This is a genomic window from Microbacterium azadirachtae (assembly GCF_000956505.1).
Taxonomy (GTDB): domain Bacteria; phylum Actinomycetota; class Actinomycetes; order Actinomycetales; family Microbacteriaceae; genus Microbacterium; species Microbacterium azadirachtae_A.
Genome location: NZ_JYIX01000040.1, coordinates 282,174 through 375,893, shown reverse-complemented (window position 1 = coordinate 375,893; position 93,720 = coordinate 282,174). Strand labels below are relative to the sequence as shown.

84 protein-coding genes and 1 tRNA gene (1 of these 85 cut by a window edge) are annotated in these 93,720 nt (G+C 70.3%); 40 read left to right on the top strand and 45 right to left on the bottom strand.

Going from position 1 to position 93,720, the window contains the following annotated elements; all coding sequences use genetic code 11:
* The 4 genes from RS86_RS19725 to RS86_RS19710 all read right to left on the bottom strand — a co-directional run.
* The coding region (locus RS86_RS19725; protein WP_045273946.1) for a hypothetical protein at positions 1-1,234 on the bottom strand (1,234 nt) is incomplete at its 3' end.
* 104 nt (positions 1,235-1,338) lie between these two features.
* A complete protein-coding gene (locus tag RS86_RS19720) occupies positions 1,339-4,209 on the bottom strand; it encodes an FtsX-like permease family protein (protein WP_152642243.1) in 2,871 nt (956 codons plus the stop codon).
* Positions 4,206-4,922, bottom strand: a complete 717-nt coding sequence (locus RS86_RS19715) for an ABC transporter ATP-binding protein (protein ID WP_045273944.1) — start codon at positions 4,920-4,922, stop codon at positions 4,206-4,208. The genes RS86_RS19720 and RS86_RS19715 overlap by 4 nt, the downstream gene beginning before the upstream one ends.
* Positions 4,919-5,545 (bottom strand): PadR family transcriptional regulator, encoded by a 627-nt coding sequence (locus tag RS86_RS19710; protein WP_045273943.1) that lies wholly within the window; start codon positions 5,543-5,545, stop codon positions 4,919-4,921. Before RS86_RS19710 ends, RS86_RS19715 begins: the two co-directional genes overlap by 4 nt.
* A gap of 221 nt (positions 5,546-5,766) precedes the next feature.
* On the opposite strand from RS86_RS19710, the gene secA reads away from it, so the two are divergent.
* The gene (gene secA / locus RS86_RS19705) at positions 5,767-8,568 is read left to right on the top strand and encodes a preprotein translocase subunit SecA (protein WP_045274016.1); all 2,802 of its coding nucleotides are present in this window, start codon (positions 5,767-5,769) and stop codon (positions 8,566-8,568) included.
* A gap of 68 nt (positions 8,569-8,636) precedes the next feature.
* On the opposite strand, the gene RS86_RS19700 is transcribed toward secA, so the two are convergent.
* From RS86_RS19700 to RS86_RS19670, 7 genes are all read right to left on the bottom strand, one after another.
* Positions 8,637-9,125 (bottom strand): nucleoside deaminase, encoded by a 489-nt coding sequence (locus tag RS86_RS19700; RefSeq protein ID WP_082076916.1) that lies wholly within the window; start codon positions 9,123-9,125, stop codon positions 8,637-8,639.
* Between the two features lie 19 nt (positions 9,126-9,144).
* A complete protein-coding gene (locus tag RS86_RS19695) occupies positions 9,145-10,635 on the bottom strand; it encodes a cytosine permease (RefSeq protein ID WP_045273942.1) in 1,491 nt (496 codons plus the stop codon).
* A 131-nt stretch (positions 10,636-10,766) separates the two neighbouring features.
* Positions 10,767-12,188 carry a DUF1116 domain-containing protein gene (locus tag RS86_RS19690; RefSeq protein WP_045273941.1) on the bottom strand — a complete coding sequence of 474 codons (1,422 nt, stop codon included), beginning with the start codon at positions 12,186-12,188 and terminating at the stop codon, positions 10,767-10,769.
* Positions 12,185-13,735 (bottom strand): acyl-CoA synthetase FdrA, encoded by a 1,551-nt coding sequence (fdrA, locus tag RS86_RS19685; protein WP_045273940.1) that lies wholly within the window; start codon positions 13,733-13,735, stop codon positions 12,185-12,187. Before fdrA ends, RS86_RS19690 begins: the two co-directional genes overlap by 4 nt.
* A 19-nt stretch (positions 13,736-13,754) precedes the next feature.
* The gene (locus RS86_RS19680; protein ID WP_045273939.1) at positions 13,755-14,363 is read right to left on the bottom strand and encodes an ankyrin repeat domain-containing protein; all 609 of its coding nucleotides are present in this window, start codon (positions 14,361-14,363) and stop codon (positions 13,755-13,757) included.
* Positions 14,360-15,667: a cytosine permease gene (locus RS86_RS19675; RefSeq protein WP_045273938.1), complete on the bottom strand. Its 1,308-nt coding sequence runs from the start codon at positions 15,665-15,667 to the stop codon at positions 14,360-14,362. Before RS86_RS19675 ends, RS86_RS19680 begins: the two co-directional genes overlap by 4 nt.
* Positions 15,667-16,665 carry a DUF2877 domain-containing protein gene (locus RS86_RS19670; RefSeq protein WP_045273937.1) on the bottom strand — a complete coding sequence of 333 codons (999 nt, stop codon included), beginning with the start codon at positions 16,663-16,665 and terminating at the stop codon, positions 15,667-15,669. The genes RS86_RS19675 and RS86_RS19670 overlap by 1 nt, the downstream gene beginning before the upstream one ends.
* A 146-nt stretch (positions 16,666-16,811) precedes the next feature.
* Here RS86_RS19670 and RS86_RS19665 point away from each other — a divergent pair, with 146 nt between their 5' ends.
* From RS86_RS19665 to RS86_RS19655, 3 genes are read left to right on the top strand one after another with little or no spacing between them, the layout of a single operon-like run.
* Positions 16,812-17,756, top strand: a complete 945-nt coding sequence (locus RS86_RS19665) for a carbamate kinase (protein WP_045273936.1) — start codon at positions 16,812-16,814, stop codon at positions 17,754-17,756.
* A 51-nt stretch (positions 17,757-17,807) separates the two neighbouring features.
* A complete protein-coding gene (locus RS86_RS19660; RefSeq protein WP_045273935.1) occupies positions 17,808-18,476 on the top strand; it encodes a GntR family transcriptional regulator in 669 nt (222 codons plus the stop codon).
* A gap of 49 nt (positions 18,477-18,525) precedes the next feature.
* Positions 18,526-19,749 (top strand): pyridoxal phosphate-dependent aminotransferase, encoded by a 1,224-nt coding sequence (locus RS86_RS19655; RefSeq protein ID WP_045273934.1) that lies wholly within the window; start codon positions 18,526-18,528, stop codon positions 19,747-19,749.
* A 143-nt stretch (positions 19,750-19,892) separates the two neighbouring features.
* On the opposite strand, the gene RS86_RS19650 is transcribed toward RS86_RS19655, so the two are convergent.
* The 3 genes from RS86_RS19650 to RS86_RS19640 all read right to left on the bottom strand — a co-directional run bounded on the left by RS86_RS19650 (position 19,893) and on the right by RS86_RS19640 (position 23,184).
* Positions 19,893-20,264, bottom strand: a complete 372-nt coding sequence (locus tag RS86_RS19650) for a hypothetical protein (RefSeq protein ID WP_152642242.1) — start codon at positions 20,262-20,264, stop codon at positions 19,893-19,895.
* A gap of 1,046 nt (positions 20,265-21,310) precedes the next feature.
* Positions 21,311-22,570 carry a P-loop NTPase gene (locus RS86_RS19645; RefSeq protein WP_045273932.1) on the bottom strand — a complete coding sequence of 420 codons (1,260 nt, stop codon included), beginning with the start codon at positions 22,568-22,570 and terminating at the stop codon, positions 21,311-21,313.
* Complete coding sequence (locus RS86_RS19640) at positions 22,567-23,184, bottom strand: SAF domain-containing protein (protein WP_045273931.1); 618 nt, start codon at positions 23,182-23,184, stop codon at positions 22,567-22,569. Before RS86_RS19640 ends, RS86_RS19645 begins: the two co-directional genes overlap by 4 nt.
* 96 nt (positions 23,185-23,280) lie before the next feature.
* Between RS86_RS19640 and RS86_RS19635 the strand changes: the two genes are divergently transcribed.
* Positions 23,281-23,559, top strand: coding sequence for a helix-turn-helix domain-containing protein (locus RS86_RS19635; protein WP_045273930.1), 279 nt, complete (start codon positions 23,281-23,283; stop codon positions 23,557-23,559).
* Between the two features lie 358 nt (positions 23,560-23,917).
* Here RS86_RS19635 and RS86_RS19630 read toward each other — a convergent pair whose 3' ends face one another.
* Complete coding sequence (locus tag RS86_RS19630) at positions 23,918-24,514, bottom strand: hypothetical protein (RefSeq protein WP_045274014.1); 597 nt, start codon at positions 24,512-24,514, stop codon at positions 23,918-23,920.
* A 137-nt stretch (positions 24,515-24,651) separates the two neighbouring features.
* Here RS86_RS19630 and RS86_RS19625 point away from each other — a divergent pair, with 137 nt between their 5' ends.
* The gene (locus RS86_RS19625) at positions 24,652-25,035 is read left to right on the top strand and encodes an Rv3235 family protein (RefSeq protein ID WP_419177716.1); all 384 of its coding nucleotides are present in this window, start codon (positions 24,652-24,654) and stop codon (positions 25,033-25,035) included.
* 85 nt (positions 25,036-25,120) lie between these two features.
* Positions 25,121-26,605, top strand: coding sequence for a sensor histidine kinase (locus RS86_RS19620; protein WP_045273929.1), 1,485 nt, complete (start codon positions 25,121-25,123; stop codon positions 26,603-26,605).
* 129 nt (positions 26,606-26,734) lie between these two features.
* On the opposite strand, the gene RS86_RS19615 is transcribed toward RS86_RS19620, so the two are convergent.
* A complete protein-coding gene (locus tag RS86_RS19615) occupies positions 26,735-26,983 on the bottom strand; it encodes a WhiB family transcriptional regulator (RefSeq protein ID WP_045249333.1) in 249 nt (82 codons plus the stop codon).
* 251 nt (positions 26,984-27,234) lie between these two features.
* Here RS86_RS19615 and RS86_RS19610 point away from each other — a divergent pair, with 251 nt between their 5' ends.
* Positions 27,235-27,645, top strand: coding sequence for a hypothetical protein (locus tag RS86_RS19610; protein WP_045273928.1), 411 nt, complete (start codon positions 27,235-27,237; stop codon positions 27,643-27,645).
* Positions 27,646-27,651: 6 nt separating this feature from the next.
* Here the strand turns inward: RS86_RS19610 and bcp are convergent, their stop codons facing one another.
* Genes bcp through aroA form a run of 3 tightly spaced genes read right to left on the bottom strand, consistent with a single transcriptional unit; the run spans position 27,652 to position 30,561 of the window.
* Complete coding sequence (gene bcp / locus RS86_RS19605) at positions 27,652-28,128, bottom strand: thioredoxin-dependent thiol peroxidase (protein WP_045273927.1); 477 nt, start codon at positions 28,126-28,128, stop codon at positions 27,652-27,654.
* A 37-nt stretch (positions 28,129-28,165) separates the two neighbouring features.
* The gene (rsgA, locus tag RS86_RS19600) at positions 28,166-29,227 is read right to left on the bottom strand and encodes a ribosome small subunit-dependent GTPase A (RefSeq protein ID WP_045273926.1); all 1,062 of its coding nucleotides are present in this window, start codon (positions 29,225-29,227) and stop codon (positions 28,166-28,168) included.
* Positions 29,224-30,561: a 3-phosphoshikimate 1-carboxyvinyltransferase gene (gene aroA, locus RS86_RS19595; protein WP_045273925.1), complete on the bottom strand. Its 1,338-nt coding sequence runs from the start codon at positions 30,559-30,561 to the stop codon at positions 29,224-29,226. The genes rsgA and aroA overlap by 4 nt, the downstream gene beginning before the upstream one ends.
* A gap of 117 nt (positions 30,562-30,678) precedes the next feature.
* On the opposite strand from aroA, the gene RS86_RS19590 reads away from it, so the two are divergent.
* From RS86_RS19590 to RS86_RS19575, 4 genes are read left to right on the top strand one after another with little or no spacing between them, the layout of a single operon-like run.
* The gene (locus tag RS86_RS19590) at positions 30,679-31,296 is read left to right on the top strand and encodes a sigma-70 family RNA polymerase sigma factor (RefSeq protein WP_233310625.1); all 618 of its coding nucleotides are present in this window, start codon (positions 30,679-30,681) and stop codon (positions 31,294-31,296) included.
* Positions 31,293-31,538: a mycothiol system anti-sigma-R factor gene (gene rsrA / locus RS86_RS19585; protein ID WP_045273924.1), complete on the top strand. Its 246-nt coding sequence runs from the start codon at positions 31,293-31,295 to the stop codon at positions 31,536-31,538. Before RS86_RS19590 ends, rsrA begins: the two co-directional genes overlap by 4 nt.
* A gap of 59 nt (positions 31,539-31,597) precedes the next feature.
* On the top strand, positions 31,598-32,905 hold the full coding sequence (locus RS86_RS19580; RefSeq protein WP_045273923.1) for a GNAT family N-acetyltransferase: 1,308 nt from the start codon (positions 31,598-31,600) through the stop codon (positions 32,903-32,905).
* Between the two features lie 30 nt (positions 32,906-32,935).
* Positions 32,936-34,276: an APC family permease gene (locus RS86_RS19575; protein WP_052680398.1), complete on the top strand. Its 1,341-nt coding sequence runs from the start codon at positions 32,936-32,938 to the stop codon at positions 34,274-34,276.
* A gap of 9 nt (positions 34,277-34,285) precedes the next feature.
* On the opposite strand, the gene RS86_RS19570 is transcribed toward RS86_RS19575, so the two are convergent.
* Positions 34,286-37,978, bottom strand: coding sequence for a multifunctional oxoglutarate decarboxylase/oxoglutarate dehydrogenase thiamine pyrophosphate-binding subunit/dihydrolipoyllysine-residue succinyltransferase subunit (locus RS86_RS19570; RefSeq protein ID WP_200892850.1), 3,693 nt, complete (start codon positions 37,976-37,978; stop codon positions 34,286-34,288).
* 227 nt (positions 37,979-38,205) lie between these two features.
* Here RS86_RS19570 and RS86_RS19565 point away from each other — a divergent pair, with 227 nt between their 5' ends.
* The 3 genes from RS86_RS19565 to RS86_RS19555 all read left to right on the top strand — a co-directional run bounded on the left by RS86_RS19565 (position 38,206) and on the right by RS86_RS19555 (position 42,178).
* A complete protein-coding gene (locus RS86_RS19565; RefSeq protein ID WP_045273922.1) occupies positions 38,206-39,669 on the top strand; it encodes a GuaB1 family IMP dehydrogenase-related protein in 1,464 nt (487 codons plus the stop codon).
* A gap of 137 nt (positions 39,670-39,806) precedes the next feature.
* The gene (locus tag RS86_RS19560; protein ID WP_045273921.1) at positions 39,807-41,120 is read left to right on the top strand and encodes a hemolysin family protein; all 1,314 of its coding nucleotides are present in this window, start codon (positions 39,807-39,809) and stop codon (positions 41,118-41,120) included.
* A complete protein-coding gene (locus RS86_RS19555) occupies positions 41,117-42,178 on the top strand; it encodes a hemolysin family protein (RefSeq protein ID WP_045273920.1) in 1,062 nt (353 codons plus the stop codon). Before RS86_RS19560 ends, RS86_RS19555 begins: the two co-directional genes overlap by 4 nt.
* Positions 42,179-42,311: 133 nt before the next feature.
* Here RS86_RS19555 and RS86_RS19550 read toward each other — a convergent pair whose 3' ends face one another.
* Positions 42,312-43,379, bottom strand: a complete 1,068-nt coding sequence (locus RS86_RS19550) for an NADH:flavin oxidoreductase/NADH oxidase (RefSeq protein ID WP_045273919.1) — start codon at positions 43,377-43,379, stop codon at positions 42,312-42,314.
* A gap of 108 nt (positions 43,380-43,487) precedes the next feature.
* Between RS86_RS19550 and RS86_RS19545 the strand changes: the two genes are divergently transcribed.
* Genes RS86_RS19545 through RS86_RS19525 form a run of 5 tightly spaced genes read left to right on the top strand, consistent with a single transcriptional unit; the run spans position 43,488 to position 48,129 of the window.
* Positions 43,488-44,477 carry an ADP-dependent NAD(P)H-hydrate dehydratase gene (locus RS86_RS19545; protein WP_082076914.1) on the top strand — a complete coding sequence of 330 codons (990 nt, stop codon included), beginning with the start codon at positions 43,488-43,490 and terminating at the stop codon, positions 44,475-44,477.
* Complete coding sequence (locus tag RS86_RS19540; RefSeq protein WP_235281845.1) at positions 44,474-45,832, top strand: hypothetical protein; 1,359 nt, start codon at positions 44,474-44,476, stop codon at positions 45,830-45,832. The genes RS86_RS19545 and RS86_RS19540 overlap by 4 nt, the downstream gene beginning before the upstream one ends.
* A complete protein-coding gene (locus RS86_RS19535) occupies positions 45,832-46,164 on the top strand; it encodes a thiamine-binding protein (protein ID WP_045273918.1) in 333 nt (110 codons plus the stop codon). The genes RS86_RS19540 and RS86_RS19535 overlap by 1 nt, the downstream gene beginning before the upstream one ends.
* A gap of 9 nt (positions 46,165-46,173) precedes the next feature.
* Entirely contained in the window at positions 46,174-47,415 is a 1,242-nt protein-coding gene (locus RS86_RS19530) for an MFS transporter (RefSeq protein WP_045273917.1), read from the top strand.
* A 60-nt stretch (positions 47,416-47,475) separates the two neighbouring features.
* Positions 47,476-48,129, top strand: coding sequence for an NUDIX domain-containing protein (locus RS86_RS19525; RefSeq protein ID WP_045273916.1), 654 nt, complete (start codon positions 47,476-47,478; stop codon positions 48,127-48,129).
* Positions 48,130-48,194: 65 nt separating this feature from the next.
* Here the strand turns inward: RS86_RS19525 and metX are convergent, their stop codons facing one another.
* From metX to RS86_RS19510, 3 genes are all read right to left on the bottom strand, one after another.
* Positions 48,195-49,403 (bottom strand): homoserine O-acetyltransferase MetX, encoded by a 1,209-nt coding sequence (metX, locus tag RS86_RS19520; protein ID WP_045273915.1) that lies wholly within the window; start codon positions 49,401-49,403, stop codon positions 48,195-48,197.
* 160 nt (positions 49,404-49,563) lie between these two features.
* A complete protein-coding gene (locus tag RS86_RS19515) occupies positions 49,564-50,547 on the bottom strand; it encodes a hypothetical protein (protein WP_045273914.1) in 984 nt (327 codons plus the stop codon).
* Between the two features lie 279 nt (positions 50,548-50,826).
* Positions 50,827-52,149, bottom strand: a complete 1,323-nt coding sequence (locus RS86_RS19510) for a bifunctional o-acetylhomoserine/o-acetylserine sulfhydrylase (RefSeq protein ID WP_045273913.1) — start codon at positions 52,147-52,149, stop codon at positions 50,827-50,829.
* Positions 52,150-52,388: 239 nt separating this feature from the next.
* On the opposite strand from RS86_RS19510, the gene RS86_RS19505 reads away from it, so the two are divergent.
* The 5 genes from RS86_RS19505 to RS86_RS19485 all read left to right on the top strand — a co-directional run bounded on the left by RS86_RS19505 (position 52,389) and on the right by RS86_RS19485 (position 56,092).
* Positions 52,389-53,201, top strand: a complete 813-nt coding sequence (locus RS86_RS19505; protein ID WP_045273912.1) for an SDR family oxidoreductase — start codon at positions 52,389-52,391, stop codon at positions 53,199-53,201.
* A gap of 2 nt (positions 53,202-53,203) precedes the next feature.
* Positions 53,204-53,923: a Type 1 glutamine amidotransferase-like domain-containing protein gene (locus RS86_RS19500; protein WP_045273911.1), complete on the top strand. Its 720-nt coding sequence runs from the start codon at positions 53,204-53,206 to the stop codon at positions 53,921-53,923.
* Positions 53,923-54,612: a uracil-DNA glycosylase gene (locus tag RS86_RS19495; protein WP_045273910.1), complete on the top strand. Its 690-nt coding sequence runs from the start codon at positions 53,923-53,925 to the stop codon at positions 54,610-54,612. Before RS86_RS19500 ends, RS86_RS19495 begins: the two co-directional genes overlap by 1 nt.
* On the top strand, positions 54,609-55,169 hold the full coding sequence (locus RS86_RS19490; protein ID WP_045273909.1) for a GNAT family N-acetyltransferase: 561 nt from the start codon (positions 54,609-54,611) through the stop codon (positions 55,167-55,169). Before RS86_RS19495 ends, RS86_RS19490 begins: the two co-directional genes overlap by 4 nt.
* A gap of 92 nt (positions 55,170-55,261) precedes the next feature.
* On the top strand, positions 55,262-56,092 hold the full coding sequence (locus RS86_RS19485; protein WP_152642240.1) for a hypothetical protein: 831 nt from the start codon (positions 55,262-55,264) through the stop codon (positions 56,090-56,092).
* A 32-nt stretch (positions 56,093-56,124) separates the two neighbouring features.
* Here RS86_RS19485 and RS86_RS19480 read toward each other — a convergent pair whose 3' ends face one another.
* From RS86_RS19480 to RS86_RS19445, 8 genes are all read right to left on the bottom strand, one after another.
* The gene (locus tag RS86_RS19480) at positions 56,125-56,919 is read right to left on the bottom strand and encodes an ABC transporter ATP-binding protein (RefSeq protein WP_045273907.1); all 795 of its coding nucleotides are present in this window, start codon (positions 56,917-56,919) and stop codon (positions 56,125-56,127) included.
* Complete coding sequence (locus tag RS86_RS19475; RefSeq protein WP_045273906.1) at positions 56,916-57,704, bottom strand: ATP-binding cassette domain-containing protein; 789 nt, start codon at positions 57,702-57,704, stop codon at positions 56,916-56,918. The genes RS86_RS19480 and RS86_RS19475 overlap by 4 nt, the downstream gene beginning before the upstream one ends.
* Positions 57,701-58,627, bottom strand: a complete 927-nt coding sequence (locus RS86_RS19470) for an ABC transporter permease (protein WP_045273905.1) — start codon at positions 58,625-58,627, stop codon at positions 57,701-57,703. The genes RS86_RS19475 and RS86_RS19470 overlap by 4 nt, the downstream gene beginning before the upstream one ends.
* On the bottom strand, positions 58,624-59,577 hold the full coding sequence (locus RS86_RS19465; RefSeq protein WP_045273904.1) for an ABC transporter permease: 954 nt from the start codon (positions 59,575-59,577) through the stop codon (positions 58,624-58,626). Before RS86_RS19465 ends, RS86_RS19470 begins: the two co-directional genes overlap by 4 nt.
* Before the next feature lie 10 nt (positions 59,578-59,587).
* Positions 59,588-61,135: an ABC transporter substrate-binding protein gene (locus tag RS86_RS19460; RefSeq protein ID WP_045273903.1), complete on the bottom strand. Its 1,548-nt coding sequence runs from the start codon at positions 61,133-61,135 to the stop codon at positions 59,588-59,590.
* Positions 61,136-61,296: 161 nt separating this feature from the next.
* Positions 61,297-62,259 (bottom strand): alpha/beta fold hydrolase, encoded by a 963-nt coding sequence (locus RS86_RS19455; protein ID WP_045274007.1) that lies wholly within the window; start codon positions 62,257-62,259, stop codon positions 61,297-61,299.
* A 163-nt stretch (positions 62,260-62,422) separates the two neighbouring features.
* Entirely contained in the window at positions 62,423-63,613 is a 1,191-nt protein-coding gene (locus RS86_RS19450; RefSeq protein WP_045273902.1) for an acyl-CoA dehydrogenase family protein, read from the bottom strand.
* Between the two features lies 1 nt (position 63,614).
* Complete coding sequence (locus RS86_RS19445) at positions 63,615-64,760, bottom strand: CaiB/BaiF CoA transferase family protein (protein WP_045273901.1); 1,146 nt, start codon at positions 64,758-64,760, stop codon at positions 63,615-63,617.
* A gap of 253 nt (positions 64,761-65,013) precedes the next feature.
* Between RS86_RS19445 and RS86_RS19440 the strand changes: the two genes are divergently transcribed.
* Entirely contained in the window at positions 65,014-65,718 is a 705-nt protein-coding gene (locus RS86_RS19440; protein ID WP_045273900.1) for a tyrosine-protein phosphatase, read from the top strand.
* An 86-nt stretch (positions 65,719-65,804) separates the two neighbouring features.
* A complete protein-coding gene (locus RS86_RS19435) occupies positions 65,805-66,269 on the top strand; it encodes an SIP domain-containing protein (RefSeq protein WP_045273899.1) in 465 nt (154 codons plus the stop codon).
* Positions 66,270-66,332: 63 nt separating this feature from the next.
* Here RS86_RS19435 and RS86_RS19430 read toward each other — a convergent pair whose 3' ends face one another.
* From RS86_RS19430 to RS86_RS21130, 4 genes are all read right to left on the bottom strand, one after another.
* On the bottom strand, positions 66,333-66,701 hold the full coding sequence (locus tag RS86_RS19430; protein ID WP_419177715.1) for a Fe-S oxidoreductase: 369 nt from the start codon (positions 66,699-66,701) through the stop codon (positions 66,333-66,335).
* Positions 66,702-66,784: 83 nt separating this feature from the next.
* Entirely contained in the window at positions 66,785-67,597 is an 813-nt protein-coding gene (locus RS86_RS19425; protein ID WP_045273898.1) for an arginase family protein, read from the bottom strand.
* 1 nt (position 67,598) lies between these two features.
* The gene (locus tag RS86_RS19420; protein WP_045273897.1) at positions 67,599-68,339 is read right to left on the bottom strand and encodes a PspA/IM30 family protein; all 741 of its coding nucleotides are present in this window, start codon (positions 68,337-68,339) and stop codon (positions 67,599-67,601) included.
* Between the two features lie 67 nt (positions 68,340-68,406).
* The gene (locus RS86_RS21130) at positions 68,407-70,455 is read right to left on the bottom strand and encodes a TPM domain-containing protein (RefSeq protein ID WP_045273896.1); all 2,049 of its coding nucleotides are present in this window, start codon (positions 70,453-70,455) and stop codon (positions 68,407-68,409) included.
* 124 nt (positions 70,456-70,579) lie between these two features.
* Between RS86_RS21130 and RS86_RS19410 the strand changes: the two genes are divergently transcribed.
* Together RS86_RS19410 and trmB are read left to right on the top strand one after the other, a co-directional pair.
* Positions 70,580-71,437: a DUF3097 domain-containing protein gene (locus RS86_RS19410; RefSeq protein ID WP_045273895.1), complete on the top strand. Its 858-nt coding sequence runs from the start codon at positions 70,580-70,582 to the stop codon at positions 71,435-71,437.
* 65 nt (positions 71,438-71,502) lie between these two features.
* On the top strand, positions 71,503-72,228 hold the full coding sequence (trmB, locus tag RS86_RS19405) for a tRNA (guanosine(46)-N7)-methyltransferase TrmB (RefSeq protein ID WP_045273894.1): 726 nt from the start codon (positions 71,503-71,505) through the stop codon (positions 72,226-72,228).
* 43 nt (positions 72,229-72,271) lie between these two features.
* On the opposite strand, the gene RS86_RS19400 is transcribed toward trmB, so the two are convergent.
* Positions 72,272-73,012 (bottom strand): alpha/beta fold hydrolase, encoded by a 741-nt coding sequence (locus RS86_RS19400; protein WP_045273893.1) that lies wholly within the window; start codon positions 73,010-73,012, stop codon positions 72,272-72,274.
* Positions 73,013-73,085: 73 nt separating this feature from the next.
* Here RS86_RS19400 and RS86_RS19395 point away from each other — a divergent pair, with 73 nt between their 5' ends.
* Together RS86_RS19395 and RS86_RS19390 are read left to right on the top strand one after the other, a co-directional pair.
* Positions 73,086-73,784 carry a helix-turn-helix transcriptional regulator gene (locus tag RS86_RS19395; RefSeq protein ID WP_045273892.1) on the top strand — a complete coding sequence of 233 codons (699 nt, stop codon included), beginning with the start codon at positions 73,086-73,088 and terminating at the stop codon, positions 73,782-73,784.
* Positions 73,785-73,829: 45 nt separating this feature from the next.
* Positions 73,830-74,219: a DUF1304 domain-containing protein gene (locus RS86_RS19390; protein ID WP_045273891.1), complete on the top strand. Its 390-nt coding sequence runs from the start codon at positions 73,830-73,832 to the stop codon at positions 74,217-74,219.
* 15 nt (positions 74,220-74,234) lie between these two features.
* Here the strand turns inward: RS86_RS19390 and RS86_RS20025 are convergent, their stop codons facing one another.
* Entirely contained in the window at positions 74,235-74,828 is a 594-nt protein-coding gene (locus tag RS86_RS20025) for a hypothetical protein (RefSeq protein ID WP_052680397.1), read from the bottom strand.
* A gap of 94 nt (positions 74,829-74,922) precedes the next feature.
* Between RS86_RS20025 and RS86_RS19380 the strand changes: the two genes are divergently transcribed.
* Positions 74,923-74,995, top strand: a tRNA-Arg gene (locus RS86_RS19380).
* Positions 74,996-75,056: 61 nt separating this feature from the next.
* On the opposite strand, the gene RS86_RS19375 is transcribed toward RS86_RS19380, so the two are convergent.
* Together RS86_RS19375 and RS86_RS19370 are read right to left on the bottom strand one after the other, a co-directional pair.
* Positions 75,057-76,160: a LacI family DNA-binding transcriptional regulator gene (locus tag RS86_RS19375; protein WP_045273890.1), complete on the bottom strand. Its 1,104-nt coding sequence runs from the start codon at positions 76,158-76,160 to the stop codon at positions 75,057-75,059.
* Between the two features lie 56 nt (positions 76,161-76,216).
* Positions 76,217-77,239: a hydroxyacid dehydrogenase gene (locus tag RS86_RS19370; protein ID WP_235281843.1), complete on the bottom strand. Its 1,023-nt coding sequence runs from the start codon at positions 77,237-77,239 to the stop codon at positions 76,217-76,219.
* A gap of 226 nt (positions 77,240-77,465) precedes the next feature.
* Here RS86_RS19370 and RS86_RS19365 point away from each other — a divergent pair, with 226 nt between their 5' ends.
* The 7 genes from RS86_RS19365 (at position 77,466) to RS86_RS19335 (ending at position 88,172) form a co-directional block, all read left to right on the top strand.
* Positions 77,466-78,515 (top strand): ABC transporter permease, encoded by a 1,050-nt coding sequence (locus RS86_RS19365; protein ID WP_200892848.1) that lies wholly within the window; start codon positions 77,466-77,468, stop codon positions 78,513-78,515.
* A complete protein-coding gene (locus RS86_RS19360; protein ID WP_235281842.1) occupies positions 78,505-79,455 on the top strand; it encodes a carbohydrate ABC transporter permease in 951 nt (316 codons plus the stop codon). The genes RS86_RS19365 and RS86_RS19360 overlap by 11 nt, the downstream gene beginning before the upstream one ends.
* A gap of 50 nt (positions 79,456-79,505) precedes the next feature.
* Complete coding sequence (locus RS86_RS19355; protein ID WP_052680396.1) at positions 79,506-81,167, top strand: extracellular solute-binding protein; 1,662 nt, start codon at positions 79,506-79,508, stop codon at positions 81,165-81,167.
* Positions 81,168-81,217: 50 nt separating this feature from the next.
* The gene (locus tag RS86_RS19350) at positions 81,218-83,239 is read left to right on the top strand and encodes a DUF2264 domain-containing protein (protein WP_235281841.1); all 2,022 of its coding nucleotides are present in this window, start codon (positions 81,218-81,220) and stop codon (positions 83,237-83,239) included.
* Complete coding sequence (locus RS86_RS19345) at positions 83,236-84,627, top strand: alpha-L-fucosidase (RefSeq protein ID WP_082076911.1); 1,392 nt, start codon at positions 83,236-83,238, stop codon at positions 84,625-84,627. The genes RS86_RS19350 and RS86_RS19345 overlap by 4 nt, the downstream gene beginning before the upstream one ends.
* 102 nt (positions 84,628-84,729) lie before the next feature.
* Positions 84,730-86,895, top strand: coding sequence for an RICIN domain-containing protein (locus RS86_RS19340; protein WP_045273888.1), 2,166 nt, complete (start codon positions 84,730-84,732; stop codon positions 86,893-86,895).
* A gap of 71 nt (positions 86,896-86,966) precedes the next feature.
* Positions 86,967-88,172 carry a Gfo/Idh/MocA family protein gene (locus tag RS86_RS19335; RefSeq protein WP_045273887.1) on the top strand — a complete coding sequence of 402 codons (1,206 nt, stop codon included), beginning with the start codon at positions 86,967-86,969 and terminating at the stop codon, positions 88,170-88,172.
* Positions 88,173-88,242: 70 nt separating this feature from the next.
* On the opposite strand, the gene RS86_RS19330 is transcribed toward RS86_RS19335, so the two are convergent.
* From RS86_RS19330 to RS86_RS19310, 5 genes are read right to left on the bottom strand one after another with little or no spacing between them, the layout of a single operon-like run.
* The gene (locus RS86_RS19330) at positions 88,243-89,127 is read right to left on the bottom strand and encodes a carbohydrate ABC transporter permease (protein ID WP_045273999.1); all 885 of its coding nucleotides are present in this window, start codon (positions 89,125-89,127) and stop codon (positions 88,243-88,245) included.
* Between the two features lie 20 nt (positions 89,128-89,147).
* On the bottom strand, positions 89,148-90,170 hold the full coding sequence (locus tag RS86_RS19325) for a carbohydrate ABC transporter permease (RefSeq protein WP_052680395.1): 1,023 nt from the start codon (positions 90,168-90,170) through the stop codon (positions 89,148-89,150).
* Entirely contained in the window at positions 90,170-91,588 is a 1,419-nt protein-coding gene (ngcE, locus tag RS86_RS19320) for an N-acetylglucosamine/diacetylchitobiose ABC transporter substrate-binding protein (protein ID WP_045273886.1), read from the bottom strand. Before ngcE ends, RS86_RS19325 begins: the two co-directional genes overlap by 1 nt.
* A 55-nt stretch (positions 91,589-91,643) precedes the next feature.
* Positions 91,644-92,396, bottom strand: a complete 753-nt coding sequence (locus RS86_RS19315; RefSeq protein ID WP_045273885.1) for a sugar isomerase domain-containing protein — start codon at positions 92,394-92,396, stop codon at positions 91,644-91,646.
* Entirely contained in the window at positions 92,393-93,325 is a 933-nt protein-coding gene (locus RS86_RS19310; RefSeq protein WP_045273997.1) for a MurR/RpiR family transcriptional regulator, read from the bottom strand. Before RS86_RS19310 ends, RS86_RS19315 begins: the two co-directional genes overlap by 4 nt.
* A 120-nt stretch (positions 93,326-93,445) precedes the next feature.
* Between RS86_RS19310 and RS86_RS19305 the strand changes: the two genes are divergently transcribed.
* A protein-coding gene (locus RS86_RS19305; protein ID WP_152642238.1) for an N-acetylglucosamine kinase crosses the window boundary here: on the top strand, positions 93,446-93,720 show its beginning. It continues 781 nt past the right edge of the window; 275 of the gene's 1,056 nt are visible here — the first part of the coding sequence; it begins with the start codon at positions 93,446-93,448; its stop codon lies beyond the right edge, outside the window.

Below are 93,720 nucleotides of genomic sequence, written 5' to 3'. Positions count from 1 at the left end.
GCCCAGCACGACATCGACCGCTCCCGCCCCAGCCCTGGTCGGGGCGGGAGCGGTCGATGTCGTGCTGGGCGAGCTGGAGCGCCTCCGCGGCGAGCGTCGCGACGCGACGCGCGGTGCTCAGGGCCTGCTCGCGGGTCTCCTCGGCGGGCAGCAGCGAGGGCACGTCCACCCGCAGACGCTCGGCCTCGGCGAGACGCGTGCGGGCATCCGCGCCGATCCAGCCGCGGTGGCCCTCGATCAGGCCGCGCGCGACGCCGAGCTGCCGGTCCGCGTCGTCGAGCGCGTGCTGCACGGCGCTGACCGTGGGGAGCGGGTGCTCCGCGCGATACCGTGCCGCCGCGATCGCCGCGTCCAGCGCGGTGTTCGCCGCGCGCAGGCGCGTGAGCTCCCCGAACGGGTCGGTGCGGCTGCCGGCAGGTGCGAGGGCGCTCAGCGCCCGCTGCAGTTCGGCCGCGGCGGCCGCCACGGCTGGGGCATCGGGCGCCATCGGCAGGGCTGCCAGGTCGCCGCGCGAGTCGGCGACGACCTCGGCGAGCGTGGACTCCGCCCGCAGCGCCTCGATCTCGAAGTCGTCCACGGCGTCGAGCAGCGACGACGCCCGGCGCGTGGCCTCGGTCGCCGTCTCGAGCGCGAGCACGGCCTCCTGGTTGCGGCCGGCGTCGCGGCGGCGCTCGAACACGTCGGCGCCGTGGTTCGCGAACACCACGAGCTGGGCGGCCTCTTCGGCGCTCTTGGCGACACGCTGCATGGCGGTGTCGGAGTAGCGCGTGGCCAGCCGCTCCACGGAGGCCTGCGCCTGCGGCACCCTGCCCTCCAGTGCGGCGGCGTCCGCGCGCACCTTGGCGACGACCTGCGGCGCATTGCGCACCCGGGCGACGGCGTCGGCGATCGCGGCGGACTTCTCGTCGATCAGGTCCTCGGCCCACTGGCACAACTGCACGATGCGGGCGTTGCGGGTGCGAAGCTCCTCGGCGGTGTCCGGGATCTCGTCGTGGTTCAGCTGGTGCAGCTGGAACGCCTCGCCCATGTGCGAGCGCACCGCCTCCACCGCCGACTGGAAGTCGGCGGTCATCTCGTCGCCGAGCTCGGCCGTCGCGAAGGCGAGCTCATCGGAGGAGGTGCGGATCCGCTCGTCGGCGGCGACGATCGCCTGCTCGGCGCGCCGCGCGAGATCCGCGTCCTGCGCCTGCAGCTCTTCCTGTTCACGTTTGCGTCTGCCCCAGAATCCGGCCATGCGCCGATCCTATGGTCCCCGACCGTGCACGGGCTGTGGATCCCTTACGCCCTCGGCGATCAGAGCGCCGGCAGCCCACCCGCGCGGGGGCTGCCGGCAGCCGGTCAGGCGATCGCCGCGCGGTGCGTCAGCTCCGGTGCGCGCGGGGGCACGAGCCACGCGAGCGCCGCGACGAGCAAGGGCAGCCCCACCGCGAGCGCCAGCAGCCAGAGCAGGGGCAGGTCCGCGGGTGTCTTGTTCCGCGAATCGGCGATCACCATGCTCCATGCCGGCACCAGTCCGCTCACGACCCCCAGGAGTGCGCCGAGCCCCGTGATGATGATGGCCTGCCAGGCGTTGACGTTGCGGCGCACGATGCGGTTCCCGCCGACGGCGGCCAGGGTCGCATCATCCGGTCGCCGCTCGAAACGACTCAGCCCGAGGCTGATCGCCGCGGCGCCGAGCACGATCCCGCCGGCGACGCCCGCGACCAGTGCCAGCCATGGCGTGGCGGGCGTCGGGCCCTTCTCCTGCATCACGGACATGCTGGAGCCGCGCCCGCTCATGCCGTCGGCATCGGCGGTGAGCCGATCCATGGTCGCCGTGTCCGGCGGGGTGTCGTAGACGCCGATCAGAGTGTCGGCCACGGTGGGGACGCCCAGGCGGGCAGCGGTGGCCGGGGTGATCACGGCGTCGAATCGGGAGTGCGCCATCGGCACTCCGACGAGCGGGAGCTCCTCCGAAGCCGTGGGCTTCTCCTTTCCGGTGAAGCCGCCGCCGAGCGTGCCGGCCGGATAGGCGTCGATCTGTGCCGTGCGCGGGACGACGGCGACGGCGTCCGGAATCGTGGTGAGCAGGGCGCCGGCGCGGAAGGCGCGCAGTTGATCGTCGCTGAGCCGGCCGCCGTACATCGCATTCGCCGCCTCAGGATCCGCGATGACGAGCATCCCCATTCCGCCGGGTGCGCAGGTCGCGCAGTCCGGCACGGAGGCCCGGTACTCCTGCAGATCCGTGGGCTCCGGCCGTCCTGTCGCCGGATCGTATGGCGGGGACGACGGCGACGAGATCGTGAACACCGCTTGAGGATCCGTGCCGGCGAGCAGCGTCCGCGCGTTCTGCTCGATCTGCGCGCGGTCGGCGTCCTCGCCGCCGAACGACACGGTGACGGATCCGAGTGGACCCGTCCACATGTACTGCCGCGCACCGGCCGCGGACGTCGTGGCGAGCGTGGCGAGGACGAAGGTCGCGATGAACACGCTCGCCGTGATCGCGGTGAACGCCGGCACGGTGCGCGTGGGGTTCGCAGCGGCATCGCGGGCGGCGAGGCGAGGTGCGAGTCCGATCGACGAGAGGACCCGTGCGACGCCGCGCAGGAGCGTGTGCCCGGTGAAGATGATCCCGATCTGCATGAGGAGCGGGCCGCCGATCATCATCCAGAGCGACACCGTGCGGAGCACCGTCTGCAGAGTCTCCGTGTTCGCCGCGTCCTCCGCAGCGACGTAGGTGGCGAAGGTTCTCGGCGCGGCGAACACGGCGGCGATCACACCGCCCGCAAGGCTGATCGCGACGCCGGACGCCAGGAGCACGACGCCGAACACCGGGAATCTCCGGCGCAGCACGGCGGGCCTTCGCGACCCGCGAAGCGCCGCGAGGGTGTCGCCGCGGGTCGCGCCGCGGGCTGGGGCGAGCGCGGAGAGCATGCCCACGAGCGCCGCGAACACGATGATCGCGACGGCGGCGTCCCACGGGATCCGGAATCCGTAGCTCGACCAGAAGAGTCCCTGCACGCCCGGATCCAGCACGCGCAGGGCGATCGCCACGGCGGCGCCGCCGAGCACGGCGCCGACGATCCCTCCGACGAGGCCGAGCGAGAGCCCCTGCAGAACGACGACGCGGAACAGGTCCCCGCGCGCGGCGCCGACGCTCGCCGCGACGGCGAGGGACCGCTGCTGGCGCCGGGTGGCGACGGCGAACGCGGCACCCGCGAGCAACGTCACCAGGAAGCCGCTGGCGACGGCGAAGACCGCCCCGGTCGCGTACGAGGCCCAGCGCACCTGCGGCGAGCGGGCGTTGTTCGCGGTGAGCGCGCCGGCCGGAGGATTCCGCACCACGTCCCGTGCGTACACGCCGTAGCCGTCGCGGTTGAACGCGGTGAAGTCCTCGAAGCGCGGTTGCCAGTCCGCGATGTACCACGAGCGCCGACCAGGGCCGGCGGCGTCCGCGGGGATCGCGCCGAGAGGCGCGTACAGCGTGGTCGCGTCGTACCGCTGCGCATCGAGCGCCTGCAGGGTGCCCGTGATGGTGAGCGAAGTCCCGGTGTCGGGCAGGGTGACCCGGTCGCCGACGACGATCCCCAGCCGTTCCAGCAGCCCCGGAGCCGCCATCGCCTCGTGCGTGCCCGATGGTGCGGTGCCCGACGCGATCCGGAAGGCGCCGGAGAGCGCCGGATCCCAGGCGCTCCCGCTCATCACGGCGAAATTCGCCATTCCCGTGGGAGTGATGAGCCGGGCCGTGCTCTGCTCGACCGGGATCACGTGCGCACTCGAGGGCACTCGATCGCTGATCTCGGTGGGCGCCGGAACCATGGGCCGCGGCCCGGCCTCGGGCGTCGCACCCTCCTCGGCCTGGGACATCGACGGCTCGTCGGTCGCCTGCCGATATCCCTCCGGGAGCGGCGAGATCGACTCGATCAGCGACTGCGCGTGCCCGAGCCGTAGCGTCACCGCCTCGTCCGCGGTCGCGGTGCGGCTCTCCAGGAACACGGCCGCGCCGAACAGCCCGGCCACGGGAAGGGCTACGAGCAGTACGACCAGGACGGACGAGCCCTTCGCCCGCAGCACCTGACGCCGGGCCAGGCGCAGGTCTGCCAGCAGGCGCGGCCAGACACGCCGCGGCCCGGGAGCCGTGGCGTCGCGTCGGCGGGGCGCAGGGCGCCCTGAGCGCGCCCTGGCGCGCTGCGTCGATGCGGTGCGCCGGCTCGCGCGTGTGCCGCTCACGGCACCACCAGCAGATCGGCGGCGTCGTCGCGCCGGGTCTGATCGATGATCCGTCCGTCGCGGAGGAAGACGATCCGGTCCGCCCAGGCCGCGTGCCGCGCCTCGTGCGTGACCAGGATCCCGGCTGCGCCGCCGTCGACGCGCTCGCGCAGCACGCGCAGCACGGCCTCCCCTGTCACGGAGTCCAAGGCGCCCGTGGGCTCATCGGCGAGGATCAGCCGTCGCCCGCCGACGATCGCGCGGGCGATCGCGACGCGCTGCTGCTGACCGCCGGAGAGGTCGTCGGGGTAGGAGGACGCCTTGACGTCGAGACCCACCGCGGCGAGGGCGTCGTGGGCGGCTCGCCGTGCCGCCCTGCCCGAGATCCCGTCCAGCTCGAGGGGCAGGGTGACGTTCTCCATCGCGGTGAGCGTGGGGATGAGGTTGTAGTCCTGGAAGACGAATCCCAGCGAGCGGCGCCGGAGGGCCGCGACCTCCTGCGAGGTCGCCGAGCTGAGGTAGGTGTCCTCGACGATCACCTCGCCCGCCGTCGGCGTCTGCAGCCCGCCGGCGATCGCGAGCAGCGTCGACTTGCCGGATCCGGAGGCCCCCATGACGGCGACCAGCTCGCCGGAGGACACCGTGAGATCCACGCCGGAGAGGGCGCTGACAGAGGTGGCACCCTGTCCGTACTGCTGCGACACGCCGATGAGCTGCAGCACCGGGGCGGTCATGCGTCCGCGCTCCCCGAGGTCGCTTGCGCGCTGAGGGACCGGGCGGAGGGCCTTCCGCGCTTGGGATGCTCCGTGGAGAGCTCGAGCTCCAGCGCGTGCCGGGGGTGCTGTGCGAGGCGCTGCTCGGTGTGATCGAGCCAGCGCACCTCCGCCTCCGCCTGGAAGATCATGTTGTCGATCACGAGCGTCCAGGCCAGCTCCTGCGGGCTGTCCGGCTGGGGGCCGGCGTACTTCGTGCGCTGCAGTTCCTGCAGCTGCGCGAGTGAGGCCTTGCGCTGCGACTGGATGACGGCCGTCACATCGACGCCGGGCAGGGTCGCGGCGACCGCGAGCTTGATGGCGAGCTCGTCGCGCGTGCCGGTGCCGCGCTCGACAGTGGAGGAGAGCCAGCCGGAGACTTCGACGGATCCGGCCGGCGTGATCGCCCAGTACACGTGCCCCTGGTCGTCGGCGTCGCCGCGCTCGACGAGCCCATCGCGCTCCAGGCGCTCGAGCGTGTTGTAGATCTGGCCGACGTTGAGCGGCCAGGTCGAGCCGGTGCGGCGATCGAACTCGGCGCGCAGCTGGTACCCGTAGCAGGGACCCTGATCGAGGATGGCGAGGAGGCTCTGGCGAACGGACATCGGTATTTCCTTTCCCGGAATCTGTTTCCGAGTATATGCATACTCGGAAACATCCGTCTGCCTCCGCCGCGCGGTGTGTCGCAGCCCCGGGGGCGGCGACCGGGCCTCGGATCGGATCCACCGACCCGGTGCAGGGGATCGACAGGTCACGGCCCGGTAACATGGGTCCGTATGCCGTGCGCGCGTCGCGCGCGGGTCAGACCCCTAGGGAGATGGAATCCGTGGCGAATCCTCTTGAGAAGCTGCTGCGCGCGGGTGAGGGACGGATCCTGCGCCGCCTGAACGGCGTCGTCAAGGCCGTGAACGCGCTCGAGGACGACTTCGCGAAGCTCAGCGACGAGGACCTCCGCAACGAGACCGTCGAGCTGCGCGCGCGGTTCGAGAAGGGCGAGACCCTCGAGCAGCTCATGCCGGAGGCGTTCGCCGCCGTCCGCGAGGCCGCGAAGCGCACTCTGGGCATGCGCGCCTACGACGTGCAGATCATGGGCGGTGCTGCCCTGCACGAGGGCAACATCGCCGAGATGAAGACCGGTGAGGGCAAGACCCTCGTGGCGACCTTCCCGTCGTACCTCAACGCGATCGCCGGGCAGGGCGTGCACGTCATCACCGTGAACGACTTCCTCGCGACCTACCAGTCCGAGCTCATGGGCCGCGTCTACCGCGCGCTCGGCATGACCACCGGCGTGATCGTCTCCGGGCAGACGCCCGAGGTGCGCCGCGAGCAGTACAACGCCGACATCACCTATGGCACGAACAACGAGTTCGGATTCGACTACCTGCGCGACAACATGGCGTGGCGCAAGGAGGATCTCGTCCAGCGCGGGCACTTCTTCGCGATCGTCGACGAGGTCGACTCGATCCTGATCGACGAGGCGCGGACGCCGCTGATCATCTCCGGCCCGTCGTCGGGCGAGGCGAACCGCTGGTTCGCCGAGTTCGCGAAGATCGCTCGCACGCTGAACGTGGGCGAGGATTACGAGGTCGACGAGAAGAAGCGCACCGTCGGCGTGCTGGAGCCCGGCATCGAGAAGGTCGAGGACTACCTCGGCATCGACAACCTGTACGAGTCGGCGAACACCCCGCTCATCTCGTTCCTGAACAACTCGATCAAGGCGCTCGCGCTGTTCAAGCGCGACACCGACTACGTCGTGATGAACGACGAGGTCATGATCGTCGACGAGCACACCGGACGAATCCTCGTCGGGCGCCGCTACAACGAGGGCATCCACCAGGCGATCGAGGCCAAGGAGGCCGTGCCGGTCAAGGCCGAGAACCAGACGCTCGCCACCGTCACGCTGCAGAACTACTTCCGCCTCTACGACAAGCTCGCGGGCATGACCGGTACCGCCGACACCGAGGCCGCCGAGTTCATGTCCACGTACAAGCTCGGCGTCGTGCCGATCCCGACCAACAGGCCGATGATCCGCCAGGACAAGGCCGACCTCGTCTACAAGAACGAGACGGCGAAGTTCGCGCAGGTGGTCGAGGACATCGCGGTGCGCCACGAGAACGGGCAGCCGGTGCTGGTCGGCACCGTGAGCGTCGAGAAGAGCGAGTACCTCTCCCGGCTGCTGAGCAAGAAGGGCATCAAGCACGAGGTCCTGAACGCTAAGAACCACGCCCGCGAGGCCGAGATCGTCGCCCGCGCGGGACGCCTGGGCGCCGTCACCGTGGCGACCAACATGGCCGGCCGCGGCACCGACATCATGCTCGGCGGCAACGCCGAGTTCCTCGCGGTGCAGGATCTCAAGGCCAAGGGACTGGATCCGGTGGAGACGCCGGACGAGTACGAGGCCGCGTGGGACGAGACCTACGAGGCGATGAAGGAGAAGGTCGCCACCGAGGGCTCCAAGGTCGTCGAGGCCGGCGGCCTGTACGTGCTCGGCACCGAGCGCCACGAGTCGCGCCGCATCGACAACCAGCTGCGCGGACGCTCCGGCCGTCAGGGCGACCCGGGCGAGAGCCGGTTCTACCTGAGCCTCACGGACGACCTCATGCGGCTCTTCCAGCAGGGCGCCGCCGAGGCGATCCTCGCGCGCACGAACTTCCCCGAGGACATGCCGATCGAGTCGGGCCTCGTGACCCGCGCCATCCGCAGCGCGCAGAGCCAGGTCGAGGCGCGCAACGCCGAGATGCGCAAGAACGTCCTCAAGTACGACGACGTCCTCAACCGTCAGCGCGAGGCCATCTACACCGACCGCCGTCACATCCTGGAGGGCGATGACATCGCCGACCGGGTGAAGCACTTCGTGGAGGACGCGATCGGCGCGGTCGTCGACGACCACACCGCCGAGGGGCACACCGAGAGCTGGGACTTCGACAGCCTGTGGACCGAGCTGAAGACGCTCTACCCCGTCGACGTCACGATCGACGAGGTGGTCGCCGAGGCCGGCGGACGCAAGGGCGGGATCACGGCGGAGGGACTCAAGCGCGAGCTCGTCTCGGACGCGATGGTCGCCTACGAGACGCGCGAGGCGTCGCTCGGAGACGCCGCGACCCGCGAGCTGGAGCGCCGCGTGGTCCTGCAGGTGCTGGACCGTCGCTGGCGCGACCACCTGTACGAGATGGACTACCTCAAGGACGGCATCGGCCTGCGCGCAATGGCGCAGCGCGACCCGCTGGTCGAGTACCAGCGCGAGGGCTACTCCATGTTCCAGGCCATGATGGGCCAGATCAAGGAGGAGTCGGTCGGCTACCTCTACAACCTCGAGGTCGAGGTGCGTCAGGCCGGCGACGAGGGGATCACCGAGGTCGAGGCCAAGGGACTCGCCGAGTCGGCGGGCGACCAGCGCCTCGAGTACTCCGCGCCCAACGACGCGGGCGACGTCGAGGTCCGCAACGACCGTGGTCAGGTGCAGCAGGCGGCGACCGATCGCCTCCGCCAGGCGGCCGCGCGTGCGCAGTCCGAGAGCGAGGAGCCGGCGGAGCCGGCCGCGCGCGGTGCCTTCGGGCAGCGCGTCGAGGGCGACCAGGCTGCTCCGGCGAACCGCGCGGAGCGTCGCGCCCAGGGCAAGAAGAAGTAGCTCCCCGCATCCAGGGACACGAAGGAGGCCGGCACCCGTCCAGGGTGCCGGCCTCCTTCGTCCGCCGGTCAGGCGTTCCGGCGCTGGAATTCCGTCCAGATCCCGGCGCAGTCCTCGCGGCCGCGCTCGAGGTGGATCATGTCGAGCGCCGAGGTGTCGCTGCCGTCGAGGAAACGGCGCAGGCGCAGATCGCTGAATCCGTTGTCGGCCGCGTCGACGCGGGTCGACGCGTAGAAGCAGGTGGTGATCCCCGCCCACATCATCACGGCGACGCACATCGGGCAGGGCTCGCACGTCGCGTACATCACGTGGCCCGACAGATCCAGGGTTTCCAGCTTCGTGCACGCCTCGCGCACCGCGACCATCTCGGCGTGGCCGGAGATATCCGTCTCGCGGAGGACGGTGTTGCCGACGGCGACGACGATCCGCCCGGCGGGATCGACGAGCGTGGCGCCGAACGGTCCGCCGTCTCCGGCGCGCAGGCCTTCGAGGGTCGCCTCGACGGCCTGCGCGAAGTAGCGGTCCAGCACGTCGGCCGGGGGAGTGGCGGGGGTCATGGGGTCTCCTTCGTCCGGATCAGGCGCGCCGGCGGGCGGCCAGGGTGAGCAGGGCGTACCCGACGAACCCGATGAACAGACCGGCGAAGAACGCGAGGTTCTTGATCTGCACCAGGACGTCGACGTCCTTCAGTACGGTGCCCGCCATCGTGATGACGAAGCTCACGATCAGCAGGCCCACCGCGCGCCAGTTGTACGCGGGCAGGGATCCCTTCTGTCCGCCCTTGTAGTCGGCGTAGATGCCGTCCAGATCGAGCGTCTTCCTGCCCTCGATGAAGTACGAGGCGAGCATGATGCCCGCGATCGGCCCGAACATCGATCCGATGAACGAGTAGAAGAGGAAGAGCACGTCGGTGTTCTCCAGGAAGACCCACGGCAGCATCAGCGTGCCGAGGACCGCGGAGAGCACCGCCGCGCGCGTGACCGTGAAGACCTTCGGCAGCTGCGCGGTCAGCTGTAGACCCGCGGGCAGCATGTTGCCGAACACGCAGAACGCGATCGCCCCGACGTTCATGGCGAGGATGAGCAGCACGACGACGAACGGGTTGCCGATCGAGTTGATCGCCTGCACGAAGACGCCGGGGCTGTTGATGTCGAACTCTCCGCGGGTCGCGACCTGCAGGGAAGCCATGAACGACACGGTCACCAGGGTGAACAGGATGTAGGAGCCGATCACTCCGATCGGGAAGCCGATCGCCGGCGCCCTCATCGACGTGGCGTTGCGGGTGTAGTCGCCCGTGTTCACGATCGGGCCCGCCCAGTTCGACACCAGAGCGGAGACGCAGCTGATGAAGATCAGCGGCGTCACCGCGGTGTGCACGGCCTGGAAGGCGAACACGTCACCGAAGCCGCCCGCGTTGACGACGGCGAGGACGACGGCGATGACGACGAGGACGAACACCGCGGGGTTGGCCCAGGTGCTGAACCGTCCGAGGAACTTCTGGCCGCCGAGGAACAGTGTGACCGTGATCACCCAGGTCACCAGATAGGAGATGGCGGTGGGGATCGGCAGCCCGAAGATGTCCCCTCCGCCTCCGATGTCCATGAATCCGGGGAAGATCGTGGTGAAGACCACGTCGAACGCCTTCGCCGCCGACACCGTGGTGAGGCCGAAGAACACGACGCCCGCGATGATGCCGCGGATCCAGGTGGGCAGGAGCGCGCCCTTGTGGCCGAACGCCTCGCGCAGCTGCATCGCGAACGGCACGCCGTACTTCGCTGCCGCCTGCCCGTTCAGGACGTACCCGAGGGAGACGATCACCGCCGACGTCATGATCGCCGCGACGACCTGCCAGGCGGACAGGCCCAGCGCGAAGAAGCCGACCACCGTGAAGTAGGACAGGATGTTGTGGATCGGTCCCATCCACACGGTGAGGAACTGCGTGGTCCTCCAGGTGCGCTCCTGAGGGCGGATCGGCAGCACGTCATCGGCGTAGCCGCGCCGCGAATACTCCGCGACGCGCTCGGCGCCGGGATCCACCAGGGCAGGATCGATGGGGGTGGCGGACATCGTCATCCATATCTGTCGGCACGATGCGCTCGCACGTGCGGTGTGGGGGCTGCGGGCACCGGCGAGGACGACGCAGGGCCTGGATGGTGGCCGGCGCGGGCGATCGGGCGCCCGCGCCGGCTGTCAGGGGGTCAGGCGACGCGGCCCGCGAGCGCGACGAGCGCCTGCTGGAAAGCCTCGACGGGCGGGTGGGTGATGCCGGCGCCGATCATGCCGATGCCCGGATCCTTGTGGGCGATCGCGGTGTTGATGATCGGGAGGATCCCGGTCTCCATGACCTTGCGCACATCGATGCCGGTGGGCACGCCCATGAAGTCGAGCGCCGGGATGGTCACGTTCGGGTTGTTCCCGGTCGTGATGGCGTTCATGGTGCGCGAGTAGCCCATGGCCTCGTCGACGGTGCCGCCGACGAGGGCCACGATCGCGGGCGCCGCGGCCATGGCGAAGCCGCCGATGCCGAAGGTCTCCGTGATCGCGGAGTCGCCCATGTCGAGGCCGGAGTCGGCCGGGGTGTAGCCGGCGAACATCGGGCCGACGACCTGCTGCGCGGGTCCGGTGAACCACTGGCCGCCGGTGCCGGAGACGCGGATGCCGAAGTCGACGCCGTTGCGGGCCATCGTGGTCACGACCGTGGAGTTCTCGATGCCGTTCGCGGCATCCAGCGACGCCTTCGCCGTGACCATCCAGGTGGGGCCGGAGAAGTAGTCCGACGAGGCGACGAAGTCGAAGACCTCGCGCTTCTCCTTCGTCGTGAAGTCGGTCTCCAGGATGTAGGGCGCGAGCGCCTGGATCAGCAGGGTCGTGCCGGCCACGTTGCGGTTGTGCGCCTCGTCGCCCATGTGCAGCGCCTGCGAGAGCATGAGTCGCAGATCGATGCCGTCGGCGTTGAGCTTCATGGCGCCGGAGAGCACGGGGCCGAACACGTCGCGCATCCAGTTCAGACGGTCGATGACCGACTGGTCGTTGGCGCCGAAGCGCAGGATCTTGGAGAGCTGCTCGGACAGGTTCGTGAACGCGAGGTTGCCGTGCGTGCGGTTGCGCACCTGGTGCACCCACATGCTGGCACTCGTGACCCCCGCCATGGAGCCGACCGACTGGTGCTCGTGGCAGGGCGAGAAGGTGATCTCGCCGGAGGCGGCCAGCTCGAAGGCCTCGTCGAGGTCCTTCGCGAGCCCCTCGAAGACGAGGGCGCCCGTGACGGCGCCCTTCATCGGGCCGGACATACGGGCGAAGGCGATCGGCGGGCCGGCGTGCAGGATCGTCTTCGCGGTCATCCCTGGGACGACGTCGATCGCCTGGCCGAAGTCCTCCAGGAACGGCTGTGCGGCGAGGATGCGGCTCAGCGCCTCCTGGTTGGCGGCGTCGATCTTGGCGGCGATCGCCGGGTCCTCGAGCGTGCTGAGTGCGGCGATGACCTCGGGGTCGCCGCCGCCGGGCGGGGTCCAGTCCATGAGAACAGGGCTCACGCCCTGCGCCGCGAGATCCTCGGCGAACATGTCGAGGCCGAGGTTGACCGGCTTCAGCGCGGAGCCGAACAGTTCGTTGACGCTCATCGGTTGTCACCCTTCGCGACGAATTCGCGGGCCAGCAGCCCGAGGTTGGTGGAGGAGGAGGCGATGGTCACGCCCGCGGCCTCGAGCTTCGCGATCTGGTCGGCGATCGCCGGGCTGTCGAGGTCGGTGCCGAGCACGTAGCCGAGGACCTCCAGGTGCTGCCCGCGCGCCGCGGCCTTCGCCTTGGCCTCCTGGATCGCCGGGATCGTGACCCCCACCGGATCCTCGTGCGAGCCGAAGCCGAGGATGAAGTCCATCGCGATCACGCCCACGGTGGGATCGTCGGCCTCCTGGACCAGCCGCTGCAGGCGCAGGGTCGGATCGATCATCGGGTGCGGACGGCCGTTGGTGAAGTCGTCGTCGCCCATGTCGAGGAAGGTGTGCGCGCGGGAGACGTCCCTCGCGCCGATGACGCGCGCCGGGTCCTTCTGGATGTTGGAGTACACGTCGTCGGAGGTCGCGAGCGCCGCGAACATCGCCTCGTCGCACAGCGTGCCGCCGCAGAACAGCCCGCGCACATAGGCCTGCTCGGGGGCGAGCTTCGCGCGCACCTCCGCGATCAGCGGGAGGTTCAGCGGATGCGTGTCGAGCGCGGACTCGTCGATGCCGCTCGCGACCACCGCCGCGATCGCGGTCGGCTTGGTGCCGGAGACGAGCGTCACGTTCTCGTAGCCGCTCTCGGTGCGAGTGGATCCGAGGAAGGTGACGACGACCGGCTTCGACGCGGCGCCGGCGGCGGCGAGCACCTTGTCGGCGACCTCCTCTGCCGGGGGCTTGGAGACGACGACGATCACCGCTGTCTCCGGATCCGCGTCGAGCGCGGCGATGCCGTCGATCATCGAGATGCCGCCGATCTCGGTGCTGAGGTCGCGACCGCCCGTGCCGATCAGCTGCGAGACGCCGCCGCCGAAGTCGTGGATCCGCACGCTCAGCTCCTGGCTGCCGGTGCCGGAGGCGCCGACGATGCCGATGGAGCCGCGACGGACGGCGTTCGCGAAGGCGAGGCCGGTGCCGTTGATGATGGCGGTGCCGCAGTCCGGGCCCATCACGAGCAGGCCCTTGTCGTGCGCGAGCGTCTTGAGGGCCAGCTCGTCCTCCACGGACACGTTGTCGGAGAAGATCATGACGTGCTTGCCGGCGTTCAGCGCCTTGCGCGCCTCGCGGGCCGCGAAAGCGCCGTTCACCGAGATGAGCACGAGGTCGCTGTCAGGGACCTCCGCGAACGCGCCGTCCAGAGTGCGGTAGCGCACCTCGGCGGCGCCGGCGGTGCCCTTGTCCTTGCGGGCGAGGATGTCGTCGACCGCCTCGATCGCCGCGGCGATGGTGTCGTCCGAGGCGTCGATCACGATCATCAGATCGCTCGGCCTGGCCTCGTCGATCGCGGCGTCCTGCACGCCGACGTTGAGGAGGACCTCCTTGTTCATCGGCGTCGCCATGCCGAGCAGGGCCTGGCTGACGCCGTCGACCGCATTCGCCCTGGTGCTCATCGACATGAGCGAGACGGAGTCGAGGTACGTGTTCTTCCTGATCTCGATGTGCCGGGTCATCGTGTTCCTTTCGGGGGTCTCAGGCCTGGTGGCGCTCGAGGATGGCGACGATCTCGTCGTATCCGCGCTCGCGGGCCAGGTCGGCGGGGGACGTTCCCCACGGGTCGGGCATGCCTGGTTTGGCGCCGTGCGCGAGCAGGAGCTCGACGATCTGCTGGCGCACCGGCCCGCCGTCGCCGAGGATGATCGTCTCGATCAGCGCGGTCCAGCCCAGGTTGTTGGTGAGGTTGACGTTGATGCGCGTGTTCTCCAGGAGGTACCGGACGACCTCGAGGTGCCCCTTCTCCGCTGAGGGGGTGAGTCCGTTTCCGCCCATGCGCGTGAGGCGCTTGAGGTCGGCTCCGGCCTCGAACATGGTCCGCACGAGCGCGAGGTCGTCGGTGATGCAGCCGAACAGGAACGGGTTCGAGCAGGTCTGATCCTGGGCGTCGATGTCGACGCCCTCGGCGATGAGGGCGCGCACCACGTCGAGGTGGCCGCCGCGCGCGGCGTGCAGGATGGCGGTGGCCTCTTCGCGGTCCACGGCGTTGCGGTCGGCGCCGCCGGCGAGGGCGGTGCGGACGCCGTCCAGGTCGCCGGCCGCAGCGGCGGCGAGGTAGCGCTCGTCGGCGCTGATCGAAGCGGTCATCGGATGGTCTCCTTCATGAGGGCGGTCTGCGGGCGGGCGAGCCGCTCCAGGGCGAGATAGGCGATGCAGCCCACGACGAGGCCGACCACGGCATCGCTCAGGACGGGGGCGAAGAAGTGCGAGAGCAGCGCTGCCCCGGCGCCGATGGCCCAGGCCACCAGCGCGGTGAGCCGGAACCGCTGCGGCGGCCGGCCGGCGTTGCGCTTCGCGAGGATGATCTGGTCGGCGATGAGCACGGCGCCGAGCGGTGGCACCAGGACACCGAGCAGCGCGAGCCAGTTCACGAAGTAGTGCCAGGCGCCGAGCACGGCCACCAGCGTTCCGATCACGCCCAGGATGAGGGTCAGCACGCGCATCTTCGAACGGGTCAGGTGCGACCAGCCCAGGGCGCCGTTGTAGAGGCAGTGCGTGCACACGGATCCGAGGTTGATCACGACGAACAGCAGCAGGAACACGTCCAGCAGCGGATTGCGGGTGCCGGTCAGGATCGGCGCGAAGTTGCCGCCGTTCACGGCCGGGGACGCGATCGCGCCCGCGGCGACGAAGAGCGCCCCGCTGAGCTGGGCGACCAGGCTCGCGAACGGGAACGCGGTGACTGTGGCGATCACGGCCTGCTTGCCGTTGCGCGCCCAGCGGGTGAAGTCCGCGGTCATGGTGCCGGAGTCGGCGAAGGTCGCCATGATCGCGGTCACCGCGACGCCGAACGACATCGCGCCGCCGCCGACGCCGGTGTAGCCGAAGACCGCGGAGAAGTCGTGGTTCTGCGCCGCGATGCCGATCGCGATGAGGACCGCCGCGATGAACAGCGGTGCCGCGATCGCGCCCAGTACGGACAGGGCGCGGATGCCGAGGTACGTGACGGCGATGAACACGAGGCCTGCGAGTGCGGCGACGAGCGTCTCGTTCCAGCCGAAGGCCGTGCTGAGACTGTCGCCGGTCGCGCCCGTGTTGAACGCGAACCATCCGACGACCACGGTCGAGAGGAATCCCGACGCGATCGCGTAGCCCGCCGTGCCGAAGGTCTCGGTCGCCTGCAGCGAGAAGCTCTTGCCGGTGCGGCCCGCGCGCCAGCTGAGCAGGCTCACATAGACGAACATGATCGCGTTCGCGGTGAGGATCGCGCCGACACCGGGCCAGAAGCCCAGCATCGCGACCACGAGTCCACCGGGCACGGCGTTGGTGAGGATCATCGGGAAGCCGAACCACACCGCCGAGACGGTGAAGAGCGACTTCCGGTGGCTGAGCGGCACGGGTTCGTGCTCGAACTCACCCGTGCTGGTCTCCGCGGGGACGGTCTTGGTCATCACGCTTGCTCCTTCGGAATGATCCCGGACGACGAGGTCGCGGGGACGGGTGCGGAGGCGGAGCGCAGCGCCGCCTCTGTGCGCAGGGCGAGCCGGACGCCCGAGAGGATGTCCGTGCCGGAGGTGTGACCGATCCCCGCGACGTGCAGCGCCGCGTCGCGGATGCGCTCGTCGTCGCCGTCGCGGACGGCCTGGATCAGCTCGTGCAGGCCGTGCTGCGCGCGGGCCTTGAGCGCGTGGCGGACGGTCGCGACGCTCAGCAGCGTCGTTCGCTCCTCCTCGTCGTCGAGTGCGGCGGCGAGCGATGCGAGCGCTCCATGGAGCCTGGTCCCGCGCTGCGCGCTCACGAAGGCGAGCCCGGTCAGCACGTCGTCGCCGGACGGCGTCAGCCCCTCTCCGAGTCCGAGCAGTCCTGCCGCGGCCGCGGTGATCGCGGAGGGATCCCGCCTCCGCAACGCCTCTTCGAGAGCCGCCACGCGTTCGGTGAGCAGCGCGGCGGCGGCGCTGCCGAACGCGGACTGCTGCACCGGCGCGGGGGTCGCCGCGATCGTCGCCTCCGCGCGCAGCAGCTGCCCGTCCGAGAGCGCGCACAGGCAGATCTCGGCCGGCGCCCACGCGGTGGCCGACGAGGTGAGCACGGCGATCGGCCCCTGGACCGTCTCGATGCGGAAGCCGTCCGGTCCGATCGATGCGGGATCGCCCTGGCGCACCTGCAGCGCCGTCCAGTCCTCGACCGGGACGCGGACCGTGGCCGGCGCGTCATCGAGCGCGGCCGAGACCAGTGCGACGAGCTCATCGCCGACACGGAGGTTCACGGCGCGGCGATGCACCGAGTGCACCCGCACGCCGGCATCGACGGGCATCGACGGGGTGACGCCGGGGCGGGTGCGGGCCAGCACGGAGGAGGGCTGCGCATCGGCGGCGTGTGCGAGCGTCTCCTCGAGCGAGGGGTCCCAGGTGATCGCGCGCACGGCGATCGGGGTGGCGATGGGGGGCATCGTGTTCTCTCCTGGGCCTTCCCCGACGTGGTGGGCGATGGGGAAGGGTGATCAAGTGGTCTCTTGAATGTATACCATTGTCTTAAATGGAGTACCATTTCTGATCGAACGGGCCGCCTTCGCGGCCTCAGCGAAGGAGAGACCAGATGCGTGTCGTAGTGGCACTCGGGGGCAACGCCCTCGCCCGCCGAGGCGAGCCGATGACGGCCGAATACCTGCGGGCCAACGTCAAGGCCGCGTGCGAGGCGCTCGCCTCGTTCGCCCGCGACAACGAAGTCGTCATCACGCACGGCAACGGCCCCCAGGTCGGCCTGCTCGCGCTCCAGAACCTCGCCTACCAGGACGTCGCGGCGTATCCGCTCGACATCCTCGGAGCCGAGACGCAGGGGATGATCGGCTACGTCGTGCAGCAGGAGCTCTCCAACGCGCTGGGCGGCGAGCGCGAGGTCGCGGGCATCATCACCACGACCGTGGTCGACGAGGCGGATCCGGCCTTCGTGCGCCCCACAAAGCTCATCGGACCGCAGTACTCCGCGCACGACGCCGCAGAGGCCGCCGCCGAGTACCGCTGGACCATCGCGAAGGACGGCAACGCGTTCCGTCGCGTCGTGCCCTCGCCGATGCCGCTCTCGATCGTGCAGGCGCCGCTCATCCGCCGCCTCCTCGAGGCCGGCAGCCTCGCCGTATGCGTGGGCGGCGGGGGAGTCCCCGTGCGCGTGGACTCGAAGGGCCGCCACATCGGCGTGCAGGCCGTGGTGGACAAGGATCTCGCCAGCGCCGCGCTCGCCGCCGACATCCAGGCCGACACGCTCATCATGCTCACCGACGGCGACTACGTGAGCGAGAACTGGGGCACCCCGGAGCAGCGCGACATCCACACGGCCTCGGTCGATGCCGTCTCCGCGATGTCGTTCGCGGAGGGATCCATGCAGCCGAAGATCGACGCCGCGATCCGCGTCGCGCGCGCCGGAGGCCGCACCCTCATCGGTCCGCTCGACCGGCTGGACGACCTGCTCGCGCGCAAGATCGGCACCGAGATCGTGCCGACGCTCAAGGAGGGCATCCGCTGGGTCGAGACCGCGAAGGCCTGACCCGCGTGCCGTCGTCGCAGGAGGTGGACCGCGCGATGGAAGAATGGGGCCGTGACCAGCACGGATGAACGTCAGCCCGAGTCCACGCGGATCGCGTCGTGGTTGCGCGACGCGATCCTCGACGGCGTGCGCGCCCCCGGCGGCCGCCTGATCGAGCGCGACCTCGCGGCCGAGTTCGGCGTGAGCCGGGTGCCGGTGCGGGACGCGCTCAAGGTGCTCGTCGCGGAGGGCCTCGTCGAACTGCGGCCGCACACCTGGGCCGTGGTGCGCGAGTTCACCGACGCCGACCTCGCCGATCTCGATGAGGTGCGTGCGGTGCTCGAGCCCCTGGCGTTCCGCCTCGCGGCGGAGCGCCACCGGCGCGACGGCCTCGCCCGGCTGCAGCGGTCGCTCGAGCTGGAGGAGACCGGCGCACGGTCGGGGGACGGGATCGGATCCCGCCGCGCCGCGGCCGACTTCCACGAGATCGTCACGGACCTCGCCGAGAACCGGCTGCTGAGCGACATGATGAAGGGCATCCGCAGCAGACTGCGCTGGGCGCTCTCGCAGCACGACGACTTGCAGCACATCAGCGGGGAGCACGTCGAGCTGTTCGAGGCGATCAAGGCACGCGACGCGGAGCGCGCGGCGGAGCTCGCCGCCTCGCATGTGGAGAGCAGCCGCCGGGAGCGCATCGCGCACGTCGAGGCGGTCCGTGCGGGCGCGGCCCGCGCCGAGTAGCGCGACCCGCGTGCACGGGGACCCCTCGCGTGGGCGGTAACCTTGGCCGATGACACCGAGAACCTTCGACCAGTCGTCCAAGCTGAAGAACGTCCTGTACGAGATCCGCGGCAACGCGCTCGTCGAGGCGGCTCGGCTGGAGGCGGCAGGCCACTCGGTGCTCAAGCTGAACACGGGCAACCCCGCGGTCTTCGGGTTCGAGGCGCCGCAGCAGATCGTGCGCGACATGCTCGCGACGCTGCCCACCGCGCACGGCTACAGCGAGAGCAAGGGCATCATCTCCGCGCGCCGCGCCGTGGTCAGCCGCTATGAGCAGGTCGACGGCTTCCCGCTCGTCGACCCGGAGGACGTCTACCTCGGCAACGGCGTCTCCGAGCTCATCACGATGACCATGCAGGCGCTGCTGGACGAGGGCGACGAGGTGCTCATCCCCGCGCCGGACTATCCGCTGTGGACCGCGATGACCAGCCTCGCCGGCGGCACCCCTGTGCACTACCTGTGCGACGAGGAGAACGGCTGGAACCCGGATCTGGAGGATCTGCGGTCCAAGGTGACGCCTCGTACCAAGGCCATCGTCATCATCAACCCGAACAACCCGACCGGCGCGGTGTACTCGCGCGAGGTGCTGCAGGGCATCGTGCAGGTCGCGAGGGAGAATGACCTGCTGCTGCTGTCGGACGAGATCTACGACCGGATCCTCTTCGACGACGCGCACCACATCCCCACCGCGACCCTCGCGCCCGACCTGCTCTGCCTGACCTTCAACGGACTCTCCAAGACCTACCGCGTGGCCGGATACCGGTCGGGCTGGCTCGTCATCACGGGTCCGCAGCAGCACGCGAAGGGCTTCATCGAGGGGATCACCCTGCTCGCGTCCACGCGACTGTGCCCGAACGTGCCGGCGCAGCACGCGGTGCAGGCGGCGCTCGGCGGGGTGCAGTCGATCGAGTCGCTGATCGCCCCGAGCGGGCGCCTGCACCTGCAGCGCGACGCCGCCTGGGAGGGGCTCTCCGCGATCCCCGGCGTCAGCTGCGTGAAGCCCACGGGAGCCCTCTACGCGTTCCCGAAGCTGGATCCGAACGTGCACGAGATCCACGACGACGCGAAGCTCATCTACGACCTGCTGGTCGCTGAGCGCATCCTGCTCGTGCAGGGCACCGGCTTCAACTGGGCGACGCCGGACCACCTGCGGGTGGTGACGCTGCCCGAGCCGCGCGTGATCACCGAGGCCATCGAGCGCCTCGGCAACTTCCTGGCGAGCTACAAGCAGTAACCCGTCGCCGGCGCGGGTCAGACCGCGGCCGCAGCCCCGAGACGCCGTTCGCGTCGCGTCCCGGGGCTGTGCGCGTCGCGCAGCAGCGTCGTGGCTTGTCGCGGATTGCAAAGCAGATTCCCGCGGCCTGCTCTTTTGAATTGTCAGACAAGCGCCTTGTGGATGATGCGTGCACCCTCGTCCACACGCACAACGACCAATCCGGGTGCGTTGACTTCGTATCCGATGAAGCCGAATGGCGGCTCCGTCGAATAGCCAAAATATTCGTAGGCGCGACCGGCACGGATTGCCTCGATCAGGGTGACGATCCGATCGAGGTCGTCGCGGTCCTCCAGGGACAGAGCATCGACGATCCTGCCTGCATGGATCCGTACCGCGTCATCGCCTGCTTCAAGAACGATCGTGCGACTCGCCAATTCGGAAGAGATCAGCCAACAGTGCTCAACGCCTTCGGCGGAGTGGACATCGTCCCCGAAACTGGATCTCAGTCGCGCTGTAATTGTTGAATCATCCATAGATTTCACCTTGAGAAAGGGTTGCCTAGAAGAACCGCATTGTCAATCAGGTGTGTTGCAATGAAAGGAAGCATTGAACCTCTCGCTGTGCCACATGGCCCTGCTGGTAGTGTATTCAGATGCGTGAGCCCGAACCCTAGGGTAGACCAGATCTAGCCAATTCCGAACGCCGACCTGACCAAAGATGGTGCCACAGGATCTCCTCGTGTGACGAGTCCAGAAGCCTGCCACCGCCCCCACTAGTACTGCCTGTCTCCAGACTCGTGTCGATCGACCTCGGTGGGCGATGCCGACCTCTCCGCGCAGAACGCCCTGGCCACCGATCCCACCCATGGCGCAATCGGCCACTGATGGGGAGCGAACATCCTGGCCGCCAGAGTGCGACGACGAGTGCGAAAGGCGAGATGTTCGCCGCCGCTGGTAGTCGTCTCGAACGTGAACTACGAATTCGGACAAGTCACAGACACAGGATCTCCGTAGTACCGGTCCAGCGAATCGCGGAGCCCTTGCGCGTTCGTCGCGGTTCCCCTGCCGGCCGTCCTGAAGGTTCCAACTGTGCAGAGCAAATTGCCCCCAGTCATCACTTTCAGTGGAGTATTTGCGAGAAGGTTATCGATGGAGATCGTGCGCGATGAGTTAGGAACCTCAATCCAGGAGCCTCCAGCTCTGCGTTGCATCTTGATTGTGACCGATACGGCATGTACCACTCGATCGCATGTGAAAGTGAGTTTTGAATCCATGTATCGGGGAGTTCCCCTCGACTGATGAGGGTTCTGAACGTTCAGATTGCAACGCGTATTGCCGAGCGCCATCGCGCAGCCGCTGAAAGCTCCGATTCCCAGCATCATTACTACGGCAACCGCCGCCCGTCGCAGATGAGACCGCATGTTTTCCCCCTCGAATAGATTTGCGTTAGTGGTCGAACGAAGTCGGGCCGATCGCAGCAAGATCGATACCCTTTTCGGGGACAGAGCAGCACGGCCGAATAGCTCCACGGCATCAACATGAAGCCCTCGTGCTGTACACGCGCCGACCGTCGGCACCGGTCAGACCGCGACCGCAGCCCCGAGACGCCGTTCGCGCCGCGTCCCGGGGCTGTGCGCGTCGCGCATCAGGGTCATGGCGAGGGTGCGCGCGGCAGTCGCGAACGCCGAGCGGCCCGCCACGTCGGGTACGGGTCTGGTGTGCAGGGCTGCGGCATCCAGCGCGCGCCGATCGTACGGCAGGAAGTGCACCTCGCGGATGCCGGAGAACCGGTCCAGGGCGCGCCGGACCTGACCGCGCGCGTCGACGCCGAGGGGGCCTGGACGCACCTTGTTCACGGCGACCGTGACGGGGACGTCGCCGACCTCGGCGCGCAGCTCCGCATAGCCGCGCACGAATCGGGCGATCCCGAGCGGGTCCGCCGCGGCCACCGCCACGATGCGGTCGGCGCTGTGCAGGGCGCTGAGCGTCGCGGCGTTCCGCCGGGGGCCGTCCAGATCGCTGCTGATCTCCTCGTCGGCCTCGAGCGAGGCCGCGACATCGACCAGGGTGATCGCGCTCCAGCGCCGGCAGGCGTCGAGCGCTGCGCGCAGACGCGCGGCCGACAGCTCCGGCCAGCGCGAGGGGCGGTTGATGCCCACCAGCACGTCGATGGTGCCGCCGGAGGACTCCGCGGGGCGGGAGAGCCGGCTGAGTTCGGCGCCGTCGAGCAGTCCCAGCTCCGCGCGGCGGCATGCGGCGGCGATGCCTGGCCCGTCGTCGGTCAGGCCCAGCAGGAGGGCGAGGGCAGGGGCATGGGTGTCGGCGTCGACGAGGGCGACCCCTCGATCCGGGGCGGCGAGGAGCGCCGCGAGCTGCACCGCGACCGTGCTGCGTCCCGGTGCGCCGTGCGGGCCCCACACCGCGATCAGCCGGTTCGGCGAGGCGGCGGCGGCGCCGGCGCCGGCGGTGCTCGTCGCGCCACTGTCCGCGTCCGTGCCCCTGTCGTGGAACGCGTCTGCGACATCCCATCCGCTCGCGGAGGCGGGCAACGGCGCGCCCAGTCCGTGCCGGTGCGCGAGCCGGGCGGCGGCTGGACCGTCGCCCAGAGTCAGGATCCGCACGCCCGCGCGGTCGCAGGCCCCGCGCAGCGCCGGGCTCAACCATGCCCGCTCCGCCGGGATCAGCAGCGCCTCGGCACCGCGGAGCTCCTCGGCGTGCGCGACCAGGCGGGCGGCCTGGTGCGGCGGCATCCGCGCGATCACCGCGACGCCGGCAAGCTCCAGCTCTTCCGCGAGACCCTCGGCGCGCTCCGGGGGCAGGGCCAGGACGACCCCGGTCACGTGCGGGCTCCGACCTGCACCACAGACAGGGAGGATCCGGCGGTCAGCGCTCCGAGCACCTCGCCGACCTTCGCCCGGCTCACGACGAGTTCGAGCGTCGTGGACTTCGCCGACAGCGGACCGTCCTCGCGGTCGACCGAGGCGACGGTCGCATCGGGCAGCAGCACGCGCGGCGCGTCGAAGCCCTTGCCCTCGGCGCGCGGATCGGCTGCCCACAGCTCGACCACGGAGCCCCTGCCGATCGAGCCGGGGACCGGCACCGCGCTGCGCACCACGACCGAGGTGGTGCGTCCTTCGTCGGAGCCGGCGGCGGCCGTCGACGGGACGAGCTCGCCCTCGGCGATCGTGCGGGTCGCGATCAGTCCCGGCTCGAGCGTGGCAGGCGTGAGATAGCCGGATCCGACGGTTCCGAGCACGACATCGACCACGCGCACGTCGGCGGAGGTGAGCGGATCGCCGGGGACGATCGTGCGCACCGCCTGCAGAGCGGGACGGGTCTGCTTCGCGGCGCCCACGATCAGCCAGACCCCTGCGACCGACAGGACGATCAGGGCGAGGCCGATGAAGAAGCGCAGATCGGTCCAGGGCCGTCGAGCGGCGCGTGCGGTGGTCATCCGCCCATGGTCACAGAATCCGGATGCGGGCGAGGAAGTTATCCACAGCGTCCGGGCCTCTGGCTCGACCGCACCGACGCGGAGCACAATGGAGGCATGCCCGACGCATCCCCGCCTGCCGTGCGTTATCTCGCCCTGGCTCAGGTGGCAGAGCTTCTCGGGGTGCAGGTCGACGAGATCGTCGAGCTCATCATGCAGAGCCGGCTGCGCGGAGCGAGACTCGGCGCTCCCGCCGTGTGGCGGGTCGAGGAGGCCTCGATCGCCGAATACCTCGCGGAGCAGGCGGAGGACGCGCGGCGCAGGGCGCTGTGGCGTCAGGCCAACGCGGCGAGCTTCCCCGAGCTGTGGGGTCCGCCCGTCCGCCTCGGCGAGTGAGCCCGCCGCCGTCCCGTGCCCACGACCGGGTCGTCCCCATGAGCGGGGCCTATGGCGTGCGCTGGTAGGGACGACGCGGAATGGCGGGCAACTACGTTCGGGTCGTCCCTGTGAGCGGAGCCTATGGCGTGCGCTGGTGGGGACGACTCGGAATGTGGGCCACCACGTTCGGGTCGTCCCTGTGAGCGGAGCCTATGGCGTGCGCTGGTGGGGACGACGCGGAATGGCGGGCAACTACGTTCGGGTCGTCCCTGTGAGCGGAGCCTATGGCGTGCGCTGGTGGGGACGACTCGGAATGTGGGGCCACCACGTTCGGGCAGTGGGCTCGGCATGCGGGAGCGGAGCGGTTGCGCGCTCTTCAGCCGAGGCCGGGGGCGGGAGCATCCGTGCTGAGCGAGAGCACCGAGGCGAACGGCAGGATGCGGAATCCCGCGACCGCTCGTGCTCGCCGCGGCGAGCCCGCATCGTGCAGCGCGAGATCGAGGTGGTCGGAGCCTGCGCGGTCGATCGTCCCTGCCAGCACCGTGCCGGAGCGGGTGCGCACCGTCACTCCGCTGCGGCGCCGGGCGAGGTCCCGCAGCACGAACCCGAACGTCATCCGCTCGCGCAGCGGCGAGAGCGGCGCGGGGGCGGTGCTGCTGCTGAGCAGCGCCCCGTGGTCGAGCGCCCACAGCTCCACGGCGTGCGAGGGCAGCAGCACGATCCCGGGGGCGCCCTGCGGCTGCACGGCCGTCCAGTCGGCGCCGACCGCCCGCAGCCGGCCGTGCACTCGGGTGGAATCGGTCAGCACGGCGGCGAGCGTCGCACCCTCGTCCACGAGCGCGCCCAGCCGAGTGCGCAGGTCGAGCCGGGCGACGCGCAGACGCTCCGTCTCGGCGTCCAGGGCTGCGCGCTCCGCCTCCCACCCGGAGGCCACCTGGTCCTCGAGATCTTCGAACAGCCGGTCCCATTCCATGCCGTCGAGGCTAGGGGATGCACCCGCAGGCGGCATACGGGTTCTCCACACACCTCGGCCGATCCGCCCCGTTCCGCATGCGGATGTGCTCGACTGCGAGTCACGCCATCCGAGTCTCGAGGGGGAGAACGCCGATGATGACGCTCGAGGATTTCGCGCCGCAGCCCACGCCGAGCGCGGAGCTGCCTGATCCGACTCCGCTTCTGCAGAGCCTGACGCGCGGCGTCCTCGAGGTGCTGGCCGGAGTGCGCGAGGCGGATCAGCTCGCGCGCTGGTTCGCGGAGGACGCGTTCATCGTGCTCACGACGCGCGCGAACCTGTCGGCCAGGGCGCGGAGCGCGCGCGGGGTGGCTCCGGCGAGGCCTGTGTTCCGCATCCTGTCCACGCACGTGTCCTCGCCGGCGGACGGCATCGTCGAGGCCACCCTGATCGTGCAGACCCCCGGTCGCACGAGGGCCGTCGCGGTCCGGCTGGAGGGGCTGGATCGGCGCTGGCGGGCCACGTCGCTGGCCATGCTCTGAGCGCGATCCGGCGACGCTCTGGCCCGCGCGCCTGCCGCCCCGGCTCGCGCGTGCCGGGCCGGGGATACGCCTTAGGCTGTATAGGGTGTCGACACTCAGTGATCTCGCCCAGGCCCAGGGCTGCCTCGAAGACGAAGACGTCGAATGGCTGCACCGACTCGCGAGCGACGGGCAGCTGCTGGCGGATCTGGCCTCCGCGGACATCGTGATCTGGATCGCGACCGCCGACGGATCCTTCATCGCGGTCGCGCACACCCGCCCCAGCGGCGCGGCGACCCTGTTCTACCGCGACATCGTGGGGGAGCGGGTGCGGCCGCAGTGGCGCACCCAGGTGCAGGGCGCTTTCGACACGGCCGAGATCGTGGACTCGGCGAATCCCGACTGGTTCGAGGAGACGCCCACCAGGGTGCGGGCCGTGCCGATCGTCCGCACCCGCGGCAAAGACGGCGAGCGCACGCGCCCGGTCGGTGTGCTCACCCGCCACACGAACCTCGGCGAGGCGCGCACGCCCTCCCGGCAGCAGATCACGTTCAACGAAGCCGCGGACGACCTGTTCCGCATGATCTCGAGCGGGGCGTTCCCCGACCTGTCCGCGCCGACCTCGCCGCGCCGCGGCGCCCCGCGCGCCTCCGACGGCCTGATCCGCATCGACGTCGACGGCGTCGTCACGTTCGCCAGCCCGAACGCGCTGAGCGCCTTCAATCGGATGGGCTTCGACGAGGAGCTCGAGGGGGAGTCCCTGGTCGAGGTCACGACGCGCATCGTCCCGCCCTCGCGGCAGGTCGACGAGTCTCTGCCCGTCGTGGTGACGGGGCGCGCGCCCTGGCGCACCGATGTGGAGGCGCGAGGGGTCACGGTCTCGCTGCGCGCCATCCCGCTCAAGGATCACGGCACCCGGATCGGCGCGATCGTGCTGTGCCGCGACGTGTCGGAGCTGCGCCACCAGGAGCAGGAGCTCATCACCAAGGATGCGACGATCCGCGAGATCCACCACCGGGTGAAGAACAACCTGCAGACGGTCGCGTCCCTGTTGCGGATCCAGGCCCGCCGCACGCATTCCGAGGAGGCGCGCGACGCGTTGACCCAGGCCATGCGCCGCGTCGAGTCGATCGCCGTCGTGCACGACACGCTTGCGGGCGGGCTCGCGCAGAAGGTCGACTTCGACGAGGTGTTCGCGCGCGTGCTGAAGCTCGTCGCGGAGGTGGCGTCCGCCCCCAACACGCGGGCGCGCACTCAGTCGACGGGGCGGTTCGGCGTGCTGCCGAGCGAATACGCGACGCCGCTGGCGCTCGCCCTCACCGAGGTCGTCACCAACGCCGTCGAGCATGGTCTCGCGGGTCAGGAGGGCCTGGTCACCATCGAGGCGCAGCGCACCGATGAGAACCTGCGCGTGATCGTCCGCGACACCGGACACGGTCTGCCGGAGGGGCGGATCGGTCAGGGCCTCGGCACGCAGATCATCCGCACGCTCATTCAGGGCGAGCTCGGCGGGACGATCGTGTGGGAGGGCTCTGACGGCGAGGGGACGACGGTCACGATCGACCTCCCCATGCGCTGGGTGAACGGCTGAGTCGACACGACGCTCGTCCGCGACGCGGACCTGCGACGTGCCGACTCATGGCTGAGCGAGGACCGCGCGACGGTCCGAGCCGAAGCCTGCGGGCTGCTCGCTCGTCCTGAATCTGCGTCTGGCCGGGTATCAGCCGGCGCGGCGGGCGCGAGCGGCGCGGCGCTTGAGGGCGCGGCGCTCATCCTCGCTGAGTCCGCCCCACACGCCCGAATCCTGGCTGGACTCGAGGGCGTACTGCAGGCAGACCTCGGTGACGGTGCACCGGGCGCACACGGCCTTCGCCTTCTCGATCTGATCGACGGCCGGACCGGTGTTCCCGACGGGGAAGAACAGTTCGGGGTCGACGGTGAGGCAGGCGGCCTTGTCGCGCCAATCCATGGGGGCTCCTCAGTGTGGAAATGTCATGGGCGCGCGAATTTCGCGTGCCCGGAATTCGTAGGCGGCGTTCGGGGGGTCGACGCCCATCGGTGATGCGAGCGGATGCTCGCCCCACGCCGCTGTGGGAGCACATGGCTGTGATCTATTCTCTTACATGAAAGGCGAACGATCAAGGATTTTCTGCACTCCGTGTGAACGGGAGGCGAACCTCGAGCGAACGCCATCGCCCCAGACACCCCTCAGGAGCCCGCATGCGCCCGTCGAGACTGACCATCGCGGCGGCGGCCGTGCTCGCTCTGGAAGCGGCGGCACTGCTCGTGGTCACCCTCATGGAGGTGTTCGGCCTGAGCTCGGGGGCCGCGACGTCGCTGCCCTCCGCCCTCGGGCTGATCGGGCTCAGCGCGGTGGGGGCCGTCGGACTCGCCGCACTGGCCTTCGCCGTGCTGCGCGGGCGCTCATTCGGGCGCAGCGGTGGCATGGTGGTGCAGATCCTCGCGATCGCGGTCGCGCTGAGCGCTCTGACGGTGCAGCCGTTCCCTGTCGTGTTCGTGCTCGCGCTGCTGATCCCCGGTGCGATCGGCGCGGTGCTGCTGTTCCTGTTGACGCGGCGCGCGGGTGCCGAAGCACGCCGGAGCGCCGACGCCGAGCAGGAGAACGACTGACGCGCGTTACGCGGCGAGCCCCACGAGCTTGCGGATGCGGGCGACGTGGCCCGTGGCCTTGACGTTGTAGAGGGCGTGCGCGATCACGCCGTCCTCGTCGATGACGAAGGTCGAGCGGATCACGCCCTGGATCACCTTGCCGTAGTTCTTCTTCTCGCCCCAGACGCCGTAGGCGTGGTGGACGGCCAGGTCGGCGTCGCTCAGCAGCGGGAAGGAGAGCGCGTCGCGCTCGGCGAACTGCGCGAGCTTCGCCACGTCGTCGCGGGAGACGCCCAGCACCGTGTACCCGGCGCCCTGCAGCGAGGCGAGACTGTCGCGGAAATCGCAGGCCTCGGTCGTGCAACCGGGCGTCATCGCAGCCGGGTAGAAGTACAGGATGACGTTCCTGCCGCGCAGGTCGTGCAGCGAGACGGACGCGCCGTCCTGGTTCTGCAGGGTGAAGTCGGGGGCGGGGGATCCGGGTTCGAGGCGCTGCGCAGTCACCCCTCCAGGCTACCCGCATGCCACGGAGCGGATCCGCTCAGAGCTTGTCCGCGAAGGTCGCGAGCAGCCGCTGCAGGGATTCCAGCCGCGCCAGGCCCGGCTCTCCGAGCGCGCCGTCGGCCGCGGCCTCGTTGAGCGCGCAGTCCTCGGCGTCCGCCCGGTGCGTGCAGCCGCGCGGACAGTTCTCCGCGATCGCCGCGAGCTCGGTGAAGGCGGCGAGGATGTTCTGCGGTTCCACGTGCCCCAGCCCGAAGGAGCGGACGCCGGGGGTGTCGATCACCCAGCCCGACCCGGGGGTGAGAGGAGGGGCGACGTAGCGCAGCGACACGGTCGACGAGGAGGTGTGCCTTCCCCGGCCGGTGACCTCGTTCACGTGCCCGGTGGCGCGTCGGGCCCCCGGGACCAGTGCGTTCACGAGCGTGGACTTGCCGACGCCGGAATGTCCGACGAACACGGTGGAATGCCCGATGAGCGCCATGCCGATCTCGTCCACCGGCATCTCGCCCTGGGCGCTCGTGAACACCTGGAGATCCAGACCCTCGAAGTGCTTCAGGAACTCGGACGGATCCGCCAGATCCGTCTTGGTGACCACGAGCAGCGGGCGGATCCCCGCGTCGAGCGCCGCGACCAGGTAGCGGTCCACCAGGCGCTCACGGGGCTCAGGGTCCGCCGCGGCGACCACGATCAGCATCTGGTCGGCGTTGGCGACGATGACCCGTTCCACCTGATCGGTGTCGTCGGCGCTGCGGCGCAGCAGCGAGGATCGCTCGAGGATGCCGACGATCCGGCCCAGGGAGCCGTCCTCGCCCGAGACATCACCGACCACCCGCGCGGCGTCGCCGGTGACGATCGGGGTGCGGCGCAGCTCTCTGGCGCGCGCCGCGGTGATCGTGCGCTCGTCTTCCGCGTCGCCGCCTTCCCCGAGCAGCACGGTGTAGCGGCCGCGATCGACCCCCAGCACGCGCCCGATCTCGGCGTCGCTGTGCGCGGGGCGCCGCTTGGTGCGCGGGCGATTGGCCTTCGGATTGGGCCGCATCCGGATCTGGGACTCGTCGAAGTCGTCGAGCTCGTCGTCGCCGTCGTCGTCCAGCCAGCTCACGCGCGGGCGCTCCCCGTGGCGTCGGCGGCGAGCAGACGCTCCCACAGCTGGGTGAACTCGGGCAGGGTCTTCGCCGTGGTGCCGATCTCGTCGATCTCGACGCCCGGCACGCGCAGGCCGATGAGCGCGCCCGTGGTGGCCATGCGGTGATCGTGATGCGCGGGCCAGGTGCCGGCCTGCAGCGCGGCGGGGACGATGCGGATGCCGTCCTCGAGCTCCTCGGCCTCTCCGCCGAGCGCGCGCAGGTTGCCGGCGAGCGCGGCGATCCGGTCGGTCTCGTGCAGGCGGATGTGGCCGATGCCGGTGATCGCGGTGGGCGCGTCGGCCAGAGCGGCGAGGCCCACGAACGTCGGCGCGAGCTCGCCGGCGGCGGACAGGTCGAACTCGCCGCCGCGGATACGACCGGTGCCGCGCACGGTGAGCACGCCATCGGCCCGGCGGACCTCGGCGCCGAGGTGCGCCAGCAGCTCCGGCAGCAGGGCGCCCGGCTGGGTGGAGCGCGCGGGCCACCCCTCGACCGAGACCTCGCCGCCGGCGACGAGCGCGGCCGCGAGGAACGGCGCGGCGTTGGAAAGGTCCGGTTCGATCGCGATCTCCCTGGAGCGCGGCACGCCGCCCTCGACCATCCATTCCCCCGGCGCCGGACGGGAGACCTTGATCCCGCGGCGGGTCAGGGCCTCGACGGTCATGTCGATGTGCGGCATGCTCGGGAGCCGCTCGCCGGTGTGAACCAGGTGCAGGCCCACGTCGAAGCGCGGCGCGGCGAGCAGCAGGCCCGAGACGAACTGGCTGGATGCGGAGGCATCGATCTCCACGCGACCGCCGCGGATGTGGCCGCGCCCGCGGATCGTGAAGGGGAGGGACCAGCTGCCGTTGTCCTCGATGTCGACACCGAGGTCGCGCAGCGCATGGATCATGGCGCCCATCGGGCGGTGCAGCGCCGTCTCGTGCGCGGTCAGCAGCACGTCGCCGCGGGCGAGTCCCGCGAGCGGTGCGATGAAGCGCATGACGGTGCCGGCCTGACCGCAGTCGACCGTGGTGCCGCCGGTGAGCCGCGCGGGGGTGATCCGGAGGTCGGGTCCGAACCCGCCCGTGCCCGGCTGCTCCTCGACCCCGACGCCGAGGGCGCGCAGGGCGTCGATCATCCGGGCGGAGTCGTCCGAGTGCAGAGGAGCCGAGACGAGTCCCGGCGCGTCCGCGATCGCTGCGAGCACGAGCTCGCGGTTGGTGAGCGACTTGGATCCCGGCACGCGCAGCCGCGCGTTCAGGGTGCCTGCGGCGAGCGGCGCGGACCAGCGTCCGCGCGGTGCGGGGGAATACATGGAGGCGCTCATCGGTTCCTACCCTACTGAAGGCCTCCGGCAGCGGAGGGCGGGAAACGGAAGGCAATGCGCATGCTCGCGACTCTCGAACCGGTGGAGGTCGACGCGTTCGGCCTAAACTGGCTGGCGATGAACGATCACGCACCGCTGGACGCGCAGCCGGACGCGGAATCCTCCGCGCGCCGGGAATTCGAGGAGCAGGCGATCCCCTTCATGGATCAGCTGTATGCCGCCGCCATGCGCATGACGCGCAACCCGTCCGATGCCGCGGACCTCGTCCAGGAGACGTTCGTGAAGGCGTTCGCCTCATGGTCGAGCTTCACGCAGGGCACGAACCTCAAGGCGTGGCTGTACCGGATCCTGACGAACACCTACATCAACATCTACCGCAAGCGCCAGCGCGAGCCCTATCAGGGCACGATCGACGAGCTGGAGGACTGGCAGCTCGGCGGCGCCGAATCGACCACGGCGTCGCACAGCCGCTCGGCCGAGGCCGAGGCGATCGACCGGATGCCCGCGTCGGTCGTCAAGGAGGCGCTGCAGGCGGTCCCGGAGGACTTCCGACTGGCGGTGTACCTCGCCGACGTCGAGGGCTTCGCCTATCAGGAGATCGCCGACATCATGAAGACCCCCATCGGCACCGTCATGAGCCGCCTGCACCGCGGGCGCCGCATGCTGCGGGAGCTGCTGGCGGACTACGCCGCAGAGCGAGGAATCGCCACGGCCGGCACGAGGAGCACGAAATGACGGACTGCGGATGCGCCAAGGCGCGGCAGGACCTGGAGGAATACCTCCGCAACGAGATGTGCAAGACGGAGCACTCCGACATCCGCGAGCATCTCGACAACTGCCCGTCCTGCGCGGAGGAGGCTCTGGTCGCGACCACGCTGACCGAGGTCGTGTCGCGGGCGTGCAAGGAGACGGCTCCCGAGGAGCTGCGCGACCAGGTCATGGCGCGGCTGCGCGCCGTGCAGGCCGCCGTCCACTGACGAGCCGCTTCGCGTCCCGTGGGCGCCGCATCGTCGGCGGCCGTGGTTAGGCTGGGGGCATGGCAGACCTCGACGCCCGTGACGTCCCCGTCGACCCGACCTCGCAGGAGCGCCTGAGCGCCTCCCGTCTCGAGTACCGCGTCGTCGACCTCTCGGATCCGGCGCAACTGCGCGGATTCGCGCGGGCCGACGCCCGGGGCTTCCTGGACAAGGAGCCCGACGACGAGACGATCCGCGTCATGGGCGAGATGATGTCGGGGCGGCGCAACATCGGCGTGTACGCGCCCGGTGCCGACCTTCCTGTCGCGACCGTCGACTCCTGGGTGACGCCGATGACCGTGCCGGGCGACGCCGGAGCGCACCTCGACATGTGGGCGATCAGCATCGTCACCGTCGCCGCGACGCATCGCCGGCGCGGGATCGCGCGCAACCTCCTGGAGGGGGAGCTCCGCGCGGCGGCCTCGGCCGGCGTCCCGATCGCGGGCCTCACCGCCACCGAGGCGACGATCTACGGCCGCTACGGCTTCGGTCCGGCGATCCCCGTGTCGCGCGTGCGCGTCGACGCACGGCGCGCCGGCGGAGTCACGCTGCCGGCGGCGGACGGCGCGACGACGGTCGAGTACCTCGAGCCCGAGGCACTGCTGGCGGCGCTCGGCGAGGTGCATGAGCGTGCTCGTCTCGATCGCCCGGGAGACATCCCTGGCTGGCCGCTGCGCTGGCGTCGGATGGCGGGGCTCGTGCCGGGGGATGAGAGGTCCCGCGCGGTCCGCGGAGTGAGGGCGGTCGACGCCGATGGCGGCACCCGCGGCGTGCTCGCGTACACGCTCGACGAGCTGCCAGACGAGTTCGGCGCCGACTTCGCGATCCGCCATCTCGACGCCGAGACGCCGGAGGCGCTGCGCGCGCTCTGGGCCTTCGCCGTCAACCACGACCTGATCCGCACCGTGCACGCGGACCTCCGCCCGATCGACGATCCGCTGCCCTGGCTCGTCGCCAACCAGCGCGCGGTGCAGACCACGGTGCACGACCACGGCTGGCTGCGGATCCTCGACGTGCCCGCCGTGCTCGGGGCGCGCTCCTACCGCGCCCCGCTCGATCTCGTGCTGCGGGTGTCGGATCCGCTCGGACTCGCCGAGGGATCCTGGCGTCTCCGGGTCGGCCAGGACGGGAAGGGCGTCATCGACGTCACGACCGATGCGCCCGACGTCGAGCTCGGCGTCGACGCGCTCTCCTCGCTGTACCTCGGCGGCGTGAGCGCGCCGACCCTGCGTGCAGCCGGCCGGATCTCGGCGTCGGCGGAGACGGCGGCGGCGATCCAGAACGCATTCGGCACCGCCGCGGCGCCCGCCCTCACGATCTGGTACTGAGATGTCCGATGCCCTCGCTACCGTGAGGGCATGACCGCACTCCGCCCCGCCGAGGGATCCGATGGCGCCGATCTCGGCACGCGCGCGCCATCGGGGCTCGGCCTCGCGCAGGGGATCGCGCTGTATCTCGCCTCGGTCCTCGGTACCGGCCTCCTCGTGCTCCCGGGGCTCGCGGCGAAGACCGCCGGCCCCGCCAGTCTCATCGCGGTGGGGGTGATCACGCTCCTGGCGGTGCCGCTCGCCGGGGCGTTCGCCGCGCTCGCCGCCCGTCATCCGGATCCGGGTGGCGTCGCGAGCTACGCACGTCGCGCCCTCGGGCCGACCGCGGCCAGGGCCACCGGGTACTGGTTCCTCTTCGGCGTCGCGGCCGGAGGTCCCGTCGTGTCGGTGCTCGGCGCACGCTACATCGCGACGGCGGTGGGGATCGACAGCGCCGGCATCCCGTGGCTCGCCCTCGGGTTCCTCGTGGTGCCGTTCGTCGCCAACCTGTTCGGAGTGCGGCTCACCGGCTGGCTGCAGCTGGTGCTCACGGGCCTGCTGCTCGCGATCGTCGTGGTGGTGGTCGCGGTGGCGGCGCCCGCCGTGCGACCGGAGAGCTTCACGCCGTTCCTGCCGCACGGGTGGGGCGGGGTGGGCACCGCGATCGTGATGTTCGTGTGGGCGTTCGCCGGCTGGGAGGTCGGCACGCACATCTCCGGGGAGTTCGCGCGGCCGCGACGCACCATCCCGCTCGCGACGGCCATCACCCTGGTGCTCGCCGGCGGATCCTATCTCGCACTGCAGGTCGTGACGGTCGGAGCCCTGGGGGAGCGGGCGGGGCACGGCGACGTCGTCCTGCTCGATCTTGCAGAGGCCGGAGGGGTGCGCGCGGCGCCGACCCTGATCGGCGTGGTGTCGGCGGTGGTCGCGCTCGGGGTGCTCAACGTGTACCTCGCCGCGTTCGGCAAGCTCGGCGCGTCCCTCGCGTCCAACGGCGATCTGCCGCGCTGGTTCGCGAAGGGCGCCGAGTCCGGTGCGGTGCCGCGGCGCGCCCTGCTGCTCTCGATGGCACTCGTCCTGGCCTACTTCGCCGTGACCTGGGCGACAGGGTTCGACCTGCAGCCGTTCATCCTCATCCACACCGCGAGCATGGTCGCCGTCTACACGATCGGCATGATCGCCGCGATCCGGATCCTGCCGCGGCGGACGCCGGGCTGGTGGATGGCGGTGATCGCCTCGGTCTGCACCGTCGGACTGCTGCTGCTCGCCGGAGTCGCGCTCGTGGTCCCCGCCGCCGTCGCGGTCCTCGCGCTCGCCGTGACCGTGGTGCGCCAGGCGCGGGAACGACGACGCGGTGCCCCGGAGAACCGGGACACCGCGTCGATCGGCTGAGCGGACCGCTCAGAGGGTCAGCGCCCGCGAGAGCAGATCCGCCTGCTCCGCGGCGTGCACCTTCGAGGATCCGGTCGACGGCGCCGCCGACGCGGGACGCGTGATCGGACGCACGACTCGCGGGCCGGGCACGGTCTGGAAGTGCAGCGCGAGGAACGGCCAGGCGCCCTGGTTCTCCGGCTCCTCCTGCAACCACACGATCTCCGCGTTCGGGTACGTGTCGGCCACGGCCTTCAGCGCGCGCAGCGGCACGGGGTAGAGCTGCTCGACACGCACCAGCGCGACCTCGGGGTTCGGGTTCTTCTCGAGCTCCGAGACCAGATCCCAGTGCACCTTGCCGGAGTGGAAGATCACGCGCTTGACGGCGTTGCGGTCCAGCTCGCGGGTGTCGTCGATGACCGTCTCGAACCGGCCCCGGGTGAAGTCCTCCACCGGGCTGGTCGCGCCGCGCAGACGCAGCATGGCCTTCGGCGTGAACACGATGAGCGGCCTGCGCGGCTTCGCGTACGCCTGGCGGCGCAGCAGGTGGAAGTAGCTCGCCGGCGTGGAAGGACGCGCCACGGTCATGTTGTCCTGCGCGCACAGCTGCAGGAAGCGCTCCATGCGGGCGGACGAGTGGTCCGGCCCCTGGCCCTCGTAGCCGTGCGGCAGCAGCAGCACGACGCTCGACTGCTGGCCCCACTTCTGCTCGGCCGCGGAGATGTACTCGTCGATGACCGACTGCGCGCCGTTCACGAAGTCGCCGAACTGCGCCTCCCAGAGCACCAGCGCCTCGGGACGCTCCACCGAATAGCCGTACTCGAAGCCGAGCGCCGCGTATTCGCTGAGCAGCGAGTCGTAGACGAAGAAGCGGGCCTGGTTGTCGGAGAGGTTCGCGAGCGGCAGCCACTCCTGACCGTTCGCGCGGTCGTGCAGGACCGCGTGGCGCTGCACGAAGGTACCGCGGCGCGAGTCCTGGCCGGCGAGGCGCACCGGGGTGCCCTCGACGAGCAGCGAACCGAACGCGAGCAGCTCGCCGAAGCCCCAGTCGATCGAGCCGTTGCGGCTCATGTCGACGCGCTTGTCCATCGCCTGCTGCAGCTTCGGGTGCACGGTGAAGCCTTCGGGCTTGTTCGCGTGCGCGTCGCCGACGAGATGCACGACCTCGAGCGGCACGCCGGTGACGTCGGGCGTGCCGATGTGCTCGTCGACCGGCGGGAGGTCGGGGGCGATCGGCGTGGCGCCGGTCTCCGCCGCGTGCGTCTCCGCGAAGGCGATCTCCAGGCGGTTCTGGAAGTCGGCCTTGGCCTGGTCGTACTCCTCCTGCGTGATGTCGCCGCGGCCGACGAGCGACTCGGTGTAGAGGCTGCGCACCGACCGCTTCGCCTGGATCAGGTCGGTCATCAGCGGCTGCGTCATCGACGGGTCGTCGCCCTCGTTGTGACCGCGGCGGCGGTAGCAGACGAGGTCGATCACGATGTCGCGGTGGAAGCGCTCGCGGTATTCGAACGCGAGCTGGGCCACGTGCACCACGGCCTCGGGGTCGTCGCCGTTCACGTGCAGGACCGGTGCCTGGATCGTCTTGGCGACGTCGGTCGCGTACACGGAGGTGCGCGAGTCGTTGGGCAGCGTGGTGAAGCCGACCTGGTTGTTCACGACCACGTGGATCGTGCCGCCGGTGCGGTAGCCGCGCAGCTGCGACATCTGCAGGGTCTCCACGACGACGCCCTGGCCGGCGAAGGCCGCGTCGCCGTGCACGAGGATCGGCAGCCAGGTGAAGGTGCCGATCGGCTTGCGGTCCTGCTTGGCGCGGGCGATGCCCTCGAGCACGCCGTCGACGGTCTCCAGGTGCGAGGGGTTCGCGGCGAGGAGGATCGGCAGCTCGGCGCCGTCGTCGGCGACGAAGGTGCCCTCCTTGCCGAGGTGGTACTTCACGTCGCCGGATCCGCGCTGGTTGCCCGGCTGCATGGATCCCTCGAACTCGCGGAACACCTGGCCGTACGTCTTGCCCGCGATGTTCGCGAGCACGTTCAGCCGGCCGCGGTGCGCCATGCCGATCGCGGCACCGTCGAGGCCCGCGCCGGCTGCGCCCTGCAGGATCTCGTCCAGCAGCGGGACGAGCGACTCCGCACCCTCGAGCGAGAAGCGCTTCTGGCCCACGTATTTCGTCTGCAGGAAGGTCTCGAAGGCCTCGGCCTCGTTGAGCTTGCTGAGCACGCGCAGCTGCTCGTCGTGGCCGGGCTTGACGTACTTGACCTCGACCTTGTCCTGGAACCAGCGGCGCTGATCCGGGTCCTGGATGTGCATGTACTCGATGCCGAGCGTGCGGCAGTAGGAGTCGCGGAGCACACCGAGGATCTCGCGCAGCTTCAGCTGGCGCTGGCCGCCGAAGCCGTTCGTGACGAACTCGCGGTCCAGATCCCAGAAGGTGAGTCCGTGCGTCTCGATCTCGAGGTCGGGGTGCGTGCGCTGCACGTACTCGAGCGGGTCGATGTCGGCCATCAGGTGGCCGCGCACGCGGTAGGAGTTGATGAGCTCCTGCACGCGCGCGGTCTTGTCGATGCGCTCGGCGAGGTCGACCGCGATGTCCTTGTTCCAGCGGATCGGCGCGTAGGGGATCCGGAGGGCGCGGAAGATGCTCTCGTAGAAGCCGCGCTCGCCGATCAGCAGCTCGTGCACCTTCTTCAGGAACTCGCCCGAGCCCGCGCCCTGGATGACGCGGTGGTCATAGGTCGAGGTGAGCGTGATCGTCTTGCCGATGCCGAGCACGTCGATCGTCTTCTGGCTCGAACCCTGGAACTCGGCCGGATACTCGAGGGCGCCGGCGCCGATGATGCAGCCCTGGCCCTTCATCAGGCGCGGCACGGAGTGCACGGTGCCGATGCCGCCGGGGTTCGTGAGGGACAGCGTGGTGCCCTGGAAGTCGGCGGCGGTCAGCTTGTTGCCTCGTGCACGGCCGATGAGGTCCTCGTAGGCCGACAGGTACTCGCTGAAGGTGAGGGTCTCGGCGCGCTTGATGCTCGGAACGAGCAGGGCGCGGGTGCCGTCGGGCTTCGGGATGTCGATCGCGATGCCGAGGTTCACGTGCGCGGGGGCGACGACGCTGGGCTTGCCGTCGACCTCTGCGTAGTACACGTTCTGGCTCGGGAACTCCTTGAGCGCCTGGATCAGCGCCCAGCCGATGAGGTGCGTGAAGCTCACCTTGCCGCCGCGCGTGCGGGACATGTGGTTGTTGATGACGATGCGGTTGTCGATCATCAGCTTCGCCGGAACCGTGCGCACGCTCGTCGCGGTCGGCACCGTGAGCGACTCGTCCATGTTGGCGGCGAGCGTCTTCGGCATGCCGCGCAGCGGCGTGACGACGTCCTCGTGCTGCTCGGTGCCGGGCTCCGCGGCGGTGCGGTCCTGCGCCTGGGCGGGGATCGGGGCCTGGCGCGCGGGCTTCGTCGTCGTGCGCGCGACCGGCTGCTGGCCGATCACCGGGATCGGCGCGGTCACCGGATGCGTATCGGCGGCAGCGGCCGGCGCGGCCGCGGGGGAGGAGGGGGCGGCGGGTGCCGCCGAGGGCTGGGAGGGATGGTAGTTCTCGAGGACCGGCCACCACTCCTTGTCGACGGAGTTGCGATCGACTTTGAACTGCTCGTACAGCTCGTCGACGAGCCAGGAATTGGCCCCGAACTCTCCATCTCCAGAAGTCCCGACGCCGGTCACCTGGCTCGACACGCTCGATCGCCCTCTTTCATCGCTGAATCTGGTGGGATCCGTCCCCGGTGGTCTCCGGGTATGGCCACTCATCCGGGTGTCAAGCCTAACGTGTCGGAGGTGCGGTGCGGGCGTGGATCGCGGCGTATGGCAGGACCTTTCGCCGCCGCCCCGTCCCAAGGTCGTCCCCGGCGGTCCGCCGGACGCGATCCCGAGGCGATCCGGGCGGGGGCGGCTACCCTGAGAGCATGCAGTTCTCCGGCGAAGCACCCATGGTCGACCTCACCTACTCCGACGTGTTCCTGGTGCCGCGCCGCTCGGACGTGACGAGCCGCCTCCAGGTCGATCTCGCACCGCAGGACGGCACCCCCGCCACCATCCCGCTCGTGTCCTCGAACATGAACTCGGTGACCGGTCCTCGACTCGCGGCGACCCTCGCGCGCCGTGGCGGTATCGGCGTGCTGCCGCAGGACATGCCGCTGCAGGATCTGGATGAGGCGATCCGCTGGGTCAAGCGCCAGCCGGTGTCCTGGGACACCCCGCTCGTGCTCTCGCCGCTGGCCACCGTGGAGGACGCGCTCCGGCTGCTGCCGGTCACCGACGGCCACGGCATCGTGGTCGCCGATGCACCGGGCGGACCGGACGGCCTGCACGTCGACGCGATCCACGGGATTCTGCCCGCGGTCCGCCTCGCGACCGCGCTGCGGGATGCACAGCTGGGCGACCTGGTCCGTGCGGACTCGCCGTCGCTCGACGCGGAGGACATCGCCGACCCTCGTGCCGCTTTCGACGCGATCACCGCCGTGGAGGCCGAGATGGTGTGCGTGCTCCAGCACGGGCACCTCGTCGGCACTCAGACCGCGCGCGGCGCGCTGCGCTCCACGCTGTACCGTCCCGCGGTCGATGCGTCTGGGCGCCTCGCCGTGGCCGCGGCCGTGGGCATCAACGGCGACGTCGCCGCCAAGGCCAAGGCCCTCGCAGCGGCCGGGGTCGATGTCCTGGTGGTCGACACCGCACACGGCCACCAGGAGGGCATGCTCCGTGCCCTGCGCACGGTGTCGGCGCTCGAGCTCGGCATCCCGATCGTCGCGGGCAACATCGTCACCGCCGACGGCGTGCGCGATCTCGTCGAGGCCGGCGCATCGATCCTGAAGGTCGGCGTCGGACCGGGCGCGATGTGCACCACCCGCATGATGACCGCGGTCGGTCGTCCGCAGTTCTCCGCCGTGCTGGAGACCGCGCAGGCCGCCGCCGAGCTCGGCGCGCACGTGTGGGCGGACGGGGGAGTGCGCTACCCGCGCGACGTCGCCCTCGCGCTCGCCGCAGGAGCCGCGTCGGTCATGGTCGGATCCTGGTTCGCCGGCACGATCGAGGCGCCGGGCGAGCTGCAGATCGACGCCGAGGGGCGCCTCTACAAGGAGTCCTGGGGCATGGCCTCGACCAAGGCGGTGCAGGCGCGCTTCGGTCGTCTCGACGCCTACGAGCGCGCACGCAAGGAGCTGTTCGCCGAGGGCATCTCGTCCTCGAAGATCTATCTGGATCCGCTCCGTCCCGGCGTCGAGGACCTGCTCGACATGATCACCTCGGGCGTGCGTTCCTCCTTCACCTACGCCGGCGCCTCGTCCGTACCCGAGTTCCACGAGCGCGCTCTGGTCGGCCTGCAGTCCGCCGCGGGCTACGAAGAGGGCAAGGCGCTGCCGGTCAGCTGGTGAACGCATCCGGGATCGGGCATCCGCTCAGCTTCGCCTCCTCAGCCGCACAGTAGAATCGTTCGCACCATGGACGACCCTCCCTCGTGTAGTACATCGCCCCACTGCCTGCTCTCCGCTTCGTCGGAGGTGACACCGTGATGGATTACATCTGGTTGGGCGTGGGGCTTCTGCTCATCGTGGGGACGGGACTGTTCGTCGCCAGCGAGTTCGCACTGGTCAACCTCGACCGCGCCGATCTGGAGGCGCGACGGGATCGCGGCGAGAGCCGTCTCGGCATGACCATCGCTGCGCTCAAGATCACGTCGACGCATCTGTCGTCGGCGCAGCTCGGCATCACGCTCACGACGCTGCTGACCGGTTTCACGATGGAGCCGGCGCTGTCGAACCTGCTCCGTCCGGTGCTCGGTTCGTGGGGGATCCCCGAGGCGGTCACGGTCACGATCGCCGTGATCGTCGCCATGACGATCGCCACGACGCTGTCGATGATCCTCGGCGAGCTCGTCCCGAAGAACTTCGCGCTGGCGCTGCCGGTGGCCACGGCCAGGGTCGTCATCCCCTTCCAGACCGCGTTCACCGTGGTGTTCCGCCCCATCGTCTCGGTGCTGAACGGGAGCGCCAACGGCGTGCTGAGGGCGATGGGCATCGAGCCCAAGGAGGAGCTCAGCGGTGCCCGCTCGGCGGAGGAGCTCAGCTCGCTCGTGCGCCGTTCCGCGAGCGCCGGCCTGCTCGAGGAGGACACCGCGACGCTGCTGGATCGCAGCCTCGGGTTCGCCCGGCTGACCGCGGGCGACGTGATGACCCCGCGGCCCAGCATGCACGCGATCGCCGCGGCGGATTCCGCCGACGACGTCATCGGCCTCGCCCGGCGCACCGGCCACAGCCGCTTCCCCGTGTTCGACGAGGACCTCGACGACATCACGGGCGTCGTGCACCTGAAGGCGGCCGTGTCGGTGCCGCGTGATCGCCGCACCGAGGTGCCGGTGGGCGCGCTCGCCTCCGAGCCGCTGCGGGTGCCGGAGACCGTGCACCTCGACGCGCTCGTGGCGGAGCTGCGCGGCGGCGGGTACCAGCTCGCGATCGTCGTGGACGAGTACGGCGGCACGGCCGGGATCGTGACCCTCGAGGATCTCGTCGAGGAGATCGTCGGCGAGGTGTCGGACGAGCACGATCGCAGCAGGGCAGGCGTCGTGAAGGGCCGCGACGGGATCACCTTCCCCGCGGAGCTGCGCCCCGACGAGCTGCGCGCGAGCACCGGCATCGAGGTGCCGGAGGGCGACGTGTACGACACGATCGGCGGTTACGTGATGAGCGTGTTGGAGCGCCTGCCCAAGGCCGGGGACGAAGTGCCCGTGCCGGGCGGCATCCTGCACGTCGTGCGCATGCAGGGCCGCCGGGTGGATCGGGTCCGCTTCACGCCTGAGGCAGCGACCGAGGAAGGGGGCGAGCGATGAGCGACTGGGCCGGAATCGCATGGCTGTTCGTGCTGCTCGCCTTCAACGCGTTCTTCGTCGCGGCGGAGTTCGCGGTGATCTCCGCGCGCCGTTCGCAGATCGAGCCGCTCGCCGAGCGCGGATCCCGTTCCGCGCGCACCGCCCTGTACGCGATGGAGCACGCCACGCTCATGCTGGCGACCTCGCAGCTGGGCATCACCGTGTGCTCGCTGCTGATCCTGAACGTCTCCGAGCCCGCGATGCACCACCTGCTCGCCGCGCCCCTGGGCGCGCTCGGTCTGGCGGAGGGGGCGGTCGACGCGATCGCGTTCATCATCACGCTGGTCATCGTGTCGTTCCTGCACGTGGTGTTCGGCGAGATGGTGCCGAAGAATCTCGCGTTCTCGGTGCCGGACAGGGCCGTGCTGATCCTCGCGACGCCACTGGTGTGGATCTCGAAGATCTTCTATCCCGTGATCCGCGCGCTGAACGCCACGGCCAACGGCGTCGTGCGGCTGTTCCGCGTCGAGCCGAAGGACGAGGCCGCCTCGACGTTCACGCTCGACGAGGTCGCCACGATCGTGGACCAGTCCCGGCGCGAGGGCATGCTCACCGACTCCGCGGGCACGGTCAGCGCGGTGGTGGAGTTCACGGATAAGGACGCGAGCGACGTCGCCGTGCCGCTCGCGGGCCTCGTGACGCTGCCGCTCGGCGCGACCCCTGACGATGTCGAGCGTGCCGTCGCCAAGCACGGCTTCTCGCGCTACGTCATGGTCGATCCCGAGGGCGTGCCGGTGGGCTACGTGCACCTGAAGGACGTGATCCGCTCTGCCGAGGGACCGGATGCGGCGGCGCGCGCGGCCGCGCCGATCCCCGCGAAGCGGATCCACCAGATGGTGCCGATGCAGGAGGACACCGACCTTGAGGACGCGCTCGCGATCATGCGGCGTGCGGGCCGCCACCTCGCGCAGGTGCGCGACGCGGCCGGTGAGACGACGGCGATCCTGTTCCTGGAGGACATCATCGAGGAGCTCGTCGGCGAGGTGCGCGACATCACCCGCCGCGGCTTCGGCCGCTGATCTGCGCTCGCTCAGGAACCGTCCTGTGATCGGTCCCTGAGCGAGCCGAAGGGCGCTGCGCTCGCTCAGGAACCGTCCTGTGATCGGTCCCTGAACGAGCCGAAGGCGAGACGAAGGGCGCTGCGCTCGCTGCTCAGCGCCAGCGGGCGCGCAGATACTGGTCGGGCCAGGCGATCTCGTCGCCGAGCTCGTGGGCGGCGCGCAGGCCGAAGTGCGAGTCGCGCAGCCACTCCCGCCCGGCGAAGATCGCGTCCGCGGAGCCCTCGGCGAGCACGGCCTCGGCCTGCGCGCCGCTGGTCAGCAGCCCCACCGCGGAGGAGGGGATGCGACCGCCCTGGCGCACGGCCGCGGCGAGCGGCACCTGATACCCCGGATGCACCTCGATGCGCTGGTGCGCGACGAGTCCGCCGCTCGAGACGTCGATGAGGTCCGCGCCGTGCGCGACCGCCCAGTCCGCCACGATCGCTGCCTCGTCCGGCGTGAAGCCGCCGGGGGCATGGTCAGTCGCCGAGATCCGCACGAACACGGGAACCTCGTCGCCCGCGATCCGGCGCACCGCCTCGGTGACCTCGAGCAGCAGGCGGGCCCGGTTCTGCAGCGATCCGCCGTACGCGTCCTCCCGGCGGTTGCTGAGCGGCGAGAGGAACTGGTGCAGCAGGTAGCCGTGCGCGCCATGGATCTCCAGCACATCGAAGCCGGCGTCCAGAGCGCGGCGCGCGGCGGAGGCGAAGGCGGCGATGACGCCGGCGATCGCGGTGGCGTCCAGGGCGTCCGGCGCGGCGAACCCCTCGAACGGGATCGCCGAGGGCGCGACGGTCGTCCAGCCGCCATCGCCGGCGGGGACGGAGCCGTGCTCCTGCGCCCACGGCCACCACGTCGAGGCCTTGCGGCCGGCGTGGGCGAGCTGCACCCCGATCCGCGCGCCGCGCGCGTGCACGGCGTCGACGATCGGCCTCCACTCGTCTCGCTGGGCATCGTTCCACAGGCCGGTGTCGCGCGGACTGATCCGGCCCTCCGCCACGACGGCGGTTGCTTCTGCCACGACGAGTCCGGCGCCGCCCGAGGCGAACTGTGCGAGATGCGTGTGGTGCCACTCCTGCGGCACGCCGTCGACGGCGCTGTACATGCACATGGGGGAGACCCACAGGCGGTTGCGCAGGGTGAGGGAGCGGATGGTCAGCGGGGAGAACAGGAGGCTCACGGGACGACGCTACCCGTCGTGGAGGGGGTGCAGGCGCGCGAGGTCCGGATCCGCCCTGCGACGTCCCGGCGGCGGCGCGCACAGCCTCGGCCCAGTACCTTTGATCCCATGCCTTCTCCGTCCGCCGGCGCGTTCGACGCGCAGAGCCGCCGCGTGTGGACGGGCCGCGACGTCCGCCGCCTGCTGCGCGTGCCGGGCGACCGCGACGACAAGCGCAGCCGCGGCGTCGTGGCTCTGCGGACCGGATCCGACGCGTATCCGGGTGCGGCGGTGCTCGGCGTCGAGGGCGCCTGGCGCGCCGGGTGCGGCTACGTGCGCTACGTCGGTCCCCGGCGCGCGGCGGACCTCGTGCTCGCGAGGCGACCGGAGACGGTCGCGACCACACCCGACGCGGACGCGGTCCTCGCCGACGTCTGGGTGATCGGATCCGGCACCGACGCCACGACTCGCCCCGATTCCGAGACTTCGGCGCTGCGGGCGCTGCTGGCGGGGTCGGATCCCGTCGTCGTGGATGCGGGTGCGCTGGATCTGCTCCCCGCGACCGCCGCTCCCGTGATCGCGACCCCGCACGCGGGGGAGTTCCTGCGACTGCGGGCGACCGTGGGACTCGCCGGGCTCTCCTCCGACACGCTGCAGGATCCCGCCGCGCGCGCGGAAGCGGTGCGCGAGACCGCTGAAGCGCTGGGCGGCGCCGTGCTGCTCAAGGGCGCCACCACGCTCGTCGCCGACGCCACGGCCGTGATCGCCGTCGGGACCGGAACGCCCTGGCTCGCGACCGCCGGGACCGGAGATGTGCTGGGCGGCGTGCTCGGCGCGATCGTCGCCGCGGACCGCGCGGCGGGCGGGACGACCTCGCTCGCCGAGCTGGCGGCCACGGCCGCGTGGCTGCACGGCGTCGCCGGGCGGATCGCATCCGGCACCGAGGCGGCGTCCGGCGCCGGAGAAGGGGGTCCAGCGCATCCGATCGTCGCGCTCGACGTCGCGGACGCTCTGCCGGCGGCGGTCGCCCTGGTGCTCGGCGAGGACCAGGGCAGCGAGCACGACGAACACCGCGAACACATCGAACACCACGAAGAGACCGAGGAGGGCCGCGCGTGAGCGGTGCCGAGCCGACGGGCGCGACCCGTGCCGAACCGACCAGAGGCGCCACCGGGCGCGCATCCGCGGCCCTGCGCAGGGCCGGTCTGCCGCTCACGGTGCTGTGGCTCGCGTTCGTCGTCGCGCACCTCTATGTCGCGATGATCGGGTGGAGGATGCCCGCGCTGCCGATGGGCGACACGGTCTTCGTGTACGAGCCGTGGGCGAGGAACGCCCTCGGCGGAGGAGCGATCGTCGGCGTCACGGAGAGCTGGGTCTACCCGCAGCTCGCCCTCGTGCCCATGCTCATCGCGCAGGGGCTGTCGCAGCTCATCCACCCGCTGTTCCCCGGGTCGTACGCCGTCGGCTCCGCAAGCTACGTCGTCGCCTGGTCGATCCTGGTGACGGCGCTCGATGCCGTGGGATTCGCGTTCCTGCTGCGCGGAACCGTGGCACGCCGCAGCCGGATCCGCCGCGGCGCCGCCCTGGTCTGGATGATCGCGCTCGTGCTGCTCGGCCCCATCGCGATGTTCCGGATCGACGCGATCACCGTGCCGCTCGCGATCATCGGCGGGCTGTGGCTGTTCTCCCGTCCTGCGGTCGCGAGCGCGCTGTTCACGATCGGCGCCTGGATCAAGATCTGGCCCGGCGCGCTGTTCGTTGCGGCGCTCGCGCTGCTGCGCGGCCGGATCCGCATGATCGTCTCGGCCGCGATCGTCACGTTCGTCGTCGTGCTGGGACTCGTGCTGCTGGGCGGGTCCAGGAACCTGCTCGGCTTCCTCAGCCAGATGAGCGGCCGCGGCCTGCAGATCGAGGCGGTCGGTGCGACTCCGCTGCTGTGGCTCACCCAGGTCGGAGTGACACGCATCCAGTACGACCGCCAGATCCTGACCTTCCAGCTCGCCGGCCCTGGCGTCGACGTCGTCGCCGCGCTGCTCACCCCGCTCATGGTCGTGGGCGTGATCGCTGTGGCGGCGCTCGCACTGTGGAAGCTGCGCGCCGGGGCTTCGGCGCGGCGCCTGCTGCCGGCGACCATGCTCGCCCTCGTCGCGATCCTGATCGCGTGCAACAAGGTGGGCTCGCCGCAGTTCCAGGTGTGGATGCTCGCCCCGCTCGTGCTGTGGTGTCTGTTCGACGGCCCCCGGGTGCGGATCCCCGCGATCCTCGTGCTCCTCGACTACGCGCTCACCCAGGCGGTCTACCCTGTCGTGTACGACCATCTGCTGGCGGCCGAGGCACTGCCGATCGCCCTGCTGAGCGCCCGCAACATCCTGGTCGTGGTCATCTGCGTGATCGCGATCCGCGCGATCGTGCGCACCCCGGTGCGTCGCGCCTCGTCCCTCGCCCCCGAACTCCCCGATACCCGGAGGTCCTGATGCTCGTCGCCTTCTCCGTCGCCCCCAGCGGATCCGCCCCCGAGCGCTCGGAGAGCGCCGACGCCTCGGTGCACGACGCCGTCGCCGCCGCCGTGGCGGTGGTCCGCGCCTCCGGGCTCGCGCACCGCACCACGAGCATGTTCACCGAGATCGAGGGCCCGGACTGGGACACGGTCATGGACGTCGTCAAGCGCGCCACCGAGGCCGTCATGCCGTTCGGATCCCGCGTGTCCCTCGTTCTCAAGGCCGACATCCGCCCCGGCTACACGGGCGAGATCGAGGGCAAGATCGAGCGCCTCGAGCGCGCGATCGAGGACTCCGGCAACCTCTAAGCTGGACGGATGAAACCCTCGAGCCTCTCGAGGGGTGCGGCGAAGCGGGCGCTCCTCTCCCTCGCCATCGGCAGCTTCGGCATCGGCATGACCGAGTTCGTCGCCATGGGCCTGCTCCCGAACATCGCGCAGGATCTGCTGCCGGAGCTCTGGGCGCAGAACCCCGATGAGGCGATCGGCCGCGCCGGCATCCTGGTGTCGCTCTACGCCCTGGGCGTGGTGCTCGGCGCCCCCACCATCGCGGGCCTCGTCGCGCGCTTCCCGCGCCACAGGGTGATGATCGGCCTCGCGATCGCGCTCACCCTCGGCAACGGTCTCGCCGTGGTGCTGCCGACCTTCGAGACGGTCGGACTCGCGCGCTTCATCGCGGGGCTTCCGCATGGCGCCTACTTCGGGATCGGCGCCCTCGTCGCCTCCGACGTGCTCGGCCCCGGCAAGCGGGCCAAGGGCGTGGCGTTCATCCTGACCGGTCTCACGATCGCGAACGTGGTCGGCGTGCCGGCGGGAACCTATCTCGGGCAGCACGTCGGCTGGCGCAGCGCCTTCCTCGTCGTGACGATCGTGTTCGCGATCGCCACGGTGTGTATCGCGTTCTTCGTGCCAGAGCACGAGGGGGATCCCGGCCGTACGTTCCGCTCCGAGCTGCGCGTGTTCCGCCGCCCCCAGGTGTGGTTCGCTCTCGGCACCGGGGCCATCGGCTTCGGGGGATTCTTCGCCGTCTACAGCTACATCGCGCCGGTCGTCACAGAACGCGCCGGAGCGCCGCAGTGGATGGTGCCGGTCACGCTCGTCGTGTTCGGCCTCGGCATGACGGTGGGCAACCTGCTCGGCGGGTACTTCGGCGACCGCAATCTGCGCCTCACGCTGCTCGTGGGGCTCGGCGCGATGTCCGTGGTGCTCGTGCTGCTCGCGATCCTGTCGTTCTCGATCTGGCTGCTCGTGCCGCTCTCGTTCGTCATGGCGCTGCTCTCCTCGATCCTGAGCCCGGCGATCCAGACCCGGCTCATGGAGGTCGCAGGCGACAACCAGTCGATCGCCGCGGCGCTGAACCACTCCGCTCTGAACATCGGCAACAGCCTCGGCGCCTTCCTCGGCGGACTCGTGATCGCATGGGGATGGGGCTTCGCCGCGCCGTCCTGGGTCGGGGCCGGGCTCGCCGTCGTCGGACTCGGCGTCGCGATCACCTCCTACTCCGTGCAGCGCCGCTTCCACACCGAGACGGGATCCGTACGGGTGCGCGACCTGGTCTGAGCCGGTTCGGATCGCAGGCACGCTGAGGCGCACGCACCCCGTGCGACCTAGCATGGGCGGATGAGCTCCGCCGAAGACGAGGACCTGCCCGTCGCGGGCACCGCGGTGATCCTGCGCGACGGGGCGCGCGGGATCGAGGTGCTGCTGATGCGCCGTCCGGACCGCGGCTCGTTCGCGCGCGCCTGGGTGTTCCCCGGCGGGATGCTCGAACCCGGAGACCGCGTCGCGGGTGCGGAGGAGAGCGAGGATGCCGGACGGGCAGCATTGCGCGAGACCGCCGAGGAGGTGAGGCTGGCCCTGGAACGGCTCGTGCTGCTCTCGTGCTGGGTGCCGCCGGAGGGGATCCCGAAGCGCGTGCGGACCTGGTTCTTCCTCGCGGAGGATCCCGGTACAGGGGCGGTCGCGGCGGAGGACGAGGCGGTGGACGTGCGCTGGTTCGCGCCGGACGCGGCCCTGGCCGCGAACGATGCCGGCGAGATCTCGCTCATGCCGCCGACCTGGCGCACACTGCACGGGTTGCTCGGCGCGGCCACGGTGCAGGAGGCGTTCGCCCTCGCGCGCGTGCCGGATCCCGCCGTCTTCCGGACGCGGATGGAGCCCTCCGAGAACGGCAGGATCTTCTACTGGGACGGCGATGAGCTCGCCGGGGGAGCACCCGGCGCGCGCCATCGGCTCGTCGCGGAGAAGCCGGTGTGGCGGTACGAGCGGGTCTGAGCCGCTCGGGTCCGTGAGCGCCGTGAGCGCCGTGAGCCCTGTGAGCCGGGCCGTGGCGTCGTCGTTCAGGACGCGAGCAGGCGCCCCAGGTGCGTGCCGACGTCGTCGGTCTCGATGAGGAAGCCGTCGTGGCCGAAGTCGCTCGCGAGTACGACGGCCTCGTTCCCGTCCAGCGTGTGCGGGATGCCGCGGGCGATGCGGTGCTGGCCGTCGACCGGGAACAGCCGGTCGGTGTCGATGCCGAGCACGAGAGTCGTCGCCGTCACCCGCTTGAGCGCGTCCTCGACGCCGCCGCGGTCCCGCCCGATGTCGTGCGAGTTCATCGCCTCCACGAGCGTCAGGTAGCTGTTCGCGTCGAACCGCCGGGTGAACTTGTTGCCGTGGAAGTCGAGGTAGCTCTCGACCGCGTAGCGTCCGCCCTGACCCAGCGGCGACACGTCGGACTGCCAGGAGCGCTGGAACCGCTGATTCAGCTCGATCGGGCTGCGGTAGTTCAGCAGGGCCATGCGCCGCGCCAGGGCGAGGCCGCGGTGCGGGCCCTCGCCGACGGGCGCGTCGTAATACTCGCCGCCCGCGAAGCGCGGATCCATCCGCACCGTCTCGAGCTGCACGAAGTTGAGGGCGAGCTGGTCGGCGGTCGTGATCGGGGGAGAGGACAGGATCGCCAGCCGCTCGACGCGCTCCGGATGGCCGACGGCCCACTCCAGGGCGTGCATGCCGCCCATGGATCCGCCGATCACGGCGCCCCAGCGCGCGATGCCGAGCGCGTCCGCCAGCAGCACCTGTGCGGCCACCTGGTCGCGGATCGTGAGGTAGGGGAAGCGCGAGGCCCACTCGTAGCCGTCCGGCGCGATGCTCGCGGGTCCCGTGGATCCCTGGCATCCGCCCAGCATGTTCGGGGCGATCACGAACCACTTGTCGGTGTCGATCGCGCAGCCGGGGCCGACGATCTCGCCCCACCATCCGCTCGTCGCATGCCCGCGGCCGGCCTCGCCGATCACGTGGCTGTCGCCGGTGAGCGCGTGCAGGATCAGGATCGCGTTGTCGCGCGCCTCGTTCAGCTCGCCCCAGGACTCGTACGCGAGCCGGATCAGCGGCAGCTCGGCCCCGCCCTCGGTGCGGAACGGCCCGAAGGCCTCGAACCGGCGGTCGCCCGCGGGATCCCCGTCGCGCCAGGCGCCGGTGGACGGCGGGCGGGCGCGCAGCAGGCGGGCGTCCGCCTCCGACACGCGCGCCGAGGGCACCGTGTCCTCCGAGGTCGTCTGCCAGTCCATGGATCCATTCTCCCGGGTGCCGGACGGTGTGCGCGGAAGGTTACGGTCCCGCGGGTGTCGGGACGTGTTGCGTCGGCGCCCCCTCGCAGCATCCGCGCCCCCTCGCGGATGCGTCCCTCCGCGGGGGCATGGATGCTCAGAGGGGGCGTCGAGGCCTCCGTCAGGCGGGCGGGCGGACGCCGAAGGCACGCAGGCGGGCCGCGAGCGCGTCGGGAGAGCGGACGTGGCGGTCCTCCCAGCGGGCGAAGCGCCAGCCGGTGACGCCCCGGACGTCGTCCTCTCGACGCTTCTCCGCGAGCACCGCGTCTTCGGCGCTGCGCGTGCGGCGGATCTCCGGATCCACGTACTTGCCCCGACCGTCGAACTCGCCGAAGACCCGGTTGTGCGGGAAGCCGAAGTCGATCCAGTACTCGTCGCCCTCGGATCCGATCACGTGTGGCTGGAGCTCGAGGCCCGTGAACCCGATGCGGTGCAGCTGCAGCCGGCTGACGCTCTCACCCGGCAGCTGAGCGCGGCCATCCGCGAAGTCGAGGATCCAGCGCGCCCGGCGGACGCCGCGGGAGCGGACGGCGGCGGCGCGCAGGGACATCCGCCGGTGCCAGTCGGCGGCGCGGTCGGGATCCTGGCGATGTCCCTCGACGGCGACGCGTCTGAGCGCGGCGTCGGCTGCGGACAGCCCCGCCCCGGGCGGGGTCGTGCAGGCGAGGTCGAGTACCGTGCGGTCAAGCGAGGTGCACCGGATTCCGTCGATGTCGACGATGTCCGCGTCATCGATCCCGACGCCGTGCTGTGCGATGCCCGCGCGGGTGCGACCGTGCCGCGCACCGAGGACGACCGTGTGCACCTTGTGTGGGGTGAGGCGGTAGAGGGGCAGGCCGAGGAGGACGGCCGCGGAAGGTCCCCAGAACACGGGACCAGGGGGATCCGCGTTGAGGTGGGCCGCCATCACGGCGAGGAGGTGACGACCCTCGCTCCAGAGATCGTCGTGCGTCGCCGCCTCGACGTAGCGGTCGCGCCGCACCCGGATCAGCCGGCGTTCGGCGACCAGAGAGCGGATCTCCCGCGGGGTGGATCCGGAGTCGAGAAGCTCTTCGCGCGTCTTCAGCAGATCGCGTGCCTGCGTGAGGCCGATGGTCGTCTTCATCCGCGTAGCCTGCCCGCCGGCGCACGCGGGCGGCGCGCTGCCTCCGTGATCCGTGCGAAACCCGCGTGGACGCAGGCCTGTGCGGACCGATCGCCTCCGCACGACCCGCCTGGCGTCGACGCCCCCTTGCAGTGTCGGCGCCCCCGCGCAGGTACGCATCTCAGAGGGGGTGTGGATCCTCAGAGGGGGCGTCGGCGCACAGTGCGGGCGGAGTGAGCGCACACGAAAGCGGGGGTGTCCGGATCCGAGGACCCGGGACACCCCCGCTCAGGGACGTGGTCAGGCGCGGGCGGCCTCGGAGACCTTGCGCGCGGCGATGAGGGCCTGGTCGAGGTCGGCCTTCAGGTCATCGATGTTCTCGAGGCCCACCGAGAGGCGCACGAGACCAGGGGTGACACCCGCGGTGAGCTGCTGCTCCGGGGTGAGCTGGGCGTGCGTGGTGGAGGCGGGGTGGATGACGAGCGAGCGCACGTCGCCGATGTTGGCGAGGTGGCTGAACAGGGAAAGGCTGTTCACGAACTCGCGGCCGGCGTCCACGCCGCCCTTCAGCTCGAACGACAGCACGGCGCCGACGCCCTTGGGGGCGTAGGTGTTCGCCGCCGCGTACCAGGGCGAGGTGGGCAGACCGGAGTAGTTCACGCTGGCGACGTCGTCGCGGCCGTCCAGCCACTCGGCGATCTCCTGCGCGTTCTGCACGTGGCGCTCGATGCGCAGCGACAGCGTCTCGATGCCCTGGATGAGGTTCCAGGCGCTCTGCGGGGCGATGGCCGATCCGAGGTCGCGCAGCAGCTGCACGCGGGCCTTGATGATGTAGGCGAGGCCGTCGCCGACCGCGGCGGTGTAGCTGGCGCCGTGGTAGGAGGGGTCCGGCTCGGTGAGTCCGGGGAACTTCTCCACGTTCTGCGACCAGGCGAAGGATCCGCCGTCGATGATCGCGCCGCCGATCGTGGTGCCGTGGCCGCCGAGGAACTTGGTGACGGAGTGCACGACGATGTCCGCGCCGTGCTCGAACGGACGGATCAGGTACGGGGTCGCGATCGTGTTGTCCACGATGAGCGGCACGCCGGCCTCGTGCGCGGAGTCAGCGACGCCCTTGATGTCGAGGACGTTGATCTGCGGGTTGCCGATCGTCTCCGCGAAGAACAGCTTCGTGTTCGGGCGGACCGCGCGGCGCCATTCCTCGATGTCGTCCTGGTTCTCGACGAACGTGACGTCGATGCCGAGCTTGGCGAGCGTGTACTTGAAGAGGTTGTAGGTGCCGCCGTAGATCGAGGAGCTCGAGACGAAGTGGTCCCCGGCCTGGGCGATGTTGAGGATCGCGAACGTCGACGCGGCCTGCCCGGAGGCGAGCACGAGGGCGCCGGTGCCGCCCTCGAGCGCGGCGAGGCGCTGCTCGAGCACATCCTGCGTCGGGTTCTGGATCCGGGTGTAGATGTTGCCGAACTCGGCCAGGGCGAACAGGTTCGCCGCGTGGTCCGCGTTGTCGAACACGTACGACGTGGTCTGGTAGATCGGAGTCGCGCGAGCCTTCGTGACGGGGTCCGGCGCGGCGCCGGAGTGGATCTGCTTGGTCTCGAAGCGCCAGTTCTCCGCAGCGGTCATGATGTCTCCTTCATGGATGCGCGACACCGGAACCGCGTCGCAGGGCAGGTGGGCCGTGGTTCCTCGACGGGTGCGAGGACCGGTGGCGTTGCATCGAGAGTACGAACAGGTGGGCGCTGTCAACAAGGCGCGAGAAATGTGACGTAACACGCCCCGGCCGCGGAATCCCGCGGATCGACCGAGGCGATCCGGCGCGATCGGTCGTCGAAGCGCGCTCGCGGATCCCGTAGCGTTGTCGCATGGCGAACAGCGTGACGAACGACGGTCCCCAGAACAGCAGACGCGCGGTCGTGACGGGCGCGAGCACCGGGATCGGCGAGGCGACGGTACGAGCGCTGCGTGCGAGCGGCTGGGACGTCGTGGGGGTCGCCCGCCGCGAGGACCGTCTGCAGGCGCTCGCCGCGGAGACCGGGTCCACCGCGTACGCGGCCGACCTCACCGATGCGGAGCAGATCGCTGGTCTCGCGGAGCACCTCGCGGAGACCGGTCCGCTGCACGCGGTCGTGCACGTCGCCGGTGGCGCCCGCGGCACGGAGCGGGTCGAGGATGGATCCGCGGAGAAGTGGCGGTGGATGTTCGAGGCGAACGTGCTCGCCGTGCAGCAGCTCACGGCGGCGCTGCTGCCGCAGCTGCGCGCTGCGGCGGGGGACGGCGGCCACGCCGACCTGCTGTTCCTCACCTCGACCGCCGCACGTCAGGCCTACCCTGGCGGATCCGGCTACAACGCGGCGAAGGCCGCGGAGTCGATGATCCCGCAGGTGCTGCGCCAGGAGCTCAACGGGGAGCCGATCCGGGTGACCGAGATCGCGCCGGGCCTCGTGCACACCGAGGAGTTCACCCTGCGCCGGCTCGGCGGGGACGAGGTCGCCGCCGAGGCGGTCTATGCGGGCGTCGAGGCGCCGCTGGTCGCGGAGGACGTCGCCGACGTGATCGCCTACGCCCTGAACGCGCCGGGGCACGTGAACCTCGACCTCGTCGTGATCCGCCCCGTGGCACAGGCCGCCGCGCACCTGCTCGCACGAGGGCCGCTGCGCCCGCGAGGAGAGGACTGACCGTGGGAGTGCACCTGGTCGGCGGCGGGTTCGGCCGCGCCGCGTACGCGCCGTTCACGGCGGAGGCGACGGCGCTCGCCGCGGCGGCGGGACGCGAGCGGCCGTCCGTCGTGGTGGTGACCGTGCGCGAGGACGCATCGACGAAGCATGCGGGCGACCTCCTGGACGCGCTCACCGCCGACGGGGCGACGCCCATCGACGCCACCGTCGTGACCGTGGGACTGAGCGACGTCGTGGATCCCGGCGTGTTCGACGGCGTCGACGCGATCGTCATCGGCGGGGGCCTGACCCCCGCCTACCACTCGGCGCTCGAGGCCGGATACGACGTCATCCGCACCGCGGTGCAGGGCGGCACCCCGTACCTCGGTTTCTCGGCCGGCGCCATGATCGCTGCCGAGCGCGCGATCCTCGGCGGCTGGCGGATCGGAGAGGTGGCGATCGCCCCCGAGGAGACCGCGGAGGACCTCGACGAGATCACGGTCGTCTCCGGGATCGGTCTGGTCGACGTCGCGATCGACGTGCATGTCGCGCAGTGGGGCACGCTCAGCCGCCTGATCGCCGCGACCGAGGCGGGCGCGATCGACGGCGGCCTCGGGATCGACGAGAGCACGGTGCTCATCGCGGACGCCGAGGGCCTGCGGATCGCCGGCGAAGGCAGCGTCTGGCGCGTGTTCGCCGGCTCCGAGGGCGTGACCGTCTCGAGCGACCGGGCGGCGCTCTGATGCCGAAGTCGCTGGCCGAACTCGCCGCGGACGGTCGGCTCGACGAGGGCTGGGCCGAGGCGCTCGCCCCCGTCGCCCCGCTCGTTGCGGAGCTCGGCGACCGGCTCCGCGCGGAGACGGCGGCGGGACGGGGCTATCTGCCCGCCGGTGAGAACGTGCTGCGCGCTTTCTCCCGCCCCCTCGCAGACGTCAAGGTGCTCATCGTCGGACAGGATCCGTATCCCACCCCGGGGCATCCGATCGGGCTGTCCTTCGCGGTGGACCGGTCCGTGCGGCCGCTGCCGCGCAGCCTCGGCAACATCTACCGGGAGCTCGAGACGGACCTCGGCATCGCGCCGGCGCCGCACGGCGACCTCTCGGCGTGGAGCGACCAGGGCGTCATGCTGCTGAACAGGGTGCTCACGGTGCGCCCCGGCACGCCCGCCTCGCATCGTGGGTGGGGCTGGGAGAAGGTCACCGAGCTCGCGATCCGCGCTCTCGTCGCGCGGGACGTCCCGCTCGTCGCGCTTCTGTGGGGCCGTGACGCCGAAGGCCTTCGGCCCATGCTCGGCGAGACCCCGATCGTCGCCTCGGCGCATCCGTCGCCGCTCTCGGCGAGCCGCGGATTCTTCGGATCCAGGCCGTTCTCCCGCGTCAACGCGCTGCTCGAGGAACAGGGCGCCGCCCCCGTCGACTGGAGGATCGCATGAGCGACGCCCCGGCTGTCCCGCAGACGCCCGCCGCGGCGGAGACGCCGCAGCCGGCGCCCGCCGCGGGCATCCGTGCGGCGCGGACGGAGGACCTCGCCGCGGTCCGCGACATCTACAACCACTACGTTCGCACGAGCACCGTCACCTTCGACGAGGAGGAGACGGAGCTCGCGGTCTGGGAGCACAAGCACGAGCTGCTCGCATCGACCGGATTGCCCTTCCTGGTCGCGGAGGACGCCGCCGGCGTCGTGCTCGGCTTCGCGTACGCGCAGCACTGGCGTGCGAAGTCGGCCTATCGGTTCAGCGCGGAGAACACGATCTACCTGAGCCCCGACGCCGCAGGGCGCGGACTGGGGAAGGCCCTTCTGGAGGCGCTGCTGGACGCGTCGGCCAAGGCGGGTCTGCACGAGCTCATCGCGGTCATCGAGCCGACGGCGGCTGCGGCGTCGATCGCCCTGCACCACCGGTACGGCTTCGTGGACGCCGGGCATCTGAAGGGCGTCGGCGTGAAATTCGGCCGCACCCTGGACGTGCTGTTCCTGCAGAAGTCGCTGTAGGGCTCAGCGCCCTGCGCGAGCCCGCCTCCGGGCGAGCCGAACGAGTACCGTAGTCGGCGCACAGGAGTCTTGTGAGGCCGTACATTGGGCGGATGATCGATGGCGACCGGATCCGCTCGGCCTTTTCGGCGGGCGACTATCCGACACTGGTCGCGCTCGTGCGTGCCGCGGCTTCGCCGGAGGCGATAGCCGGTCTCGATGGGCCTCTGCCACGCGAGATCGCAGTGGAAGCGGTCGGCGAGATTCAAGGCGCGGCGAGCGACGCGGAGGCGATGTTCCTTCTTGGCACGGCGCTCTGGGAGGTTCCGGGGTCGGAGCTTCTCGCAATGGCGATCATGCGATCGGCGGTCGAGGCGGGATCCCAAGAGGGGGTGCTGGTGCTCGCGGAGGCTCTCGAGTGGTTCGGAGCTCATGAGCAGGCGATTCCGTTGCTGGAGAACGCGCGGCGCCGTGGAGCGGGCGAATCCGCCAAGATCGCTGCGCTGCTCGGACGAGCCAGGAACACGATCGGGGAGGGCAGCGCCGATGTCGAGGCATTGCTGCGCGAGGGAGCGACGGAACACCCGTGGGCAGGGGTGGAATACGCCAAGGTCCTCAGGGCGAGGGGCGCATACCAGGAAGCCGCCGCAATACTCCAGCCACTCGTGCAGCAGCAGGAATATGGGGCTGCGCTGCTTCTGGGCAACCTCCTCTGCGATGAGCTGCACGACCAGGCCGGCGCGATGAACGCGTACCTGGAGGGCATCGCGACGGGAGATGCCTTCAGCGCTCTGAACCTCGCGATCATGCTGTGGCAGCGTGGAGACGCGCTCGAGGCGGATCGTTTCCGCAGACTCGCTCGCGAGATGGGGGATCTGACCGAATGGCCGGATGAGGACTTCTGGGGTGAGGGCGGTCCCGGCGGCGACGGTGGTGGCCACTAAGAGATCGACTCGTTCGCTTTCGGGCTCGTTCCTCAGCGCCCCGGGATGACCGGGATCGCCGCGAGCAGCCGCTTCGTGTAGTCGTGCTCCGGGTGGTGGAGCACCCGCGCGGTGGGACCGTGTTCGACGATGCGTCCGTCCTTCATCACGGCGACGTCCTCGCAGAGGTTCTGCACCACACCGATGTCGTGCGAGACGAGCACGAGGGTCATTCCGTCGCGGCTGAGCGCCCTCAGCAGGTCGAGGATCTGCGCACGAACGGTGACGTCCAGGGCCGACAGCGGCTCGTCGCCGATGAGGATCCTGGGACGGTGCGCGATCGCCCTGGCCAGAGCCACGCGCTGGCGCTGGCCGCCGGAGAACTCGTGGGGGTAGCGCGATGCCGCCTCGGCGTCGAGGCCGACCTGGGCGAGCACCTCGGCGACCCTGGCGCGGTGATCGCCGTCGATGTCCAGCGCGCGCAGCGGCTCCGACACGATCCGGCCGACGGACTGCCGCGGGTCCAGCGAGGCGTACGGATCCTGGAAGACGAGGCCCGTCTCGCGGCGCAGCCAGTGCAGCGCCCTGGCCGAGGCCGTCGCGTCCACCGGGCGTCCGTCGACGTGGACGGTCCCCGAGGTCGGGCGGTCGAGCCCCAGCAGGAGCCGGATCAGCGTGGACTTGCCGGATCCGGATTCGCCGATGATGCCGAGCGCGCGGCCGGCCGTCACGTCGAGGTCCACATCGTCGAGCGCGACGGTGCGGGCGCGCCGGGCGAACGGCTCCTTCCGGGCCGCGAGATACTCCCGGCGCAGCCCGCGGGCACGGATCAGCGGGTTCTCGGTCATCCCTCGTCCTCCCCACGCCACAGGGTCGCGGTCGCGTCGCGCAGCAGGCCCTGCGTGATCGGCGACGTCGGCGCGGTCAGCACCGTCTCGAGCGGCCCCGACTCGACCACGCGGCCGTCCGCGAGCACCACGGCGTGCGTGGCGACCTGCGCGAGCACCGCGAGGTCGTGCGTGATGAACACGAGCGACATCCCGTCCGACTCCACGAGCGAGAGCAGGAGTATCAGAACGCCCGCCTGGATCGTGACGTCGAGGGCCGTGGTGGGTTCGTCCGCGATGAGCAGGCGAGGGTGCGCGGCGAGGGCGATCGCGATCGCGGCGCGCTGGCGCTGACCGCCGCTCAGCTGATGCGGGTAGCGGTCCACGATGCGCTCGGGGTCCGGCAGCGCGACGCGGGCCGCCTCCGCGACGGTGCGGACCCTGGCGGCGCGGCGATCGATGCGCTCGTGGATCCGGATGGTCTCCGCGATCTGGCGGCCGATCGTGCGGATCGGGTTGAGTGCCGTCCGCGGCTCCTGGAAGACCATGCCGATCTCGTCGCCGCGGATCTCGGCGAGCTCGCGGTCGGGCAGGTCGAGGATCTCGCGGCCGTTCCAGCGCACGCTTCCCGAGGCGGAGGCGCCGTCGGGCAGCAGTCCCAGGAGTGCGAGCGCCGTGAGCGACTTGCCGGATCCGGACTCGCCGATGAGGCCGACGCGCGCGCCGTCCGGCACGGCGAAGGAGACGCCGTCGACGACCCTGCGGCCGTCGATCTCGATGACGAGGTCGGTCACCTCGAGCGTCATGCGGTCACCTCCGGGAGTCGCGGCTGGCCGGCGCGAGCCTGACCGGCCGGACGCCGTCCGGCGCGCAGCGTGGGATCGGTCGCATCGCGCAGCGCGTCGCCGAGCAGGTTGAACGCGAGCACCGTGATCGTGATCGCGAGCCCGGGCCACACCACGGTGAGCGGGTGGATCTGGATGTAGCGCTGCAGGTCGGCCAGCAGGATGCCCCAGGACGGATCGACGACCGACGCGCCGAAGCCGAGGTACGACAACCCGGCCTCGGCCAGGACGGCTGTGGCCATGGCCCAGCTCAGCTGGACGATGAACACGGGGGCGATGTTGGGCAGCAGGTGCTGCACGAGGTTCTGCAGGGGGCTGAGCCCTGACGCCTTCCCCGCGATGACGAAGTCGCTGTGCTGCACGCGGCGCAGCTCGGGGCGCGTGACCCTGGCGACGTTCACTCCGAAGCCGATGCCCACCGCCCACACCACGACCCAGAGGGATCCGCCCTGCACCGTGGAGATCAGCATGGCGATGATCAGCACAGGGAAGGCGATCAGGACGTCGACGAGCACCGCCACGGTCTCGCGCACCCAGCGCGCAGTGAGGGCGCCGAGCGCGCCGAGCGCGAGCCCGATCAGCGTCGCGACCACGCCCGCGCCGACCGCCACGAGCACGGTCGTGCGGGATCCGGCCATGATCAGGCTCAGGATGTCCCGGCCGGTGAGGTCGGTGCCGAGCAGATGCGGCCACCCCGGGGGCAGCCAGCGCGACGCCACGTCGGTGGCGCGGGGGTCGAACGGCGTCCAGAACAGCGACACCAGGGCGGTGGCGAGGATCGCGGCCACGACGACGAGCCCGAACACCCCGGGGGCGGAGGAGAGGAGGCGTCGCAGCACGCTCGACCGGCCCCGGGGGCTCGGGGAGACCTGGTTTCCGGTCATTCGTCGACCTCCCGCTGCCGGGGGTCGAGAGCGCGGTGCACGAGGTCGACGACGAAGCCGATGATGAGCACCATGCCCGTGAGCACGAGCAGCTCGCCCTGCACCTTCACGAGGTCGCGCGTGCCGACGTCGGCGACGAGCATGCGCCCGATCCCCGGCAGCGTGAACAGCTGCTCGACGACCACGGATCCGACGATGATCCCGGCGACCTGGATGCCGAGCACCGTGATGATCGAGAGGCCGACCGCGGGAAGCCCGTGCTGGATCAGCGCGCGGTTGCGGGTGAGGCCCTTCGCCGCAGCCGTGCGCACGAAGTCCTGCGACGCCGCCTGAAGGGTCGCGCTGCGCACGAAGCGCAGCAGCAGCGCCCCCTCGATCGCGCCGATCGTGAGCGCGGGGAGGATCAGCGACTGCAGCGCGGCGCCCGGATCCGCCCAGCCTGCGCGGGGGAAGCCCTGCGCCGGCAGCCAGCCCAGCCACACCGCGAACACGACGACGAGCATCATGCCCGCCCACACGACGGGGACGGCGGCGATCGCCTGCGCCGCGGTGTTCAGCGCCGTGCCGGCGGCTCGCCCTCGCAGCATGGCGGATCCGATGCCCAGCGGTACCGCGATCACGAGGGCGACGAGCAGTGACAGCGTCGCGAGCGGCACGGTCACCTGCGCCTTCTGCGCGAGCTCGGCGGCGACCGAGGCGCCGTTCAGCTGCGACGTGCCGAGGTCCCCGTGCAGCACACCGCCGATCCAGCCCAGGTACTGCAGGACGAGCGGCTGATCCAGCCCCAGGGCCTTGCGGATCGCGTCGACCTGCGCCGGCGTCGCCTTGTCGCCCGCGAGCAGCTGCGCCACGTCTCCGGGGAAGACCCGCAGGGCGAGGAAGATCAGGACGCTCGCGACGAGGAGCCCCGCGATGAGCAGGGCTCCTCGGGTGAGCGCATAGCGGAGCACAGAGCCGAGGCTACTTCGAGACGGTCACGCCGCGCAGGTCGAGCCGCGAGTTGATCGAGTCCTTCGGGAAGCCGTTCACGCCGGGGCGCACCGCGGTCAGCGTCTGATCCTCGTACAGCCAGTCCGCGGCGGCGTCCTTGGCGACGATCTCGGCGGCCTGGGAGAGCAGGTCTGCCGACTTCTTCGGGTCCAGCTCTGTCTGCGACTGGGCGTAGAGCTTCTGCACCTCGGGGTTGTTGTAGCCGAAGTAGTAGTCCGGGTTGGCGAAGTTGCCGAAGTCGCGCGGCTCGACGTGCAGCACGAAGCTGAGGTCGTAGTCGTGCTTGGTGAAGACGGTGTCCAGCCAGGCAGGGAACTCGACCGAGTTCACCTTGAGGGTCACGCCCACCTTCTTGAAGTCGCTCGTGAGCAGCTGCGGCACCGTGGAGCCGTAGAACGAGGGGATCGTGAGCGTGAGCGACAGGTTCTCCTGGCCGGCCTCCTTGAGCAGCGCCTTGGCCTTCTCCGGGTCGTAAGGCGCCGTGCTCGACAGGTCCTTGTAGCCGGGGTCGAGCTGGGGGATCGGGCCGTACAGCGTGGTGCCGACGCCACGGGCCTCGATGATCGCCTTGTGGTCGATCGCCAGCCGCAACGCCTCGCGGACGCGCTGGTCGTTCAGGGGCGCCTTGGCGTTGTTGAACGCGAGAGTGCCCTTGTCGGTGGTCTTGCCCTTCGTGATGGCGAACTTTCCATCGAGCTGCGGGGCGAGGTTCGCGTCGACCGCGGTGAGCACGTCGAGAGTGCCGCTCTGGGCGGCGTTCACCCCGGCGGTGAAGTCGGGGATGTAGTCGAACACGATGCTCTTCACACCCGCCTTCGTCCCCCAGTACTCGTCGTTGCGGGCGAAGGAGAGCGAGTCGCCCTTCTTCCACTGTGTGAGGGTGAACGGGCCTGTGCCGTTCTCGGCGGCCTGCAGATCCGTCGTGTCGCCCTTCTGGAACACGAGGCCCGCCGTGCCGGTGAGGCTGAACAGGAAGTTCTGGCTCGGCTGGCTCAGCGTGATCACGACGGTCTTGTCGTCCTTCGCCGTGATCGAGGCGACGCCGGCGAGATCGGCGTGCCCCTGCACGGTCTTGTCGTCCTTGGCGGTCTGCAGCGATGCGACGACGTCGGCGGAGGTGAGCTTCGCGCCGCTGTGGAACGTGATGCCGTCGTTGAGCACGAACGTATAGGTGAGCCCGTCGGACGAGATCTCGTGGCTCTTCGCGAGCCGGTCGATGATCTTGTTGTCCTGGGTGCGGCTCACCAGGCCCTCGTAGATGTTGTCGACGAGCACCTGTTCGAGCGCGGCGCCGCTCGTGTGCCGGATGTCGAGGCTCGACGGCTCGAGCACGAGCCCCACGGTGAGGGCGGCGTTCGCGTCGACGGCGCCCGCGGTGCCGCTTCCTGACGGAGCGGGGGATCCGGTGCAGGCGGACAGCATCAGGGCGGCGGCCGTCAGTCCTGTGACCAGGGCGATGGCGGCGCGGCGCGGCGCGCGGGGCCGGCGCGAGGCGAGGGCGGCGCGGGTGCGGTGCATGCGGGGGATCCTCTCGGGAGGTGCTGCGGTGCGGTGCGAATGGTGCTGTGCGAATGGTGCTGTGCTGCGGGTCGTGCTGTGCGGTCGAGCCTAGGACGGCGTCTCATCGCGAGGCGGGGGCGGCGAGACGCGGCGTCACATTCCGGGGCCCTTCAGCAGGTTCAGGGGCCGGTGCTGTCCGCGGCGGTGCTGTCGGCCCCCGTGCGGATGATCTCGGCGAGGGCGGCGGGCGCCGTCTCCTGCAGGTTGTGGCTGCCGTCGAGATGCAGGACGCGTGCGCCGGGCAGACGCGTGCGGAACTCCTGCTCCGCGCCGTCCGAGACGAATCCATGTCCGGCGCGGACCAGCGTGAGCGGCGCGGCGACGGCGTCGAGGTCCGCCCAGCCGTGCTCGCCGAGGATCGTCGGAACCGGCCCGGCGGAGGCGGAGGAGGCCGACGCGGCGGGCGGGGCGTCCAGCAGCCGCGCGGCGATGTGGGCGAAGTGGTGCTTCCACTCCACCCGGCCGTCGGCCCGCACGCGCGTGTTGAGGAACACGCCGCGGGCGGTGTCCTCGCGGGATCCGCCGAAGCCGAACTGCTGCGCACGGTCGACGAGCTCGTCGCGGCTGGCGGCGTCGACCACGCGGTAGAACTCGCGCAGGGCTGCGGGGCCGACGCTCTGGTCGACGCCGGGGGTGATGTCGACCACGATGAGCTCGCGCACGAGCTCGGGCGCCTGGGCGGCGACAGCCGCAGCGGTGAGTCCGCCGAGCGACTGGCCGACCAGCACCTGCGGGCGATCGGTCCAGGCCTGCAGCGCTTCGATCACGTCGGCGGCGAGGGTGCGGCCGGTGTAGTCGGCGTCCTCGCGCCAGGAGGAGTCGCCGTGGCCCGCGAGGTCGATCGCGAGCACGGGCCGGCCGAGGGCGAGCACCGTGGTGTCCCACGTGTGCGCGTTGAGTCCCGCCCCGTGCAGCAGGGTGACCTCGACGGGCTCGTCTCCGAAGCGCAGCGCGCTCAGCGTGCGACCGTCGGGGAGGGGCAGGGTCAGACGCCGGACGGGCGGAACCCCGGCTCCGAATGCGCGGGCCTGACCGGCGAGGAAGGAGAACTCTGTGGTCTCTTCTGGTGCGACGTGGGACACGCCCTCATTGTGCTCCTGCGCAGCCGTCGGTGCGAAACGAGAGATCATTCTGCGTAACAAATACTCGTTTCAGGCGGTGTAAAGGCCATTGATAATGGCACCCGTTCGCGCATATTGATCCGACCCGGGATCGGTGACCCTCGCGTGAAGGTCCGGATCCGGATCAGAACGCGCTCAGCCCCGTGAGCGCCCGGCCAATCACGAGCTGGTGGATCTCGTCGGTGCCCTCATAGGTGCGGACGGACTCCAGGTTGGCCGCGTGCCGCATCACCGGATAGGCGTTCGTGATGCCGTCGCCCGCCAGGATCGAGCGCGCCTGATGCGCGATCTCGAGGGCCTCGCGCACGCTGTTGAGCTTGCCGACCGAGATCTGCGCGGGAGTGAGCGCGCCGCGCTCCTTGAGTCGTCCGAGATGCAGCGCCAGCAGGATCCCCTTCTCGACCTCGAGCAGCATGTCGGCGAGCTTCGCCTGCGTGAGCTGATTGGCGCCGATCGGCTTGCCGAAGACCTCGCGGCCGGTCGCGCGCTCCAGAGCGGCTTCGAGGCAGCTGCGCGCCGCGCCCATCGCGCCCCAGATGATGCCGTACCGCGCCTCGTTCAGGCAGCCGAACGGTCCGGACAGCCCCTCGGCTCCGGGCAGGATCGCATCCGCGGGGAGCCGGACGTCGTCGAGCGCGACATCGCACTGCACAGAGGCGCGCATCGACAGCTTGCCGGTGATCGGGGTCGCCGTGAAGCCGGGCGTCGCCGTCGGCACGAGGAAGCCCCGTACGGCCCGTCCGCCCTCGCCGAGGGCGGGATCGTCCACGCGCGCCCAGACCACGGCGACATCGGCGAGCGAGGCGAGCCCGATCCAGCGCTTGGCGCCGTCGATCACCCAGCCGTCGCCGTCCCGGCGCGCGGTGGTCGTCATGGCTGCAGGGTCGCTGCCGCCCTGCGGCTCGGTGAGCGCGAAGCAGCCGACCGCGTCTCCCGTCGCCATGCGCGGCAGCCACGTCTGCTTCTGCTCCTCGGAGCCGTACTTCGCGATCGCGCTCATCGCGAGCGACCCCTGCACCGAGACGAACGTGCGCCAGCCGCTGTCCGCGGCCTCCAGCTCCAGGCAGGCGAGGCCGTATGCGACGGCGCCGGCGCCCGCGCAGCCGTAGCCGGTCAGGTGCATGCCGAGGAAACCGGCGGCGCCGAGCTCTGCGATGAGTTCGCGGCGGAAATGCGCGTTCTCGAAGTCCTCCTCGATGACCGGCAGGATGCGCTCCTGCGCGAAGGCCCGTGCGCGCTGCTGCCAGTCGCGCTCCTCGGGCGTGAGCAGGGCGTCGAGGTCGAACACGGCGTCGATGCGGGGAGCAGTCGTCATCTCAGGTCCTTTCGGTGCGCCAGGCGGCGGGCGCGGAGTCGTTCAGGGCGGGCGGCGGCGTGCGGTAGGCCGCTGGCGCGTCCGCGAGCCGGATCGGATTCGCGATCGTGCGGGAGGGGCCGAGCGCGACCACGGGGTCGAGATCCAGCCCCTCGGCGAAGGAGATCGCCTCGGCGACGTCGTGCACGAGGCCTGCGGGGATCCCCGCGGCGCGGAACAGGTCGACCCAGTGCGCGGCCTCTGCATCCGCGAGCCCGCTCTCGATCAGGGTCGTGAGGGCGTCGCGGTGCGCGACGCGGTCGGCGTTGCGGAGGAAGCGCGGATCCGCGGCGAGCGACGGACGCCCCAGCGCCTCGGTCAGCGCGCGGAACTGTTTGTCGTTGCCGACGGCGATGACGAGGTCCCGGTCGGCCGCGCGGAACAGGGCGTAGGGCGCGATCGAGGGATGCGCGTTGCCCAGACGGCGGGGCGGGACCCCGGTGGCGAGGGTCGACGCGGCCTGGTTCGTCAGGGCGGACAGGAGGCTCTGCAGCAGGGACACCTCGACCCGCTGGCCGAGACCGGTGCGGTCGCGCTCGCGCAGGGCGAGAAGGATCCCGGCCACGGCGTTCTGCCCGCACAGCACGTCGACGAGCGCGACGCCGGCCTTCGCGGCGGTGCCCTCCGGATCGCCCGTGATGGACATGAGGCCGCCGACGGCCTGCACGAGGAGGTCGTAGCCGGCGAGCGAAGCGCCTGGGCCGTCGCCGAAACCCGTGATGGAGCAGTAGACGACGGCGGGGTTGACGGCATGGACGGCGGCGACGTCCAGTCCGAAGCGCTCCATGACGCCGGGGCGGAAGTTCTCGACCACGACGTCCGCGGTGCCGGCGAGGCGCAGCGCCTCCGCGCGGTCGGCCTCGACGGTCAGATCGAGCGCGACGGAGCGCTTGTTGCGATTGACGCTGTTGAAATAGGTCGCGGTGCCGTCCGCGTCGACAGGCGGATGCCAATGGCGGGTGTCGTCGCCGTCCGGCGGCTCGATCTTCAGGACGTCGGCGCCGAAATCGGCGAGCGTCATGGTCGCATACGGGCCGGCGAGCACCCGGGAGAAGTCCGCCACGCGCACGCCGTCGAGGACGCCGCGCCGCTCGGTCTCCCCGCTCATCCCGTCAGCTCCTTCGCCGTCCGCCCCGAACCGTGTCCCACTTCTGGCCCCACCGTGTCCCATATCCGGCTCAGAAACCGGTGCCGGAGCAGCCAGAACTGGGACATGGTTTCGCCGTGCGCCCCATCCTACGGACGGCGCCGCCTCCGCCGGTTCCGTCCGGTGCGCGCGGCTCCGCCGCCGCGCGGCTGCACACCCCGGACACGCCCTAGGCTGGAGGCCGACGGCAGCGGCCACGGGTGAGGAGGTGCGCATGATCCTGCTCGACGTACCAGGCATCACGAACCTGCGCGATGTCGGCGGCATCCCCGCCGGCGCCTCCCGGATCCGCGAGGGCGTGCTGTTCCGCTCCGGCAACCTCGCGCACGTCGGCCCCGACGCGCACTCGTTCCTGACCGAGCGGGTCGCTCGCGTGGTCGACCTCCGCGACGACACCGAGGCGAGCGCCGAGCCCTGCGCGCTGCCAGGGCTGCGCATCGACCGCATCCCGCTCTTCGCCGGCTCCGTCGCCTCCTTCCTGTTGGGCGATGTCAGCCTCGCGGGCCTGTACCGGCACATCGTCGAGGATGGCGCGGACCGCATCGTGCGGGTCGTCCGGATCCTGTCGGCGGGGGAGCCCACCCTCGTGCACTGCACGCTCGGCAAGGACCGCACGGGCGTGAGCGTCGCGCTCGCGCTCGCCGCCGTCGGCGCCGACCGTGAAGCGATCGTGGAGGACTACGCGCTGACCGCGTCGCAGCTTCCGGAATCCCGCAACAGGGCGATCGCGAAGTGGCTCGAGGAGCGTCTGCCGATCGCGCACGACGCGATCGCGGTCGCCACCCAGTCGCCGGCGCCGGTCATGCGCGACCTGCTGAAGGGCATCGACGAGCAGCACGGATCGGCGGCGGACTATCTGCTCGCGTCCGGTTTGACCCGCGCCGAGCTGGAGGCGCTGGGGACGTCGCTGGTCGGCTAGCCGGGCAGCGAGCCGCGGGATGCCCGCCTGCGCGGAGGTCGAGGTAGGTTAGGCAACCCTTCATTCGGTGATATCGTAGAGGCATCATGACCACTGCGATCCGCACCACCGCACGCGCCGAGCGCCGTGCCCTGCGTCGCTCCACGAAGGCTCAGCATCTCATCGTCGCCGACGAGCGATCCCTGGCCGAGCTGGAGGCGGAGCTCTCGACGCTGCCGCTGTGCGCGACGGGTCGCGTGTTCATCGAGGTCCCCGACGCGGAGTCGATCTCCGCGGTCACGGTCCCGCCGCGGATGACCGTCACGTGGCTGCCGCGCGCCAGCCGCTCCGGCGCGCCCGGCACCGCCCGCCGGTGCGCCCAGGGCGAGGCCGCGGCGCGCGCGGCGATCGCCTGGGCCGACGAGATGCTGTGCGACGGTGCGGAGGAGCACACCACGGTGACGCTGCTCGGGAGCTTCCTGGGCACGGCGGACATCGCGGAGCACCTCACGGAACGGCTCGGCATGGATCCCGCGCGGATCACCGCGCCGGAGCGCTTCCGGCTGCTCTGAGTCCCGCTCCAGGCCCTTCTACAGGCGCAGAGGCCCGCCACAGGCTCGGCCACCGGGCTCGGATCACCGGCGCGGCAGGTAATGCCCGTCTTCGAGGCCGGCCTCGATCTCGAAGCGATTGCGCAGCGGATCCCGTCCGGCGAGCAGATACAGGAACGGCATCAGCAGGCCGTAGCGCAGCCACTGCTCTTTGTGCACGGCCTCGTGCCGCAGGACGCGGTCGTCGGGCACCGTGTCGCCGGTGAGGTAGCAGCCCGCGACGCAGACGCCGCCACGCGCGAAGGTCCACTCCGGCATGCCGCGGAAGATCCACAGTCCCTCGCGGCGCTCCACTTCGCCGGTGCTCCACAGCCCGCCCCAGATCCAGCCCACGGCCATGCCCCAGGCGTAGCCGAGGCGGCTGATCGGGGAGCGCAGCAGCACCGACGGCAGACGCAGGTCGCGTCGTCGCCCCTGCTCCAGGATCTCGGCGGCCTCTGCCTTGATCGCGGCGATGCGGGCGGCGTCGCCCGCTGTCACGCGAGGGCGCCGATCAGGCGCAGGATCGCGCCGAGGTCCTGCACCGCATCTCCGGGGGAACGAGGGGCGAAACCCGCGATCGTCGCCCCCGCGAGCGGCAGCTGCTCGCGCAGCGCCCGCACGGCGCCGACGACGTCGGCCGTGCGCAGGCCGAACGGCACCGCGGAGGAGACGCCGGCGAGTTCCGAAGGGTCCAGCACGTCGACGTCGATGTGCACGTACACGCGAGACGCCCCGGTGGCGGCGACCGCCGCCGCGAGAGCATGCGCGTCGTCGACGTCCTCGAGCCGGACGATCCCCGACGTCGCGAGGTAGGCGCTCTCGGCATCGTCCTCGGACCGCGCGCCCACGAGCACCGTGCGCTCAGGGGTGATCCCCGAGGGGCCGTCGATCGGGAACGAGTCGTGGCCGAGCAGTGCGCGCAGGGCCATGCCCGCGTAGGCGCCCGAGGCCGAGGACTCCGGGGTGTGCAGGTCGGGGTGCGCGTCGAACCAGACGATCGCGACGTCGTGCAGTGCGCCGGGGAGGGCGGCGACCGCGGCGACGCTGACGCCGCAGTCACCGCCCACCACGAGCGTGGGCTCGGCATGCGCCGTGATCGCTTCCTCGATGAGCTCCCTCGTTCGACGCAGGCTGCTGAGCCTGTGCACGCCCGTGCCCTCGGCATCGCCGGCCTCGAGCGGCACCTCCAGCACCGTCGTACGCGCGCTGGGGAGGTCGCCGGCGATCGCCGACGCCCCCTCGGTGAGCAGCATCGCCCGCGGGGCAGGGGAGCCCTGCCACTGCGGGACGACGAGGAAGCGGGTCATCTCAGCCCTCGAGCGCTTCCTGCGGCTTGGTCGCTCCGGCCTTGAGCTCCGCGAGACGGGCCTCGACCTCGGTCAGCTGGCCGATGTCCTCGAGGCTCTCGAACTGCGCGTCCAGGCTGGACGCGGCGAGCTCCGCCTTGCCCTGGGCCAGCGCCTCCTGGCGGCGGACCTTGTCCTCGAACCTGCCCAGCTCGCTGGTGGGGTCGAGGACGTTGATCGACGAGACTGCGTCCTGCACCTTGGTCTGCGCCTCGGCGACCTTGGCGCGGGCGAGCAGCTCGCTGCGCTTGTTCTTCAGCTCGACGAGCTTGTCCTTCATGCCGTTCAGGCCGGTCTTGAGCTTGTCGACGATCTCGGTCTGGGCCGCGATCTGCGGTTCGGCCGTCCGCGCTTCCTGCTCGGAGCTGATCTGGCGCTGCAGGGCGACCTTCGCGAGGTTGTCGAACTTGTCGGCGTCGGGGGTGTTGCCCGCACCGCGCAGGTCGTCGGCCTTGCGGCTGGCGGCGAGGGCCTTGTTGCCCCACTCCGCGGCGGACTGCACGTCCTCCTGGTGATCGCGCTCGAGAAGGCGCAGGTTGCCGATCGTCTCAGCGATGGCCGACTCGGCGTCCGCGACGTTGTTGGTGTAGTCGCGGACCAGCTGATCGATCATCTTCTGCGGGTCCTCCGCGGAATCGATGAGCGAGTTGATGTTGGCCTTCACCAGGGTGGAGATGCGGCCGAAGATGGACTGCTTGGTCATGGGATGTCCTTTCCAGATTTCCGGTCGATGGGGTCGTGCACGTCAAGAGAAGCTGAGAGTCCGGGTGTCAGAAGCGCCCGCCCGATCCGCCGCGGCCTCCGCCGCCGAAGCTCGAGGGGCTGAATCCGCCGCCTCCGCCGCTGGAGCGCCATCCGCCGCCGCCTCCGCCGCCCCAGCCTCCGCTGGAGCGCCCACCGCCGCCGCCGGACAGGATGCCGCCGATGATGCCGCCGAGGATCGCGTCGCCCATACCGCTGCGGTTTCCGCCGCCGCCGCCCCAGCCGCCGCCATTGCCCCAGGAGTCGATCGAGCCTGCGGCGAGCTGGGTGGCCTCGCGAGCGAGGGCGATCGCCCGCTGTGCGTGCTGCAGCGCCGTGTTCGGATCCGCGACGCGCGCGGCCTCGGCCTGGTCGTACTCCGCCGACGCCTGCGCCGCCCTGGTGCGTGCGTCGGGTCCGATCGCCCCGCGGTGCGTGGTGATGTAGCTGTTGGCCGTGGAGATCTCCGCGCGGGCCTGCGTGAGCGTCTGCTCCAGCACCTGCTGGGCGCGCTCGGCCTGCTGCTGGGCGTTGCGGATCGCGTCCACCGTGCTGTCGATGCGGGTGTTGGCAGCCGTCAGCGACTCCAGCACGGACTGCGGGCGGCGTCCGGTGCCGGTGGCATCGGTGCGGGCCTGGTCCAGCGCGGTGCGGGTCGCCGCGACAGCGGCGTTCAGCTCGGGGGACGGGGGAAGGGCCGCTGCCCCTGCGAGATCCTGTTCGAGATTCGCGATGAGCGCCTGCGACTGCGTCTCCGTCGAGGCGAGGTCGGCCTGCAGCGTCGTGATCGCCGCGGCGAGTTGCGTCGCCTGCAGCACGCCTTCTTCTCCGGTGCGGATCGCGAAGGCGGCCTCACCGCGCTTCCCCTGCGCGACGAGCTCGCCGGCCTGCGCGATGTGGGTATCCGCGAGGTCCAGCCGGCTCGCGGCTTCCGCCGGGTTGCCCGTGACGGTCTGCAGGGCGGAGGCGTCATACTCGGCGGACAGCGCCTGCAGCGCGGCAGGGGCGGCGGCCACGGCGGAGGCCGCGACTTCGCGATGGGCTTTCAGCTGGGCGAGCGCCTGCTCCGCGTTCTGCTCGAGCTTGCGGAGCTCGTCGAACGCGGCGACGTTCGCGTCCAGCGCGTTGTCGGCCGACTCGCACAGCCGGATGATCTGCAGATGCCAGTCCCGGCGCTGCTGGTCGGTGTCGGGAACCTCGTCGTCGAGCTTCTGCTTGAGCGAGAACGCCTCGTCGAGCTTGCCCTTGGCCTTGGCGACCACCTCGGTGAACGTGCTTGTCGCGGCGTCACCGAACTGCGCGGTGGCGAAGCCGAGGTCTTCGGTCGAGGACGTGATCGCATCGTCGGTGTGCACGAGGGCGAGGCCGGCGCGCTTCGCCAGCTCCTCGTCGCTGATGGCGTCGAGGGGATCCCCGACCGGCTGGGTCGCGGCCGGCTTCACCCGTGCGGCGGCGCGGCGGCGCATCACCACCAGCACGATGATCGCGGCGACGATCGCGAGGACGCAGAGGACGACCAGCAGTATTCCGCCGAGATCGGCCCCCGAGGATCCGGATCCGCCGAAGCCGTCCGCCGCGGTGTTCACGGCGGCGGCCCAGTGCTTGTCGCTGAGGTCGTTCACGAGCGACCGGGAGATCTGGTCGACGCGGGTCAGCGGGATCGGGCCCGCCTTGTCCGCGGACAGGTAGTACTGCCGTGTCTCGGTGGCGATCGCGAGGAGGTACTGCTGCTGGCCGAGGCCGTTGTCCACGGCGACCTGGTTCGTCCACTCCTGACTGTTGTCGGGGTTCGAGAACCGGTCGACGAAGACGACGAACAGTTGCAGGTTCTGCGAGCGGCTGAGCGTCTGGAGCCGGTCGTCGAGCTCCTTCTTCTCGGAGGCGCTCAGTGCGCCCGCCTCGTCGGTGACGAAGTCGGATCCGAGGGTCACCGGGGCCGTGGCGGGGTGCGGCGCCGTGGAAGCGGTGCGGGGCTCCGTGGAAGAGGGGCCCGCATCGGCGAGCGCCGGAGCGGAGGAGAGAGACATGCCGAGCACGCCCAGGACCACACCGACGACGACAGCCCAGCGCGCGCGCATCTTCGCTCCTCCCGGGACCCGGAAGGCCCCTGGAGCGAGTCTAGGGCGTGCGTCCTTGTGTTTCTCCTGTCCTGCCGAGGCTGCGGCGGCGGAGTGCGGATGCACCCTCGGTAGGCTGGTCGGGATGGACGACAGGTACGGATCCGATGTGCTCGCCAAGGGCTGGCGCGAGCGCGGCGCGAAGGTCGCCGCGGACGTCGCGGCCGAGAAGGACCTCGTGGTCGAGGTCGCCGTGGACGGCTTCTGCGGGGCGGTGACCCGGATCGAGGGCGGACAGGTCGAACTGGAGGACTACCGCGGCCGCCGCCGGCTGTTCCCGATGGGCGCCGGCTTCATGATCGACGGCGAGCCGGTGCGCCTGGTGCACCCCGCGCGTTCGGCGGCGGAGGGCGCGACGAAGCGCACCGCGTCCGGATCCTTCGCCGTCGGCGACTCCCGCGCGCGCACCGCGCTGCCGAGCCGGATCCTCGTCGAAGGCCGCCACGATGCAGAGCTCGTGGAGAAGGTCTGGGGCGACGATCTGCGCGTGGAGGGCGTGGTCGTCGAGTACCTCCAGGGCGTCGATCTGCTGGAGGAGCTGCTCGCCGAGGCCCCGCCGCGGCGCGACCGCCGCTACGGCGTGCTCGTCGACCACCTCGTGCCTGGCTCCAAGGAGACCCGCATCGTGGAGCAGATCATGCGGGGTCCGCACGGGGCGCACCTGCGCATCGTGGGGCACCCCTACATCGACGTGTGGCAGTGCGTGACGCCGGCGGCGCTCGGCATCCGCGCCTGGCCGCAGATCCCGCGCGGGACGGACTGGAAGACCGGCATCTGCCGGGCCTTCGGGTGGCCCGCAGAATCCCAGACGGACATCGCTCATGCCTGGAAGCGCATCCTCTCGCGGGTGAAGAGCTACCGGGATCTGGAGCCGACGCTGCTCGGCCGGGTCGAGGAGCTCATCGACTTCGTCACCGAGCCGATCGCCGGGGGCGGGCGATGAGCGGGCGCTCGGCCCGCGGGGCGGGACGGGCCGGCGGGACGCCGGACGGCGGATACCCTGGAGGGATGCCCGAACCCCGCACCTTCCGTGACGAACCGGTCTCGTTCGTCCGCCGCAGCGGTCGCATGTCCGAGGCGCAGGAGAGGGCGTTCGCCGAGCTGGCCGCGTTCTACGTGCTCGACGTCCCGCGCGACGTCGCCTGGACCTCGGTGCACCCCGAGGCGCGGCTCGAGGTGGTCGCCGCCTATGGGCGCGAGGCGCCGCTGACCGTCGAGATCGGATCGGGCCAGGGGCACGCGATCGTGTCCGCCGCCGGGGCGCACCCCGAGCGGGACTTCCTCGCCGTCGAGGTCTTCCGGGCGGGTCTCGCCCGCACGATGCTCGACGCCGAGCGGGATGGCGTGCGCAACCTGCGGCTCATCGAGGCGAATGCCCCGGAGGTGCTCGCCACCTACCTTCCCGCCGGCTCCGCCGACGAGACGTGGATCTTCTTCCCCGATCCCTGGCACAAGAAGCGTCACACCAAGCGCCGCCTCGTCCGTCCCGGTTTCGGCGCCACGGCCGGCGCCGCCCTGCGCGACGGGGGTCTTCTGCGCCTCGCCACGGACTGGGAGGACTACGCACTGCAGATGCGCGAAGTGCTCGACGAGGCGCCGGAGTTCGAGCGCGCGTTCGAGGGGGAGTGGGCGGAGCGCTTCGACGGCCGCGTGATGACGGCGTTCGAGCGCAAGGGCATCGCGAAGGGCCGCGACATCCGCGACCTCACCTATCGCCGGGTGCCGCGGATCTGACCCGCTGACCACGGCCAGCGGGCCCACGGCCCTCGCCCGTCGCTCAGCGGGTTCGAGTCGCCGCTGAGCGAATGACCTCGGCGAGGTCGCGAGGACGGCTCCACATGGGCCAGTGACCGGTCGGGAGGTCGACGACGTCGAGGTGCTCGAGGCCCGCGACCTCGGCGAACATGGGGTGACCCCCTCGTGCCAGGTCCAGCAGCTGCGCGCTCGGGATGGAGCAGCACACCAGGGTGGTCGGGATCCTGTGGCGCGCATCGTTCACGAGTTCGACGCGCTGGCGGAGCACGGGGCCGGGCTCGGGGACGGCCCGTGCGCGGAACCGCGCGAGGACCTCTGCGCTCAGTCCCTCGAGGCTCGCCTGCTGAGCGAGCACGTCGAAGGAGGGAAGCGGCAGATCCTCCAGGTCGTCCGGGAGGTCGGCGGCGAAGGCGCTCTCCGCGCCCACGGGCCCGGAATCGACCCACACCACGCGACGCACGAGCTCGGGATGCTGGTCGAGGAGAAGGGTGACGGGGAAATTCGCCCCGCTGTGCGCGACGACGATCGCGGGTTCGCTCGCCGAGACGCCGTTTCCGGCGAGGGCGTCGAGGATCGCCGCGACCTGGTCGTCGAGAGTCCTCGCGGCGCGCTCCGGATCGTCGGGGTCGAGACCGGGCAGCGTCATCGCGAGGGCGGGAGAGCCGGTGGATTGCAGTTGCTCGAGCACGTCGTCCCAGGCCCAGGCGCCCAGCCAGTGGCCGGCGATGAGAAGGATGGTGGGATTGCCCGTCGTCTGTGTCATGTCACCAGCTTCGACGACGCTGCGGGCAGGTGTATGTCACTATTTATGTCATGAAATTCTCGGAAGCGGCACGGTGAAGCGGACAGAGCGACTCCACGCCCTGTCCGAGATGCTGCGCCGCAGCGGATCCCGCGGATGCTCCGCCGAGCGGCTGGCACGAGAGTTCGGCGTATCCGTGCGCACCGTCAAGAGAGATCTCGCAGCGCTCGAGAGCAGCGGCGCGCCCATCTGGTCCCGTCCCGGGCCCGGGGGCGGGTACGGAATGGCGATGGGCTCGTCCCTGCCGCCGGTCAGCCTGTCTCCTGCGCAGGCGGTGGCGCTCCTGGCGGCCGTATCGGCGGCATCCGATGCCCCGTACGCGGATCTGGCGGCAGCCGGGGTCCGGAAGATCATGGACGTCCTGGATCCCCGAACCAGGGCGAGGGCCGATGCGCTGGCCGATCGCGTCTGGGTCGACGCGCTTCCCGTCCCCTCGCGCGCGATCAGGTCGGCACTCGAGGAGGCGATGGCCGACCAGCGCGTCGTCCGCATCCGCTACACGGCCGGTGACGGGACCACGACCACGCGCGACGTCGAACCCGTCCTGTTCGCCTCCACGAACGGCCGGTGGTACCTCGTCGGGTGGTGCCGCCTGCGCGACGCGATGCGATGGTTCACCGTGTCGCGCATCGAACGGGCGAGCGTGACCAGGACGCCGTGCGCCGGGCATACCGTCGACGAAGTCGGAGAGCCTCCTGCGAACGCGGCACCGGTGCATGGTCATCGCAGCTAGCGCGCGCCTCTCGCGCCGGTACCCGGATCGCGGCAGAATCGGCGCATGCTCTTCATCCTGGGATCCGTGTTCGCCGGGGTCGCCGCCCTGATCCACGTCTACATCTTCGTGCTGGAGTCGGTGCGCTGGACGCATCCCTCCACCCGTCGCATCTTCGGCACGACAGCCGAAGCCGCAGAGGTCACCAAGCCGCTCGCCTTCAACCAGGGCTTCTACAACCTGTTCCTCGCGGTCCTCGTGATCATCGGCCTGATCGTCGCCCCCGCCGCGTCGTTCTCGATCGGCTGGACCCTCATGATGGCGGGCGTCGCATCGATGCTCGCCGCCGCGCTCGTGCTGATCCTCTCCGACCGCAGCAAGGCACGCGCGGCGACCGTTCAGGGGCTGTTCCCGTTGCTCGCCGTGCTGGCTCTGATCGCGGGCGTGCTGATCTGAGGGCTGCCGCCGGCGTCAGGCGAACGTGCCGAGCCCAGCGCGCATGGCGTCGAACATCGCCGTCATCAGCCAGAACGACCAGCCGAGGCTGAGCAGGAGGCTCGCGGCGGTCGCGGCGAGGGCGATCCACATCGTGGCCGACCCCGCTCCCGCCTGTCGGCGCACGACGACAGCACGGCCGATCGGATACACCGGCGAGAGGAAGCTCCACGCCCAGTGGAAGCGCTTCGGGTAGCCGAGACGGCCGAGCTGCACGTAATCGCGGTACCCGGCGACGATGGCGAACGCATAGAGTGCCCAGCTCAGGAGCGTGCCGACCAGCGACGCCGTCATGATCCCCGGCATCAGGTCGAACATGATCGCGAACACCGCGCTGGGCTGCACTCTCGCTCCCGTCGCGGCCATGCCGCTCAGCTCGGCGACGTGTCGCGCGTAGGTGAGTATCGGCCCGGTCAGCAGCCACATCATGACGGCTGAGGCGGCGACCGCAGCAACCGTCGTCCAGGCGGTCACCCATGCCCAGGCGGTGTAGACCGGCGTTCCGCGCGGGACGCGGGGCTCTTCCGCAGCCGCGTTCGTCCAGGGTGACGGGGGAACGGAAGCGCTCATCTGCATCCTCATCGATCGGTCGGTTTCTCGCGACACTACCGGGATCCGGCGCAGTCGGAGGGAACGCCGATCCGATGCTAGGCTCGTTCGGTACGCCTCCGTAGCTCAGCGGATAGAGCGCCGGTTTCCGGTACCGTAGGTCGCAGGTTCGATTCCTGTCGGGGGCACGAACATGACGAAGGGCCGCCCATTCAGGGCGGCCCTTCGTCGTCTCCTCACGCGCCGCAGTCAGCGGCCCGGCGTCCACGGCGTCGCGCGGGGCGGGGCGACGGATTCGCGCTCGACGAGGCGGGTTCCCACGATGATCTCGCCGTCCGCGTGACGGCCGAAGGCGTCGTCGGTGCGGCTCAGCGCGAGGCGCACGCTCTCGCGCCCCATGTCCTCGAGCGGCACGTGCACGGTGGTGAGCTTGGGGGTGAGCTCGCTGGACTGCGGGATGTCGTCGTAGCCCACGAGGGAGATGTCCTCCGGCACGCGCACGCCGCGCGCGGTCATCGCGTCCAGCGCGCCGGCCGCGACCAGGTCGTTCGCCGCGAAGACCGCGGTGATCTCCGGATTCCCGTCCAGGATCTCGCCCATCGTGGCGTGGCCGAAACGGCGTCCGAACGCGCCCTGGTGCACGAGCTCCGGGGGGACGTCGTAGCCGTGCGATTGCATCGCGCGGCGGAAGCCCGCGAGGCGCGCGACGCTCGTGGAGAGCCCGATCGGACCGCCGAGGTAGAGGATCCGGCGATGGCCCTGGGCGATGAGGTGCTGGGTGACGGCGAAGGCCCCGCCCTCGTTGTCGTAGCCGACGATCTTGGTCGGCGCCTGCTCGCCCACCGAGGGACGGCCGCACAGCACGAGCGTCGACCCGATGCCGGCCAGCGTCCGCGCGCGCTCGGCCATCCGGCGGCGGGCGCGCGGGTCTTCATAGCCTCCTCCGACGACGATCACGGCGTCGGTGCGCTGGCTGATCATGCGGTCGATCAGGCCGATCTCGCGGTCGACGTCGCCCTGCGACGCGGCCACGATGCAGAGCCTGCCCGTGGCGGAGGCCTCCTGCTCGACGCCGCGCACGATGTAGGAGAAGAACGGATCCACGAGGTCGTTCACGATGATCCCGACGCTGTGCGTCGCCGAGCTCGCGAGCGCTCTGGCGTGCGCGTTCGCGGTGTAGCCGAGGTCTTCGATGGCCCGGTTCACGACATCGCGCGTGGCCTGCGCCACCGGATAGTTCCCGTTGAGCACACGGGAGACCGTGGCAGACGAGACGCCGGCCCGCTCGGCGACATCGGACATGGTCACGGTGTGCATGGCGCCCACCGTGGCGCGATCGTCCTGCGTCGTCATCCCATCCTCCGTTCGTGGGCCGTCGGCCCGATCCCTCGCGTGGTGCTCTGCATCGATCAGGCGGTGTACGCCAGCTCGTCGGCACGGAGCTCATGCGCGAGGATCCCTCGACCAACGTACTGCTCGACCTCGCGCACGGCCGAGTCGCCCAGCCGGTGGATCTCATTGCCCAGGGCGCCCGCGATGTGCGGGGTGATCACCACGTTCGGCAGGGAGTACAGCGGCGAGTCCGCCGGCAGCGGCTCGGGATCCGTGACATCCAGATACGCGTCGAGCCGCCCGCCCACGAGCTCCGCGGACAGCGCCTCCGTGTCGATGAGGGCGCCGCGGGCGGTGTTCACGATGAGCGCGCCGTCGTGCAGCAGCGCGAGCTCGCGAGCGCCGATGATGCGGCGGGTGTCCGGCGTGCTCGGGGCGTGCAGCGTGAGCACGTCGCTGCGGCGGCACATCTCGGAGAGCGAGACCGCCTCGACGCCGAGCCGCGCGGCCTCCGCGGCAGTCAGGTAGGGATCGCAGACGAGGATCCGCGCGTCCAGCCGGGACACCAGGGCGATGACCTCGCGCCCGACCCTGGAGGCGCCGAGGATTCCGATCGTGACGCCGTTCGTGCCGATCGGCGGGATGCCGTCGACGGTCCGGTGCCGCCGGGTGGTGTGCAGCTGATGCGCGAAGCGGCTCGCGCGCTTGAGTCCGAACACGATCGCGGCGAACGTGAACTCGGCCACGGGCGTGGCGTTCGCCGCCGCCGCCGTGCTCACCCTGATGCCCCTGCCGAACGCCTCGGCGTCGAGGAAGGTCTTCACGGTGCCGGCGGTGTGCACCACGGCCTCGAGCTGGGGGGAGAGGTCGAGCACGCGCGCGTCGATGCGCGGCGCCCCCCAGCCAGTCAGCATGACGCGCGCCTCCCGCAACGCTGCCCGGGCTTCGGGCACGGCGAAGTCCGTGATCGGAAGCGGCCCCACGATCTCCACCGTGTTCCGCAGCCGTGCGAGCGCGTCTTCGGAGAACACCTCGAGGAAGGAGCCCTCCGTCATGACGACCACGGCGGCGGGGCGGGGGGTCTGGGGGTTGTGATCCACGACGATCCTTTCGTTCTGCATCCAGATAGTAAGCGCATACTATGCATTCCGTCCAGCGCCGCGGCGAGATCAAGGGACGTGGATCCTCTCAAAATCAATGTTTCGTTGAAATCCTCCCTCAGCGTTGACACCCGCAGATCCGTCGGGTACGTTCGCAGCACAGCAAGCGCTTTCTAGCACTTGCGGAGAACCGATGAAGTTTCCCCGTCTCAGGTCGAGGTCGAAGATGAGCAGTTACAGCGAGCCGTTCGTGCAGGGCACGACGACTCAGGGCGATGGCGCTGCAGGTGCGCAGCCCGCGCGTTCCGCATCGAAGGCCCGCCGCCGGGCCGCATCGGCGGACGGCGTGCCCGCGCACCGCAAGCGCAGCCTTTGGGAGCGGATCAAGCGCGACAGAGTCATGCTCCTGCTGATCGCGCCGGGATTCCTGTACTTCGTGGTGTTCCACTGGCTGCCGCTTCCCGGCAACATCGTCGCGTTCGAGGACTACCAGCCCTACCTCGGCTTCATCGACAGCGCGTGGGTCGGATTCGACAACTTCGTGAAGATCTTCGGGGATCCCACGTTCTGGCAGGCGCTGCGCAACACCCTGGTGATCACCGGCCTCCAGCTCGTGCTGTTCTTCCCGATCCCGATCGTGCTGGCGCTGCTGCTGAACAGCATCATGTCGAACCGGATCCGCAAGTTCGTGCAGAGCGTCGTCTATCTGCCGCACTTCCTCGGCTGGGTGATCATCGTGTCGATCTTCGGGCAGGTGCTCGGCGCGACCGGCGTGGTGCCGCACCTCATGCAGGCGCTGGGGATGCAGCCGTTCGAGGCCATGACCACGCCCTGGTTCTTCCCGTTCCTGGTGTCGATCCAGTCCGCCTGGAAGGACGCGGGCTGGGGGACGATCATCTTCCTCGCGGCCCTCATGAACATCGACCAGGAGCTGTACGAGGCCGCCGCCGTGGACGGCGCAGGCCCCTGGCAGCGCATGAAGACGATCACGATCCCCGGGATCATGCCGGTCATCATCCTGCTGCTCATCCTGAACCTGGGGAGCATCCTCTCGGTGGGCTTCGAGCAGATCGTCCTGCAGCGCGACAACGTCGGCGCCGGCGCCGGCGAGGTGCTCGACACCTGGGTCTACTACCACGGCATCCAGAACGGGCAGTGGGGCCCGGCAGCCGCTGTCGGTCTCGTGAAGGGCATCGTGGGCCTCGCACTCGTGCTCGGCGCCAACAAGGTCGCTCATCTGTTCGGCCAGGAAGGGGTGTACTCCAGTGGCAAGTGACGTGCAGCTGACGACCAGGGCGGTCGTCATGCCCCGTACCCGACGCAGGAACCGTCAGGCGGAGTCGGCGCGGCCGGCATGGATGGAGAAGCCCAGCCGGATCGGCATCACGGGCAAGGCGGTCGTGGTCACGCTGATCTGCGTCGCGACTCTCTACCCGTTCCTCACGGTGATCTCGACCAGCCTCTCGGACAGCACCGACATCGCGAACGCCAACGGCCTGGTGCTCTTCCCGCTGCATCCGACGTTCGCCGCCTACGAGACGATCTTCTCCGGCGGCATCGTCACCGGCGCTCTCATCCGCAGCATGCTCATCACCGTGATCGGCACACTGTGCTCGCTCGCCGCGACCGTCGGCATGGCCTACGGGCTCTCGCGTCGCGATCTCGCGTTCGGGAAGTTCATCCTGCTGACGGCGCTGTTCACGATGCTGTTCACCCCGGGCATCATCCCGAGCTTCCTCATGGTCAAGCAGCTCGGACTGCTCGGCAGCTACGCGGCGCTGGTGCTGCCCACCCTGATCTCGGCGTTCAACCTCGTTGTCGTCCGCTCGTTCTTCATGGGCCTGCCGCAGGAGCTCTTCGAAGCGGCCAGGATCGACGGCGCCGGCGACTTCCGCATCCTCGTCAAGATCGTGCTGCCGCTCTCCAAGGGCGTGCTGGCCGTGGTCGGCCTGTTCTACGCGGTCGCCTACTGGAACGCGTTCTTCAACGCGATGCTCTACCTGAACAGCGACATGTGGCCGCTGTCGATGATCCTGCGCCAGTACGTGCTGCTGGGGTCCCCGCTCGACACCGCCTCGGTCGGCGAGATCTCCGCGCCGTCCCAGGCGATCCAGATGGCCGTCGTCGTGATCAGCGTCATCCCGATCCTGCTCGTCTACCCGTTCCTGCAGAAGTACTTCACCAAGGGCGTCCTCACCGGCGCCGTCAAGGGCTGAGGCCCGCTCCACCCGATCGATCCACCTCCCTGTACAGAAAGGAGCCCATCGTGGCTCTCGAAACGAACCGGCGGACCTTCCTGTCCTTCGCCGCCCTCAGCGTCCTCGGCGTCGTCGCCGCGGGCTCCCTCGCGGGGTGCGGCACGAAGGGCGCGCTCAACGCCTCCGCCGCCTCCGCCTCGGTGCTGCCGAAGTACATCCCGCTCAACGGCGCCACCCCCGATCTCGCGGGCACCGCCGAGGGCGTCCCTGCGGCCTTCTTCAACTACCCGGCCAAGCCTTTCCGCTCGGTGCCTGCGCCGTTCCTGAAGGGTCAGAAGATCACCGCGATCACGAACATCTTCGGCCCGCCGCCCACGCCCGCGGCCTCCAACCCGGCCTGGCAGGAGATCAACAAGCGCCTCGGCGGCACGGTGGACATCACCGCGGTCTCGAGCGACGACTACGACACCAAGCTCAACACCGTGATCGCCGGCGGGGACATGCCCGACCTCATGCTCAACGACGGCGCCGCGATCGCCGACATCATCGGCTTCCTCGAATCGGCCTGCCAGGACCTCACCCCGTTCCTCGCGGGCGACAAGTCCAAGGACTACCCGAACCTCGCCAACATCCCGCAGGCGTTCTGGAAGCCCGCCGTGCAGAACGGCAAGCTCTACGGCATCCCGATCCCTCGCGGGATGACCGGCGGATCCGGTTTCATCAACCAGACGTTCTTCGAGGCCGCCGGTGTCACAGACACCTCGGCCATCAAGAACGCGGACGACTACCTCTCCCTCGCCAAGCAGCTCACCGGAGCGAACCGCTGGGCTCTCGGCAGCACCAAGTTCGGTCTGATCCCGTTCGAGCACATCTTCCACGTCCCCTTCAACTGGACGATGAAGAGCGGCAAGCTCGTGAAGGACATCGAGACGCCGGAGTACCTGGAGATGGTCTCCTTCGTGCAGAAGCTCTACGCCGCGGGATGCTTCGCCCCCGGCAGCGAGGGCTGGACCAAGTCGCAGATGTCGAACGCCTTCATCTCCGGCCAGGTCGCGCAGATCTACGACGGGCTGCCGGCGTTCGGCAAGCCGGGCGGATACCAGCAGACCGTTCCGGCGGCGAACCCCGCGAACAAGGTCGCCCCGTTCATCCCGTTCAGCGCCACGGGCGGCAAGGCCACCGTGTGGCTGGACAACATCGACTTCGCCTGGACGATGGTGAAGAAGGGCAGCAAGGACCACATCACGCAGGTCCTGCAGGTGGCGAACTTCCTGGCGGCCCCGTTCGGCAGTGAGGAGTACCTCCTGATGAACTACGGCGCCGAGGGCACGGACTACGCTCGCGATGCCAAGGGCAACCCGATCCCGATGCCCGCGGCGGCCCTGAACACGGCGGTGCCGTGGAAGTACCTGGCGGCCGGTCCCAACACGCTGTACTCGCCGCAGTTCCCCGATGCCATCAAGGTGCTGCACGACGCGTACGCGAAGCTCGTCCCGATCGGCGTCGCGGATCCGACTCTTGGTCTGTTCAGCCCGACCAACGCGAAGCAGGGCCTCACGATCGCCAAGCCCGTCTCGGACGCGGTGACCAACTTCATCGCCGGACGTGGTTCGCTGAACGACGTGAAGAGCGCGATCTCGACGTGGAAGAGCGCGGGCGGCGACGCCATCCGCTCCGAGTTCCAGAAGGCGCTGAGCGGCGCGACGGCCAGCCCGTCCCCGAGCGCCTGAGACGCAGCGGATCCGTGAACGCGGGAGAGGGCAGCGGGGGAGAGGGAACCGTGAGGGAAGACATCTCGACGACGATCGCGATGGATCCGGTCCTCTCCCCGTTCACGGGCTGGGGCAGGGCGCAGTGGGAGGCGGTGGCGGACGACTGGCTGGGCCAGGTGCGCCGCTACGCCAGCCCGGAGGGCGCCCTGCCGCGCCTGCCGGGACGCATCACCGGCGACGGGCCGCGGCGTGAGGGGATGGAGGCCGTCGGCCGATCGTTCCTGCTCGCCGCGCCGCGCATCGCGGGCGCCGCGGATCCGGGGGACCCGGTCGTCCAAGAGCACCTGGAGTACTACTCCCGTGCGCTGCTGGCCGGAACCAGGCCCGGTGGCGAGGAGGAGTGGCCCCGCGGGGTCAGCTGCCGCCTGCCGCTGACCGGGATCACGAACTCGATCGTCGAGGCCGCGAACGTCGCGTTCTCCCTTCACGTCAGCCGCGACCGGCTGTGGTCGGGGCTGACCCGGCCCGAGCAGCTCCAGATCGCCGACTGGCTGCGTCATCACGCCCGCTGCGAGGTGTGGCAGAACAACTGGCAGCTGTTCCCGGCCATGGCGGAGGGGTTCCTGCGCTCGGTCGACGAGGACGTACGAGGACTGCACGCGACCCGCAACGTGGCGCGCGTGGAGAGCTGGTACCTCGGCGACGGCTGGTACACCGACGGCCCGGAGCACGCGGTCGACTACTACAACGCGTGGGCGATCCACCCGTACCTCTGGGCCTGGTATCGCATGACGGACACGGTGCACACGCCGGACGGGCAGCGGTATCTCGCGCGCCTCCATGACTTCACCGCATCGCAGGCGCACATGGTCGCCTCCGACGGTGCTCTCCTGCACCAGGGCCGTTCGCTGACGTACCGCACGGCGGCGCTCGCGGCCCTCTGGTGCGCGGACGCGTCGGGGGCGAGCGCGCTCACCCCCGGCCAGACCCGCCGCATCGCCTCCGGCGTGCTCGCGCGCTTCACCGCGCAGGGGGTCGGCGCCGACGGCCCGCTCACGCTGGGCTGGTACGGCGAGTTCGAGCCGATGTGTCAGGACTACAGCGGGTTCGGCTCCCCGTACCTGGCCGGCATCGGCTTCCTCGGGCTCGCGCAGCCCGCGACCGCGCCGGTCTGGACCGCCGTCGAGGAGGCGCAGCCCTCCGACCGCGGAGCGTTCACCGCCCCGATCGAACCCGTGGGCTGGGTGCTCCGCGGAGCCTCGGACGGGATCGTCCGGATGGCGAACCACGGCTCGGACCACGCGACGCTGCCCGTCGGCGAGGATGAGGACCGGGACGACCCGCACTACGCGAAGTTCGCGTACTCGACGCACACCGCGCCGGGAACGGGGCCGGCCTGGGCCGAGGCCGTCGACTCGCACTTCGCGCTCCTCGACGACGACGGCGCCGGCAGCAGGCGCAGCTCGCTGCGGGCGACCCGCGTCGAGGGCGAGCTCTCCGGATCCGTGCACGTGCCGCAGCGGCATCGCCGCGCCCTGCCGGGCACCGCCGTGACGACCGTCACGGCGGGGGACGGGACGGCCGAGGTGCGCGCGCACCTCGTGCAGACGGACCGGCCCTGGGCGGTGCGCGAGGGCGGCTGGGCCGTCGCCGACGACGTCGAGCTCGCGACCGGGGTCTTCGAGGGCGGCGCGTGGGCGCAGGGCCGCGACGGCCTGCTCGCGGCGATCGTCGGGCTGCACGGCTGGGACGCCCCTGTGCCTGTCGAAGCTTCCGGGGTCGGCGTGTCTCCGGACCGCGCTCGGGTGTTCGCCTACCGCGACGCGAACGCGATGGGACCGCACGCCGCGACCCCCGCGCTGGTGGGCCGCACCGGTACGGATCGCACCGTCGTGATCACGCTGCACGTGCTCGAACGCGGCGGTGCCGTGGATCCGCAGGGCTGGCGCGACCGGGTGCGGGTGGACGTCGACGACACACGCGTGCGCCTGGACTGGGCCTCCGGCGCGACAGCGGAGTTCGACCTCGCGACCTTCGTCCCCTGGGACGGGCATCCCGGGCTCACCGGTCCGCGCGGGGAGGCACGATGATCCCGCTCACCTACGGCGCGACCTCCGCCGACCGCCGACAGGATCCGACGATGCGGGCGTTCCGCGCCGATCGATTCGGCCAGTTCGTGCACTGGGGACTGTATGCGATCCCGGCGGGCACCTGGCAGGGCCGCACGATCGAGTTCGCTGCCGAGTTCCTCATGCACTCGGCGCACGTGAGCCGGGAGGACTGGGCCGCGCTCGCCGCGGACTTCACGCTCGACGGGTTCGATCCGGCCGAATGGGCCCGCACGGCCAGGCGCATGGGGGCGCGCTACGTCACGGTCACCACCAAGCACCACGACGGGTTCTGTCTGTGGCCGAGCGCGTACTCGGACTTCACCGTCGCCGCCACGCCTTCGGGGCGCGATGTGCTCGGCGAGATCCTCGACGCGTACCGGGCAGAGGGCCTCGCCACTCACCTTTACTACTCGGTGCTCGACTGGCATCACCCCGACTGGCGGTACGCGATCGAATCCGACGACGACCGCATCGCGTTCGACCGCTATCTCGACTTCGCGACGAACCAACTGCTCGAACTGGCCGAGCGGTATCCGCAGACGCGCGGCTTCTGGTTCGACGGCACCTGGGACGAATCGGTCAAGGCGAACGGCCGCTGGACGCACGAGATCGAGCAGCTGCTCAAGGAGCGGATCCCCGGCGCGATCGTGAACAGCCGCCTCCGCGCCGATGACAGGGGAGCGCGGCACTTCGACTCCAACGGGGCGCTCATGGGCGACTACGAGAGCGGCTACGAGCGCCGTCTCCCGGCACCGTGGGATCGTTCGGTCTCGGTGTACGACTGGGAGGCCTGCGCCACCCTCACCCAGGCGAGCTGGGGATTCCACGACTCCGCCTGGGCCGAACGAGGACGGAAGACCCCGGCGCAGATGGTCGAGCAGCTCGCGCACACCGTGAGCCTCGGCGGCAACCTCCTGCTGAACTTCGGGCCGCGCGGCGACGGCTCGCTGGCGCCGGTCGAGACGGCTCTGGCCGATGCCGTCGGCGCCTGGATGGCGGTGAACGGAGCGGCGGTGCACGACAGCGGTCCCGCGCCGGGATGGGACTACCCGGGCTGGGGCTTCTACACGGCCCCTCTGCAAGCGGATGCGTCGGCCGAGGTATCCGACGGCGTCGTGCACGCGATCGTCACCCGCATCCCGGTCTCCGGGATCCTCACGATCGCGCTGCCCCCTGGGCTCGCGCTGCGCGCCGTGCGCGCGCTCGTCGACGGCGCTGAGACGCCCTTCACCGTGCTGGACGCCCACACCGTCCAGCTCCCGGCTTCCGCTTTCACGGGGATGCCGACCGTGCTCGCCCTCGAGACCGTGCCCGCAGGGCAGGAGAGCGGCCCGCGCGAGCCCAACCCGGACGTCGCGCTCGTGTGATCGCATGAGCGGGCGCCTTCCCGTTCCGCGCTTGCGACGTGGGGAACGGGAAGGACACACCCAAACCCTCCGCTTCGAAGAGGAATAGGAAAGGGCATCACCATGAAACCGCACCGCACCGCAGATCGCAAAGCCCGCTGGAGACGACTGACCCCGGCGCTCGCCGCGGGCGCCGTCCTCGCCCTCGCGCTGCCCGCCGCCGCGCAGGCGGACACCGCTCCGACGCCACCGCAGTACACCGCGGCCGGCAGCACGACGCTCAAGGGCGGCCTGACCAGCGACATCGCCGGATCCGCCTACCTCGGCAAGGACGGGCAGTTCCACTGGACCAACGCCCTCACGGCGTACAGCACGAGCCCGGGGAGCGCATGGGCGCGCACCTTCACCAACACCGACATGGGCGCCGTGTCCGCGGGCATGGGCACGACCACGCAGAAAGCGCAGGCGCCGGCGTACTACGCGGACGCCGGCACGATCTGCTATCAGCTGGACAAGGATCCCGCCTTCCCGATCCCGTCGCCGCAGCAGGACGACCACTGCGACGTGATCGGCGTGTGGGTGGATCCGCAGGGCACCTGGCACGCCCTGCTCAACGACGAGTTCCAGTTCGACCCCTGGCAGACCAAGGGGGCGAACGCCACGATCGCCGACAAGGTCTCGACGGGGCATCACAACAACCGGATCCTGCTTGCGACGTCCACGGACGAGGGCGGCACCTGGCAGTACGCGGGGCCCGCGCTCACCTCGGCCTGGGACGACGACCAGGTCATCGACGACACCGCGTCACCGGGCCAGTCGTATCCCTTCGGGAACTCCGGCTGCCGGCTGTTCATCGACTACTCGACCGGCTACTTCTACATCACGTACAACGTGAAGATCTACAAGAAGCCGGCGTCCTCGACCCTGGCCAGCTGGACCGAGATGGCGCGCGCGCCGATCAGCGGCGGCATGGCCAGCGGCACCTGGCAGAAGTGGTACGACGGCGCGTGGTCGCAGCCCGGCATCGGCGGCATCGACGGCAACGTCAACTCCATCGGCGGACTGAACGTGTCCTACGACCCGGCGACCGATCTCATCGCCTGGAGGGGCTCCGGCGACACCGCCTCGGCGTCGTATCAGGCGGCCAAGGTGGGTGCAGACCACCTGATCGTCTTCGCCGACGCGTCTGGCGGCACCTACACCGCGAACACCCTGGCGCACACGATCGTCGACAACGCCACAGGTCAGTCGGCGCCCGATCGCACCGTGTCGTACCGCGACCCGGTGACCGGGCAGGACATGACGCTCAAGGCGGTCGATGACAAGTACGAGAACGGCGTCAAGGTCGTCACGGGCGGCATCTACGTCACCCAGACGGACCCCGGCACCGGGGCCGCGCAGACGGTCGACCTCATCACCAACAGCGCCTACTACAAGGATCCGGTCTCGAACCACCTGTACCTGCCGTCGGCGAACAACGAGTCGGCCATCTCGTACAACGCGTTCTCGGGGCTCTACCGCATCGTCGGCTACGACGGCAACGTCTACGAGACCGCCGACCTCGGAGATCCGAACTCGTGGAAGGTCGTGGGGCTCATGCCCGCCGGATCCAACGGCGGCTATCTCACCTCGCTCGACAACGGCAGCCTGACGAACCAGAACGTGACGGGCCGTTCGTTCCTGACGATCTCGGATCTGAACGGGAAGGTCGTCGACATCGCGCAGACCGCCGGAGACGGATCGGCGGCGGTGAGCACCGAGTACGCGCCGCGCGACACGGCGGGGGACGCGGTGAGCGCCGACGCGGCCTACGTGCTGCGGGTCGGCGGCAAGGCCGTGGCGGCGAACCGCGGTCCTGGACTGGACGGCGGCAACGGGGCGGCGACCGGGGTCTCGACCTGGAGGCTCGCGCCCGTGAAGGACGTCCGCGGGAGCAGCGGCGAGAACAGCGGCTTCTACCGTCTCGTGGATGCCGCAACCGGCAAGGACCTGCAGGTGACGGGCTCCGCGCCCGACGCGCAGCGCGCGGTCGACGCGGTCGTGGCCGTCGGGACTCCGCAGGCCGACGCCCAGCCGCTGACCTCGGCGGGCCTCGGCACGCCGGGCGGCAGCGACCAGTGGTACCTGCAGCGCGTCGCGACCGACGGCACCTCGCTCGACGGCTCCACCACATACCGCCTGGTCAACCGCAACAGCGGCCTCGCCCTGCAGTACGTGAACGAGCGCATGCGGCTCGAGCAGCAGGCGCCGGGCGACGCCTCGCAGTACGTGACGCTGACCGTGCGCTAGCGCCCGTCGCAACAGGCCGGACCGGGATCTCCCCGGTCCGGCCTCGCCACGACCGACCAGAAAGGAACGACATGAGAGAACACGACCAGACCCCGCAGAGCGAGGAGTTCCGTGCCGCGGTGATCGGCGTCGGCGCCCGTGCGGGCGTGGCGCTGCACGTCGCGGCCGCCGGCGGCAGGGTCGTCGCGGCGGTGGATCCCGCGCCGCAGACGCACGAGCGGGCCGCGCGTCTCTTCGGGGACATCCCGGTGTTCGCCTCCGTCTCCGAACTGCTCGCCTCGGACGTGGTGGTCGACGGAGCCTTCGTCACGACGCCGGACTTCACCCATGCCGACATCGCGGTCGAGCTCCTCGAAGGAGGCGTTCCCGTCTACCTGGAGAAGCCGCTCGCGATCTCGATCGAGGACGCGGACCGGATCCTCGAGACCGCCTACCGCACAGGCTCGAAGCTCTACGTCGGGCACAACATGCGGCACATGCAGGTGGTGCGGATGATGAAGGACGTCATCGACCGCGGCGAGATCGGCGAGGTCAAGGCGATCTGGTGCCGCCACTTCGTCGGCCATGGCGGCGACTACTACTTCAAGGACTGGCACGCCGAGCGGGACAAGTCGATGAGCCTGCTGCTTCAGAAGGGCGCGCACGACATCGACGTGATGCACTGGCTCGCCGGCACCTCCTCACGGACCGTGGTCGGCGTGGGCGACCTCGCCGTCTACGGGCAGGTGGAGTCCCGTCGCGACAACTCGGACCGGCGCATGGGCGACTGGTTCGCGATGGACAACTGGCCGCCTCTCGCGCAGCAGGACCTGAACCCCGTGATCGACGTCGAGGACATCTCGATGATCATGATGCGCACGGATTCCGGCGTGCTGATGAGCTATCAGCAGTGCCACTTCACGCCGGACTACTGGCGCAACTACACGATCATCGGCACCGAGGGGCGGATCGAGAACTTCGACGATGGCACGGGCGGAGAGATCCGCCTCTGGAACGCGCGCAGCGACTACCTCGAGAGGGGGCATGTCCGCTATCCGATCGAGGACGGAGGGGACGGCGGGCACGGGGGAGCGGACCCGCTCACCGTCGGCGAGTTCGTCGAGTTCGTCCGGTCCGGCAGGCCGACCGACACGAACCCGCTCGCAGCTCGCGACGCGGTCGCGGCCGGAGTGGCCGGCGCCCTCTCGATCCGCTCCGGCTCCCGCCCGCAGCAGATCCCCGTCGTACCGGAGGAGATGCGGCAGTACTTCGTGGCGCATCAGCCGACGAGGCGCTGACCCTCGGCGACGCGAGAAGGGGCCGTCCTGTAGATCTACAGGACGGCCCCTTCGGGGTGTTGCGGGGTACCTACTTCGAGGTGCCCTGCGAGACGGATCCCTGCAGCTGACGCTGGAAGAGGACGTAGACGATCAGCACCGGGATGATCGTGATCATCACGGCGGCGAACATCTGGCCGAAGTCGAGCGCGTAGCCTGCCGACGACGCGTAGGACGCCATGCCCTGCGAGAGCACGTAGTTGTCCTTGTTCGTGTTGAGGGAGATCGGGAGGATGAACTGGTTCCAGAGGCCGAGGAAGTTCATGATCGCGACGGCCGCCATGCCGGGCCTGGCCATCGGGAGCATCACCTGGAAGAACGTGCGCCATTCGCTGGCGCCGTCGACGTAGGCGGCCTCCTGGATCTCATAGGGCAGCGACTTGAAGAACGAGAACAGGAAGAACACCGTGAACGGCAGCGCGAACGCGACGTACGTGATGATCAGACCCGGCAGCGTGTTCAGCAACTGCATGCTCTGAAGGATGAAGAACAGCGGGACGATCGCGAGGAACGGCGGGAACGTCAGACCCGCGAGCATGAGGTAGTAGACGACCCTGCCGCCGGGGATCTGGAACCGTGCCAGCACGTAGGCGCACATGGCCCCGAGCACCATCACCAGGATCAGCGCGCAGCCGACGACGATGATCGTGTTCACGAACATGCCGCCGAAGTTGTTGTCGACCCAGGCGCTGACGTAGTTGTTGAAGTTCCAATCGGCAGGCAGGCCGAACGGCGACTTGAAGATCTCCGTGGTCGTCTTGAACGAGCCGAGCAGGGTCCACAGCATCGGCAGGATGACGACGATCGCCCAGAGAGCGAGGACCACGTGGGAGATCCCGCCGACCACCTTGTCGCTGCCGGTCGACTTCGTGGTGCGCGTTGTGGGGCCGGAGCCCTTGCGCCGGTCGATCGTGATCGCGGCGCGCGTGTCGGTACTCACGAGCGACCTCCTTCATCCTTGCCGCCGATCAGGCGGAACACGCCGATCACGAGCGCGGCGAACAGCAGTGTGATGATCGCGAGCACGACTCCCATCGCGGTCGCCAGGCCGAACTGGCCTTTCTCGAATGCCGTGCGGAACAGGTACTGGCTCATGACCAGCGTGCTGTTCGAGGGGCCGCCCGTCGAGTTCAGGCCTGCCATGTACACGAAGGCGTCCAGCGCCATGATCCCCAGGTAGACGTAGGCGGTCTGCACGTTGTCGCGGATCTGGGGCAGCACGATCGAGGTGACGGTGCGGAAGCGACCGGCGCCATCGATGCGGGCGGCCTCGAGGGTCTCGCCCGGGATGCCCTTGATCGCCGCGATGAAGAGGATCATGTAGAAGCCGACCATGCTCCAGACGATCACGAAGATGGTGGCGCCCATGGCCGTGCTCTGCTCCCCGAGCCAGGCCCATTGCTTGTTGTCGATGCCGAGCACGCCGAGGGCGCCGTTCAGCAGACCCGTGGGCGAGTAGATCATCGACCACAGGATCGCGATGACGATCGCGGGGATGACGTAGGGGAAGAACGACACGACGCGGTAGAAGCTGGATCCCTTGAGTCCGCGGACGTTGCCGTGGCTCGGGCCGCCGACCGTGATCATGCTCGCGAAGATCAGGGCGATCACGATCGTGATGAGCGGGACCACGATGGCGAGCAGGATGTTGTTCCCCATCGCCTGCAGGAACGTCGAATCCTGGAAGAGCTTGACGAAGTTCTGCAGGCCGACGAACTGCATGTTCGGGGAGAAGCCCGTCCAGTTCGTCATCGAGTAGTACACCGCCTGGATGAACGGCGAGATCACGAAGACCAGGAAGATCACCAGCGGCAGCCCGAGGAAGACCAGCAGGAAGGACACGTAATCGAAGGTCAGGCGACGCTGCCCGAGGCGGGGCGCCTTGCGGCGCCCCGCACGAGCAGCAGTCACGGCGGCAGTGTCCAGCGCACTGTCGAGACCCGGACTGCTGAGTGACATTACTTGATCTCGATCTTCGTGACAGAGGAGTCGTTCTTCACCTTGTCGACCAGCGCCTGCAGCTGCTTGGTGATCTCGTCGACCGTCATGCCACCCGCGAGGAAGGTGTTCCAGATGGGCAGCTGGTCGGAGTTCATGCCGTACAGGTTGGTCGACTTGATCGTGAAGACGTTGTCGCCCGCCGCGTCCAGCATCTTCGACTGCGACTGCAGAGCGGTCGAGCCGAAGCCGTCAGCAGGAACGGTGCCCTTGACGATCGTCGGAGCCAGCTTGTTCTTCGCGAACCAGGTCGCCGACTCCTTCGACAGCATGGTGCGCAGGAGCTCCTTGCCGCCGGCCGGGTTCTTGGCCTTGGTCGGGACGATGAACGGCTCGCCGGCCTCGGCGCGCATGAAGCCCGCCGGGGTGGTCTGCTTGCCGTCCAGGGGGAGCTCCGGGATGCCCATCATCTTGAAGTCGGGCGCCGTCTGCTTCTTCATCTCGTTCTCGATCCACGAGCCAGAGGGGTAGAGCAGAGCGGCCTGGTCGAGGCTCCACTGCGACTGCGCCTGCGTGAACTGCGTTCCTGCGCCGCCCGGCTTCATGTAGCCGGCCTGGATCAGGTCGTACAGGATCTTCAGGATGCTCTGCAGCGTCGGGTGCGACCACGCCTTCGGGTCGAGGTTCTCCAGCGGGAGGCGGACGTCGTCGCCCGACTGGATGACCGCGGAGTCGATGACGAGCGTCTGGTAGTACGTCGCCGCCTCCTTGCCCCAGAGGAACAGGAACTTGCCCTTCGCCTTGGCCGCCTCGCCGAGGGCTGGCAGGTCCTCCCAGCTCTTCGGGACGGTGAAACCGTTCGCCTCGAAGAGGGACGAGGAGTACCACAGGCCGTACACGGTCATGACGTAGTTCAGGGCCTTGAACTTGCCGTCGAAGGTACCCGGATCCTTGACGCCGCCGTAGAGCGTGTCGCTGATCTTGGTGCCCTCGAGGTTGTTCGAGTCCAGGACCTCGTCGAGCGTCTCGAGCTGGTCGAGGATCGTGTTCCAACCGATCGAGTTCGCGCCCGAGTTGTCGATGAGGTCCGGCGGGTTGCCGCCGACGAACCGCGGCTGCAGCTCCTGCGCGATCTTGGTGGAGGACGAGACCTTGACGGTCACGCCGTCCAGCTTCTTGTTCGCCGCCAGGATCTTGCCGGAGTTCTCGACGTAGTCCACGCCGTAGCCGCCGTCGAAGATCACGGCGTCGACCTTGGAGTTCGCAGCCACGCCGAACGGGTTGTCGGCCGACTTCGTGCCGCCGGCGGCACCGCCGCCCGAGCCGCCGCCCGGGGCAGCGCAGGACGCCAGGCTGACGCCGAGGGGCACCATGACCGCCGCGAGCGCCGCACCGCGCAGCAGCGAGCGGCGGCTGATGGAAGCGTCTTTGGTTTCCATGTGATTCTTGCCTTCCTTAGTGAGGGGTGAGGGAGAGGATGAGTCTGTGGGGCGCTCAGGCGCCGCGGCGGAGCCGATCGAGATAGCGGGCTTCGAGAGCCGCATTGTGCTCGTCGCCGCCGGGGATGTTCGCGGAGATGTACATCGGCGGCACCTCGCCGGCCTCGGCGAGAGTGCGGGCCACGCCGAGCGTGAGGAGCTGGGCGATGAACGCGGCGGTGATCGAGGAGATCGCGCCCGCGGAGATGGTCTCGGTGACCTGCAGGGTGGAGTCGCCGTAGGGGGCGAGGTTGTCGATCACGACGTCGGCGATCTCGCTGAGACGCTTGCCGCTCGGGTGCTTGGGCTCGACGCGGGCGGTGTGCTCGAGGCTGGTCACCGCGATGACCTTGTGGCCGTGCTCCTTCGCCCACAGGGCCACGCCGACGATGGATCCGTTCACGCCCGAGTTCGAGGCGATCACGAAGACGTCGTTCTCGGTCACGGGGGAGACGGCCATGAGCTCGTCGACCACCCAGGGCTCGCGCTCGAGGGATCCGGTCAGCACGTCGGCCGGGCGCTCGCCGTGCAGCACGATGTCGCGCAGCGCGATGCGGTTGGTCGGGATGAGCCCGCCGGCGCGTCCTGCGATCTCCATCGCGAACGCCTCGGAGTGACCCGTGCCGAACGCCTGGATGACTCCGCCGTCGCGCAACGCGGTGACGAGCAGGTCGATCGCGGCGTCCAGCGCGCCGTTCTGCGCGTCGGCGGTGAGACGCTCGAGGCGCGTCTCGGCTTCGCGGAGCAGATCCTGGGGGGAGGCGCTCATCGGGTGGACTCCTTCGTTCGTTGGGGGCGGGGTGCTTCGACGGGGGACGATGAGCGGCGGTGCGCCGAGACGGCCATCGCGCTCGCGGCGAGGCGGGTCGCCGCCTGGCCGAGCGTGCGCTGCGCCACGAGGACGTAGAGCAGGTCGATGACGAGCAGCTGCGCGTGCTTGATGGAGAGGTCGTCGGGGCGCTGCGCGGGGTTGCCGGAGGCGGTGATCAGCGCGACGTCGGCGCTCGAGGCCAGCCAGGAGTCGGCGTCGGTCGTGATCGCGACGGTCAGCGCCCCCGCCGCGCGGGCGTGCGAGAGCATCTCGATGGTCTCCTCGGTGCGGCCCGTGTTCGAGATGCCCACGGCGACCGAGGAGCCGTCCTGCAGCACCGCGCTGGTCAGGCCGTCGTGCACGTCGGACCAGGAGTGCGCGTTCACGCCGATCCGGTAGAGGCGCCCGCGGAACTCGTCGGCGATGACGCCGCTGCCGCCCACGCCGTAGATGTCGACGTGCCTGGCCTCGGAGATCGCGCGCGCCACGAGCTGGACGTTGTCGAGGTCCAGCAGGCGTGTCGTGATCTCCATGCTCCGGGTGTGCAGGCCGAGCAGAGTGAGCAGCACCCGGTCGGCCGGGTCGTCCTGCCCGATGTCGTCGGCGATGTCGGTGCGCCAGGTGGTGCCGGCGTCGCCTCGCCCGGACTCGGCGGCGACGCCGACTCGGAACTGCGTGTAGCCGTCGAAGCCGATCGCGCGGCAGAAGCGGGTGACGGTGGCGGCGGAGGTGCCGGCCTGGTCGGCGAGCTCGGTGATGGTCAGCTCGACGGGGGCGGTGGGGTGCGCCGTGATCACCGCGGCGATCTTCGCCATGGCCTTCGGCATCGCCGGACGCCGCAGCGAGATCCGCTGCGTGATCGACAACTCGTTGCCGACGTCCTGCATGAGTGGCACCATTGCCTCCGGTGAAAATGCGTCGTGGATCGACGTGGTTCGGGTGAAAAACATTCTCATCTGGTCCAGGATGAAAAATCAAGTAGGACAGATAACAAATTGGGGTTCAACATGCTCGTGATCGGTGTGGACGCCGGCGGGACCTCCACCAGGGCGGTGCTCGCGACGGGCGAGGGGCACGTGATCGGCTTCGGTCGAGGTGGCAGCGGAAACCCGACCTCATCGGGGATTCCCGCGGCACTCGCCGAGGTGCGCGGCGCGATCGCCTCCGCACTCGATGCGGGAGGGGCGAGCCTCTCGGACGTGTCCCGGATGGTCGTGGCGATGGCGGGTCACGATTCGCGCGGCGGCGCGTCGGAGTGGATCCTCGATCCGCTGAAGGAAAA

Excerpts from the sequence above, each read along its gene's own strand:
- RS86_RS19715 (WP_045273944.1), bottom strand. The coding sequence starts at position 4,922 with ATGACCGCCCCGGTGCTGCAGCTCATCGGCGTGTCGCAGCAGTACGGA.
- RS86_RS19710 (WP_045273943.1), bottom strand. The coding sequence starts at position 5,545 with ATGTCCGTTCGCCAGAGCCTCCTCGCCATCCTCGATCAGGGTCCCTGC.
- RS86_RS19700 (WP_082076916.1), bottom strand. The coding sequence starts at position 9,125 with ATGACCCCCGCCACTCCCCCGGCCGACGTGCTGGACCGCTACTTCGCG.
- RS86_RS19695 (WP_045273942.1), bottom strand. The coding sequence starts at position 10,635 with ATGTCCGCCACCCCCATCGATCCTGCCCTGGTGGATCCCGGCGCCGAG.
- RS86_RS19690 (WP_045273941.1), bottom strand. The coding sequence starts at position 12,188 with ATGAGCGTCAACGAACTGTTCGGCTCCGCGCTGAAGCCGGTCAACCTC.
- fdrA (WP_045273940.1), bottom strand. The coding sequence starts at position 13,735 with ATGACCCGGCACATCGAGATCAGGAAGAACACGTACCTCGACTCCGTC.
- RS86_RS19680 (WP_045273939.1), bottom strand. The coding sequence starts at position 14,363 with ATGACCGCTTCGATCAGCGCCGACGAGCGCTACCTCGCCGCCGCTGCG.
- RS86_RS19675 (WP_045273938.1), bottom strand. The coding sequence starts at position 15,667 with ATGACCAAGACCGTCCCCGCGGAGACCAGCACGGGTGAGTTCGAGCAC.
- RS86_RS19670 (WP_045273937.1), bottom strand. The coding sequence starts at position 16,665 with ATGCCCCCCATCGCCACCCCGATCGCCGTGCGCGCGATCACCTGGGAC.
- RS86_RS19665 (WP_045273936.1), top strand. The coding sequence starts at position 16,812 with ATGCGTGTCGTAGTGGCACTCGGGGGCAACGCCCTCGCCCGCCGAGGC.
- RS86_RS19655 (WP_045273934.1), top strand. The coding sequence starts at position 18,526 with ATGACACCGAGAACCTTCGACCAGTCGTCCAAGCTGAAGAACGTCCTG.
- RS86_RS19650 (WP_152642242.1), bottom strand. The coding sequence starts at position 20,264 with ATGGATGATTCAACAATTACAGCGCGACTGAGATCCAGTTTCGGGGAC.
- RS86_RS19640 (WP_045273931.1), bottom strand. The coding sequence starts at position 23,184 with ATGACCACCGCACGCGCCGCTCGACGGCCCTGGACCGATCTGCGCTTC.
- RS86_RS19635 (WP_045273930.1), top strand. The coding sequence starts at position 23,281 with ATGCCCGACGCATCCCCGCCTGCCGTGCGTTATCTCGCCCTGGCTCAG.
- RS86_RS19630 (WP_045274014.1), bottom strand. The coding sequence starts at position 24,514 with ATGGAATGGGACCGGCTGTTCGAAGATCTCGAGGACCAGGTGGCCTCC.
- RS86_RS19625 (WP_419177716.1), top strand. The coding sequence starts at position 24,652 with ATGACGCTCGAGGATTTCGCGCCGCAGCCCACGCCGAGCGCGGAGCTG.
- RS86_RS19615 (WP_045249333.1), bottom strand. The coding sequence starts at position 26,983 with ATGGATTGGCGCGACAAGGCCGCCTGCCTCACCGTCGACCCCGAACTG.
- RS86_RS19610 (WP_045273928.1), top strand. The coding sequence starts at position 27,235 with ATGCGCCCGTCGAGACTGACCATCGCGGCGGCGGCCGTGCTCGCTCTG.
- aroA (WP_045273925.1), bottom strand. The coding sequence starts at position 30,561 with ATGAGCGCCTCCATGTATTCCCCCGCACCGCGCGGACGCTGGTCCGCG.
- RS86_RS19590 (WP_233310625.1), top strand. The coding sequence starts at position 30,679 with ATGAACGATCACGCACCGCTGGACGCGCAGCCGGACGCGGAATCCTCC.
- rsrA (WP_045273924.1), top strand. The coding sequence starts at position 31,293 with ATGACGGACTGCGGATGCGCCAAGGCGCGGCAGGACCTGGAGGAATAC.
- RS86_RS19580 (WP_045273923.1), top strand. The coding sequence starts at position 31,598 with ATGGCAGACCTCGACGCCCGTGACGTCCCCGTCGACCCGACCTCGCAG.
- RS86_RS19575 (WP_052680398.1), top strand. The coding sequence starts at position 32,936 with ATGACCGCACTCCGCCCCGCCGAGGGATCCGATGGCGCCGATCTCGGC.
- RS86_RS19565 (WP_045273922.1), top strand. The coding sequence starts at position 38,206 with ATGCAGTTCTCCGGCGAAGCACCCATGGTCGACCTCACCTACTCCGAC.
- RS86_RS19560 (WP_045273921.1), top strand. The coding sequence starts at position 39,807 with ATGGATTACATCTGGTTGGGCGTGGGGCTTCTGCTCATCGTGGGGACG.
- RS86_RS19555 (WP_045273920.1), top strand. The coding sequence starts at position 41,117 with ATGAGCGACTGGGCCGGAATCGCATGGCTGTTCGTGCTGCTCGCCTTC.
- RS86_RS19545 (WP_082076914.1), top strand. The coding sequence starts at position 43,488 with ATGCCTTCTCCGTCCGCCGGCGCGTTCGACGCGCAGAGCCGCCGCGTG.
- RS86_RS19535 (WP_045273918.1), top strand. The coding sequence starts at position 45,832 with ATGCTCGTCGCCTTCTCCGTCGCCCCCAGCGGATCCGCCCCCGAGCGC.
- RS86_RS19530 (WP_045273917.1), top strand. The coding sequence starts at position 46,174 with ATGAAACCCTCGAGCCTCTCGAGGGGTGCGGCGAAGCGGGCGCTCCTC.
- RS86_RS19525 (WP_045273916.1), top strand. The coding sequence starts at position 47,476 with ATGAGCTCCGCCGAAGACGAGGACCTGCCCGTCGCGGGCACCGCGGTG.
- metX (WP_045273915.1), bottom strand. The coding sequence starts at position 49,403 with ATGGACTGGCAGACGACCTCGGAGGACACGGTGCCCTCGGCGCGCGTG.
- RS86_RS19515 (WP_045273914.1), bottom strand. The coding sequence starts at position 50,547 with ATGAAGACGACCATCGGCCTCACGCAGGCACGCGATCTGCTGAAGACG.
- RS86_RS19510 (WP_045273913.1), bottom strand. The coding sequence starts at position 52,149 with ATGACCGCTGCGGAGAACTGGCGCTTCGAGACCAAGCAGATCCACTCC.
- RS86_RS19505 (WP_045273912.1), top strand. The coding sequence starts at position 52,389 with ATGGCGAACAGCGTGACGAACGACGGTCCCCAGAACAGCAGACGCGCG.
- RS86_RS19495 (WP_045273910.1), top strand. The coding sequence starts at position 53,923 with ATGCCGAAGTCGCTGGCCGAACTCGCCGCGGACGGTCGGCTCGACGAG.
- RS86_RS19490 (WP_045273909.1), top strand. The coding sequence starts at position 54,609 with ATGAGCGACGCCCCGGCTGTCCCGCAGACGCCCGCCGCGGCGGAGACG.
- RS86_RS19485 (WP_152642240.1), top strand. The coding sequence starts at position 55,262 with ATGATCGATGGCGACCGGATCCGCTCGGCCTTTTCGGCGGGCGACTAT.
- RS86_RS19480 (WP_045273907.1), bottom strand. The coding sequence starts at position 56,919 with ATGACCGAGAACCCGCTGATCCGTGCCCGCGGGCTGCGCCGGGAGTAT.
- RS86_RS19475 (WP_045273906.1), bottom strand. The coding sequence starts at position 57,704 with ATGACGCTCGAGGTGACCGACCTCGTCATCGAGATCGACGGCCGCAGG.
- RS86_RS19470 (WP_045273905.1), bottom strand. The coding sequence starts at position 58,627 with ATGACCGGAAACCAGGTCTCCCCGAGCCCCCGGGGCCGGTCGAGCGTG.
- RS86_RS19460 (WP_045273903.1), bottom strand. The coding sequence starts at position 61,135 with ATGCACCGCACCCGCGCCGCCCTCGCCTCGCGCCGGCCCCGCGCGCCG.
- RS86_RS19450 (WP_045273902.1), bottom strand. The coding sequence starts at position 63,613 with ATGACGACTGCTCCCCGCATCGACGCCGTGTTCGACCTCGACGCCCTG.
- RS86_RS19445 (WP_045273901.1), bottom strand. The coding sequence starts at position 64,760 with ATGAGCGGGGAGACCGAGCGGCGCGGCGTCCTCGACGGCGTGCGCGTG.
- RS86_RS19440 (WP_045273900.1), top strand. The coding sequence starts at position 65,014 with ATGATCCTGCTCGACGTACCAGGCATCACGAACCTGCGCGATGTCGGC.
- RS86_RS19435 (WP_045273899.1), top strand. The coding sequence starts at position 65,805 with ATGACCACTGCGATCCGCACCACCGCACGCGCCGAGCGCCGTGCCCTG.
- RS86_RS19425 (WP_045273898.1), bottom strand. The coding sequence starts at position 67,597 with ATGACCCGCTTCCTCGTCGTCCCGCAGTGGCAGGGCTCCCCTGCCCCG.
- RS86_RS19420 (WP_045273897.1), bottom strand. The coding sequence starts at position 68,339 with ATGACCAAGCAGTCCATCTTCGGCCGCATCTCCACCCTGGTGAAGGCC.
- RS86_RS21130 (WP_045273896.1), bottom strand. The coding sequence starts at position 70,455 with ATGCGCGCGCGCTGGGCTGTCGTCGTCGGTGTGGTCCTGGGCGTGCTC.
- RS86_RS19410 (WP_045273895.1), top strand. The coding sequence starts at position 70,580 with ATGGACGACAGGTACGGATCCGATGTGCTCGCCAAGGGCTGGCGCGAG.
- trmB (WP_045273894.1), top strand. The coding sequence starts at position 71,503 with ATGCCCGAACCCCGCACCTTCCGTGACGAACCGGTCTCGTTCGTCCGC.
- RS86_RS19400 (WP_045273893.1), bottom strand. The coding sequence starts at position 73,012 with ATGACACAGACGACGGGCAATCCCACCATCCTTCTCATCGCCGGCCAC.
- RS86_RS19390 (WP_045273891.1), top strand. The coding sequence starts at position 73,830 with ATGCTCTTCATCCTGGGATCCGTGTTCGCCGGGGTCGCCGCCCTGATC.
- RS86_RS20025 (WP_052680397.1), bottom strand. The coding sequence starts at position 74,828 with ATGAGCGCTTCCGTTCCCCCGTCACCCTGGACGAACGCGGCTGCGGAA.
- RS86_RS19375 (WP_045273890.1), bottom strand. The coding sequence starts at position 76,160 with ATGACGACGCAGGACGATCGCGCCACGGTGGGCGCCATGCACACCGTG.
- RS86_RS19365 (WP_200892848.1), top strand. The coding sequence starts at position 77,466 with ATGAGCAGTTACAGCGAGCCGTTCGTGCAGGGCACGACGACTCAGGGC.
- RS86_RS19345 (WP_082076911.1), top strand. The coding sequence starts at position 83,236 with ATGATCCCGCTCACCTACGGCGCGACCTCCGCCGACCGCCGACAGGAT.
- RS86_RS19340 (WP_045273888.1), top strand. The coding sequence starts at position 84,730 with ATGAAACCGCACCGCACCGCAGATCGCAAAGCCCGCTGGAGACGACTG.
- RS86_RS19335 (WP_045273887.1), top strand. The coding sequence starts at position 86,967 with ATGAGAGAACACGACCAGACCCCGCAGAGCGAGGAGTTCCGTGCCGCG.
- RS86_RS19325 (WP_052680395.1), bottom strand. The coding sequence starts at position 90,170 with ATGTCACTCAGCAGTCCGGGTCTCGACAGTGCGCTGGACACTGCCGCC.
- ngcE (WP_045273886.1), bottom strand. The coding sequence starts at position 91,588 with ATGGAAACCAAAGACGCTTCCATCAGCCGCCGCTCGCTGCTGCGCGGT.
- RS86_RS19315 (WP_045273885.1), bottom strand. The coding sequence starts at position 92,396 with ATGAGCGCCTCCCCCCAGGATCTGCTCCGCGAAGCCGAGACGCGCCTC.
- RS86_RS19310 (WP_045273997.1), bottom strand. The coding sequence starts at position 93,325 with ATGCAGGACGTCGGCAACGAGTTGTCGATCACGCAGCGGATCTCGCTG.